Genomic DNA, 114,423 nt, shown 5'->3' with positions numbered 1-114,423 from the left:
GATAGTCACCGAGCCCGCGGCCCGTACTCGCGCTCCACGAACCGGTGTAGACGATCCCCGGGTCGTTGTCGTTCAGCTCGACCGTCCGCACGCCGGAGGTGGCAGCCTCCTTCGGAGCGGCGGCACCCGAGTCGGTCACGGTGACCGTCAACGGCTCCGACACTGCCGGCACCTCGTTGTTGCCGTTGCGCTGCCAAGTACCGTCGTACCCAACGCGCAGATCGTCGTCGTTGACGCGGATCGTCGCGCCATTCTGCGGCGTGACCTTGAACAACCGGACGCCGTGCGGGGGAACGGTCGCCGCGGTGTAGCTGCCCGCAAACTGTCCGAGGTCCTTCCGGGCCCAGAGGTCGCGTACCTTGGCGGAGCCGTCCAGACCGAGGTCGGCGAAGTTCGCCGTCATGCCGGCCTCGGTGGTCCCGAGGTTGAACATGGCAACGGTGTACGAGCTGTCCGCGTTCAGCGAGTACCACACCTGCCGGTTGGTCTTGGTCGACACCGGCTGCGCGGGACGCCCGGCCTGGTTGACCGCGATGACCTCGGGGTTCGTGAGCAGCTCCACGCCGTACGAGTCGAGCTTGGTCATGTCGTTGCCGATGTAGAACGGAGCAGCGGAGACGGCCCACAGCGTTGCCGCCGTACGGCGCTCGTCCTTCGTCAGACCGTCCATGGTGCCGTTGCCGACATCGAGGGAGTCGAAGTCGTTCCAGCCACCCGGCCCGGCGTGCCTCCACCAGTCGGCCGCCTTCGGGAAGAGTCGCGCGATGTTCGGCCAGGCCGTGAGCGCCTCACCCGGGCAGTAGCACTCGACGTCCCACTCGACCCGCCAGCCGTTCGCGACCGACTTCCAGTAGTCCGCGTAGTTGATGTCGAGGGCCCAGGAGAGCTCGAGCCAGATCTTGTGCCGGGCGAGCGCCTGCGACCAGCCCTTGACCTCCTCGCGCGCATCCATCGACAGGTCGTTGTGACCCGAGCCCGGAGTCACGCTGTCGAACTTGAGGAAGTCGATGCCCCAGGAGCCGAACAGATCGGCGATCGAGTCGATGTACGCCTGCGCGCACGGCTTCGTCATGTCGATCCGGTACCCGAAGCCCCAGTAGTCACCTTGCTGCAACGGCTGCTTGGCCAGGTCCCCCGTCGTGCACTCCGGGTGGCCGTACACGGGAAGGTTGGCGTCCAGCATCGCCTTCGAGATGCCCGGGATGCTGTAGAGCCCGACCTTCTGGCCGTTCGCGTGGATGTGGTCGATGACGGCCTGCAGACCGTTCGGGAACAGCTTCTTGCTCGGCACGGGCCGGCCGTACTCGTCGGTGCCGCCGTTCCACGCCGCGTCGATGTTGATGTACTTGTAGCCGTACGGCTGGAGTTTCTTGTGCATCGCATCCGACTGGGCGATGATCTGGTCCGCCGAGATCCAGTTGCCGCCGTCGTTCGAGTACACCTGCATGCTGTAGCTGCTCCAGCCCATGTAGGGCTTCGCCGCGGCGTCACCCGCCGGCCCGAGCGACGGGCTCGCGGCGGCGGTCACGGTCGCCGGGGTGCTGATACTCGCCGCGCTGGCAGCACCTGTCTTGGTGGTGACGCCGCGCGGCCCCTGCGGTGGCCCACTCGCGCCAGGTACGGCGGAAGGCGTCGCCGCCGCGCCCGCCGGAAGCAGCGAGCCGACGGCGACGAGCGCGACGATGCCGCGCGTAGCCCTCTTGCGAAGGGATCTGGTCATGAGCGGTGACCTCTCTGATCATCTGACAGCCGAGACCCCTGACGCGCGCGGTCTTCGCCACGCACTCCCAGGAACACGGATCCGATAGGATATTGGAGCCTTTACTTAACTCTGTCAAGATTTCGAGGACCCGCAGCTCCAACCTGTCAGCCGCGCCTCCCCCTGACTCCCATCACGACCACGACCAGACCGATCACGAGGATGACCGGACCGGCGATCGCCCAGAAGGTGGTGCCACTCATCGCGCTGCCGCCGATGACGTCCGTGCCCTGCAGGGTGAACAGCAGCCCCAGGACTGCCACCACCCCACCGACGACAACCCACAGGGGTTTCTTCATGTGCCGCTCCCTTGCATCACTGACTACGAGTGGATGAGTTCAGCATCCCCGTCGAGTGGATCAGTAGCCGGAGTTCCCGGAAGGGGTGCTCGACGACGCCTGGGTGGTGATCTTCTGGCCGTTGGCACCGACAACCCACCAGGTTCCGCCGACGGCCTGACCGGTCGCGTCCCCGGCCTTGGCGTCGTTGGCGTAGTAGTAGAGCGGCCAGCCGGCGAGAGTGATCTGTTTGGTTCCGTCCGAGCGAGTCACCGTACCCACCAGCGAGGCGGACACCCCGCTCACCTGCGGCGTACCGGTGCCGGCCAGCAGCGGTGGCCAGGCTGTCGCGCACGCGCCGTTGCAGTTCGACTTCGAGGGGTTGGCGGTGTCCACGTCGTACACGTACAGGGTGCGCCCGGCGCCGTCGACAACCACCTTGCCGAAGTTCCCCACGGTGGCCGTGGACAGCTTGGCCGCTCCGGACGCGGCCGGCGCCGATGAGCTGGGAGTGCTCTGCGGGGCGCTCGACGAGGCGTTGGAACTGCCGCCGCAGGCAGTGAGAGTGGACAGCCCGATCACGGCCGTGCCGACGAGGAAGGCGAGGCGTTTCATCTCAGGTTTCTCCTTGCTGTGTTGACCAACTGACACCCCGCACACGAGGCGTTCAGGCAGCCAGGTTCAAGCAGCAAGAAAGGACTACGGTTCACCCCCAGGAAGGATTCCTGCTAGCAGGTAGACCGTTCTCCGAAGAGATCGTTTGCAGCCGTTCAGATGATGTAGCGATCACCGGGGCGTACGACGCGGAGCCACCGGCAACCGTAGGGCTCGAGCTCGAGCGACAGCAGGCCGTCGTTGCCGACCTCGGTCGTACCCTCGCAGAGTAGATCGACCGCACGGAGACCGGCGCCGGCGCCAGCCACCGCCAGAGTGATCTCGACAGGCTCCGCCGCGAAGTTGTGGACGGCAACGATCGTGCCGTCCTCGTGGTCGGAGCGATGCGCGAACACCGACGGCGCCTCGGTCTCGAGGATCGTGCACTCTCCCCACGACAACTCGGGGCACTCGCGGTAGCGCTCGATGAGCAGCTTCATCCAGTTCAGCAGCGAGTCCGGATCGCGCCGCTGCGCCGCGACGTTGACGTGCTCGGGCCCGAATTCGCCCTCGACGACCGGCGTGGCCAGCTCGTCCGGATCGGCCATCGAGAAGCCGCCGTTCGGATCTGTCGTCCACTGCATCGGCGTCCGGACGGCGTACCGGCCTTCCACGGCGAGGTTCTCCCCCATGCCGATCTCCTCGCCGTAGAACAGCACCGGCGTCCCCGGCAGCGAGAACAGCAGGCTGTAGACCATCTTGAGCTGGGCCTGGTTGTTGCCCAGCATCGGCGGCAGCCGCCGGCGCAGTCCGCGACCGTAGAGCTGCATGTCCTTGTCCGGGCCGAACGCGTCGAAGACCTCCTGGCGCTCCGCATCGGAGAGCTTGTCCAGCGTGAGCTCGTCGTGGTTCCGCACGAACGTGCCCCACTGCGCGTCCTCCGGCAGTACCGGACGCGCTCGCAACGCCTTCACCAGTTCGGCCGGATTGTGCCGCGCCAGCGAGAGGAAGAGCCGCTGCATCCCGATGAAGTCGAAGCACATCGTCAGCTCGTCGCCGTCCTCGTCCCCGTAGAACCGCCGCACGTCCTCGTAGGGCAGGTTGACCTCCCCGAGAAGGATCGCCTGCCCGTACCGCCGGTCCACGAACGCGCGCAGGTCGCGAAGGTAGTCGTGCGGGTCCGGCAACTCGGCCGCGTCCAGCGCGCCGGCCGTGTCGATCAGGAACGGTACGGCGTCCACCCGGAACCCGGACAGCCCGAGCTCGAGCCAGAAGCCGATCACCCGCTCGATCTCCTCGCGCACCTCCGCGTTGGCGATGTCGAGATCCGGCTGATGTTTGTAGAACCGATGCAGGTAGTACTGCTTCGCCTCCTCGTCGTACTGCCACAGGCTGGTCTCCTGGTCCGGGAAGACGATGCCCTGGTCCGCATCCGCCGGCGGTTCGTCCCGCCAGACGTACCAGCCCCGGTACGGCGACTCCCGCGACGCCCGCGCACTCTGGAACCACGGGTGCTGGTCGGAGGTGTGGTTGACGACCAGGTCGACGATCACCCGGATGCCACGGTCCCGGGCGAGCGTGATCAGCTCCACCACGTCACCGTGCGTACCCAAGCGCGGATCGACCCCGTAGAAGTCGGTGATGTCGTACCCGTCGTCGCGGTCCGGCGTCGGATAGAACGGCATCAGCCACAGGCAGGTCACCCCGAGCTCGGCCAAGTGGTCGATCCGCTGGCTCACTCCCCGCAGGTCGCCGCGTCCGTCACCGTCGGTGTCGAAGAACGCCTCGACGTCGAGGCAGTAGATCACCGCGTTCTTCCACCAGATGTCAGCAGTCTCCGTCAAGCGCATGCCTTCCCCGTGCCCACCGGCATGCGTCGTCCGGCTGTTGACGCAACGTCAATCCGTAGGCACGTAACGTATGCGCGGCGGTGAGGGTACTTCTTCCGGCTTGCCAGCTCAGGCCGGGGCGCGCACCGGCCGCGGCGTGGTGAGTGACTCGGCGACCAGATCGATCATCGCCGCGTGCCGCTTCACCGCGGAGTCGGCCTCGCCGAGCGCGACGATGTCGAGGAACACTCGGCTGACGACGAGTTCGGCGGCAGTCCGCACCCGGGCCGGGTCGGCGACGATGTCGTCGGCGCCGCCGAGTACGCCGGCGACCGTGGCGGTCGCTTCGGCGAACAGCTCCGCGGCCCGCTCGGCGATCTCGGGACGGCCCTGAGCCTCGCGGAAGACGATGATCCGGGCCGCGCGGTTGTGTTCCAGTTCCTCCGCCATCACGGCGACGACGGCACGCAGCCGTCCGCGCACCGAGTGGCCGCGCGTCGCGGACCGGAGTACCTCACTGGGCGTCGGCCGTTCGTGCACGATCGCGAGCAGCAGATCCAGTTTCGTCGCGAAGTGGTAGAACACCAGGCCGGACGGTACGCCGGCCTCGTGAGCGATCCGTGCTGTCGACGTGGCGTCGTACCCGTGCTCGGCGAACAGGCGCTCGGCGGTCTCGATGATGGCCTGACGCTTCGTACTCCGCGCCGCGGCCTGCGCGGTCACGGTTCACTCCGTCCGGCGGAATTCCGGTGTCCCCCCTTCAGGTTGGCGGCTGCCCTGGCGGCGCGCCGGAGTTCCTTGAAGACGTAGTCCGGCACGCGCAGACCCTGGCGGTTGGCCCACAGCAGTTCGTGCTCGACCCGTCCGACCTGGCGGGCGTAGTGCCGCAGATCCGCGTCGCCACCGGTGCTGATGCCCAGCGCGCGCATCAGCTGACCGAACTCCGCGCGCTGCCGCTTGTTGTACACGCCGACCGGCTCGAACGACTGCCGCCGCAACGTGCGAACCAGCCATCGCTGCCAGGACGACAGCTGCGCCCAGAGCTCGCGGGCAGCCATCTGGTAGTACGCGAAATGCCCCGGTTCCTGCCGGCGGATCGGCGCGACCACGGTGGCGGCGACAGCCCGTTCGCCCAACTCCACCAGGCCCGCGTGAAGCTTGTTGTAGGCAAGGACCGCGGACCGTTCGGTGGTGAGTCCGGTCAGGTAGTAGAGCATCCGGCTCACGTCCTGAACGCCATGCACCCGGCCGAGGGCTCCGAGCAGCTTGAGTTTGAACGACACGTCGGTCAGGTTGGGCTGCGTCGCGTCGAGACCCGCGAGCACCTGAAGACGATCGAGGATCAGACCGTGATGGGTCTCCTGCGGGAGCCACACGTCGGCATAGAAGTGCCGATCGACCTCCGGCGGATCCGGCATCAGCAGGTTGAGCTCGATCACGTTCCGCTCGACCTCGAGCTCGACCCGCGCCATGAAGTTCAGCACCGTGCCGAATCGCTCGGCGAGCAGGCCGGGCCTGTGCATGGTGTAGTCGACGCTGTCGAGCGGGATCGGCGGGTGTTCTGCCCCCAGCCGATCGACATGCTCGGCAAGCCTCGAATCGTCCCGCCGGCGTCCCCTCCGGCGGGAAGTGGTCGTATCCGTGAGCGCCATCCCCGGCACCTCGCTCCATCGAAAGGGATGCCCGATCGATCCCCCTACCTGATCGTAACAAGGTAACTGACTGATCAGTCAGTCAACGCCTGTGACCTCGCCGACAACGCGGCGACCGGTCACCCTCGGTGTCACCTTCCCAAGCGGGGGAAGGTGACTAGACTTGCGGGATGCCGTGGGCGCCAGAGTTGTTCAGTGCGCCGGCCCTGGAGCGCCTGTTGGACAAGCGGCGCAGGGCCGAGCTGCTGGCTGTGCCGTTCTTCTACGGGTTGACGTCCGGCGAGCTCGATGCGCTGATCGACTCGTTCGCCGACGAGCCGGTCGTGCACGACCCGGTCCGGGGCAGGATCAGGGGCATTCCGGAGTTCGAGGCCTTCGTCATCGAGATGAAGGGCTGGCTCGCGGAGCACAATGTCTCCGTCGAGAACGTCGACCACGTCATCCTCCCGGCCCGCGGCTTCGAGGAGGTGATCCTGCACCTGCACGGCGAGAGCGGTCCGGTCGATCTGCCCGTCGCGATCGTCGCGGATCGCCGTAGGCGCGGGCGGATCCAGGAACTCCGGATCTACTACAGCGGCTGGCAGCTGACCGGAAGTCACGTCAACCGCCCACCGCTGCTGCAGCCCGACCCCGCGCTGCGTCCGCCCGACTACGTGACCGCCTATCTCAGCGCACTCGCGGCCGGCGACGTGGAAGGGATCGTCAGCGCCTTCGAACCCGACGGCTTCGCCCGCGAGCCCGCCGGCGGATCGTTCGTCCACCGAGGCCACGAGCAACTGCGAGCCTTCTACGAGCAGTGGTGCTCCAACAGCGGCGGCATCCCCTTGGAGCGCTGTTCGCTGATCGAAGGCGGAGACACCTGCGTACTGGAGTACAACATCGTTCAGTGGGGAGCAACAAAACTGTCCCCCCAAGCCGGTGTCGCGGTCTTTACGCGAGGCCCCGGCGGCAGACTGTCCGCCGCCCGCATGTACGACGACGCCGACCCGCCCACTCGACCGTAAGTTTCGAAGGAGTGAGCTGGCGATGGACAAGGTTGCCAAACAGCAGGTCAAGGACGTGCTGATCGCCCAGGCCGAAGCCGAGCTGCGGACGTCCCGCGCGGACGTCGCGGAACACGACTCCGCGGCCCAGCTGGACCAGGACGTCACGGACTCGGTCGACGCGCTGTCCCAGTCCGACGAGGCAGGTGACCTGGGCGGCCTGCTCGACGACGTCCACGACCGGCAGAAAGCAAACCTGACCCGCATCGAGAACCTCGACTTCGGCGTCAAGGACGCGGTCGCACCCGGGGCGCTCGTCGGTTTCGACGGCGCCCGCTACGTCGTCGGTGTCGTGGCCGCAGCCTTCGACTGCGACGGCGTCACCTACGAAGGCCTGTCCGCCGACTCACCGATCTACGCCGCGCTCGAAGGCCTGCGACTCGGCGACAGGTTCACCTTCGCCGGCCACGAACACCGCATCGACTTCCTCGCCTGATCCGGCCGATCCTCAGGACGTCAGTACGACGCTGGACTCTGCCGTCAGGGCCAGGAACGTCAGCGACTCCTGCAGGTAGAGCTCGACCCGCTCGGCGTCGTGCGACAGGTAGCCGATCGACAGGTCCTGGCCGAGGTGCAGCTCGTAGTCGCCACCCCGCGTCGACACCAGCAGCGCGCCGTCCAGAGCGGGTGCCCAGATGATCTCGCCGTCGTGCAGCAGCCGGGCGAGGTGGTCGCGGATCGGGTAACCGTGGTCGGTGGTCTCCGCGACGGCGGTGTACAGGTCGGCGGAGAGCAGCAGGCTGTACGGTCCGTCGACGCCGGCGAGCCGGAGCGCCCGCAGCCCCTGGGCGACGGTGTCGGGAAGGTTCCGGGCGTCGCCGGGCAGCGGCAGGGCGTCGTTCGAGCTGCTCGGCGCGAGCCCGAGGATCCCGGCCGGGCCGGAGCCGTGGAAGACCAGGCTGTCCTCGGCGAACGCGATCTGCTTGGCCGCGTCCTTGACCGGCTGCCAGTCGGAGTCCTTCGCGCCGCGCTCGACGTCGTCGACGGCCTGCCGGGTGACGGAGAACGGCACCCGCAGCTCGATCACCGGCTGGGCCTGGCGGCGTCGCGCGATCACGCCTTCGGCCGCGAACTCGACGGCCTCGACGTGCCCTGTGCCGACCGCGGACAGTTCCGGGCCGGACGGCCCGACCAGGTCGACCACGCGGCGGCCCGCGACGTCACGGGTGAAGGTGCGCCGGGCCTCCTGCTCGATCTCGACCCACGCGGCGTCGGAGACCGGGGCAAGCTCGCGGTGCAGGTTGTTCGTCATGTGCGACTCCTTTTCAGGCTGCCGATCCCCAGCGAGCCGTCCGCAGTCGACGGACGGCCGGGACGAGTCGTGGCCGCGGCGGGTGCCGCGGCCGGTGCTGCTGACAGGGGCGGATTCTCGAGGAAGTCCGCGGCCGGCACGAAGAACAGGGTGCCGGTGATCGCGGTCGAGAAGTCGAGGATGCGGTCATGGTTTCCGGGCGGGTCGCCGACGAACATGTTGCGCAACATCCGCTCGATCACGTCCGGCAGGGCGGCGTACCCGATGAAGTAGGTGCCGAACTCCCCCGCGCCCAGCTCGCCGAAGACCATGTTCTCGCGCACGATCTGCCGCTCGGTTCCGTCCTCGTCGACGATCGTGGTCAGCGCGACATGCGAGTCGGACGGCTGCTCGGTGTCGTCCAGCTCGATGTCGCTGAGCTTGCGCCGGCCGATCACGCGCTCCTGGTCGGCGACGGGTAGCGCCTGCCAGGCGTCGAGGTCGTGCAGGTACTTCTGCACGACCACATAACTCCCTCCGGCGTACGACGGGTCCTCGCCACCGATCGTGATCGCGGCGACCGCGGCCGGGCCCTCCGGGTTCTCGGTGCCGTCGACGAAGCCGAGCACATCGCGCTGGCCGAGGTACCGGAATCCGTGGACCTCGTCGACGACCTCGACGTCACCGGCGAGCCGGGACAGCAGTCGGCGGGCCAGCTCGAAACACAGATCGATGCGCTGGGCACGCAGGTGGAACAGCAGATCACCGGGCGTCGCGGGCGCGGTGTGCCGCGCGCCGGTCACCGCCCGGAACGGATGCAGACCAGCCGGCCGCGGCAACCGGTAGAGCCGGCCCCATACGGACGCGCCGATGCCGACCACGCAGCTCAGCTCGTCGTCCGGCGCCTTGAAGCCCACGGAGCGAGTCAGCGCGGCCACGTCGGCAAGGACCGCGCGGACGGCCTTCTCGGCGCCCGGACGCACGGTGAGGACCAGAAAGATCGCGGCCTTCGGCGGCGGTCCGAGGACCTCCTGCGCCTGAACCTCCTGCGCCATGCACCCCCCTGCCACCCGTGGCCCGGCTCCGTCGACCGCCAGCCTAGCGCCACGCCGGCCGCGGCCGTCAGAGGACGTAGAAGCCGGTGATCGCGGTGGGGAGGATGCCGACGATGAGCCACAGCGACAGCACGGAACGGCGGAAGATGGCCAGCACGCCGGCGACCGTGAGGAGGCCGATGACGCCGGACATGATCCACAGCCCGACGCCCTTGCCGTAGTCGGTGCCGGCGACGCCGATGCTGTAGACGGCGAGCGTGACGGCGGGCACGCTGCCCACGTGGATGAGGATGACGGACGCGACCCATCGCTGGACGGTCTCGATGTTCATAGGCTTTGGCCGGCGCCTAGACCGGATTCCCGCGCTCACGTCGTCCATCGTACACGAATGATTAGTGCCCTAACTATTCGCACGATATGAGACGTTGGCCTCATTCGCGGCGCCGATCACCCGGGTCAGCACCTGATGCAGGTGCTGCAACTCGGACACCTCCATCCCCAGCCGGCCAACGATCGCCGCGGGGATCTTCTCGGCCTCGTTGCGCAGCCGCCAGCCCGCCGGTGTGAGCGTGATCGCCAGCGAGCGCTCGTCGGTTCGCGCCCGTGGACGCTCGACGTACCCGGTGGCCTCGAGGCGCTTGAGCAGCGGCGACAAGGTGGCCGGCTCGAGCTGGAGCAGCCGGCTGAGCTCCTTCACCGACAGCGGCGCGTGCTGCCACAGTGCCAGCATCACCAGATACTGCGGATGGGTCAGCCCCATCGGCTCCAACAACGGCCGGTAGACCGCGATCACGCTCCGCGAGGCGACCGCGAGCGCGAAGCAGACCTGGTTCTCCAGCTCCAGCGGATCGGCGATGTCACTCAACGGGACCTCCACGAGACGTCGTACACAACGAACCATTAGTACAGTAACCGACCCATCCACGCGGTACGGCGGCGTCGAAGTGCTGGTGTCCCTGGCACCCGACGGATGGAGACCTTCGCGATGATCACCCTGGCCCTGATCGGACTTCTCGGTGGGCTGATCACCGGCGTCTCGCCGTGTGTGCTGCCGATGCTGCCGATCATCTTCTTCGCGGGAACGACCGGACGGCCCGTCGCGGCGGGCAGTGTGCTGGTCGAGACCGAGAAGACGACGCGCGATCTGCGGCCGCTCAAGATCATCTGCGGGATCGTGGTCAGCTTCAGCCTGTTCACGCTGGCCGGGTCGGTGATCCTGTCCGCGCTCGGTCTTCCGGACGACTTCCTGCGCTGGGCCGGGCTGACGGTCCTCACCGTGGTCGGCCTCGGCCTGATCTTCCCGGCGCTGGGCCACTGGATCGAGAAGCCGTTCTACCGCCTCCCGAAGGTGAACCGGAACGGCAACAGTGCGTTCGTCCTAGGGCTTGGTCTCGGCACGCTGTACGTACCGTGCGCGGGCCCGGTGCTGGCCGCCATCACGGTGGCCGGTGCCACGGGCAACGTCGGGTGGCGGACCGTCGTACTGACAGTCTCGTTCGCGATCGGTGCGGCGCTGCCGTTGCTGATCTTTGCATCCGCCGGTTCGCGGATCTCGCAGCGGGTGAAGGCCTACCGCGACCACGCTCGCGGGTTCCGGATCGCCGGTGGCGTGGTGATGATCGCGCTGGTGGTCGCGCTGGCGTTCAACATCACCGACGTGATCCAGCGGGCGCTTCCCAGCTACACCAGTGGCCTGGAGAAGAAGGTCGCCGAGAACAAGACCGTCCAGGGCGCCCTGGCCCCGGCGATCGGCACCGGCAGTGAAGAACTCGCCAAGTGCACCCCCGGCGCGGCCCAGCTCGCCTCCTGCGGCGCCGCACCGGAGTTCCGTGGCACGCAGAGGTGGTTCAACACCGCCGGCGGTCGGCCGGCGACCCTCGCCGGGCTCAAGGGCAAGGTCGTCCTGGTCGACTTCTGGGCCTACTCGTGCATCAACTGCCAGCGCGCCACCCCGCATCTGCTCGCCTGGGACAAGGCCTACCGATCCCTGGGTCTGGAGATCGTCGGCGTCCATTCGCCCGAGTTCGCGTTCGAGAAGTCGGCGGCGAACGTGCGGTCGGCGATCGGCAAGGAGCAGATCACCTATCCCGTGGTCCAGGACAACAACCTGGCCACCTGGACGGCGTACCGCAATCAGTACTGGCCGGCGAAGTATCTTGTCGATGCCGAGGGCAACGTTCGGTCGATCAAGTTCGGCGAGGGCGGCTACGGCCGGACCGAGGGCCAGATCCGCGAGCTGCTGACGGCCGCGAACCCCGAGGTGAGGCTGCCCGCCCCGGTGGACGGCACCGTCCACGCCGACTCGATCGGCGCCGACGGCACCACGCCGGAGACCTACCTGGCCTACTCCCGGTCGACGAACCTGAACGGCACCGGCGAGCTGACGCCGAACAAGACGGTTGCCTTCGGCCTCAACCCCGCCCAGCCCGACGACACCTACAGCCTCGGCGGCAACTGGGCCGTCGGCACCCAGAGCGTCACCTCCACCCAGGGATCCCGCGCACGCCTCAACTTCCAGGCGGCGAAGGTCTACCACGTCCTGGCCGGCGAAGGCACTGTCACCGTCTCGGTCCCCGGCGAGCCGGACAAGACGATCAAGGTCTCCGGTACACCGAACACCTACCAGTTGATCGACGACCCGGCACCGCAGCGCCGGACGATCACCCTGACCTACTCCCCCGGCATCTCCGCCTTCACTTTCAGTTTCGGCTGAGCCACTCCAGACTCGGTCCATGACGGTGATCACGGCCGAGGGACTCCGGAAGTCCTACGGGCAGCACGAGGCGGTGCGCGGCATCGACCTGGAGGTCCGGGCGGGCGAGGTCTTCGCCTTCCTGGGCCCGAACGGCGCCGGCAAGACGACGACGGTCGAGATCCTCGAGGGCTACCGGGACCCGACGGTCGGCAAGGTCCAGGTGCTCGGCGCCGACCCCGCCCACGCGGACGGCGGGTGGCGTGCTCGCATCGGCGTGATGCTGCAGACCTGGCAGGTCGAACCGACGCTGACCGTGCGCGAGTCACTCGCGCAGTTCGCGGGTTACTACCCACGGCCCCTCCCGGTCGAGGACGTGGTCCGGCTCGTCGGTCTCGAGGCGCAGCGCGACACTCGCGCCGGCCGGCTGTCCGGCGGTCAGCAGCGCAGGCTCGACATGGGCATCGCTTTGGTCGGCGATCCCGAACTGCTCTTCCTCGACGAACCCACAACGGGTTTCGATCCGGCGGCCCGGCGAGGGGCTTGGCAGATCATCGCGGCGCTGCGGGACGCGGGTAAGACCGTGCTGCTGACCACTCACTACCTCGATGAGGCGCAGGCGCTCGCGGACCGCGTCGCGATCCTCGTGGACGGCCGGATCAGGACCGAGGGACCGCCCGATTCCCTGGTCGCCGGCCACGCGACGCGGATCACCTTCAGGCATCCGCACGGCGTCGAACTCCCGGCCCTGCCCGAGCGCGTCGAGATCTCCGACGGCCGGGTCGAGCTTCGCTCGCACGAGCCGCTGCCGCTGGTCCACACGCTCACCACCTGGGCAGTGCAGAACGGTGTAGACCTCGCCGACTTCGAGGTACGGCGCCCCAGCCTCGAGGATGTCTACCTCGACCTCACCACGGCACCCCAGGCGCAACCGTGAGTACGGCGAATCTCGTGCGGCACCAGGCCCGCTACGACTGGAAGACGTTCTGGCGCAGCCCGAGCACCGTCTTCTTCGCCTTCGTGCTGCCGATCATGTTCCTGATCATCTTCGTCACCGTGTTCGGCAACCAGCGGATGGAGCTCGCCGACGGGCAACTGGTCCGGGGCGCGACCTACTACCTGCCCGGGATCGTGACCCTCGGGGTGATCCAGACGACCTTCACCAACCTCACGGTGTCGCTCACCGCCTCCCGCGAACGCGGTCTGCTGAAGCGGCTCCGCACTACCCCGCTCCCGACCTGGACCTTCATGGCCGGCCGCATCATCACGGCGGCGATCGCCGCGTTCCTGCTCGTCGTCATCCTGGTGACGATCGGGCGCGTCGTGTACGGCGTCGCCGTACCGACCACCACGATCGCGGCCGGGCTGGTCACGCTCGTCGTCGGTACGTTCACCTTCTCCGCCCTGGCATTCGCCGTGTCCACAGCGATCCCGTCCCAAGACGCGGCCGTGCCGATCACCAACGCGATCACCCTCCCGCTCTACTTCATCTCCGGGATCTTCATCCCCCAGGAGCTCATCCCGTCCGGCGTCCGCGAGGTCGCCCAGATCTTCCCGGTGCAACGGCTCTACGACGCGTTCCTGACGGTCTTCGACCCGGCGACCACCGGAGCCGGCTTCGAATTCGCCGACCTCGGCGTCGTCGCTCTGTGGGGCGTCGCAGCCACGATCATCGGTACGACGACCTTCCGCTGGGCACCGCGGACAGGCTGAATCACCTGGCCTCGAGGAGGGCCATCCGGGTGGGAGTGTCGACGACCCGGGTCAGGTGCAGGCCGGCGGCGTCGAACAGCGCGGCGTACTCGGCCTCGGTGCGTTCCCGCCCGCCTGGCAGCACGAGCATGTTCAGATCGGAGAACGCCGCAACAACCTCGTAGCCGGGACGGTCGAGAACCAGTTCGACGACCAGTACGACGCCGTCCGGGTTGAGCGCGGCGGCGCAGGTGCGGAGGATCTCGACGCAGCGGTCGTCCGGCCAGTCGTGCAGGATCGACTTGAGCAGGTACGCATCGGCAGCAGGCAGTGATGTGAAGAAGCTCCCCGCCAGTGCGGACCACCTGGACTCCAGAGCGCTCGACTTCGGTTCCTTCGCGACGACATGCGGAAGGTCGAAGACGGTACCGGTGAGGTGTTCGTGCCGAGTCAGCACGGCCTCCAGCAACGCGCCTTGACCACCGCCGACGTCGACAACAGTGTGGAGCCCGGAGAAGTCGTACGCCTCCGCGACCGCACCGGCGACAGACCAACTGAGCGCGGCCATGTTGTCGTTGAAGATGGCGTTCTGCTTCGGGTCGCCCTGCCGATGCGTCCAGACGTCCTCACCGTGCAGATCCCGGAACGCGTTCTCGCCGGTCCGGATGCTGTGACCGAGATGTCCCCAGGCTGCCCACAGCGCGGGATCCTGAAGGGTCCGGGCCAACGGGCGCAGGCTGTCCGGCCGATCGGACCGCAGACCTTCGCCCAAGAGCGTGTTCTCGACCAGACCTTCCTTCTCGGCGTACACCCCGACCGCGACCAATGCCCTCAGCAACCGGCCCAGGCTGTCCTCATCCACCTCGACCGCGGCCGCGAGGTCGCCGACCGTGCGCGGTCCGGCCGCCAACTCGTCGGACAGCCCGAGTTCGGCCGCAACACTGAGTGCCGCCGAGAGGCGGAAGCCCGTCACCATCGCCTGCAGACCACCCGGGTTGCCCATGGCCCGATCATCCACGGGACCGGCCGCCGGGGACAGACCGCGGCCCGTGCTGGACTTTCGGCAGGTTCGGCAGTTCCCTGGAGAGGTGGATTCCGTCGACCGGTGGCTGCACCGCCGACACGAGGAGTTCCTCGACGGTGGGGGCCGGAACGTGCGGGGCCTGGTCGCGGCCTCGTGGGGGCGGTCGATCGCGGCCGGGCTGCATTCCGACGCCGCGGCACCGTTCGCCTTCGAGGCCGACGAACTCGCGGCGTACCGGGCCGAGCACCCACTGTCCGCGGTCTTCCCGATGCTGTACGACGTCCTCGGTCGAGCCGCCGAGGACAGTGACTACGTGATGGCTGTCGGCGACAGTGACGGCCGGTTGCTGTGGGTGTGTGGACGACCCGAAGCGATTCGCGCGGCGGACGGCATCCACTTCACCGAGGGCGCGTGGTGGGCCGAGCGGCACGTCGGCACCAACGCACTCGGCACGTCCCTGGAGGTCTCCGGCGCGGTGCAGATCCGGTCCGCCGAGCACTTCACCACCCTCGTGCAGCCGTGGTCGTGCGCCGCGGCCCCGATCTACGACCCGGAGACCCAGCGCGTGCTCGGCGTCGTCGACATCACCGGCACCGCCGACGCCAGCTCGCCGCAGTCACTGGCGATGGTGCGGGCTGCGGCCCGGATGGCCGAGGCCGAGCTGGGCCGGTTGATGATCCTTCGCAAAGTCGCCGGCGACTCGACCCGCCGGATGCGGATCGCCGCCCTCGGCCGGCCGGACGCCGAGGTGCGGGTCGACGGCCGCGACCTCCGGCTGAGCCGCCGGCACAGCGACATCGTCGTACTCCTGGCCTCACACCCGGAGGGCCTGAGCGCCGAGGAGTTGTCGGACGCCCTGTACGGCGAGGACGACCACCGTTCCTCACTCCGCGGCGAGGTCACCCGCCTGCGCGCTCTGCTCGGCGCCGACATCGTCGAGTCGCGTCCGTACCGCCTGCACCCGGACATCGCCGCCGACTGGCTCGAGACCGCCGATGACCTCGACTCCCACCGGTTGTCGTCGGCCCTGCGTCGCTACGTCGGCCCCTTGCTGCCGCAGTCCGACGCACCCGGTGTGGTCGCCTCCCGGAACCGGCTCGAGAACCGGATCCGGGCCGCCGTCCTGCAGACGTACGACGTGGACCTGGTCGCGGCGTGGACCCGCTCGTACGCCGGTGTCAACGACCTGGGCGCGTGGGAACGCCAACTGTCGCTGATGTCGCCCACCTCACCGCTGTGGTCCGCGGCCCAGTCCGAGGTACGCCGGCTTCGCGCGGACTACGGACTGGACTCCGCCGGGACCGAAGGCTGACCACTCAGAAGACCCGGATCGCGATCTCCGCCGGAGCATCGAGCAGGCGGTTGATCTCGTCGTCGAGCTTCACCAGGGTGACCGAGGCACCCGCCATGTCGAGTGACGTGCAGTACTCCCCGACATAGTTGCACCGTACGTTGATCCCCCGATCGGTGAGCACCTGGTGCGCGTGACCGTAGAGCAGGTAGAGCTCGCTGATCGGCGTACCGCCCAGCCCGTTGATCATCAATGCGACGTCGTCGCCGGACTGGTAGGGCAGGTCGGACCGGACCGCCTCGAGCAGCGTGTCGACGATCTCGTCGGCCGACGCGAGCTTCTCGCGGCTGCGGCCCGGCTCGCCGTGGATGCCGACGCCCATCTCCATCTCGTCGGCGCCGAGCTCGAAGAGCGGGGAGCCCTTGGCCGGCGGCGTACAGGCGGTGAGCGCCATGCCCATCGTCCGGGTGACCGAGTTGACCTTCGCCCCGATCCGGAGGAGCTCGTCGAGGTCCGCACCCTGCTCGGACGCCGCCCCGACCGCCTTCATCACGAAGAAGTTGCCGGCCACGCCACGCCGCCCGACGGTGTACGTCGAGTCCTTGACCGCGACGTCGTCGTCGATGATCAACGTGCGGACGTTCAGCCCGTCGGCCTGACTCAGCTCCTGCGACATGTCGAACGCCATCCGGTCACCGGTGTAGTTGTTGACCAGCAGGAGCACGCCCTTCTCGGACGCGAGCAGCTTGGTGGTCTCGTACACGTAGTCCATCGGCGGCGCCGCGAAGACGTCACCAGGACACGCGGCGTCGAGCATGCCCTTACCGACCGTCATCACGTGGGCGGGTTCGTGTCCGGACCCCGAGCCCTGCACGATCGAGACCTTGTCGTCGCGGGGTGCGTCGGTCCGCATGATCAGGTTGTACTCCGGCACGTACTTCAGCGTGTCCGGGTTGGCCAGCGCGATACCGCGCAGCATCTCCGGCACGTAGTTCTTCGGATCGTTGACGAACTTCTTCATCGGGACTCCCTTGTCTTCCAGACCTCTGCGATCTGCTCGATGATCACGGCGACGGCGGTGGCCCCGGCGTCGACCGATCCACGGCTCCGCTCGCCTGTGTAGGCGGCTCGGCCACGCTTCGCGACCAGCTCCGCGGTCGCGTCGGCGGCTGACCGGGTCACGACCGCGGCCCGGTCGACGATCTCGTCGCTGCCGGCCCCGGCCGCGAGCGACTCCTCGATGGAATCCGTCATCGGGACCAGTGCGTCGAGCAGGGTCTTGTCCCCCAGTTCGGCACCGCCGCGCGTCATGATGCCTGCCACGGCGGCACGCAGCATCGCCACCACGTCCGCCCCGTCCAGGGAGGTGGTCGCGCCGGCCGTCATCCCCGCGCGCAGGAACGCGGTCCCCCAGATCGGTCCCGAGGTGCCACCGATCCGCGACGTCACCAGCATCCCGACCTTCTTCAGGAACGTGCCGATATCGGTCCGGTCGAGTTCGCCGTACTGCGCCTGCACCTTCTCGAAGCCACGGGCCAGTGAGTAGCCGAAGTCGCCGTCGCCGACCACCGAATCCAGGTCGCCGAAGTACTTCTCGTTGTCGAGGCAGGTGGTGATGATCGTGGTCATGACGAGGTCGACCTCGCCCCAGCTGTCCGTCATGTCTGACCTCCTTGGGTGTCGTGCGCCGGCCGGCCGGCCAGGCGAGAGAGCTCGGAGAGGCCGAGTGCGTCGACCGGCCGGACTCCCCAGGGGTCCGCGAGTACCTCGAGCCGCTCGCCGTCCGGATCGCCCAGGCTGGTCAGGACCAGGGCAGCTTCGGTGAAGTCCTCGTCCCGGGTGTAGCCGCTGACCGTCACCACCGTCGCCAGCCCGGCGCCGAGGGCGGCGAGCAGGCCGTTGCGCGAGTCCTCGATGACGACCGTCCCGGCGGGATCCAGCGCGAGCTGGTCGACGGTCAGCTGGTAGACGGCCGGGTCGGGCTTCTTACGCAGTACGACGTCGCCCGCGAACACCGGGATCGTGGCCGCGACCTCGTCGCCGACTGCCCCGGCCAGAACGGCCCGGACCGACGGCTCCGCCGACGTCGACGCCACCGCCACCGTCCATCCCTCTCGCAGTGCGTCGGTGATGACCCGTCGTACGCCGGGACGCGGGGGGATGACGCCCGCGGCGACCAGCTCGGTGAAGGTCTTCGTCTTGGCCTTGTGCCAGGTCGCCACGACCTCGGCACGTTCGGCTGCCGTTGCCGGGGACCCGGCCGCCCGCCAGACCTCCGGATCGTCCAGCACGGTGGCCAGGCGTTCCTTGCCACCACCGATGCGGAGCAGGCGGCCGTAGTCTTCGACGGACCAGCGCACCGGCAGGCCGAACTGCGCGAAGGTCGCGTTGAACGCCGGCAGGTGCCCGTCCCGCTCGGTGTCACCCAGCACACCGTCGCAGTCGAAGATGAGTGCCGTCATGCGTGACCGCCGCTACCGAAGATCTCGATGTACTCGGCGGCCATGGCTTTGACGGCCGCGTGGATGTGGTTGAACAACGACGGCGGATCCCACTTGTCCGTGGCGCGCGCCTGTTCGAGATGCTCGAGCGACGACTTCATGTAGGCGACCTTGAGCGCGGTGGAGATGTTGACCTTCGCGCAACCCCGCCCGATCAGGTCCTGGAACTGCTCACGGGTCAGTCCCGAACCGCCGTGCAGCGCCATCGGGATGCCGGTCGCGGTCACCAGGTCGGTGATGCGCTGGTTGTCGAGGTCGGGTGTGGAGTGGTAGATGCCGTGGGCGTTGCCGATCGCCGGCGCGAAGACGTCGACCCCGGTCGTCTCGATGAACCGGGTGGCGACCTCCAGGGACTGACGCTGCGACTCCGCGTCGGAACCCACGCCGTCCTCGACCCCGGTGATGCCCTCGATCTCGCCCTCGACGTTCGCGCCGTACCCCTTGGCCTCGGCGACGACCTCGACGGTCTGGCGCTGGTTCTCCTCGACCGGGAGCGCCGAGGCGTCGAAGAGGACCGAGTTCCAGCCCGCCTCGAGGCAGGAGCTGATGACCGCGCGGTCGGGACAGTGGTCGAGATGGAGACTGACCGGCACCGGAACCGGTGCGACGGTCGCGTCGAACATCGCCTTGAGTACGTCGCGGCCGACCGACTTCACGGTCTTCACGGAGGTCTGGACGATCAGCGGTGACCGCAGCTCGACCGCGGCGTCGACGACCGCGCGCAGGCTGAGCTCGTCCACCACATTGATCGCCGGGACCGCATACCCCTTGGCCAGTGCCTCGTCGACCAGTTCCTTCAGCCGTGCGACAGGCATGATCTCCCCTCTCCGCGGCCCGAACACCGCTTGGAGTCAGCCTGCCTCGCCGAACGCTGCAAGAATGCTGCACCGCCGTCCGCGCGAGCTACGCTCGGTGAGGTGGCTGAGACGCGGGTGGCGATCGCGGATGACGACGTACTGCTCCGCGAAGGGCTGGCGAGCCTGCTCGAGCAGTCGGGCTTCGAGGTCGTCGGCCAGGCCGGCAACGCCGCCGGGCTGCTCGCGCTGGTCCGGCGGGATCTCCCGGATCTCGTCGTCATCGACATCCGGATGCCACCGGGCCACTCGATCGAGGGGCTGGAAGCGGCGCAGGCGATCCGCCGGGAGCGCCCGGAGACCGCGGTCCTGCTGCTGTCCGCCCATGTCGAGGTGGAGCACGCGATGCAGATCCTCGCCAGCGGGCACGGAGTCGGCTACCTGCTCAAGAGCCGGGTCACGGACGTGGACGAGTTCATCGAGACCCTGCGGCGAGTCGCCAGGGGCGGCTCGGTGGTCGACCCGGGGCTGGTGAAGGAACTGGTGGACGCCCGCCACCGGCACGACCCCCTGGCCGCGCTCACCGAGCGCGAGCGGGAGGTCCTGGCGCTTGTCGCCGAGGGCCGCTCGAACGCCGGGATCAGCCGGCAGCTCTGGGTCACCGAGGGGACGGTGGAGAAGCACGTCCGCAGCATCCTCACCAAGCTCGAGCTCCCGGAGGCGGAGGACGACCATCGGCGCGTCCTCGCGGTCCTCACCTACCTCGACGGCCGGTAGCAGTTCCTTGCTGTCGGCCCCTATCGCGCGAATCACCAGCTAGCGGGAATGCGATCGGCCGATCACTTTGAGAGTCTGGGCACATGCTTCGCTGCCTGATCGTCGACGACAGCGACCGCTTCCTCGCGGTCGCGCGGACGCTATTGGAACCCGACGGCATCTCGGTGGTCGCCACGGCGTCGACCGGAGCGCTGGCCCTGAGCCTGGCCGCCGAGCTGCGACCCGACGTGACGCTGGTCGATATCGACCTCGGCGGCGAGAGCGGGCTGAAGCTGGCCAAGCGCCTGGCGGAACAGGCCGACGGAGCTCCCGCTCCGATCATCCTGATCTCCATGCATTCCGAAGAGGACTACGCCGATCTGATCGCCGCCAGCCCGGCGATCGGGTTCCTGCCGAAGACCGCCTTGTCCGGTGCCGCCATACGAGGGACCCTCGATGGTGTCGGTGAACCGTGAAAGACCTGGTTTGACCCTGCGCACGATGATCGCGAGCGGCCTGCTCGCGGTGATCATCGGCGCCACGTTCGCCGTTCTGTTCTCCTCCGTCGCGGAGTTGCAGGAAATGGAGCATCGGGCCCAGGATTCCGAGGACGTCCTGGTGGCCGCGAACCGGCTGGAGCGGCTGGTCGTCGACCTGGAGACCGGCCAGCGCGGGTTCCTGCTGACCGGGTCAGATCAGTTCCTGCAGCCGTGGATCGCGGCCCGGGCGGCGTTCCCGCAGCAGGCGGCCGGCTTGGAGAACCTCGTCGCGGGCAATGCCGAGCAGCACGCCCGGGCTGTGCGTCTCACCGAGGCCGGGACCTCCTATCTGAAGGAATACTCCGAGCCGCTGGTCGCCGCCGCCCAACGGAACCGGAGCTCTGTCGACGCGCTGGCGGCAACTCAGGAGGGTAAGCAGCGGACCGACGCGATGCGGATCCAGTTCGATCAGCTCATCGCGGCCGAGGAGCAACTCGCCACGGCTCGGCAGGACACGGCCGACGCCGTGGCCCATCGCGCGATCGTCGCCGCCGCCGCGGGGCTGACCGGTTCGGTCGTGCTGGTGGGGCTGTTCACCTGGTACCTGAACTCGAGAATCCTTCGCCCCGTGCGCCGTACCGCCACCATGGCGGGGCAACTCGCAGCCGGCGATCTGGGCGCCCGTGTGCCCGACGACGGCGTGGGCGAGATCGGCGTACTGCAGCGGAGCTTCAACAGTATGGCTACTGCGGTCGAGCAGGGACGGCGGGAGCTGGCTGGTTCGCGGGTCCGGCTTGTCGCGGCCGCGGACCGAGCCCGGCAGCGGATCGAACGCGATCTGCACGACGGCACCCAGCAGCGGCTGGTGTCGCTGGCACTGCAGCTCAGGGCGGGCGAGGCGGCGGCGCCACCGGAGGTGCGTCCCCAACTCCGCAACGCCGCGGACGAACTGACCATCGCGCTCGAGGAACTCCGTGAGCTGTCCCGAGGGATCCACCCCGCGATCCTGACCGAGGGCGGTCTCGGCCCGGCCCTGAAGTCGCTCGCGCGACGTTCTCCGGTCCCGTCGGAGGTGACCATCGACGTGCCGGGCCGGCTGGCCGCGCCGGTCGAGGTCTGCGCGTACTACGTCGTGTCCGAAGCGCTGGCCAACACGGCCAAGCACGCGGGCGCGTCGGCGGTGTGGATCGACGCCCGGGTCAGCGACAATCGCCTGCGGCTGTCGGTCCGCGACGACGGCTGTGGCGGCGCGGCACCCGATCGCGGGTCCGGCCTGACCGGGCTCGCGGATCGGGTCGAGGCGCTCGCCGGCACGATCTCGGTGACCAGCCCGGTCGGCGCGGGAACCACCGTGCTGGTCAACCTTCCGATCGAGCCGCACGACGAGTTGTGAGGGCGATCGCTCACGTCGTCCGCCCCCGGCGTACCACCGCGTCGAAGCCGGCGGCGAGCAGGAGGACGGCGCCGGTGACGATCCATTCCCAGCCGGCGGAGTTGGCGCCCTGGATCAGGTCGCTCATGCCGTTGATGATGACGGCAACGACCAGGCCGCCGAGCACTGCGTCGATGATGCGGCCGTGCCCGCCGAACAGCGAGGTACCGCCGATGACCGCCGCGCCGACGGCCAGCAACAAGGTGTTGCCGGCGCCGGCGTTGGACTGGACCGACTGCAGCAGCGAGGCCGCGACGAAGCCGGAGATGGCGGCCATCCCAGAGCAGATCACGAACACCGAGATCCGGATCCGGGACACCACGACACCCGCGCGCCGCGACGCCTCCTCGTTGCCGCCGACGGCGTACACGTGCCGGCCGTAGCGGGTGCGGCTGAGGACGAAATGCCAGACCGTGAACAGGATCACCAGCAACACCACGACCCACGGCATGCCCTGCGCCTTGTTGCTGAAGAACGCGTTGGTGGTCAGGTTGCGGTTGACGCCCATCTCGTAGGTGAACGCCGCCCCGAGCACCGCCAGCACGACGACCTTCGCCGCGATCACGGTGAACGGCGGCCGGGACAGCCCGGCCCGCCGGCGTCCGTTGGCCGCGCTGATCTTCATCGCGGCGTACCCGATGACGACCACTGCCAGCAGGACCCACCCGAGCCACAGCGGCACGAAACTGTTCTCCAGCTTGATCAGGGGCGAGGAGTCGGGCAGGATCACCGACCCCTGGCCACCGATCAGGATCAGAGTGATGCCCTGGAACGCCAGGAACGTCGCCAGCGTGATCACGAACGACGGGATCCCGACCCGCGCCCGCAACCAGCCCATCCCGAACCCGATCGCCACACCGGTCAGCAGCCCGACGAGCAGCGCCGGCCACCACGAGAACCCGTGCCGCAAAATCAGCACCGCCGTGATCGCCGAGCACAGCCCGCCCGTCGTCCCGGCGGACAGGTCGATCTCGCCGAGCAGCAGCACGAAGACCAGCCCCATCGCCATCACGATGATCGGCGCCGCCTGGATCACCAGCGCCTCGAGGTTGTAGGCGCTCAGGAAGCCTTGGTGCACCAGCGCGAACACCACGGTGATGACGATCAGCCCGACCACGGCCGGGATGGAGCCGAGTTCGCCGCCACGCACCCGCGCGAAGTAGTCGCGGATGTAGGCGCCCAGCGCGGCAAGACCCTCGCTCGGCTGGTCTGGTTCGGGCTGGTCCTGCCTGACCAGATCGTCGGTTGCGGCGCTCATACCGTCGCCTCCGACGACTCTTCGGGCGACAGTCCCATCGCACCGGAGCGGCCCGCGGTGATCAGCTCGACCACCTGCGTCTGGGTCACGTCCGCGCGTCTGACCTGGGCCGCCATCCGGCCCAGGAACAGTACGCCGATGGAGTCCGCGACCCGCATCACGTCGTTCATGTTGTGCGACACCAAGATGACAGCGACACCATGCTCGGCCAGTCGGCGGACCAGGTCGAGCACCTGCTCGGTCTGGGCCACGCCGAGGGCCGCCGTCGGCTCGTCCAGGATGACGACCTTCGACTCCCACAGCACCGACTTGGCGATCGCCACCGTCTGGCGCTGGCCGCCGGACAGGCTGGCGACGCGCTGCCGGATCGAGCGGACCGTCCGCACCGACAGCGAGTCCAGCGCCTGCCGGGCCAGCTTCTCCATCGTGTTCTCGTCCAGGGTCCGGAACCGGCTGATCCGCTCGCGGCCGAGGAACATGTTGTCGACGATGTCGAGGTTGTCGCACAGCGCCAGGTCCTGATACACGATCTCGACCCCGAGCGCCGCGGCGTCCCGGGGACCGCCGACCGTGCGGGGCGTGCCGTCGAAGATCAACTCCCCCGCGTCGACGTGATAGATGCCGCCGATGCACTTGACCAGCGTTGTCTTGCCCGCCCCGTTGTCGCCGACCAGGGCGGTCACCTCACCGGCCGTCGCGGTGAAGTCCACCGAAGACAACACGTGGACCGGGCCGAAGGACTTGTCGATGCCTCGCAATTCCAACGTGGGCTGGGAGGTCATGGCATCTTGATGCCGTTGGCCGCGCACAGCGCCACCAGCGCCGGCGTGGGGCAGACGGCTGCCGCGCTCACGTAGCCGTCGGTCACCGGCAGGGCGACGTTCGCCTTGGTGATGACGGTCGGGTCGGCCAGGTACGCCGGAACCTCGCGGCCACTCGTCGGGTCCTTGATCGTCGTCGGTGCGGCCGGCTTCTGACCCGCCAGGATCTCGCCGGCGAGCTTGATCGCCACGTCCGCCTCACCGGCGACCGGCTTGTAGATCGTGAAGGACTGCGTACCCGCCATGACGTTGTCGAGTCCGCCGGCGGTGGCGTCCTGCCCAGACACCGCGACCTTGCCCGCGAGGCTCTGGGCCTTGAGCACGTTGATGACCGACTGCGCCATGGTGTCGTTGGCAACCATCACCGCGTTGATGTTCGGGTGCTGGCCCAGCATCGTGGTGAAGACGGTCTGCGCGGTAGCGGCGTCCCAGTTGCCGGTCTGGTCGGCGAGCTTGTGCCAGCCAGGCTGCTTCGACAGTACGGAGTTGTAGCCCTGGGCAAACAACGCGGCGTTGTTGTCGGTCGGCGCGCCGTCGATCTCGACGTAGTTGACCGAACTCTTGCCCTTCACCTCAGGTGCCTGGGTCAGCGCCGTGCCCTGGTCCTGGCCGACCTTGACGTTGTCGAACGACACGTAGTACGACGCGGTGCCGCCGGCGGTGAGCCGGTCGTAGTCGATCGTGACGACGTTGTGCTGCTTGGCGAGTGCCTCGATCGCCTTCCCGGAGCCCGAGTCCAGGTTCACGACCAGCAGAACGCCGACGCCTTGGTTGATCAGCGCCTGAGCCTGCGACTGCTGGGTGGTCGGGCTGCCGTTGGCGTTGTCGATGTAGCAGGTGAGCTTGTTGTCGGCGCACTGCTTACGCAGTTGGTTGGGGTCGGCCGAGACCCAACGCGGCGAGGTCGCCGTGTCGGGCAGCAGCACGCCCACCTTCGTGTTCGCGGGCGGTGCGCTGCTCGACGACGACGCGCTCTTGTTGTTGCCACAGGCGGTCAGTCCCGCCGCCGCAGCGACGACCCCCGTCATCGCCACGGCCGTACGGAGTACGTGCAAAGAGGATGCCTTCATACTCGACAACACTCGACCGACCCACCGCACAGATCATCCCGGCAGGCGCCCATCTCCCCTACCGGGTAGCGCCCATCCCGCCGTACCGGAGAACTGCAATGCCGTCTTAGCTGCCCGCGGCCTGCTTGATCAGCTCGGCCACTGCCTGCGGCTGCGACACGTAGATCGCGTGACTGCCGGGGACCTCGACGACCGTCGAGCCGGCCCGCTCGGACATGGCTCGCTGCGCCGGCGGCGGGATCATCCGGTCGTCGGTGGCGACCAGGTACGAGCTCGGCTTGACCCGCCACGCCGGCTCGGTCACCGTGCCACCCAGCGCATCCACTCCCCACGGCACCTGCGCATCGGCCATGAACGCGGCGAGCTCGCTCGGTACGTCGGCCGCGAACGAGTGGGCGAACTTCTCCCGGTCGAGGAACAGGAAGCCGTCCTGGGGCGGCAGGATCGGCGGCACCGGGGCGCCCGCCGGCGGGTCGGCGATCAGCGTGTTGACCGACTCACCCTTGTCCGGGGCGAACGCGGCGATGTAGCCGAGCGCCACCACGTTCTCGTGCGTGCCGGCCTCGGTGATGACCGCCCCACCGTAGGAGTGCCCGACCAGAACGGCCGGACCGTCCAGTTGGTCGAGGACCCGGGTGGTGACGGCCACGTCATCCTCCAGCGAGAGGGTCGGGTTCTGCACGATGCTGACGCGGTACCCGTCCCGGACGAGCAGGTCGTACACGCCCTGCCAACCCGAGCCGTCGACGAAGCCTCCATGCACGAGGACGACGTTGCGTACGGGCGTATTTGTCATGATCATTTCTCCTTCGATCACCGGATTTCGGTGCCTCGAAGGTAGGTCGGCGAGGTCGTCGATCGCTTACGTCATCTGACTGGTTCACTCGGGCGGATGCTCGGCCAGAGCGTCGCGGAGCGCGGCACGCGACGTGACGCCGAGCTTCGGGAACAGCTGGTAGAGATGAGTTCCGACCGTCCGCGGCGACAGGAAGAGCCGGTCGCCGATCTGCTTGTTGGTGAGGCCGGCCGCGGCGAGCAACGCGATCTCGCGCTGCTGTGGCGTGAGTACGTCGATCTTTCGCGCGGCATCCTCGTGAGTCGACGGCAGACCGGTGGCCCGAAGTTCGGTGCGGGCCCGCTTCGCCCACGGTTCAGCACCCAGACGGTCGAAGATGTCGCGCGCGGCAGCCAGCTGGCTGCGTGCCAGGCTGGCACTCTTGGCCCGCCGCAGGCGTTCGCCATAGGCAAGGTGTACGCGCGCCAACTCGAAGGGCCACCGGTCAGCGCCAGGAACGGCCAGCGCTGCTTCGAACAGCTCGCCGTCCTCCGGCTGACTGGCCACCAGTGCAGCCGCCGCGGTCACCACGAGGGCGAGCCGTGGCGAGATCCGGTCGATACCGGCGGCCTGAGCCGCGGCAACGTGTGCGGCCGCCTCCGCGTGCCGCCCCGTGCGACCGGCGGCTTCGACCAGGTCCAGGATGACCCACAGCGCATGCGCCGCATGGGGTACGAGCGTGCCCGCCGGAGAGATCGAGGTCACCTGCTCGAAGGCGGTCTCGTAGTCAGCGTGGCCCAGGGCTGCCAAGGCCTTGGCGTGGTACGCGTAGTTGAGAACGAACCCGCTCCGGCGCGGTCCGGCCCACTGGATCAGCTGGTCCGTCAGCGCGGTCGTCGTCGACTCGTCGCCGCGGGCGGCGGCGATCAGCGCGTGCTGGAATCGCAGCAGATACGACAGCAGTTCGTAGTTGTGCTTCTCGCACAGGGCAATGGCCTCGTCCGCCAGCCGAGCGACTTCGTCCCACTCTCCGGCGAGCAGGCCGTCGCATCCCAACAGCAACAGCGCCTCGATCCCGGCCGTGATCGCGCCACCGGCTCGGCCATGCTCGACCGCCCGCCAGAGAGCGGCTCGGCAGGCCGGCAGCCGATCGACGTACAGGGCGGCGACGCCGACGCGGATGATGTGCCCCGGATCGGACTGCTCGGTCAGCCCGGCGACCATGGCGTCCAGCCGGTCGAGCACCGGCAACGCGAGCCGCGCGGGCTCGATGTACGTGCTCCCCAGGAGGTCGATGAGCTCCGGAGGTCGCGGCCGCAGTCGTGCCATCACCGTGTGGAACGACTCGACGAGTTCAGACCGCGAACCGAACGAGACGAGTGCCTGCAGGACCCACAGCGCCTCGAAGAGGATCTCGTCCGTTGCGTCGGTGGGATCCGGGGAGGTCTCGATCGCGGTCACGATCAACTGGTGGGCTGTGTCGATGGCGCCGTGGGCGTTGAGCAAGTACGCCGCGCCCGCCAAGGCGACGGCGAGTGAGGGCGGCTCGCGCAGTACGCCTGGCTCGAGAACGTCCTGCATGTTGCGGAGATCGCCGGTGACGTCGACGCCGATGTAAGCGGCCATCACCGATCGCCGCCTGCGGTCATCTGGGCGGGGACTGAGGTCGGCAGCGCGGAGCAGCAGGACCATGGCACCGACGGGGTCGCCGCGCCGTTGCACCCTGGCAGCGGCCTGTTCGAGCAGGATCGCGACGTCCTCGTCCGGGCCGGTGGTCGCTTCGGCCAGATGCCACGCATGCCGCTCGGAGTCGTCGGCGTACTGCTCGGCCAAGGCTCGGTGGGCCTGGCTGCGTTGCTCACTGGTCGACAGTTCGACCACGGCGGCGCGGGTCAGCGGATGCCGGAACATCAGTCGTCCGGCTCCGCTGTCGACCTGGATCAGCCGCGCCCGTTCGGCCGCGTCCAGCGCCGGGCTCCCCCACTGCGCGACTGCGGCGTTGCGCACGATGCGTAGGTCACCGGCACCCTCGAGGGCAGCCAGCAGGAGTGGGCCACGCGTCTCGTCCGGGAGGTTGCTGATCCGCGACGCGAACAGTGACTGCAGGCGTCTGCTGAGCGGCGGAGGTGACGCCGGCGCCCCGCCGCGCCGGTGGCCACTGAGGGAGATCGGCAGCTCGAGCAGGGCCAGCGGATTGCCTTGCGCGTCCTCGAGCAGACGCTGCCGGACCCGTGGTGACAACGTGGGAAAGCGGTCGTCGACCAGCGCGGCGGCAGCGTCGCTCTCGAGTGGCTGCACCTCGAGCTCCGGCAAACCGCCGCGATCGAAGAAGCTGACCTCGTCGGAGCGGAACGCGGCCAGGAACCCGACCCGGCTGCCCGCGAGCCGACGGGCGACGAACCCCAGGACGACGGCGCTGACGCGATCCAGCCACGGCATGTCGTCGACGATCACCACCAACGGCCTGTCCCCGGCCGCTGCTGTCAGCAGGGCGAGCATGGCGCTCGAAACCGTCAACTGATCCGGCGGCGTCTCTTCGTTCAGCCCGACCGCTGTCTCCAACGCGCGGCGGTATCGCTCGCTCAGCCGCGGGAGTACGTCGACCAGCGGATGGACCACCTGGTGGAGTCCCGCGAAACTCATGTCCGCTTCGAACTCGACCCCGGCGGCCCGCAACACGCGAGCGCCTTGCGCTGTCGCCCGTACCGCCGTCGCATCGAGAAGCACGGACTTGCCGACGCCGGCTGGGCCGGTGAGGAGCAGACCCGCGCCACCGACAGCTGCGGTAGCGACGAACGCGTCCAGCTGCTCGAGCTCGGCGTCCCGGCCGAACAGTTTCGCCGCGGCTCCCCCACGAGTCACGGCACCGAACTCTACTCTCGGCCAGTTGACCGAACCCTTCAGCGCGTCGATCCAGGCCGGCAAGATCGGCGTCGAACGAGTCTCCGCTCGAGCGTCGGACTAGTGGTGGCGGCGGGCGAGGTGGGCGGTGATCTCGGCGTTGATTTCCACGGTTTCGGGGAGGACCTGGAGGATTCGGCGGAAGACCTGGTCCCGGTCGGCGGCCGGGAGCATCACGTACGCCGAGATCGTCGAGAGTTGTCCGATGTAGTCGTGGGCGCTCATCGTCAGGTGCCGTTCGATCACCGACTGCCGGACATCGGTGAACCAGTCGGACTGCTCGAGCTCCGTGCCGGGCCATTGCATCGGGCGATCCGCGGGCGTGCCGTCGGGCGACGGCACGCCGTCGGTCTCCAGATACGGCGCACGTGCCGCGCGCGCGGCCTCCTTGAGGGCCGGATCGGCCAGCTCCACCGGTCCACCGAACGAGGCGAACACGCCACCCGGTCGGACGAGTGTGGCCATGCGGGCCCACCGGCCTTCAGGGTTGGTCCAATGGAGCGCGGCAGCCGAATACACCAGCTCGTACGACGAATCTGTCGGCAGATCCTCGAATGCGGCTTGCACGGTTGTGACGTTGGCCGGCAGGTGTTTACGCAGCTCCGCGAGCATGGCCGCGTCAGGGTCTGTCGCCGTGACCGCGATCCCTCCCTGCGCGAACAGGCGCGTTGCCTTGCCTGTCCCGGCGCCGATCTCGAGGGCGGTCCGGATCGGCGCACCGGCGTACGCCGTCACCAGATCGAGGAGTTCCACGGGATACCCAGGCCGGAACCGTTCGTACGCCTCGGCCACCGCCCCGAAGCTCAACGCACGCACAACCATGCCGGCATCCTGGCACCTTCCACGCCCCAGCGCTTGCCATTTTCCCCCGCCGACGTTCAGTAGAGCTCAGCGGCTCGTTCGGGCTCGAAGAAATTCGACGACGCGATCCATGATCTCGGCGCGCGGACACGAATCCGCCACCGGGCAGATAGAGCACGAGCGGGTGTGGACCCGGTCCTTGAGGGGGGTCAGGATGTCCATGCGCAGCTTCGGTGCGTGGTCGGCGTACGCAAGGCCCTTGTAGGAGCGGCTGTTGCGGCTGGGGCTGATCTTGGCGCGGGGATCCGGCGCGATGACGATGCTGTCCGGATCGTTGTCGGGGGCAGCCACACTGGACATCCGGATCGGCTGCCCACTCAGCGCCGCCAGAGCCCTGATGAGCTGCATGGTGAGCTTCACGTCAGCGTCCTTCCGACGAACTGGCCGCCCCGAACCGTCTCCGCGATGGAAACAAGGTAACTCGACGATCGCTCAGTTGCCGGTCAGTGCGCGGAGTGGCCGCCGTCGGCGTTGAGGATGTGGCCGCCCGCGGTGATGCGGACACGCTCGAGTTCGTCTCAGCCGAAGGTGAAGGCGAAGACCTCGGCGCCGGCGTCCAGGAAGGTGATCTTGAAGGTGCGCTCGTCGATGGGCCCGCGCTGGCGGATCAGCTGATGCAGGCGCTGCTCCGTCAGCCTCCCGCGGCCGTCGGCATCGACATCGAGACCGTGGTCCTCGCCCGGAGGCCGGTCGTCGAGCGTGACCTGGAAGCGGACCTCGGTGCCGCGGACCGCAGGTCCCATCACCAGGTGGAGGTCGCGCGCGCGGAAGCGGTCGACGAGATAGCCGTGCGGCGTGTTCAGGCGCGCGGCCTGTTCACCGACGGTCCACTCACCCGCCAGCGCCCACTGGTTCAACGACAGCTTCGACGGGACCGCGTACGACGCGTCACGCCCCGACCGCAGTCCGCCGGGTGAGGCGAAGTACTCGGACCGCCCGGAGCCGGTGTAGTTCTCCGGCGACCCGAGCGAGTTCCAGTCGGCCTGCGCCTCGAATCCGGCCGCGGACACGGCGACGAGGTCGGAGCCGGCCTCCACTCCCGCGTCGGTCAGCAACTCCTGGATGACGGCCTCCGACTGCTCGTAGTCACCTTCACCGAAGTGATGGTGGCGGATCGCGCCCTCCGCGTCGACGAAGTACAGCGCCGGCCAGTAGTGGTTGTCGAAGGCGCGCCAGATCGCGTAGTCGCTGTCGACCGCGACCGGATACCTGACGTTCAGGTCTCGCACAGCTCGTACGACGTTCTCCGGGTCCTGCTCGAACCCGAACTCCGGCGTGTGCACCCCGATCACCGTCAGCTCGGCGTATTTCTCGGACCACGCCCGTACGTACGGAAGCTGACGCAGCCAGTTGATGCAGGTGTAGGTCCAGAAGCTGACCAGCACCGGTCTCCCCCGCAGACCCTCGGTGGTCAACGGTGCCGAATTCAGCCAGCCGGTGGCGCCCGTCAGCGCAGGCATCCGGCCCTCGAACGATCGTGATGTCATGATGTGTCCTCGACCTCGGAGCCCGGTCCCTGGCTCCGGATACGCGGCCAGGGACTCTCACTGGTGCGAGGTAGGCCCGCAAGCGCGATTGTAGGTGCGTACCAATCACAACGCGGAGGGGTCACACTCTGATGGGCGACGAACTGCAGGGCCAGACGGTCGTGGTGATCGGCGGTAGCGCCGGCATCGGCCTGGAGACCGCGCGACAGGCTCGAGCCGCCGGAGCCGCGGTCATCCTGACCGGCCGCGACCCAGAGCGGTTGAAAGCCGCGGCGGCCGAGGTGGGCGCAACCGGTGTCGTGTCCTTCGATGCCAACGACTCCCGCGAGCTGGAGAGCTTCTTCGCCGGTCTGGGCGGCCCGATCGACCATGTGATGGCCACCGCCGGCGGCCCGTACTACGCCGCCCTCGCGGACATCGACTTCGACGAAGCCAGGCGCGCGCTGCAGGAACACCCGATGCTGATGGTCGGCGTGGCCCGGTTCGCGAACGTCCGTCCCGGCGGCAGCCTGACCTTCATGGGCGGCACCGGTGGACGCCGGCCGGACCGCGGGATCGGCATCACCTCGGCGATGACCGTGGCCTTGCCGGCCCTGGCTGCGAGCCTGGCTCTCGAGGTCGCACCGGTCCGCCTCAACCTGATCGCCGCGGGCTTCGTCGACACCCCCTTGTCGGCGTCGCTGCTCGGTGACCAGCTCGAAGAGCGCCGTACCGAGCTGCGGACCACACTGCCCATCGGTCGCGTCGTCCAGCCGGACGACGTCGCCGCCCTCGCCGTGCACCTGATGACGAACACCGCCCTGACCGGGGCGACGTACGACATCGACGGCGGTCAAAGCCTCCTCCGGTGAAAGGCGTCCAATGCGATCCGACATCATCCCCGGGAGCACCTTCCCGGACTACGAGCTGCCCGACCACACCGACGTACCGCGCAAGCTCAGTGAGCTGCAGGGCGACGATCCGCTGATCCTCACGCTGGCCCGCGGGCACTACTGCCCGAAGGAACACCAGCAGCACCGCGAGCTCGCCGAGTTCTACCCGAAGATCGCCGTCGCCTACACGCAGGTGGTCACGATCGCCACCGACGAGCACCACACGCTGCAGGAGTTCCGGGCCGCGGTCGGGGCGCAGTGGCCGTTCCTGTCCGATCCCGGCCGGATCGTCCAGCAGGATCTGGACATCCAGGAGTACACCGACCCGGAGAACAACCCGATGATCCCGCACACCCTCGTGCTGAAGCCGGGTCTCGTCGTGCACAGCATCTACAACGGCTACTGGTTCTGGGGCCGGCCGTCGGTGCACGACCTCTGGCGTGACCTGCGCGAGGCGAGCCGCGAGGTCCGCCCGGACTGGGACCTCAGCAAGCCCGGTCTCCGCGAGGCCTGGAACGCGGGCGATCTGTCGGCGTTCCACGGCTGGGAGACGAAGCCCGCCGACTCCTAGGAGAAGCCGTCCTTCAGGCGCTTCGGGGTACGACGGTGTAGCCGCGGCCCCGGATCGCCTCGAAGCTCTGCTCGCGGATCTCGGCCGTCGGGAACGCCGCGACCACCCGCTTGGTCTCGAGTCTAGAAAGCCGTCCCGCGGCTCGTGGTCCACCGCGTGTCCCGGACAAGTGGTTGACTGTGCCGATGGATGCTCAGTACGGACCGCACCGGTTCTCAGGTGGCGGTGAAGAGACCGATGCCTTTCGTGGTCAGGATTTCCGGGTCGCGGACCTGCGCGGCGCGCGTTTCACCGACTGCGACCTGTCCGGGATCAAGGTCGTCGACGGCTGCCTGGTGGACGTCGACATCTCCGGGTACGTCGAGCGGCTCGTCGTCAACGGCATCGACGTGACCGAGTACGTCGACGCCGAACTCGATCGCCGCCACCCGGAGCGCGTGCAGCTCCGCGAGATCCGGGACGCCGACGGGTTCCGCGCGATGTGGGACACCGTCGAGCGGCTCTGGTCGGAGGCGATCGCCCGCGCCGAACGCCTGACCGAGCCCGCCCGGCGCGAGCGCATCGACGGCGAGTGGTCGTTCGTCGAGACCCTGCGCCATCTCGTCTTCATCACGGACGCCTGGTTCAGTCGCACCGTCCTCGACCAGGAGCGGCCCTACCATCCGCTCGGCGTCGCGCAGTCCTGGTACGCCGACAAGGACGCCGTTGCCCTCGGCATCGACCTTGACGCGGCGCCGTCGTACGCCGAAGTCCTCAGCCTGTATGCCGATCGGGCGGAGCTGGTACGCCGGACGCTCGCCGGCCTCACCGACGGCGACCTCGGCCGGGAGTGCGTGCGCACCCCGGCGCCCGGGTACCCCGAAGAGCCTCGGGCGGTCGCCGAATGCCTCGCGGTCCTGATGGACGAGGCCATCGAGCACTACCGCTTCGCGGACCGCGATCTGGCCGTCCTCGAAGCCCGCTGAGCCCGGCCGACACGGCGCAGCGGCAGGCTGTTTTGCGTCCGGGGGGTCGGGGTGCATCATTATGGCTGGGTTCGCTCCAGAAGGTGGGTGCGCCCATGTCTGCGACCCCTGGGAGTCACCATGTCCTTGGATCAGTCGTCGGCCGAAACCTTCGGCCAGTTCGCCCTTGACCTGCACGACCTCGAGGGGGTCGAAGAGACCGTCGAAGCGGTGGTGCAGTTCGCCCGCCAGGCGGTCCGGTGCAAGCACGCGTCTGTCGTGCTCGTCGCGCAGAAGCGGCGGCTGGAGCTGATGGCGCTCACCGACCCGAAGCTTGCCGACCTCTACCAGCAGCAGATCGAGGCCGGCAGCGGGCCACTCCTGACCGCCATCGATCAGGAGAACGTGCTGGTGATCCCCGACACAGCAGCCGAGACCCGCTGGTCGCCGGGCTGGGTCGAGGAGGTCACGAGCGCGGGGATCCGGTCCGCGATGCACGTGCCGCTGATGCTGGCCGGGCACGCGCAGGCAGTGCTCAGTCTGTACAGCGACCAGCCGGGCGCGTTCGAGACCGACGACGTCGCGATCGCCCACATCCTGGCCCAGCACGCCTCGGTAGCGATCGCCTCCGCCCGCCACGACGCCTCCATGGCCCAGGCCATCGACGCCCGCAGGCTCGTCGGACAGGCGATGGGGATCCTGATGGAACGGTACGACCTCGACGGCGACCGCGCCTTCGAGGTGCTCAAGCGCTACTCCCAGGACACCAACCGCAAACTCCGCGACGTTGCGCAGGAACTGGTCGATACCCGCAAACTCCCGCGCTGAGCCCGAATACTCCGGCTCCGACCGGGCACCGGAGGTTCAGGACGACCCGAGCTCTCGGGGGTTTGAGCCGTTCAGGGCCCCGGTGTTGAAGCCAAACAGCACCGGGGCCCATATTCACGACCGCTGCGGGATCGGAGCCGCGTACGGCGCGTCCGGGAGGCCGAGGTTCCGCCAGACGAACCGCGGGATGCGGGCCAGGAAGCCGTGCAGGAAGAGCGAACTGTGGGCGATCGCAGGCTGGCTGTGCACACCCGGTGAGAACCACGCCCAGTCGTCCGCAATCCGGAACGACGCCGGTGGGTTCGCCATCAGGTACTCCATCTGGCGTGGATGGATGACGTCGTACGCGAACTTGGTGTCCTGCGCGGTGACCGCGAACTGATCGTTGAACGCCTCACTCTCGAAGCTGATCCCGCGGCCGAACCCGCGCCGCGCGACCTGGATCCACGGCATCCGGGCCGGCAACTGGAACCCGAGGACCGGCTCACTGTGGTTCTCGACCACGGTCCGGGTCTGACTCCGGCCTTCGCTGTCGGTGTAGCTCTCCGTCCGGGTGGTCTTCCAATGGTGCGTGAACGCGACGAACGGCGGCCCGTCACCGTCGCGACCCCGGACCACGTCGCTGGTGCGGTGATCGTGGCCCGACCGCGTCACCGGGGTGAACTGCAGCAGGCTGTCGTCGACGTCGATCCAGTACCACTCCGGGTGCTGGTAGAACGTCAGCCGCGGCGGGCGCTCCGGCTGGATCCAGCCATCCAAGGGCGCGGCGTCGATCGCTGCGGCGGCCGTGGCGAGCTGCTCCAGCCAGCGACCGAGGCGATCGATGTCCTTGCGCGGCGGGTCGAGCAGCACCAGTTGGTCACCATCGACGCTCAAGTTCACCCCCGGCTGGCCCGCTGCCATCGCGCTCAGCTGCCCACACAGCTGCGGGGTCAACACCGCCGCGGCGAACGCCGGGTCCAGCGCACCGATCTGCCAGCCCGGTCCGAGCTGCGCCGGGGACGGTACGCCGGTCGCCAAGACGCCGTACCGCGGCTGCGTCTCACCACCGGTGATCCACAGCTCCGGCAGCCGGCGGGAGAGGCCGACCATCCCGACCCAGCCCGACCAGTGCTCGGAGCTGTACTCGACCACCTGGAACGGCCGGCCACCGCTGGTCAGCCCGGTGATCTGATCGTCCGGCCGCCGCCGGAACCCGATCCCGAACGGCGGATTCCCCAGCCTGGCCACCGCATCGAAGGTCGGGCTGTTCACGAACGTCCAGCCCCGGTCCCGCACCGACCGGATGTACTGCTGCCGGCGTACGAGCGCGACGATCCCCCAAACCACCCCCGCCGCCACCAGCAGCACAACGATCAGCCCGACAATCCCCAGCCCACTGGCCATGCCCACCTCCTTCCGGAGAAAGCTATCGGCTGAGGGGGTTCGGAAGCGGCTGGGCGTGGATGATGTGGAGGCGGCTGACGGCTCGGGTGAGGATGACGTAGAGGCGGTGCAGGCCGCGGGGTTCGGCGGCGACGATCTGGGCTGGTTCGGCGACGACGACGGCGTCGAACTCGAGACCCTTCGCCAGGGTGGCGGGGACGCAGACCAGTCTGGTGGTGTCCATCTCGTCCTCGGTCTCGCCGAGGAGAGCCGGCTCCAGGCCGGCGGCGGCGAGGGCGTCGCGGAGGTGGGAGATCTGGTCGTCGGCTGCGATCAGCGCCACCGAACCTTCGCCGGCGAGGGCGGTCTTGCACGCGGCAACGAGCTCGTCGGCGAAGGAGTGCTCGTCGGTCTCGACGATGGCCAGCGCATCGGCGACGGTCCGGACGCCGCTCGGAATGCCGAGCGTGGGAGCGATCTGTGGGAGGAGCTTGGCCGCGAAGTCGATGATCTGGGCCGGGACGCGGAAGCCCCGGTCGAGTTCGGCGACCACGGCGTCCGACTTGTCGAGATGACCGAGGACCCGGTCCCACGAACCGGCGGCCCACGCGGTGGTTGCCTGCGCCAAGTCCCCCAGAACCGTCGCCGAGCCGGTGCGGCATCGCCGGCCGAGCGCACGCAACTGCATCGCCGACAAGTCCTGTGCCTCGTCCAGCACGAGATGGCCGAGCGAGCCCGTACGGCGCTCGACCAGGTCCTCGAGTTCGTCGAGCAGCACGGTGTCGGCGAACGACCACTTCGCCGACTTCCACGAACGCGGCGGCTTAGGCCACAGCAACGCCGTACGCTCGTCCTCCGTCAGCAGGTCGCCCGCTACCCGCGCGAGGAAGTCGGCATCGGACAGCAGCCGGTGCAGCACCTGCTCGGGTGCGACGCGCGGCCACACCGCGTCGATCAGTTCCTTCACGGGCTTCGAGCGGGCCACCGCATTCTGCACGCGGTCGTCCGGCGACTCCGCACGCTGCTCCATCCGAACCAGGACGACGTGCGCGATCCGCTGCGCCAGCGCGTTCCGCCCCGGCGCGTACCTGGTCGACTCGCGCAGGTCGGACACGATGTCGACCACCTCGTAGTCGTGCACTCGATAACGCCGGGATCCCTTGCTGTAAAGGATTCCCTCGGTCGGCGTACCGACATACGACCACAACGCCCGGTGCAGCACCTCGGCCATCCGGGCGTCACCCTTGACCCGCTCGGCCTCCGCTGCGTCCACCGCCGCGGCCGGCCGGCTGATCAGCTCCTCGATGATGATCTGCCGTACGTCGACCTCGCCGAGCGCGGGCAGGACCTTGCGGATGTACGACAGGAACGAGCGGTTCGGCCCGACGATCACGACACCGCCGCGACTCAGCCGCTCCCGTTCGGTGTAGAGCAGATACGCCACGCGGTGCAGGCCGACGGCCGTCTTCCCGGTGCCGGGCGCACCCTGCACGCAGACGGACGGATGCAGTGCCGCGCGGACCAGGTCGTCCTGCTCCGGCTGGATCGTGGCGACGATGTCGCGCATCGGCCCGGTGCGCGGCCGCTCGATCTCGGCGCGCAGGAACGCGTCGGCCTGATCGGTCTCGACCGTCCCGATCAGCGGCTCGTCCTCGAAGCCGGTCAGCTCCGCGTGATCGGAGAAGCCGTAGCGGCGGCGCATCAGGACCCGCTGCCGGTCGCTGCGGGTCGCCCGGTAGAACGGCACCGAGACCGGCGCCCGCCAGTCGATCACCAGCGGTACGCCGCTGCCGTCGTGCACGTGCCGGCGACCGATGTAGATCTGGTCCAGGTCCTCGATCGTCCCGGCCTCGTAGTCGATGCGGCCGAAGAACAACGGCACGTCGGGGAGATCGAGCAGGGCCTGCGTGCGCATCTTCTTGGCCCGCTCGTTGGCCTCGTTGGTGAAGCGTTCGTCGTTGTCCTCGCCGCCGATCAGCGGGACGTCGCGGGCCTCCACCTCCTGGTACATCCGGGCGAGCGCGGCGCGGGCCGTGGTGAGGAAGGCGCGTTCGGTGTCGAGTTCTGGTTCGGCCATCGGAGAGAGCCTCGAATCGTGGAGAGCTTCGGATGGGGACGATCAGCAGGGTCCCGCCCCGGAGCACAACCATCCGGTTCGATTCGATCCCGAAAGACAGGTCGAGGACGCTACCAGCGGCCTCGGCAGCCTGCCACCGAATATCCGGCCGATTGGCGGAATGCCACGCACGGGCAGCTCTACGACCGTCAGGTGGTGGCGGGCTTCGGGCGTGACCAGGTCCATGACGTTGGTCTGATCGCCGCACGGCTGGGCAGCGGCCCCCGCCCACCGTTTCGTCGATGCAGATCTGCTTCGACCGGGTCACCGACATGGGTCAGAGAACGCAGTCAGAGAGCGCAGTCGGGGATTGGCGTCAGAGGGGTTGGAGGCGCCTTCCGAGGTACGGTCCGCGACCGCACAGCGACCCTGCGGTTCACCTATTGTCCAGGCGCACGCCGAACGTGTCGTCGTCCGAATAGTCAGTGTGCCGGTCTCCCAGGTCATCGGTCAGACGCTGCCCTGGACCGTCGGCCTGATCGGTCTGGCGACGGTGATCTCGTTCGCCGTCGGCATCTTGCTCGGCCGGGCCGCCGGCTGGCGACGCGGTTGTTGCGGGGAGCGCGCTCGACATGAGCCCGTCGTGCCGACGCTTGATTCAGAACGCCGCCAAGCCCAGCACTTACGCCGCCGTCGAAGTGGAGGCGGTCGAGGTGGCGGCAGACGCGCCAGTGGTCGCGGCAGTGGCAGTGGGAGGCGCCGCGAGGGCGCCAGAGGGCTTTGTGGAATCGCCCCAGGGGCCTGAGAGGCTGCGCTCGGGTCCCGGCTGATCGTCAGCAGAGTTGTGCTGGTCGGCATCCAGCGCGAGGTCGCCCCAGGGGTCGAACGTGCCGCCAGACAGCGTGGCGAGCTCGCCGCGGCGAGCAACTGTCGGGGGCGGTTTCACTGGATCGCCCCAGACGTCGAGGCCGGTGGCGGCAGGGGCTTTGCCGGCTGGCTCTTTGGGTACGCCGGAAGGGCGGCCGCCGGAGCCTTCACCCCACGGATCGACCTCGGTGGCGGGTGGGCGCTGCTTGGCGCGAGTGGGTCGTTCGTCGGGCGTGTCGCCCCAGGGGTTGAGGCGTGCGGCATCCTCAGCGGTGATCCAGGGTGGGTCGGTGTCGCGTGGCCAGGCACGGGTGACGGGGCCGCCCGCGGCTCCGCCGGTCGTGGATGCGCGACCGGTGGTGGCGTCGGTTGTGGGTGGGTGACCGGTGGTGGTGCTGGTTGTGGGTGTGGCCGGGGGTGGGTGGGGTGTGGTGGTTGGTGGCCGGTATCTGTCGCGGGGGACGGGGTTGGGGGTGGCCCAGGCGGGGCGGGCGACCTCGACGATGCCGTTGGTGATCTGGATCGTCCAGTGCCCGGCGTGCAGGTCACGGTGACACCGTTTACACAGCAGCACGAGGTTCGTGATCTTCGTGGCGCCGCCGTCGATCCAGCTGATGACGTGGTGGGCGTCGCAGTAGATGGGTGGGGCGCCGCAGCAGACACAACCCTTGTCGCGGGCGATGAGGGCTTTGCGGATCGGTCCGGTCGCGAGCCGCACGGTGGTGCCGACGTCGAGTGGCTGGGAATCCGAGCCGAGCACGATCGGCAGGATGTGGGCGTCGCAGGCCAGGCGGCGGATGGTGGCCGCCGACAGCGCGTCGCCGTAGATCAGGTGGCCGAGTTTGTCGGCGGTGGCGGCCTTGAGGTCGTTGAAGTCAATCGTGACGATGATGTGCGGCTTCGGGCCGTGCCCAGGAGCGGCCCCGCGCCCTTGACGGTTGCCCGCATCGCTGCCCGCGTTCTCGGTGCTGGTGGCGGTCCCCGCGGGTGTGGTGTCCGTGGTGGTGGCGGCGCTGCCTGCGGGCACGAGGCTGAGTGGGGCGGTGGTGGCGGCGGCTGTGCCCGCTGTGGGGTTTGTGGTGGTGAGGAGGGTGGTGAGGGCGTCGGCTTGGCGTTTGGTGCGGGGGCGGGGGTCGGGGGCGCCGTCGATGGTTTTGTGGGGTTTGGCGTGGGTGTGGATGAGGGTGCGGAACAGTTCGGCGTTGTCGTTGGCCAGGTAGCCGGTGAACGCGACGCCGTTGGCGGCGTTCTTCAGGGTGAGGGTTTCGCGGTCGTAGGCTTTTTGTTCGGCGGGTTCGGGGCCGTCGGTGTCGAGGCGGTCGCGGACGAGGCGGCCGGCCTTGCGCAGGTCGAGGGGGCCGTGGGTGCGGCCGAGTTCGACCAGTTGCTGTTCGGCGACCCGCAGGTCGTCGGCCGGAACGGTGGCCGGGACCTTGTCCAGCGCGGACACGATCGCCTCGGCCTGCGCCGGATGCAGCAACACCCCCACCCCCGCACCATCCACACCCGCGCCATCCTCGCCAGCACCGTGCTCGCCGGCATCGTGCTCGCCGTCGTTCCCATTCCTGCCGCTCGTGTCGCTGTCGGTCGCGTCGTCGGCGGTCAGGTCGCTGTCGCTGGCGCCGGTATCGGTCGTTGGGTTGTCGGTCAGGGGGTTGGGGTCGGGGAGGGCGGCGGCGACGGCGGGGTATTTGGGCAGGGTGGTGGCGAGGTGGACGTCGCGGCGGGCCTTGGTGGGGTCGATGCGGTAGCGGAAGGTGAGTAGCCGGGCGGTGGTGCCGGCGCCGAGTTCGTGGGCGTGGCCGGTGGTGTCGAGGCCGGCGATGAGGTGCAGGGCGAGGGTCTCCAGGCGGGCGATCTCGGCGTAGGCGGCGTCGAGAGTGGACAGCATGTCGCTGCCGCTCATCGACCACACCGGTCGCTGTCCGAGAATCTCCATACACAAACTGTAAACAGCCTCGCCGACAGTTCTCAAACCCGGATGCCCTTGTTTTCAAGGGATTCCATTCACAAGAGACTATCCACAGCGGTCAGGGGCTGTGCACAGCCTCGCGCGTGAGGCGGGCCGCTCTCGTACTGCCCGAATATCAGAACGATTGCCGCTAGCAACCACCTCGACCGGGTGTGACGGCCCGGACGGGTGGTTGACATCATGTTTCGGCCGTCGTTGTCGAGGTCCTGTGGACTCGCTGCACCTCGCGGTCGTTCAAGCTGCGTTGCGCGTCCAAGGCCTTGCGGAGACACGTTGGAGTACACCGAGCACCGCGACGTCGTTGCCACCTTGCACGGCGAGAATCGGCCCGTGCACGCGAAGCTCCGTACGGCGTCATCTGATCAACCGCAGTCAGTCGACTCCAGGCGGGAGGTGGCGCGGCTCAACCGGAGCTGGTCCGCAACCAGTCCGGAATGTACTCGTCGTCCCGCGGGAACTCAGCAAGGTCGGCGGCGTAGATGCCCGCGTCGACAGGGATCGACCAGGCAGGTTCATGGTCGTAGTCGAAGTCGGTCGTGAACCGCCCGTCCGCGGTGACGCCGACGTGCGCGGTCAGCCACGCGCCCTTGCCCGGCTGGTACATCTGTCGCCGCAGGGCCTCGAAGAGGTCCTCGAGCCCGTCGGGCAGCGGGTCGAGCTGCGCCGGCTCACCACCCGGGCCGACCAGGGTCGCATCCAGTTCGGCGTACGGCGCTGTGGCCCGGTAGACCGCGCTCACTTCACGCCATCCGGCGGGCAGCCCGGCGGTCAACGCACGGGCGATCGCGTCGATGGTGCCGATCTCGCTCATTCTCGTCCCCGGGCCGGCGGCGGTTTGGTCTCCTTGAAGATACGCCGTGGGGATCGCCGGCCCTCGCGCCGGTCGACGACGGTCCGGGCCGACGGGCGGCGCGACGTACCGTTCGGGTGCCGGACGTCGATGGCGGCGTGCACCTGGATGCCGGCCGCCCGCAGCGCCTGCCAGGTCTCCTCCATCCGGCGCCAGTTGTCGCTGCCCTTCACCGCGCGGTTCTGCGTCCGCGACTGCGCGGTGAGATTGATCGCCTCGCCGGGGCCGTCGAACACCGTCGCGAACAGATGACCACCATCGTCGGTGCGCTCGCGGTCGGGCTCGCCGGCCTCGCGCTGCGCGTCCAGGTCGCGACGCTCGTCGTTCTGCTCCGACGGCAGCCAGCCGAGCCACCCTTCGGCATGGGTGACCCGGCCGGCCTTGTCCGTCGCGTACAGGTAGCGGTCGTCGACCACGTAGACCGACGACGGCTCCGGTGCGGACAGGTTGTCGTTCCAGTGATCCGCCCGTCCCGACTTCTCCTTGCGGACGGGCAGACCGGCGTACCGCTCCGGCACTTGCACCACATCGCCGGGGCCGTACCCGACCGCCCGGACGTCGGCCGGATCGGCAGGTTGCTCGATCCGGCCCGGCGCCCGGCGCGATCGGTCCGTCATACCTTGATCAGCCGTCGTTCTCCGCGGACGGGATGACGGCACCCGGCACGTCGGCCGGAGCGACGATCTTGTCCTCGCCCGGGTACGGCGTGGACCAGTCGTGCGCCTGGTACCAGTCGAAGTGGTTCATCTGCGCCGGGTTGGCGAAGTCGGCCTTCGCGTTCGGACCGGTGGTCCGCTGCTGGGCCAGCCACGTCTCCCACAGCGCGGCGACCGCCTGCTGGTCAGCCGGGACCGTTGCCTTCGGCACCGGCGCGGCGTTCGGGTTCTGCGCCGCGGGGACATCCGCGCCACAGGGCGGCAGCGTGGCCAGACCCGCCGTCAGCGACGTCCGGTTGGGAACGGCGTTGAACGGAGTGAAGTTGGGCTGCTGCGTGAACGCGCCGAACATCGGGGTGGCCGCGGTGTCCTTCTGGTTCATCGGCTTCATCCCGAGGATCTGCTCGATCGTGCGGATCGTCGTGATCTGCGTGTAGTAGTGGCTGTCGACGACGCCGTGCTGGGCGTACGGGCTGATGATCTGGATCGGCGCCCGGTGGCCGTCGATGTGGTCGAGACCGGCCTGGGAGTCGTCCTCGAGGATGAAGATCGCCGAGTCCTTCCAGTACTTGCTGTGCGAGATCTCGTCCACGATCCGGCCGGCGGCGAGATCGTTGTCAGCCACCCCGGCCGGGCCGCTGTTCGGGCCGCCGGTGTGGTCGTTGGACAGCCAGAACATGTTGAGGTTGGCCGGTCCGTTCTTCTCGAAGTCCTTCTTCCAGATCTCGGTCTTGTAGATGTCCGGGACGTTCAGATCGAATTGCGGAAAGCCCTGCACCGACACGTCGTTCAGCGACGGGATCGCCGAACCGACCTTGATCGGGTAGGCGGTGTCCTGACCGGTCGCCTGCATGTTCTTGGTGTCGCAGTACAGGTTCTGCCAGGTCGCGCCGGCCGGCTTCTGCTCGATCGACTGGAACTCGCCGAAGTCCTTGACGGTCTTGCCGGCCGCCTGCGCACCGGTCCAGATGAAGCCGCTCTTCTGGTGGCCGAGCGCGTCGTTCTCGGTGTCGTAGGTTCGGATGTACTCACCGGCCGAGGACTCGCTGTACTCGGGGTTGTCGGCCTGCATCAGCCAGTTGTGGCCCTCGGCCGAGTTGGTGCCGATGTCGTAGGTGTTGTCGTACAGGCCGAACTGCTTGGCCATCGCGTGCTGGTTCGGCGTGACGTTCTCGCCGTACTGCGTCAGCGCAGGGTCGCCGTTGCCCTCCGGGATGTCGCCGTACACCTGGTCGTAAGTCCGGTTCTCCTTGACGATCATGAACACGTGCTTGATCGTCGACGGGTCGCCGAGTCGCAGGGGGACCGGTACCGCGGCCGCGCCCGTGGCGTCGGCCGTCGCGGCCGAGCCCTTGTCCCAGCCGTTCTGCTGGAAGACCTGCGCCGTGAGGCCATGGATCGCCTGGTCGTTCGGCAGCGTGAACTGGGTCAGGCTGGACGTGGTGTCGTGCGTGCTGTGACCGGCGGCGGTCGTCGTACGGCGGGCGTCCACACCGCGGGTGTTGGACACCACGATCTTGGTGCCGACGGTCGCGATCTCTGCCGGGAAGTAGTCCGTCGGGACCAGGCCGACGTAGCTGACCGGCTCCAGCGGGTTCTTGTACTTGTAGACCGCGACCGCGTTCGCGCGGCCGAGCGTCACCAGCAGGTGACCGTCGTCGGTGAGCGTCACACCGTTCGGCTCGTAGCCGACCGAGGCCTCCGGCCACGGCTGGGTGGCGATGGTCTGGACGACCTTGTCGCTCGTGGTGTCGATGACGGACACGTTGTTGGTGGCCGTGTTCGTGACGAACAGGGCACCGTTCTTGGCGTACAGCGCGGTCGGGTGCAGACCGACGTCGATGCTCGACGCGGCGGCGGCCGGGTTCGCCAGGTCGATGACGCTGACCGTACCGGTCGTGGTGGCCGCGGTGACCTGGGAGGCCACCACCTGGGTGCCGTACGAGTTGATCGTCGGGTCACCCGGCTTGGCCGGGCGGCCGCCCTCGTTGCTCACGTACAGCTTGTTGCCGACCACAACCATGTCACGCGGCGCGTTCCCGACGGCCCAGCTCTGCTTGACGGTGCCGGTCGCCGTGTCGATCGCGACCACGCGGTTCTGGCCGTTCACCGCGGAGTACACCGTGGAGCTGTCGGCCGAGAACACGGCCTCGCCGACCAGCGCGCGCTTCGCGCCGTCCGCGGCGATCGTGACGAACGTCGGGTTGGCCAGCGAACCGTCCGGGTTCACCGTGAACCTGCGGTAGCCGTCGGCCTGCCCGAGCCACAGTTGCGACCCGTCCGGCGAGTACGTCGGGCCTTCCTGGCCGATGTCGTTCCCGGGGATCCTCAGGTCGGCGGCGGCGTTGTTGCCGACGTACTGCTGAACCTTCCAGTTCTTCAGGTCGATGATCGCGAGCGCCATCCCGCCGTCGGTCACGGAGGCAGCCATGTGGCTGCCGTCCGCGCTGACCGTGGACGACATGATCTTGCCCTTCTGGAGGACCAGGCGATCGCCGAGCGGCTTGATGTACTGGTCGCTCGAGATCACCTCGCCCTTGTCGGTGACCTGGCCGACCTGGTCGTAGCCGAATTGGTGGGTGGCGGCGACTGCAGTGCCGGCTAGGGCCACGGCGACAGCGGTCGTCCCCGCTGTCACGAGTGGTATCCGGCGGCGAAGAAGGGTGGTGAGGCCCTTCTCGTCACGCCGGCGGCGGCGTGTTACCTGCATGGGGTTTATCCCTTCGGGGTGGACGGAAGCAGTTCGATGTTGGCGTCGAACTGCCAGAGCGGATTCGGTTCGTCGCCTGCCGGGGTCCGGACCAGGAAGAAGCCGTTGACTTCTTTCGGTCCGTCCCCGTCGGCGACGTACCGTCCGAGCGGGTTGATGTCGAGTTGGTAGATGGCCGAACCGGCCGCTTCGACACCAGGGATGTGCCAGCTCACCACGCAACGCCAGTCGTTGCCGGCACCGACGGCGGCGACCTGGTCGCCGCCCTTGGTGCAGGCGGCCGAGGTCTGGAGTTGCGCCTCGGTGACGTCGGGCCGGTTGAGCTGCTTGGTCTGCAGGCGATAGAGGTGCGCGAACGACGTGGCGACCGACCGCTGCACCTTGTCCTGGTCGATCCCGGAGCCGACCCCGGCCACCGAGGCCAGCACCCCGGCGGTGAGGCCGAACAGTACGACGAGCGGCAGCAGGCCGGCGGTGATCGCCAGCCGGCCGGATCCGTCGTGGGCCGGGTTGGTGAAGTCACGCCGGACGAAGAGGAAGTAGGCCAGGGCGGTCGCGACGACGACCCACACCAGACTGACCGCGATGCCGATCAGCAGGGGTCCGCGTTGTGCCGGGCTGGTGAACAGGCCGTTCCAGCTGATGAAGGCGTAGCCGGGCAGTGCGTAGCGGATCGCGACGGGGACCGGGAGCTGCTGAACGATCTGCATCGCCAGGGCGACCACGGCCGGCAGCAGCAGGCCCATCGGCGACCGGCCCAGCGCGACGGACCCGAGCAGGCCGATCGCGGCGAGAGCCAGCGTCGGGGCGAGTGCGCAGGCCCAGGCGAGCAGGACCCTTCCGGCCGCGTCGCCTGGTGACAGCAGGTGGCCGTCGAGGCCGTTCAGGGATCGGTTGCCGACGACCACGAGTCCACTGATCGTGCTCGAACACACCATCCCGATCACGAGCACCACGATCACGGTGAGGCTGGACAGCGCCTTCGACACGAAGATCCGTCGCGGCGATCGCACCGCGACCAGGAGATGGCGCCAGGTGCCGAGCCGGTCCTCGGAGGCGAACACGTCACCGGCGATCAGCGAGGTCAGCAGCGGGAGCGCCCAGGATCCCGAGAAGCCGAGGATCACCAGCGGTCCCGCCCACCCGGTCGCATGCATCCAGCGGCCGAACAGGGTGTCGACCGGGAGCGCGGCCTGCTGGCTGATCACCGCGACGAAGAGCGCCGGCGCGAGCCAGCACGCGACGATCAGTAGGCGCACGCGCCACTGTGAGAGCAGCTTGACCAACTCGAAGCGGTAGGCGCGCGGGACCGAGACGCTGCGGGCGACGGGCGCCGCAGTTTCCTTGGTGGCTTCGGCGACGGTGGCGGTCATCGGTCCGACTCCTGCTGTTCGGTGAGATCGAGGAACGCGGCTTCGAGTGGCGACACGACCGGTGCGAGCTCGCGCACCGCGACCCCGGAGTGCACGAGCCCTTTGACGAGCTCGTCCAGGGCAGGCACCGAGGCGGACACCACCAGCATGTCGGCGCCTTGCCGTACGCCGCTGTCGTCGACGACCCGGATCCCGGCCGTCTCACCGGCCAGCCGGTGGGTGGCGTCAGAGTCGGAGGTGACGAGCCGGTAGTCGAGCTCCCGGCCCTCGGTGGCCAGCTTCGTCATCGGGCCGGAGAAGACGACTCGTCCGGTGGCCAGGATCGTGACGTCCGAGCACAGTGCCTCGACGTCGTCCATCCGGTGACTCGACAGCACCACGGCGGTCCCATCGGCGGCGAGCCGGGTCAGGACGCCGTACACGTGCTTCTTGCCGGCGGGGTCGAGGCCGTTGGACGGTTCGTCGAGCACGAGCAAGCGCGGCTTGGTGAGAAGCGCAGCGGCGAGGCCGAGGCGCTGACGCATGCCGAGGGAGAAGCCACGGACCCTGTCGTCGGCGACGTCGGTCAGCCCGACCTGCTCGAGTGCGTCGCCGATGCCCATCGTCGGTGCGTCGCCGCGGAGAGCGGCCAGGGCGGCGAGGTTCTGCTTGGCCGTCAGCGATGGGTAGAGACCAGGACCGTCGACGAAACCCGCGACGCCCTCCGGGACGGCGAGCGCCCGGCCGACCGGCGTACCGAGGATCTCCAAGCTGCCGCTGTCGGCGACGGCCAGCCCCAGCAGGAGACCGAGCAACGTCGTCTTGCCCGCACCGTTCGGCCCGACCAATCCGTGGAGTTGTCCCTGCGCCACGTCCAGATCGATGCCGTCGAGGGCGACCACCTCACCGAAGCACTTGACGATTCCGCGAGCCCGCACTGCAGGGGGTGTGTCCATGGTTCCCTTCTCGGTGTTACTGACGGAGAAACATTAGAAAGGAATACAACGTCGGGCAGGAACCGGCGGTTGAACGATCGAAGAACGGGAGACGTCCGCTGTTCATCACGCTCTCAGCCGGCTCTCAGAAGTTCCCCGGCGAGGTACATCCGGCGTCGCCGCGAAACTTCCCTTCGATGGAATACCCATCAAGCGTAAGTTTCAACCCATGCCGGAGTGGCGTTTTATCGGTAGGCGCGAGCCTGGAGTTCGAAGAGCTCGGCGTACCGGCCGCCGTGGGTCAGGAGGTCTTCGTGGGTGCCGACCTCCTCGACGCGACCGTTGTGCATGACAACGATCAGGTCGGCCATCCGGACGGTCGAGAACCGATGGGAGACCAGCACGGTGATCCCTCCCGTCTCGGTGGCTGCGATCCGGGCGGCCGCGGCGTACTGCTCGTAGAGCCGGTGCTCGGCCTCGGGGTCCAGTGCCGCGGTAGGCTCGTCGAGGAGCAGCAGGAGAGGGCGTTCGCGCATGAAGGCCCGGGCGAGAGCGAGCCGCTGCCACTGGCCGCCGGACAGCTCGACGCCGTCGGTGAACTTCTTGCCCAGTTGCGTATCCAGCCCACGCGGCAGTCCGGCGATCAGCGACTCCGCGTCACCTCGCGCGATCGCAGCCCGGATGGCGGCCTCGTCGTCCGCCCGCTCGACATCGCCGATCCCGACGACCAGACCCGCCGTCAGCTCGAACTTCACGAAGTCCTGGAAGCCCGCCGAGAGCTGTGACCGCCACGCGTCCGGCGAGATCGTCGCCAGGTCGACGCCGTCGACCAGGATGCGTCCGCTGGTCGGGTCGTACATCCGCGCGAGCAACTTGACCAGCGTCGTCTTGCCGGCGCCGTTCTCCCCCACCAGCGCGACGGCCGATCCCGCGGGCACGGTGAGATCGATCGCGCTCAGTACGGCGGAATCCGAGCCAGGATAGGAGAATCCGACGTTCCGCAATTCGATGCCGGACCTCAGCCGGGCCGGCGCCGGCGTGACGCTCTGCTGCCACGCATTCTCCTTCGCGTACTCCCGCAACCAGTCGTACCGGCTGAAGCTCCGAACCACCTCGCCGACCCAGTACACGTTCTGCGCGATGCCGCCGGTCATCTGATCCACCTGCGGCGCCAGCAACAGCACGAGGACGACGTCGCCCGCGGTCTGCAGGCCGTCCCTCGCCCGGGCGATGATCCACACGACGGCCGCGGCGTACGCGAGACCGAAGGCCAGCCGCACCACCCCGTCGACCTTTCCGCCCCAGCGCGCCGCGGCGACCCGGCGCTGGAATCGCTCCGTCTGGAGCGCGAAGATCTTGTCCAGCAAGACCTTCCCGAGCCCGAACACGCGCAGCTCCAGCCCTGTCCGTGGGTCCTTCGCCACCTCGATCAGCCGGTCCACCAAGCGCTCCTGCGGCAGTGAGTCCTCCCAGGCCTTCTGCTGTCGCGTGCTGCTCAGGTACGCCGACCAGATCCGCGTCGCACCGAGCAACGGCAGCACGAGCAGCAACGGCTGTACCGAGCCGAGCAGCGTGAGCACGGTCGCCGTGTTGGTCACCGTCGCGAACGCCCACAGCAGCACCTCGGCGCCGACGCCCATCCGCCACGCGCGCTCGCGGACCAACTCCAGCCGGTCGGCCACGTCCGGTCGCTCGTGATGCGACAACCCTGGAACACCCGTCGTCACGTCCAGCAGGTCGGCGTGGACGCGACCGGCCATCCGTTCCTGCGCGGTGTCCTGCAACGGCCAACCCACCACGTCGGCCACGAACGAGACCGCGAGGCCGCCGACGATGATGCCGATGCCCAGGGCGATCGTGCTCGACTGGTCCGTCGCAATCCCGTCGACGAGCCGGCTGACGCCGTACGTCTGCAAGGGCGCCGTGATCGCCCGCGCCGCGACGAGCACGGTCGACATCGCCATCAGCCCCGGCGCGGCCCGGAAGGACGTGGCGAGCCACAGCCAGAGGATCCGCAGGCTACGCATCGACGGCCTCGCTCTCCGGGTCTTCCGGCGCCGTCACGTACCGCTCGGCCTGCAGCCGGAACATGGCGGCGTACGTCCCGCCGTGCTCGAGCAGTTGCTCGTGCGTGCCGTCCTCGACGATCCGCCCGTCGGCCAGCACGCAGATCCGGTGCGCGTTGCGGACCACCGAGAACCGGTGCGAGATGATCAAGGACGCCACCCCGGACGTGAGCTCGAGATACCGCTCGACCAGCTCGGCCTCGGCCCGGACGTCGAGCGCCGCCGCCGGCTCGTCCAGCACGAGCACCCCGGCCCCCGCATGTACGGCGAACAGCGCCCGAGCCAGCGCGATCCGTTGCCACTCCCCGCCGGACAGGTCGACACCGCCGTCGAAGGTCTTGTCGAGCACGGTGTCCCAGCCGGCCGGCAGTCCGCGCACGACCTCGTCGATGCCCGACTCGCGGGCGACCTTGGCGAGGGTGATGTCGTCACCGGCCCGCTCGACCGCGCCGAACACGACGTTGTCCGTCACCGACAACGGGAACCGCAGGAAGTCCTGCACGATCGCGGCGATGCGCCGCTGCCAGGCGGTCAGGTCGAGGTCCGCGAGGTCCACGCCGTCCACCGTGATCCGGCCGGTGGTCGGCCGGTACGCGCCACCGAGCAGCTTCACCAGCGTGGACTTGCCGGCACCGTTGACGCCGACGAGCGCGAGCGCCTCGTGCGCATGGATGGTGAGGTCGAGGTCGCGCAGTACGTCCACGTCCGAGCCGGGATAACGGAAGCTGACGTTCTCGAAACGGATCTCCCGCGCCGGCATGGTCTCGACGCGATGGCTGCTGACCGCGGCCGGCTCCGGGTGGCGGTCGGCGATCGTGCCCGGCAGATCCTTCATTGCCCGGTACGCCGACAACCCGCGCCGCACCTGGACGACGCCGTACCCGTTGCTGGACACCCCGATGGCGAGGATCGCCGGGACGGTCGTCGCGACCTGGGTCAGGGGCAGGTCGCCGTCGAGTGCGGCCCGGCCGACCAGGAGGATCGCGAGCCCGTTCGCCGCCAGGTGCAGACCGCCGGTCAGGACCGACCACTTCACGTTCTTGCCGCGCCGGTCCCAGACCGCGCGGAAGCCCGCGGTCCACTCGCGGACGTAGCGTTGGACCAGCCAATCATGCAGTCCGAAGACGCGGAGCTCCTTGGGCGCATCGCGCATGCCGAGGTCGAACAGGTAGTTCGCCCGCCGCTGCTCCTCGGTGTTGCCCCACCACACGTCGATCTCGCGCTCGATCAGGCGGCCGCCGTACCACTCCAGCAACGCGGTGACCGCGACGAGCATGCCGGCGACCCACCAGGAGAACATCACGCCGACGATGACCGCGGAACCGACCAGGGTCACGCGGCTGGCCATCAGCCAGGGCAGATTCGCCAGGCCCTGAGCGAGATGGAAACCGCCCTTGCCCTTGGCCCGATCCTGAACGTCCAGCACCTCCGAGTCCTCGAGGTGCGTGACCCGGCGCGGACGGAGCAGCGGCTCGGTGATGCCGGTGCCGATCTCCCGGACGAGCGCCGCGTCCATGATCAGCGAGGCCACCCGGTGGATCGCGGGCGTCAGGCTGTCCAGGACGAAGACCGTCAGCAGCGCCCCGAGCAGCCAGCTGAACTCTGTCATCGACATCGCTCCCGGGGCGTCGTCGATCACACCTGGAACAGCCCCGACCACCTGACCGGTGAGCAGCGTGACCCCCATGCCCAGGACAGAGCCGAGGACAGCCAGACCCATCGTCAGAGCGGTGCTCCCAGGTGCCACCCGCAAGGCGTATCGCAGCAGAGTCAGCACCCAACCGACCGTAACGGCGACCACCGACAAAAGCATCCGAGTTTCGGTCAGCCCCGCAATCGCCGGGCTTACCCTCATCTCAACGACGTCGAACGGGATGGGGTGTGATGGCGGGCCCTCTCGTCGAGACCAAGCTCTACCGCCCGCGAACTCGCCAGGGGCTGGTGGCACGGCCACGTCTCGACGACCGCCTGCGGCGGAAGGACAGCGTCGGGCTCACACTCGTGTCAGCCCCGGCCGGCTTCGGCAAGACGACGCTGGTCTCGTCCTGGCCGGCCGAACGTGCGGCGTGGGTCTCGCTGGAGGAGAGCGACCAGGATCCCCTCACCTTCTGGACGTACGTCTTGACCGCGTTGGAACGCGCGGCACCGGGCGTGGCCGAGGGCGCTCTGGTGGTGCTGCAGTCGAGTCCGACGCCGATCGAGACGATCCTCGCCGGCGTCCTCAACGAACTCAGCGTGCTCCCGGATGATGTGGACCTCGTCCTCGACGACTATCACCTCGCGGACGGCGTGGAGATCAGTCGAGGGGTGACGTACCTGCTCGACCATCTCCCGCCCCAGCTGCACCTGCTGATCAGTACGAGGGCCGACCCCGCACTCCCGTTGGCTCGCCTGCGCGCTCGGGGCGAGCTCGTCGAGATCCGCGCCGCCGATCTGCGCTTCACGCTCGACGAGGTGAGCTCCTATCTCAACGGCGTGACCGGGTTAGATCTCGACGCGACGGCTATCGCAACGCTCGAAGAACGCACCGAAGGCTGGATCGCCGCGCTCGGCCTGGCTGCTCTGTCGTTGCAGGGCCGCAGTGACGCGGCCGGGTTCATCGACGGCTTCGCGGGCGACGATCGGTACGTCGTCGACTACCTCGTCGAGGAGGTCCTCGACCGCCAGCCGGAGAACGTCCGCCGGTTCTTGCTCGAGACCTCCGTGGTCGACCGGCTGACCGGACCACTCTGCGACGCCGTGACCGGACAGCCCGGGGGCAAGGCGATGCTCGAATCACTCGAGCGCCAGAACCTGTTCGTCGTACCCCTCGACGACCATCGGCGGTGGTATCGCTACCACCACCTCTTCGCCGATGTCCTGCAGGCGCATCTGCTCGCGGAACGCGGCGACGTCGCTGAGCTGCATCGACGGGCCAGCCGGTGGTACGCCGACTCCGGCGAAACGGTCGCGGCCGTTCGGCACGCCGTGGCCGCCGGGGACGTCGACCGGGCCGCCGACCTGATCGAACTCGCTGTCCCGGGGTTGCGGCGGGAGCGGCAGGAAGCCACCATCCGGCGTTGGCTGGACGACATACCGGACGAGCTCGTCCGGAGACGGCCGGTCCTGGCGATCGGATTCGTCGGCGCGTTGATGGCCAGCAACGACTTCCACGGCATCGGGGATCGGCTCGACGACGTCGAGCGACAGTTGGCCGGACCTGCCGATGCCCTGGTGGTCGTGGATCGCGGCGAGGTCGAGCGTCTTCCCGGCGCCATCGAGACGTACCGGGCCGCGCTCGCCCTCGTCGCGGGCGACCCGGCCGGCACGATCGAGCACGCCGGGCTCGCGCTCGAGCGAGCCGTCGACGGTGACCACCTCACCACCTCGGCCGCCTCGGCGCTCTCCGGCCTCGCCTCCTGGGCCGGCGGGGACCTCGAGGCCGCGCATCGCGGCTACAGCGCCGCCGCCCAGGGTCTCGAACGGATCGGGCACATCTCCGACGTCCTGGGCTGCTCCATCACCCTGGCCGACCTCGAGATCACCCGAGGCCGGCTCCGGCAGGCGCAGACAAGGTTCGAGCGAGCCCTCGAGCTCGCCGGCCACGAGAGCCCAGCCTTGCGTGGAACGGCGGACATGTACGTCGGGTTGAGCCAGCTGGCCTGGGAGCGGAACGACCTCGACGTGGCCGGCGACTACCTGCGCCGTAGCGAGGACTTGGGCGCGAAGGCCGAGCTCCCGCAGAACCCGTACCGATGGCGGGTCGCGATGGCCCGGATCCGCGAGGCCGAGGGCGATCTCGACGGTGCACTGGACCTGCTGGCTGCGGCCCTGCGGGTGTACGTCGGCGACTTCTCACCGGATGTCCGTCCGATCGCCGCCGTCCGGGCGCGACTGCTGATCGCCCGCGGAGAGCTGTCCGCGGCTGCGGACTGGGCGCAGGAGCTGTCGGTCGACGATGAGCTCTCGTATCTCCGCGAGTACGAGCACGTGACGTTGGCCAGGATTCTGCTGGCCCGGCACGGGGACGCCGCACCGCTCCTCGAACGGTTGCGAGCGGCCACTGAGGCAAGCGGCAGAATTGGCACCCTGATCGAGGTGCTGGTCCTGCAGGCCCTCGCCGCTCGCGATCCGGCCGCCTTGGAACGAGCACTGACCCTCGCCGAGCCCGAGGGGTACGTTCGGGTCTTCATCGCCGAGGGGCAACCGATGGTGGCCTTGCTCGCGACGCTACATCGGCGCCGACCCGACTGGGGCTACCTACGCAAGGTTCTCGAGGCGGCGCGCCGGCCTGCGCGGGTCAGCAAGCCGCCTGTCGAGCAGGAGCTCGTCGACCCGCTCAGCGATCGCGAGATCGACGTACTTCGCCTGCTCGCGAGCGAACTCGACGGTCCGTCGATCGCCCGCGAACTCGTGGTGTCGCTGAACACCGTGCGCACCCACACCAAGCACATCTACACCAAGCTCGACGTGAACAACCGGCGTGCGGCGGTCCGGCGAGCCCATCAGCTCGGACTGCTCACCCGCTGAAGATCACCACATGATGTGATGCGTGGTCACCAGGCCCGCTCCTAACTTGCGGCTATGGACCACGACTCAGCTTGGTACGAAATCCGCCTCCAGGGGCGACTCGACCCACGGTGGGCCACCTGGTTCGAGGGCATGACCCTCACCGACCACACCGACGGCACCACCGTCATCCACGGCCTCGTGGCCGACCAGGCAGCCCTGCACGGCCTGCTCCAGCGACTTCGCGATCTCGGTCTGCCGTTGCTCTCGGTCGACCGGCAGACCCAGCACTCAGGAGACTGACATGACCATCACCGTACCGACCACAACCACCACCATCGGCTCCGCAGATCCGACCAGGAACCACGTCCGGGCCGCCGGGATCTTCTACCTGGTGACCTTCGCCGCCTCGATCCCGGCGCTGATTCTGATCCAGCCGGTGCTGAACGACACCGCCTACATCACCGGCGCCGGACAGGACACCCGCGTGCTCTGGGGCTGCTTCCTCGATTTCGTCAACGCCCTCGCCGGCATCGGCAGTGCGGTCGCCCTGTTCCCCGTACTGAAGCGACGCAAGGAATCCCTGGCCCTCGGCTTCGTCACCTCCCGCGTGCTGGAGGCCGCCGTCATCATGATCGGCGTCGTCTGTCTCCTTGCCGTCGTCACGCTGCGCCAGGATGTCGCCGGCACCGCCGGCACCAACCCCGCCACGCTCACCACCATCGGTCAGGCACTGGTCGCGGTCCGCGACTGGACCTTCCTCTTCGGTCCTGGCTTCATGCCGGCTTTCAGCGCCCTGCTCCTCGGCAGCCTGCTCTACCGGTTCCGTCTGGTCCCGCGGTTCATCCCCGCCATGGGTCTCATCGGCGCACCGCTGCTGCTGACCGTCAACATCCTGACCGTCTTGGGACACAACAGCCAGATCTCCGCAGTGTCGGCGGCCGGGACGGTGCTCGTCGCGACCTGGGAGCTGTCGATCGGCATCTACATGACCGTCAAGGGCTTCAAGAACACCGCTGCCTGACCACCCACCGACCCTGCCGGACAGTTGCCGTTGGCAACCTGTTCGGCAGGGTCGTTTGCCGGGGCGTGCCGACGGTACGCCTTGTCAGAGAATGCCGCGGTCCGCGAACGCCTTCTGTACCACAGCAGCCTGGGACACGCCGTACATCGATCGAGCGGTCGCGACCGTTTGCCGGGCCGCCGCCGCGAAGCTGGTGTCCGGGGCGAAGCCGAACTGGGCGTTGACGATGATCCGGTCGGCCACCGTCGGACCGAGCGCGGTGCGGATCTGGAACAGTGCCTGCGACCAGATCTCACCATCGGCGTGCACCTCGCCGACGACGTCCTCCGGGTAGTGCTTCCCGGCGTCCAGACGACGGAGGCAGTGCGGCACGGTCGAGGTGTACGACGTCGAGTCCCAGTCCGCCACGCACGCCAGCGGCGCCTTCACCGGAACGCCGTACTTCTTCGCCACCCAGTCGCCGACAGTCACCGAGAAGTAGTCGCCGAACGCCTCACCGATCGAGCCGGACTCCAGCGTCGACCCGAATCCCGGCACCTGGGCGGCGTGGATCGAGTGCCCGGTCTCGTGCACGATCACCTCGCCGTCCTCAGCGTCGTCCACACCACCCTTGCCGAGGGTGATCGTGTCGCGCTTCTCGATCTCGAACGAGTTGTCCCCGCCGTACTGATCGACCTTGTAGTCCTGGCTCTCGGCGTTCACGGCGGGCAGTTCTGTGCCGAATCCGAGCGACTGCAGGTACTTCTGCGTCTCGGTACCCCAGAAGTACGCCATCACCTGCTCGAACCGGTCGTCGCCGCGGTCGTAGAAATAGGTGCCGTTCGAGCTGTACGCCGCCGGCCCGGTGTTACTGCGCACGTTCGCCCAGGTGCCCTTCAGATAGCCGGAACCGTCCAGGTCGGTCAGCGTCACCTCGTAGTAGTCACCGCGCGGGACCGCGGTCGCGGAGTCGTCCTGGTCGGTGAGCGACTCGTTGCCGCTGGACTGGACCGGGTTCGGAATGAACACGAGAGCCTTGGCCGTGGTCGTCCCGACGGGCGGCTGCTTCGCGTCGGCGGCCGGAGCCGTCAGCCCGATCGCCAGCACTAACGCAGCACTCGCTGTCAAAGCACAACTCGTGATCCAAGCCTTCGACGCCATCGTGGCCTCCGTGTCGACGCACCAGGGGAAACTGCCACCACAAGGTAGGTCGTCCACAGGCTCGGTGGAAGGTCAGAGGCACAGGTTCGGGGATTCCCTGCGCGGGACGCACCGTCACGACCCCGGAGCGAAACCGAGGGCTCACCGATCGGTGATGCGGTGCCGTTCACCAGAACAGGAGGAGGCGGCCGCGGTAGCGGACGCCGTGGCCCTGCATCGTCAGCCGGAACTCGCCCGCCTCGCGGCAGACCGAGGCGCCGATCCGGTGGAGCAGCTCGCAGTCGTTGAAGAGTACGACGCCGGGCCGGTAGGCCACGTGCACCTGCTGTCGCGGACCACTCGCCTCGGCCGGTTCGGGAACGATGTCCATGCCGGTGCCGCCGCTGGGAACTGCAAGCGGGAGGGTGAAGTTGAGGACCCCGTCGATCGCTGCGGTTCGGTCGGCGAAGTACGGCACTTGCTGCGCGAGCTGGTCGTAGTGCCAGCCGCCGCCCTCGAACCGGCCGGCCCGGTCGTAGGACATCAGGTGGAAACCCGGGACGGCGAGCTCGTCCACGAAGTCCACTGGGAGGCGGTAGCGATCCTCGAAGAAGTCGGCCACTCGGTCGTAGAGCCATCGGTAAGCGCCGTATAGCAGAGCGTTGGTGGCTCGCGCCTGTTCGGCGTACGACTGCAGGCTGTTCCGGCTGCGATAGAGCGGTGCGCCGATCGTGGCCAGGTCCGGCCCGGAGTGCCAGCACATGTCTCGGAACGACGGCGAGGGGCTCAGCAGTTGCTGCACCGCGGACGCGGACTCGGCTTTGGTGAGGACTCGGTGCAGGTAGACCTCCGCAGGGCCGACTGACACTCGGCGGGTCCGCGACGCCGTGCTCATCGGGTCACCTGGGCACACGTGACGGCGGCGGCCAGCAATCCGGCAACGGCGGTCGCGATGGGTTGGCCGGTGCCGTACTCGTAGTACAAGAACGCCGGTGACGGGTTGACCTCGAAGCAGAACCACTCCCCCTCCGGCGTGACCCGCAGATCGATGCCCGCGACGGCGAGGCCGAGCCGGGACGTCAGCAAGCGGCAGCGGTCCGCGACGTCATCGGGTACGTCGGTCGTGGACAGCCGTGGGCGCGGCAGGCCCTGGCGGGCGGCGTAGCGATAGTCGTCGGCGTCGCTGCGGATGCGCGTCGCGAAGATCTCCGCCCCGACCACATGAACGCGTACGTCGGTCCCCGGCACCTTTCGCTGGAACTGCGTCGGACAGGACCGCACGTCCTCGAGCGGAATGTCATCGGCCAGGCATCGCACCCGGCTCCGGATCCCGCTCGTGGACTTGTAGATCACGCTGTCGTGAGCGGCCGAGAACTCCGCGACGGCGGCTGGGTCGTTCGTCACGAGAGTCTCGGGGACGGCGAAACCGACGGCAGCGATGTCGCGGAGCTGGGCGGGCTTCGAGCCGTTGCTCGCCGAGGCGGACGGGCGGTTGACGACGTACGCCGGGGTGAGCTCCGCCCACGCGGACAGCACGTCGCCGACTTCCTGGGTGTGCCGCCAGGCCGGCGAGCCAGGCGGCTGGTCGCGTACGGCGGCCACGCGGGCGCCGTCATGTGGTCGTAGGTACGCGGCGCCGATGGTGGCGAGGTCGGCCGCCGTGTCGCCGATTCGCACTGTTCCCTCGACGGTCTTTCCGACGTTCAGCTCGACCGTCGTGTCCAGCACGAGCCGTTGGTCGACGAACAGGAGCGGTACGTCAAGCCGGATGAGCTCGGCGTGTACTGCGGCCAGCGTCGAGTCGCCCGGCAGTCCCCAGAGGAGTGCTGTCACGGTGTGCCGTCCAAAACTCGTGCCAAGGCATCGGCGACGTGCGGGGGCGTGAGATCCGGCCACGCACTGACCTGCGTGATCACGTCGTCGACGAGGTCGGCCTCGAGGGTGGAGCATCCGACTGCATCAGCCAGGATGCACAACTTATGTCCGATCTCCTCGTTCACCGGGCCGAACCAGTTGCCGCCGACAACGGTCACCCGAGTCGCGTCCACGGTTGTGTCGCCGTACGGGTCGTCGTCAGGCATGTCGGTCAGCGTTGCGCGTCGCCGGATCGGACGGGCCCGGAGGCCCACCGCTGTGGCTGCCACGACCCATTGCTCTGGCCGCCAGCCGGGTCCGTTGAGACAGGTGGTGCTCGGCCGGTTGATGACCGGTCCGGGCCATACGCCGAGCCAGGCGTGCAGGAACGCGTCCAGCTCAGCCGCCGCGTACACCGCGTCCTGCGCGTTGACCTGCGGCAGGTCCGCGGCACTGATGCCGCCGAGCCGGGTGAGCACTGACGTCACTCCCGGCCTGGAGGTCACTTCAGCCTGGGCAGCGCCGCGTTCGTCGAGGTGGAGAAGCAGGTGCTCGGAGCTGAGCTCTGCAGGTGTGAGAAGTACGGCTTCGCTCCCCCATCGGGCGGCCAGCTCGCGGGCGGTGATGTCGTGGTCGTGCGCAAGTACCAACCGCATGTCAGCTCTCCGCGGTACCAGGCGGAGGCGGAGCCGCCTTCTTCGCGACAGCCTTCTTCGCGACAGCCTTCTTCGCGGGCGCCGTCTTGGCCGCAGCCTTCTTGGCCGCCGCCTTCTTTGCGGGCGCCTTCTTTGCAGCCGTCTTCTTCGCGGCCGCCTCCCCCGGCGCTGGCTCTCCCACCGCCGCTTTCTTGGCGGGCGCCTTCTTCGCGGCCTTCTTCGCGGCCTTCTTTGCTGCCTTCTTCGCCGGTGGTGGTGGTTCGTCGTCCAGCGCGGTGGCGCCTACGTCGGGGCGGTCGTCGAGCGTGATGAAGGTGCGCTCCCGGCCCGTCGGTGCGCCGGGCGTCAGGTTCGGCGCGAAGGGGGTGTCGAGTTGCTTCTCGATGGCGACCAGCTTCTCCAGAGCGGAGACCTTGTCGATGTGGTCCTTGTCCTTGTGTTCCTTGTGGTCCTTGTCCTCCTTGTCCTTGCCTTCCTTGCTCTGCTCCTTCTCCTTCGTCTCCTTGCCTTCCTTGCCCTCCTTCGACTCCTTCCCCTCCTTGGCTTCCTTGTCCTTGCCCTTCGCGTCCAGCCGGCTGTCGATCTCGGTGATCTTCGCCTCCAGTTCCTGGGTCAGCTCGAAGACCTCCCGCCGCAGCTCGGCCACGCAGTTGCTCGACGTCTGCAGGTCGCGGGAAATGCTGTCCAGCTCCCCCTCGAGCGCGTGGAAGCGGGTGTTGAACCCGATCTCGTCCGGCGTCTGACCGGCCTGCACCACGGTGACGCCGTCGATGAAGTCCGGATGCACGAACAACCGTTGATAGGTCAGCGCACACTCGGGCGCGGTCTCGGCGATCTGCACCTGGAACGTGAACCCGGCCTCGCGCTCGGCTCCCGTCGCGGAGCGGGAGATCGCCTGGCCGAGGACCGCGATCACCGCGTCCTCACCGAGGCCGGCCTCCCGCAGCGCGGCCGCGATCGTGCTTCCCGGTACGCCGAAGACGAGCGGCCCCTCGGCGTTGCTGTCGTTGGTGGACATGGTCCCCTCCTGCGCGGCGGCTGATCAACGAACGGTGCGGTAGTGGCGGTAGGTCCGGGCTGCGGCGGCGGTCAGCGGGAACGGCGTCCCGGAGCCGTCCACGTCGACGTGGTGCTGGCGTAGGTCCCACGTGTTCGCCCGTACGCCGACGGGCGTCACCAGCTCGACCAGGTTCATCAGGTGCTCGTACTGGCGCAGCGTCAACAGCGCCCCCGCGGGCAGCGCGGGACTCCACTCGTACGGATCGTTGCCGAGTCCGCGGACGTGGGCCAGACAGCTCACCACGCTGATGCCCGCGCCGGCTGCGTAGATCTGCGTGGCCGATCCACGCCGCGGGTCGAGCCGGACGGCCTTGCCCGCCAGCCCGCGCGACTCCCAGCGGTAGAGCACAGTCTGTCGCGCGGCCAGGTTGCTCCCCGCGAGCGGCAGCCCGGTCACGCCGAAGACGAGTACGACGTTGCCGTTGGCATCGATGAACGCGACCACACTGCTGGCCGCCGCAGCCGCTGCCGCCGTCAGAACGGCAGCGACCTGTTCGGGGTGAGCGGTGATCGCCGCGGTCCCGTCCGGCCCGAGATCGAACGCCGCGAACAACCGCGTGGACACCGCACCCAGCTGCCGCCGGAATCCGTCGAGCTGCTCGGCAACCGGTACGCCGACCTGCGCCAGCCGCTGGGTGAGGTCGGGAAACACCGATGCCGCTTGTGCTCCCGGCAACAAACCCGACACGTCGACAGGCGTGAGCTGGCGGGCTTCCATCGCCGCGACCACCGCGGCCAGCGGCGCGTCGTACCCGGTGTTCGTCGACGTGACGAGGCTCGCCGTGGCGGTCAGCGGCAGCGGCGCCTCCGGGCCGGGCATCAGGTCGACGACGAGTGGGCCCATCGGCAGTGTGCTGACGAACACGGTTGCGTCCGGCAACAGTTCGGCGGTGCGCAAGCCGCACGCGTCGAGCAGCCACGCTCCGGCCGGATCGTCCGACCGCGGCCGCGGCACGAGGCCCGGATCGCCCAGCACCTGCGCGGCGGCGACCGCGGCATCGAGGACGGCCGGATCGGGTGCCGACAGCTGCGCGCCGAGACCGAGCTCGAAGCGGGACCCGCCATCGTCGTGCTGTCCGGCCACCAGAGCTGTCCACGGTTGCGCACCAAGTTGCCGGCACCGGGTCTCGAGCAACTCCAGCGCGCCCGCCAAGGCCGGCGCCAGCGGTTGGTGATCCGGCAGCGCCCAGCGCGCCAGAGCTGCGCGGGTCCTCGCCACCCGATCCTGGACGCGTTGCGGCAGCAGCCGGGCCTGGTGTGCCGCGTCCCCGTCGGCGCTGCCGGCGGGCCAGACCAGGTGCACCTGCCGAACAGCCTGCAACAATGTGGCCCTGCTGCCCGGGGAGTCCGGCGCAACCAGCCGGAAGGCGACGTGGACCGCGTTGCGGGTCTCGTCGATCTCGACCGGAGCGGGCAAGCCAGGTCCGGGCGCGCTGTTCAGAACGCTCTCACCCCACGACGGCGTCGGCAGTCGCCAGCCCCGCAACAGCGCGAGCCGCGCCCGGTACTCCGCGTCGTCCTCGAGGCGGCCTGGTGGCGACAGCGGTTGGGTTGCCGGAGACCGTCGTACGGCGTCCCATACCAACTCGTCGGCGAAGCGCGGGCACCCGAGATCGGACCCGATGCGATCGAGGGCGTTCCCGCGCGCATCGGCCAGCACACGCATCGCTGCGACCTCGCGCGCGCATCGCCGCAGCCGCTGCTTCTCCGCGAGGACTGCGGCGAGCACGCGGCCGGTCAGACCTTGGACGAGATCGATCCGCACCAGATTCCGCACCTTGGCAGGTGGCAGCTGAGTCGTCGTGCCGTCTGCGGCGATCAAGGTCGCGGACACCGACAGCTGAAGCTGCGGCGCCACCCCAAACTCATCCACCGACGGGACGTACGCAGGCAGGCTGCTTCCCGCCTGACTCCACACCTCGAACGTCACTGCCGGCTGATCCGCAGCCGGCCCCGGCTGAAGAACCCGCGGTACGACGACGCACCGGTCCCGCTCGGTGTCCACCAGCAGCGTGACGTTCAGTACGGCGTACCGACTGCCGGCCGGCACGGTCACCTGCGCGTTCGCGACACCGTCCCAGGGCAAAGGCTCCGGTGTGGTCGCACCCGCCAGCGGACCGATGAGCTCGCGGGCGACGGCCGCGAGTGATCCGGCGCCAGGCTCGGAGACCTGGTCGAGCAAATCGGCCGTTGTCTGCGGGACTGTCATGGTCACCTCACCGCACCGACAGCAGGTCCGGGGCGTCGACCAGTACGGCGATCTGGCCGGCGCCGAGAGTGAGGTTCTGGTCAGCGTCGAGGACCTGCGGACCGTCACTGCCATCCGTCGTACTGCCCGCCGCATCGACCAGCGGTGGGAACCGGAGGAGCCGGAGGTTGACGACATCGGTGATGCCGGGCTCGGACATCAGGGCCGCGGTGATCGCAGCCGACCGGACCGGTTCGGCCAGCCGGAGGCGGTCGACGACGCGATGCAGGCGCTCCGAGAGCCGGCCCTTGAGCGCCAGTGCGGACGGGCTCGAGTTCGTGCTCGCCGTGCTCCCGGCCGGCAACGCCAATCCCGTCGTCACGATCTCGGCCTGGACACCGACGAACACCTGGTCGGCCTCGACCACGTCAGGGAACACACCGACCGGGCGGACGTCCCGGATGGCGGCTTCGACGGATGCCTGCAGCCCGTTCGGCCCGTCCCACACTGCTGCTTCCGTCGGCGCGACGAGGACGCTGACGAAGTACGGCGACGCCAGGTCACGGTCGATCGCGAACATCCGCTCCAGGAAGGTGAAGTCGCCGAACACGGACTGGGACAGGTCGATGCCGCCCCAGCCGTCGCGAACACTGACCTGGCGGACTCCCGGCAGGAGCGAGACCGTCGTGGCGATGGCCTCCGCGGACCAGATCGACCGTGGCGCCGCCAGCAGCAGGGCCCGGTACCGCTCGTCGTCCCAGTGCTGTTCACCGCCGGTCAGTGCGGCGGTGTGCGCGATCCGGACCAGCCCCTGACCGGCCGCCGACGCGCCGGCGGGCAGTCCGGCCGCCGCGTCGGCGGCGAGCAGGTCCGCAAGTTTGCCATCGGCAACTTCCCAGCGATCGATCCGCTGCGGATGGTTGCCATCGGCATCGGCAACGGAAGGGTCGAGGTTGCCGATCGGACCCGGGTCGAAGCTGACCACGGCCGCGGGCAATGACGTCGTACGGCGGGACAGTGTCGTCGTCGCGGCGAGGGCCACCCGGTGACCGCCGGGCGTACTCATCCGGCTGCCGCGCGGGAGCACGAGTTGCTCGATGCCGTTCGGCAGCGCGCCGGCCAAGGTGAGCGTGATCTGGCCGGACGCCACCAGGAAAGGCCGGTCGAGGCCGAGCTCGGCGCCGAGATCGCCCAGCGCCTGGCCGCGGGCGGTGCTGACGAAGCAGTCGTCGTAGAGCGCGCCGAGAGCGGACCACGTCCGCGCGTCCTCGAGTGCGCTGACCTCCAGCAGCTTGCGCAGCACGCTGCCGCTGGACAGGTCGAGGTCCTCGTCGATCAGCCGGCGGGCCAGCGCGATCTTCTCCGCCAGCAGCCGGGTGAACGGCTTGGGCAGGAAGCCGGCCGCGGTGACGCCGAACCCGTCGCTGCCGGTCGACCGCGTCACCTCGTCGTCGACCGCCAGGATCTCGCTGAGGTCCAGGCTCGTGTCGTCGCTCACTGTCCGTCCTCCTGTCTGGCCTGCTGTCCGGCGTCCGGTGCCGGGCCGAGTCCGGCCACGGTGAGGGAACCGCCGGCATCACTGATCGCCTCGAACGCGACCGAGACCTCCAGCGCCCGCGACCCGGCCGACGGCGTACCGGCCGTCAGCTGGGTGATCCGGCGGACGCGCGGGTCGGCGGCGACCAGTTGCGCGACCGCACTCCGCAAGGCCTCCCGCGCGATCGCGGGCGACGTCTGCTCGGCCAGCGGCCCGAGCCCGAGGAAGCCGAAGCGCGAGTTGAACGGATCGCTCCCCCGCAGCGAGGTGAGGCCGACGGCGAGATCCTGGGTGAGGGAGTCGAGTCCTTCCACGACGTCGAGGTCGACGCCACCCGGCGTACGGCGGAGGCCGACGTCGCGGGCCAGATCCGAGTTGTCGACGAGGTCGGCCCGGACACCGACGCCGAGCAGCCGGCGGCGCCGTACCGTCTCGTCGGACGCCGGCAGGTCGGGCGTGCTGGAGGCGATCGGGCTCATGGCATCCTCACGAGGCACTCAGCTTGGACTGGCCGGGATGGACCGTGGCCGGAAAGGTCGCGGGTACGTCGTTGACGGAGTTCACCGCGTCGCTGTCGAGCAGCACCGGCGAACCGCCGACGGTGAGCTTCTTCGCGCCCTTGCTGGTGACGGTGGTGCTCTTGCAGGGATGGCCGACGCCGTTGGTGTCCTTGAAGATGCAGTCCGCGTAGGCCGCGTCGCCAGCCACGGATGTCAGCGGGATCGCCGGCGAGCTGCCGACGGTCAGCTTCACGGTGTCGGGCGCGGTCAGACTCCGCTTCCCGGTGTGTGTGCAGGTGAGATCGCCGGCATCGACGACGACCAGCGGGCCGGCCATCAGCTCACGTCCATCGTGCCGGTGACGGAGACCTTGACGTCCGCCGCCTTGAGCGTGATGTCGCCGTCGCCGGCGTCGAGGGTGATCCCGGTGCCGGTGATCGCGATGGTGCCATCGTTGTGCAGCACGATCCGGGCCGCCTTCCCGTCCTTGGTGTTCTCGAGCAGGACGACGCCGACCTCGCCCGGATCCGGGCGCTCGGTGCACTGCCGCGGGATGTCGGCCACGCGGAGCGTCAGACCGCTGACCTCGACGACCCGGCGGCCGTCGGCGTCGATGAGGTCGTGACTGGCGTCGCCGGAGCTGGGTGGTGCCGCGTTCTCCGTGGCCGGAAGATCGTCGGTGGGGATCGACACCGGCAGGACCAGCCACCAGTCGCCGGGCTCGGCGGGCGGCGTGGCGCCGTCGTCCCAGACGCTGCCGAGGTCGACGACGTCCCGGCCGCCGCCGGTGTCCGCGAGCAGCACGCGTTCACCGGGATAGCGGGGAAGCACCAGGCCGTACCCGCCGTACGCGAACGGGGTCACGACCGGCACCTGCCGGAGTTCGCCGTGGTCGTCGGGAGTCACCGGCAAACGTCGTACAGCCGACGGTTGACCGTCGTCCGGCGCCGTGGAGTACCAGAGGTCGCTGCTCGTCTGCGCGGGCGAACCGCCACCCGGCTCGGCGGGATGCGCGCGGATCTGACCGACCAGGAAGCGCAGGGCGCGGCTGCCCCGAGTCACCGCACGGGCGACCCCACGGACCGCCCCGGCCGCCCCCGAGGCCTGGTCGGCCGGCACGCTGCCACGGACGGATTCCTGTTCGGCGTGCACATCATCGTGGCGCGGCGGCGGGACAGGATCCCAGCCGTCGTCCTTGTCGTCTCGCAGCGCTGACGCCCGGACGACGGTCACGAAGCCCTGCCGGATCGAGAGCCGATGCGTCACGCCGGTCACCAGGCACGGCTGTCCGGGCGTCGAGTCCGACCGCGAACCGACCAGGTCCGCCAGGTCGTTGAGCAGCGGCAGCCCACGTCCGGTGGATGCGAGCTGGGGGAAGTCCTCCGGCGGCAGCGGCATCTTCACGATGTCACCGGGCTTGACGTCGGGGCGGCCGAGGCACGTCGCGGTGACTGTCGCGCGCGGCTTGGCGCCCGGCTGGTCCGTCGAATCCGGTGTCGGGACCTCGGCGTCGGCGCCGCGCGTCACGGCCAGCAGCCCGCTCGTCGTGTCGACCACGCGCTCGACTCCGAGTCGCGCCGTACCGGCGTCGGTCGCCGTCCACATCCCTACGTGCAGTACGCCGTCCCGGACGACGGCGGCGGACAGGCCCTGCCGGCCGAGGGACGCGGCGGCCTGGTTCCGCACCGTCCGCAGCGCATCGAGCGCCGATCCGGGACGGATGTCGGCGAAACTCTTCTCGTCCGCCGCCGGAGTGAGTGATTTCAGTCCGTGCGTCACGACCTGCAGACCGGCATCGCGGGCGATGCCCTGGGCGGCCGCCTCGAGCGACTCGTAACAGAGGCCTCTGACCTTGGCGTCGCCGAGGCGGGCGAAGACGAGTTCGCGTCCGCTGATGATCGTGTTGTAGCGCCGCTCCCCCGCCTCCCGGCGCAGGGTGTCGACCCGGATCACCGCGACGAGACTGCCGGCCGGCGGGGCCTGTGTGGTGCCGCCCAGCAGGTCGCTCAGCCCGGCCGCCCGGGTCAGGTCCGCGAACACGCCGGAGCCGGAATCCTTCCACCACAGGTGGATCGCGGCGTTCAGCGACTGGCCGGCCGGATGCCTGATGCGTTGGTAGTCCTCGTCGGTGAGGCCTTCGACGATCACCTCGTACCGCCCGCCGGACAGGTCCGCCGGAAGGGTGGCGGTGACACTGCCGTCGTACGTGTCGCCGGTGATGGTCAGACGCTGCGACCGGCCGGCGAGGTCGTCGAAGAACACCACGGCCCACGTCGGCAGCGTTCCCGGAGTGACGTCGCGGCTCGGGCTGCCGGCGCCCAGCGGATCGGTCAGGCCTGTGGTCATCGCGCGCTCCTCCGTACCAGGTCGAGAGCCGGATCTCGGGGCGTCGGCGCCGGGCCGGAGTCGGCTGCGACGAGCAAGTCGCGCCAGCGCAGCACGAGCCGGCTACCGGAAGCGCCCGGTGCACGCAGGGTCGCGGCCGTCACGACGAGACGATCGACCACTACCTCCACTTGCGCGCGGCCGTTGTCGGCCAGCTGGATCGGCCGGTGCTCGACCACCACGGCGCTGTCGGCGATCCGTTCGTCGACCACGAGGGTGAGCCGTGGCCGCGGCAGATCGACGGGCGTCCGCTCGAACGACGTACCGGCGGTGAGGTCGTCCCAGACGACGGTCAGCGGATCCGCGTCGAGCAGGACGCGGGCGGCCCCGACCGGTACGGCGAGCACGAGCGTGCGGGATGCGTCTAGCACGACCCGGAGCGGTACGCCGTCGGTCAGCCCGGACTCGACCACCGTGCCGGCCGGGGTGACTGCCGGTGGGAACACATCCGGCCCGAGCGCGTCGGCGTACGCGTCGACGAGCGGCCGGGTCACGAAGGCGGGGAGTTGTGTCATCCGGCGGCCTCAGAACGGCAGGACGTCGGTGAGTGCGCCGACCCCGATCGCAGTGACATCGATGAGCCGGGTGAGGCTGCCCGGGGGCGGCAGGTGGACCAGCCGCATGGTCACGTCGATGGTGTCCCGGCGAGCTGCCGTGAAGCTGAACGACAGCGACTGGACGGCCAGGTTGGTCCGCACGGTCGCGCTCGAGACCAGGACCAGCCCAGTGCCGAGACCGCCGGTCTTCGGGGACAGCACAGTGCCGTAGCGGCTCGCCTCCGCGATGTTCTCCAGTGCCGTCTTCCACTCCATCCGCAACGGCCCGATCAGGACCGCGTTGAGTCCGATGGAGTCGTCGTGCGCGGGCAGCGCGACCCGTCGGCTCGTCCCACCGATCGCCGGAACCGAGAACGTCGAATCGATCGACAACTGGGTCACCGCCCACAGTGGCACCGGCACAACTCCGTCGAACAACACCGCGCTCGGGGTGTGCAGGTACGGCGCGAAGCTGCTCGTCATCGCAGTGCCTTGAGCTGGCGGATGAGTGCGAGGACGTCCGCGGCGGTCACCTTGTCGGTCCAGCGAGCGGCGCGATCGTGGAACGCCTTGACCACGGCGTCGATCCGGGCGAGCCGGGCCGGATCGGCATGACCCGTCGTGATGTCGCGCTGGAGATCCTGGACGACGTTGGTCAGCGCGTCGATCGCCTCGATCAGATGGCTGTCCTCGGATTCGAACGCGCGCTTCAGCAACTTCGCGCCGACCAGCTCCGTCCGTCCGCGTCGCTCCACTTCCTTTCCTTCGAGCAGCGTCGCGAGGTTGTCGAGCCGCTCACCGGTCCGCTGTACGGCGGGATGCGCGAGGTCCTGCGTCGTCCGCGAGGTCCGGCCGAGTGCTTCGACCAGGACCTTCGGCGGCTCGACCCGTTCGATCAAGTGCCGGCTGTCAGTTCCCGACTGCGCCGCGGACTCGATCGCTGCCCGGCTCTTCCGCGTCACCGGCGCGCCGTACACCTCCGCGGCCGGTGAGGCCCCGACCAGCTTGAAGTCGACATTGGTATCGCTCGGCGCGGAGCCGGCCGGCACGCTCGTCTCGAAGACGTACAGCTCATGAATCTGCCCGTCGACGACCGCGCTGAGGGTGTACTCACGGCTTGCCAGCGTCTGTCCGCGCTTCTGCGTCCGCGTGGTCCACAGGTACTCGACCCCGGACTCGGCGTTGTCCCGCAATCTGCGCGCCCACATCTCGACCCCGCTCCTCTCCAGCCACTGGTTGATCCGCCGTACCGCGTGGGCGACGCCGTACGGCGCGTCCAGGCCGAGGCCGGGTGACGCGGCACCGTGCGCGCGCTCCGTCTTCGCCGCGCGGTACGCCTCGCTCACGTCCCCGGCGGTGAACAAGACGTCCTCGCCCCGAGTCAGCCCCCGGCCCTTCGTCACACTCGGGCCGGTCAGCAGCTCCTCGACGACCGCTCCGGTGCCATGCTCCTTCCAGACCCGGTAGCCGTACTCGGGGAAGTGCAGGACGACGTCGTCCTTCAGGTCAGGCCAGTGCCACAGCAGGCCCTCGGCGTCGATCTCCTTCGTGATCGTGGCGATCTGTTCGCCCCATCTCTTCCCGCCGCGCCCCGGGATGAGGTCGCCCTTGCGCGGTGCCCGGGTCGGCCGGTCGGCGAGGCCGGGACGAGCGCCGGGGTACTGCGGCTCGTGGCGACGCCGGCCACGTTGCCGCGTGGCGGGGACGGCCGGCTCGGTGGTCACCGGCGGCCTGATGGGTTCGATCGTGACACCGGGTGGCGGCGTATGCGGCAGCGGCGGGAGCGGAGGGAGCGCGGCGCCTTCGGTCTCGGCCCACGTCTTCGGATCGACCAGCTTCCGGGTCTCCGCGCGCAGGTCGGCGAAGTTCTGCCCCATCCCCTCGGTGTCGATGTCCTCGAGCGATCCGGTCAGCACCCGCTCGTAGACGAAGTGGATGGCCTCGCGCAGCTGGGTCATCCGGCCGACGACGCGGTTCATCTTCATCACGTACTCCGAACCCAGCAGCTCCATCGCGTCGATCACGGACTCGATGACCACGTGCTGCGCCCGCTCGTGCGGTACGTCGAACCGGGCGGCGAAGGCCTCGACCACGGGGTGTCCCTTCAGGTTCAACCGGATCTGCGCCTCGAACTTGGTACCGCGGAGGAAGTTCACGGTGTCCCTCCCTCCGGCGACCCTTCGATCGCCAGGTCCAGCACGCCACCCAGGTCGCCGATCGTGGCCTCGCCGGTGACGGCCACCTGGTGGGCGACCGCGTCGGTGATCCGGTTCATCGCCTTCGAGAGCGCCAGGTTGATCAGGTAGCCCTGCGTCAGCTGTTTGGTGAACTCGACCGTGAAGTGCTCCAGACTCAGCTCGGCCAGCCGCTTCGCGATGTTGCGCATCGCCTGCTGGGTGGCGGCCACCGCCGCCTCGGTCGCCTCCCGCTTGATCAGCGAACTCCCGGCGCTCCGGGCGCCGCGGACCGCGGACGGGATCTCGGGCAGCACGGTGAGCGCGGCGTTGATGACCGCCGCCCACATCTCGGCCTCGACCTGCGCCTTCGACAGAATGTCGTCGGCGTCCAGCATCGCGCGCTGCAGGTCGCGGTGCTCGAATGCGGTCTCCAGTCCTTCGACGGCCTGGACCGCGCCGACCGCGAACGCGAGCGGTGCGCAGACGACGGCCAGCACGGTCATTCCGACCAGGTTGAGGATCTCGAACAGTTCGGCCTTGCCGATCTCCGTCTCGGCGAGCCGCGCCATTCCAGTGACGTAGGCCTCCTCATCGGTGAAAGCCGGCCGGAGCCGTTCGGCGGCGATCTTGTGGATACCGGACAGCTTGGCGCCGATGTCGGTCTCGGCACCCTTGTCGTCAGGGCTGAAGTTGGCCAGGCCGAAGGCATACTTCCGGTCGGCGGCCGCCTTGCGCTGCCAGTGCTCGTTCTCCTTGATCAGGTCGGTGAGCAGGCTCTTGAAGATGTCGTCGACCGCCGTGGTGAGGGCGTGGCCGGCAGCGGTCGACGCATAGGCGTCCAGCACCTGTGCCGCCCTCAGCTTCTCGACCAGGTCTTCGACCTCGGGGACCTTGTCCAGCACAGGATCGATCGCCGTCACCTGCTGGCGCGCGGCCGAGAGCACAGCGTCCAGCTCGGCCAGGGTCCACCAGCGCCCCCGGCCGTCGTACACCTTCGGGCCGTTCTTGAACGGAGCGACGGTCCCGGCCTCAGGCTCAGGCGCGTCGGGGTCCGGGGTGAGAGAGCCGATCACCTGCCCGGTCATGGCGATCCACCCGGCGGTGAGTCCCCCGGGGATGCCTATGGCCATCACCCGCTCCCGCTGTAGCTCGTCGAGCAGCGCCTGCCGCAACCTCATCAGCTCGGGCAGGTCCGCGAGCATGACGGTGAGCAGCACCCGCGTCATCGCCATGTACGACTTGAAGTTCTGGGCGCGCTTGCTGAGTTCGTCGCCGCTGGCGAGGAGCACTTGCAGGAGCACGTCCTGGCACTGGGTGACGAACATCGAGGCCACCGCGTCGTCACGGGCCGAGCCGAAGACGCCCGCGAAGGCGGCCACCCACTCGGCGGCGTGGCCGGCGATCGGGCATCGCAAGCGATGCTTGTCGTCCTGGCTGAGCATGTGGGTGATGTACTCGCGCTCCAGGTCCTTGATCGCCCCGAAGGCGGCTGCCATGTTCCGCAACTGCGGCGCCATCGGTGCGTGATTGCGCACGAGGGTCCGGCAACTGCGGTCGATGTGCACCATCGCCGCGATCAGGAAGCCGCCGACATAGTTGCCCGGCGACATGTGCAACAGGCCCGCGACCTCCGCCACCTTGTGGCTCAGCCGGACGGAGATGTGGTGCGGCCACAGCGCGATGTCCTGCTCGCCGAGGAACGGAGTGTCCGGCGTGGACGGAGAGTCGTGCAGGAGACCGAACATCCCCAGCCAGCTGAACGGCTCGTCGGCGTTGAGCGGTGGACACTTGCCGTACGTGTCCTTCGGGGCGTCCGGGTCGTCCTCACTGAGCACCAGGACGTCGACCGGTCCGCGCGGTAGCCGCGGGTCGGCCGCGCCGATCCAGACCGGGCTGCCGTCCGCCGTCAATTGGTAGAGATACAGCGTGTCCTTGACCCGGGCCCAGTCCGGAAGCCGCTTGATCTTGCGCTCGGCCTGTCGTCTCAGCTCTGCCTGGTCAGCGCCACCGCCGGCCTCCTGCCGCAACTCGACCATCATCGCCTCGACGAATAGGTCGAACACCTGCGCCGCTCCACTGGCCTGGCCGTAGAGACTCCACTGATCCGCGCTCACGAGGCCGATGTTGTCCGTGAGCTGGGCTTGGCGGTCTCCACTCTTGAAGTCCCAGACCTGCAGCTGCATGCCGTCCAGCTGCCGGGCGCGCTCGCCGTCGAACGCGAAGAACGCCACGAAAGCGCCCTCCCCGGAAGCGGGCGCGCCGACGACGGCGATCGAGTCCGGCGGTGCGCCACCGGAGCGCCGAACGACCTCGGCCCACACCTGAGCGGAGTTCTGGAATCTGGACAGCCGTCGCCGTGGTCTCCGGCCGGCGGACGTGTCGCGTTCTCGCGGCAGACCGTCCAATCGCATACTGATGTGGGCCGCGTTCTGGTCGTAGTACGGGACCAGGTAGGCATCACCGGCCGCACCCAGCTGGACGCGATCGTCGTCCCGGACCTCGCCCTCGCCGGACTCGTCCGGCTCGTCTCCGGCGGTCGTCGTACGCCGGGACAGCCGAGCGACTGCGAGGTCGACGCTGGTCAGCAACGACTCCTCCAGCGCACCGGCCACCCGCCCGGGCAGTGGATCGCCACTGAAGCAGATCGCGGTCGGCGCGGCCCGGCAATCCTTTGCCTCGCTGACGATCCGCACGGTCAGCGCCCGGTCGACGGCCCGGCCGAGGGCAGCGTCTACGGCGTCCGTGACCAGCCACACGAGGTCGTCGTCGACCCTGTCCTCGGTGACCTCGACCCGCACCCGGACGGGCATCCGGACCGTCGTCACGACAGCGCCTCCAGGGCCGCCGTGAGCTGGGCCAGCGTCATGTTCACGTGGTCCTCGGGATCGCATGCGGGGACGATCCGGATCTCCACCTCGACCGGGAACTCGAGCACGAGCCCGTCGTCCTGGATCCGCGCCAGGACGGCCTTGCTGTCCGGCCCGGGTATCACCAGCTCACCCGCGCTGACGACCACCAGGCCGGTGCGCTCGGTGATTCGCGGCTCCTGCATCACGACTCCCCTGGTCTGTACTTACTGCGGTGCCTTCGTGGTCGAGCCGGCGGTGTCGGTGACGGCGGCGGCGAGCGAGAAGCCGGAGAAGGTCGCGACCGGCGCGCCGCTGACGGTGGCCGAACCGGGCGCGGCGCTGGTGATGTAGCACTGCGACAGCACGATCGTGGAGAACGACCAGTCATCGCCTTCCTGCTCGAGCAGCACGATCTCGAACGGGTCACCGCGCAACGCGAGCGCGGTGAGCTCGGCCGCGGCGGGCCCGATCGCGGTGACCGACAGCGTGAAGGTCAGCGACTGTGGTGTCGCGACCACTCCCACGTGGGTGCGCTCGATCGAGTGCAGCGGTTCGGCACTGGTCCCGAACGTCGGGACGTAGGACTGCGCGAGGAAGACCCGGGTCTCGTTCCCGTCGACGGTGATCCGGACGCCCAGCCTGGTCTTCCAGTCGGACTGCGTGATGGTCATCGCTGCTCCTGCCTCAGAAATGCGGCTTCAGAATGACGTCGAGCTGATGGATGATCGACGCGATCTCGGCCAGCAGCGTCACGTCGACCTGGCGGGTCTGGCGCGCGGTCACCAGCCGGGCGGTGTCGGCGGCGGACCGGGCGTTCTCGGGGATCGACAGGATCGCCAGCAGCGGGATCGAGGCCACGAACGAGTCGATCGCACCCGACGCCACGAACGGCCCGACGATGCCTTCGATCCGGACCCGGATCGCGGTCAGCCCGGCCTTGGTGATCGACGTGTCGCCGATCGCCCCGATCAGCCCGGCCCGCAGCGAGAACTCGAGCTGGTCGAGCAGCGTCAGCAGGTCGACGTAGTTGCGGGCCGCGTCACTGGAGAACAGCCCGCCGTCGCCGAGGTACAGACCGGAGCCGGGGATCAGCGCCGGATCGACGAGCGGGATGACGCCCTGCCCGGCCAGCCCGGTGATCTCGGCCGGCGTGTATTGAGTGGTCACCGGCATCGTGAAGCCACGGACCTGCTTGAGGACGACGCTGGTCCCCGGCGGGTACCCGGCGATCGCGCCCATCACGGCCGCGGCGGCGTCGGCGGTGGCCGTCGTACTGGTCGGGTCGAGAGTCGCTCCGCGGGCGGCGACCAGGACCATCCGGCCGGAGTCGCTGCGCAAGGGACCGTCGGTGGCCAGGACGTCCGTGACGTAGGTCGCCGACCGCGGGGTGGCCGGGTCGATCATCGCGACCGCGATCCGTTTGCTGCCGGCGGCCGACGCGGTCTCGACGTGCTCCTTCAGCGCCATCAGCCCGGTGGCCGCGGTCGCGCCGCTGGTCGCCGTACCGACCGTGGTCTCGCCCGCGAGCGCGACGAACGTGACGTCGTCCGCGGCGTCGAGACCGGCCAGCGCCTCGGCGTAGGCATCGTCGGTCGCCGTGCGTACGCCGTACACCTTGCTCGGCCGTGGGTCCTGGGCGAGGACGAGGTCCAGGCTCCGGGTCAGCGCGTTGGCCGTCGTACCACTGGCGAAGGAGCTCATGATCGACGCGTGGTCGGTGACCTCGACCGGGGTCGCGGCCGGCGCGGACGCGCCGGCCGCCGCGTTACCGACGACGGCGACCACGCCGGGGTTGCGTTGTGCGGTGGGGACCAGGGCACTGGTGTCGATGGTCACGTTCACGTACGGGTACGCCGGTTGCACCAGGGTGCTCATGCAGTCCTCCGGAGTCTCGGGGTGGGTGGTGCGGTCGGATGGTCAGGTGACGACGACGGCGATGCCCTGCGGGCCGAGCCAGGCGCGCGCCGCGGCCAGCCGCGCGTCCGCCGTCGTACCGCCGGGCCAGCCGTCGTCCTCGAAGGTCGCCGCGGGCACGAGCCAGCAGACGGCACGATCGGCGCGGCGGGCCGGTGCATCGTCAGGGGGCGACGGTGAGGGGTAGGAACGAGCGACCCGGCGGGCGGCGGCGGTGGCGCGCAGCAGGTCGCGCGGGGAGGTCCCGTCATCGACCAGGAACGCGACCACGACCGGCAGGACGAGAGGTGGTGCGCCTCCCCCGCCGTTCGGGGGCGCGCTCAGCTGCAGGGTGACACCGAGTGCGGCGGTGAAGTTCCCGGTGACCGGGACTTCGGTCACGTCGACGGCCTCGATCAGCCCACCCACCCCCGCGGTACGGACGGCCAGGCTGCCCACCATGACAGCGTCCGCACCCGGGGTGGGTGGCCGGCCGGTGTCCCAAGCCGCGGTGACGTCCCAGGGGAGTGCGTCACCGGCGCGCATCAGCCGGGCGGAGAGGGAGGTCTCCACCGGCAGCGCGACCGCGAGGTCGAACCGGTCGTAGACAGCCGTCGTCGGGCCGGTCACGGCCGCCGGGTCGACGGCGTAGCAGGTGACGGCCAGCTGGAGCAGCGCGTCGGCGTCCAGGAGTGTCGGGCGGGCAGCGGGGTCGGCGAGCCGCAGCAGGACCTGGTCGGCTGGATCCATCACGCCCGGCCGGCTCGCCGCTCGATGCCCATGCTGGTCCCCCCCAGCCGTCCCGGGACGTCCGGTCACGCCCCTTGGGTCAACGGTCCTCGCCCTGCGTCATCGCATCGTCAACGCTCCGTTGTGCCGTGAACCGCTGACCAGCGCGACCAGTTGCGCCGATGGCTCGATCCCGAGGTCGGCCCGGATCGCCTGCCGATGCAGCTCCAGCACCCGCCGCGCCTCGTAGACGTTGCCTTCGGCGAGGTGGACCTGGATCAGGCACCGGTTCGCGCTCTCCCGCAGCGGCTCGGCCCGTACGGCGGCCAGCGCGGCGTCGACCGCGACAGCGAATCGACCTGCCCGCGCCATCCGCAACGCCAGGCTCTCGAGCGAGTGGAGTCTGGTCTGCCGCCACCGCTCCCGATACGGGGGCAGCCACTCCTCGTACCAATCGGGCAGGAGCTCGGAGTCCAGCAGATCCAGGAGTTCGGCGCCGGCGTCCGGCTCCGCCCGGCTCTCCACGGACAGCGCCAGGGCGGTTGCCTCGAGGACGTCGACCGCGACGACCTCGGCCAGGTGCAGCCGGGTCCGGGTGGCGTCGAGTACGCGACCACCGGCCTGCTGGATCCGCCAGACCGCCGTCCGCAGGTTGGCGGCGGCATTGCCCTCGGCCGACTCCGGCCACAATGATCCGGCGACGTAGTCGCGCCGCAGCGTCCCGCCGTTCAGCGCGAGGAACGTCAGCAGCCGTTCGGCGTTCTGTGGCAGGGTGAGTGTGCGGTCGTCCGCACAGAGTGCGAAACCTCTCAACAGCGCAAGCCGCATCACCGGCATGCCCGTCCGCAGCGCCATCGCGTCCCCCCGACGTGCGCAATCAGATTGCCCTCTCCGAGGTTAGACCTCCGCCGGCCCGCGGTACAGCCCCCGGCGTTTGGTTGCCGTCAGCAACATCACTGGTCGGTGATCGGGGCGGCGTGCGCCTCTGCGTAGCCGGCGGCGGCCAGGCGGTCGAGGGTCTTCTGGAGGACGGCGGTGTCCTCCAGCGTGCGGACCTCGGTGATCTTGCCCCAGCGGATCCGGAGGAACTGGTGGACGACGTTCTGGTAGCGCGAACCGTCGACCACGCCGACGTTGACGGTGACGGCGGTGGCCACGCGGGTGTTCCACGGCCAGCCGGCGACCAGGATGTCCTCGACGTCGAAGGTGGTGTTCGGCAGCAACCGGAAACAACGCTCCCACCAGCGCCGGAGCGCCTCGTGCGTGTGCCGCTCGCCGGACAGCGCGTGGTCACCGTAGAACCGGTAGGTGAACGCCGGCGCCATCCCGGCCACCATGGCCTCCCAGTTCCCCGCGCTGATCTGGGCGAAGGCGTTCCGCACCTGCATCGCCACGATCCGGTGGTACATGCCCCAGTCTCCCCTCGTCGGTCGTCGCCTCCACCGTAGAGATAGTGAGTTCAATAACGCAACTGACTAGAGTGATGACATGCGGAACACCAGCTTCGCCTCGATGCACTGCTCGCTCGCCCAGTCCCTCGAACTCATCGGCGACTGGTGGACGCCCCTGGTGCTACGCGACCTCTACCTTGGTCTGGACCGCTTCGACCAGTTCGTCACCGATCTCGGGATCTCCCGCAATCTCCTCACCGACCGGCTCAACACGCTGATGGACGGTGGCCTCGTCGTGCGTACGCCGTACCGGCAGAATCCGGTCCGTTACGCCTACGAGCTGACCGAGGCCGGGCGGGAACTCGTGCCGATCCTCCTCACGCTCACCGCCTGGGGTGATCGCTGGGCGACGCCACCCGCGGGTCAGCCGCTGACCTTCACGCACGCCACCTGTGGGAAGGTCACCACGGCCACGGTCTGCTGCTCGGAGTGCGGCGACGCACTGACCGCTGAGGACGTCACGCCGTCGGCCGGACCGGGGGGTCGGACAGCGCGGGGGACCGCGCTGATCGCGACAGTTCTCTCAGGCCGTTGATGCGAGCCGGAGGCGGAGCAGCTCCTTGAGCGGCATGGATTCGCCGTCCCGGGCGCCCTGGCCGACGACGAGCGGTGGGTCGGAGGGAAGGATGTCGACGCCCGCGAGGCGGGACTTCAGGCTGGCGGGAACGCCGAGGATGTAGAAGTTGGCGTCGACGTCGACACCCAACGAGCGGTTGCGACGGAGATACCAGCCGATGACACCGGTCCGATAGCTCGCCCCCGAACCCACGACCTGGGCTCGCAGCGGCTCGGGCTCCACACCCCGCGCCCGCATCTCCTTGACGAAGCCGACCAGCAGTTCCCGCGCCTGCGCCGACTCGCCTGCCTTCCGGCGCTCCAGCGCGGCGGCCTGCGCAGCGGCCGCCTCGCGCCGTTCCGCACGCCAGTTCGCCTGATCGCCCACGCCGCCAGCCTAGTTGCCTGCCCGGGGACGACGCCGACGTGGGTTCGTACCAGCGATGGATGGATTCGATCGCTGGTACGAGACGTCGCCCGGCCGAAGGTCAACCCAGGTTCGGAGCTGTCTCGGCCCGGACCGCCAGTTCGCCCACCAGGCGTTGCCAGGCTCGGTCGAGGCCGGCCGCGACGCAACCGGCCACGACCGTCTCGGTGCCCAGTACGCTGGCCTTCACCTCCGGAACGACCGGCGCGAGCATGCGGACCTGGTTGACGACGGCTTCGAGGAAGCCGGGCGCCTGGCCGATCCCGCCACCCAGCACGATCAGCTCGGGATCGACGACCGTGATGACGGTGCACACCGCCTTCGCCACGAGGAGTGCCTCCTCGGCCACCACCCCGGCCGCGACCGCATCGCCGCGCGCCGCCGCCGCGAAGACCTTCTCGGCCGACACCGCCCCGCGCACTCCGGCCCGTCGCGCGGCCCGGACCACGGCTGCCGCTGAGGCCGACGCGTCGAAGCCGCCTCGCTTGCGAGCGTCCCGCTGATCACTTCCGCTGCCCTCGGTGAACGGCAGATAACCGATCTCGCCGGCCACCCCGTGTGAACCGTGCCGGAGTTTGCCGTCCAGCACCAGCCCCATCCCGATCCCGGTGCCGACCGAGACGAACGCGAAGCTGTCGACGTCCCGGCCGTGGCCGTGCACCCGCTCCGCCAGCGCGGCTGCGTCCACGTCGTTCTCGATCATCAGCGACGGCCCGAAGCGATCACGCAGCGCGGTCAGTGTCGCCGGCGAGTCCCACCCGGACAGTCGCCCGGTCAGGGTCAACGCGTCGAGCCGAGCGTCGTACACACCGGGGCTGCCGATCACGGTTTGGGTCAACTGGCCGGCCGTGATCCCCGCATCGGCCGCGAGCGTCGCCGCCAGGTCCGAGAGCTCCTGGATCCGCGCCATCGCGTCCGCGGCCTTGGTCCGCACGTTCAACCGGCAGCGCGTGTTCCCGGCCAGGTCGGCGATCGCGCCACGCAGGAACTCCCGCCCGACATCGAGCCCGAGCACGAACCCCCCCTCCGGCCGCACCTCGTACAGGCGCGCAGCCGGCCCGGGCACGCCTGTCCGCTGACCGGTCGCGTGCACCAGACCGGCGCGCTCGATCGTGGTCAGCGCCGCCGACACCGTCGGCTTGGACAGCCCGGAGAGCTGGGAGAGTTCGGTCCGCGATACCGGACCGGACCGCCGGATGTGCTCCAGCAGGACCTGCTCGTTGATCGCTCGGATCAGTTGCGGGCGCGCCGCGGAGGCACCTCCGGCGACTACCGTCACATCGACCCCCTTGCGTCCATAACGCTTCGAGCAGCAGTCACAGTTAGCCCTTGTGCCAACGGTGATTGTTAAGTTAGTTTCCTATCGATTCTATTGGTAGGCACGAGGAGTTGCCAGTCCATGATTCGTCCGCCGGTCGTCCTCGGACTCGACTTCGGTGGGACCAAGATCGCCGTTGCCGTCGGCGACCTGTCCGGCCGGCGTCTCGGAGTCACGAAGCTCGACACTCTGGCCGAGGCCGGAGCAGCCGCGGCGATGGAGCGCGGTCTCAGCGCGGGCCGCGACCTGCTGACCGACGTAGCGCCCGGCCAGGAGCTCGCCGGCGTCGGCGCGGCCACCCTCGGCATCCCGTACGACGACCGCGTCGAGCTCGCACCTACCTTTCCCGGCTGGGGTGAGCTGCCGTTCGGGCAACTGATCCGCGACGCCTTCCCCGGCATCCCGGTCCGGCTCGGGACGGACGTGAAGGCAGCCGCCGCGGCCGAGCTGCGGTGGGGTGCGCTCACCGGCTGCGATCCGGGCCTGTACCTCAATCTCGGCACCGGCCTCGCGACCGCGATCGTTGCCGGTGGCACCGTGATCTCCGGGGCGCACGGCGCGTCCGGCGAGATCGGCTACAACCTGCGCTCTGCCGCGGATGTTTGGATCAGCGCCGACGAGCGCACGATCCTCGAGCATGTCGTCAGTGGCCAGGCACTCGAGACAACCGGTAGCGCCCGGCTGGGGCGACCGGTCACGGCGGCCGATGTCTTCGCGATGGCATCGACCCAGCCGGACGCCGCCGTACTCGCGGCGGAGTTCCATCGCGAACTGGCGATGCATGTCGTCAACCTGGCGATCGCCATCGACCCGGTCCGGATCGTCGTCGGCGGCGGACTGGTCGGTGCGTGGGACCGGATCGCCCCAGAGCTGCGCCGGGCACTCGACGCGGCAGTCCCCTTCCCACCGGAGCTGACAGTGGCCCGATTCCCTTCGGACGCGCCGCTGGTGGGGGCACTCGCCCTCGGTGTCGAGGCCGCGGGTGCGGTTCTCGGCGCGGAGGCATTCGCATGACCATCAGTTCGAGGAGTGAAAGGCAGAGACGATGAGGGGCATCAAACGGATCGCCGGCACGGCGATCGCGGTCGGCGTACTGGCCGCCGCGGGCTGTGGGGGCGGTGACAAGCCGGTCGGGAGCACGTCGTCCAGCAACAACCCGTCGTCCTCGGCGAGCAACGGCGCAGGGCAGTTCAAGAAGGGCGGCACCGTCACGATCGCCAACGTGGGCGGTCAGACCTGGTCGTGCCAGTTCAACCCGTTCAACCCGGCGGTCAACCAGGAGGCGCTCGGCTTCGTCTACGAGCCGCTGACCTTCGTCAACGTGCTCAAGGCCGGAGCGACCACGCCGATGCTGGCCACCGACTTCACCTGGTCACCGGCCAAGGACTCAATCGTCTTCACCATCCGCGACGGTGTGAAGTGGAGCGACGGGCAGCCGTTCAGCGCCGACGACGTGGTCTACACGTTCAACCTGATGAAGCAGCAGCCGGCCCTCGACCTCTACGCGCTGTGGACCGGCGCCGGGCTGACCAGCGTCACCGCGGCCGGCAACAAGGTCACGATGAAGTTCAAGGGGGCGGCCGAGCCGTACTTCTTCAACTTCGCCAACCAGGTCGGCATCGTGCCCAAGCACATCTGGTCCACCGGTGAGGCGGCCTCCAAGCCGGCCACCTGGGCGAACCCGAAGCCGGTCGGCACCGGCGCGTACACGGTTGAGTCCTGCACCAGCAACAACATCACCTACGCCGCCAACGGCTCCTACTGGCAGCCGGGCAAGCCGTACATCCAGAAGGTCCAGTACCCGGCCTACCTGGACAACAACCCGGCCAACCTCGACCTCGCCAGCGGTAAGGCGCAGTGGGGCGGCCAATACATCCCGAACATCGACAACTTCTACAAGTCGAAGTCGCCGGACAACAACTACTGGTTCCCGCCGACCGCGAACGTGGCACTCGTGCCGAACAACGATCCGTCCCGCCCGGCGACCAGCAAGCTGGCGGTCCGGCAGGCGCTCGCGTACGCGCTCGACCGCGAGCAGATCTCGAAGATCGGTGAGAGCGGCTACCAGCCGGCCGCGAACCAGAGCGGCGTGGTCACGCCGACGTTCGACAAGTACTTCGACCAGGGCGCGCTGACCGCTGCCGGCTACGGCAAGGCCAACACGGACAAGGCGAAGCAACTACTGCAGAGCGCGGGATACTCGTCGTCCAACCCGCTCAAGCTCAGTGTCATCACGGTCACCGGCTACACCGACTGGGATGCGTCCCTCGCGGTCGTGAAGCAGCAGCTCGCCGCCGTCGGGGTCGAGCTGAGCATCCAGGACCTGCAGCAGCAGTCGTACAACCAGAAGCTCTACACCGGTGACTACGACCTCGCCTACTCCAGCCAGACCGGCGGACCCACGCCGTACTACGAACTGCGGCAGCTGCTGTACTCGAAGAACACGGCGCCGATCGGCAAGCAGGCGAACAGCAACTACTCGCGGTACATCAACCCCGAGGTGGACAAGCTGCTCGACCAGTACGCCAGCGCCGACCCGGACACCCAGGTCAAGCTGGTCAAGCAGATTTCCGGGTACATGATCAAGGACGTACCGGTCATCCCGACGACCGAGTCGGTCGACTGGTACCAGTACAACACCACGGACCTCCAAGGCTGGCCGACGCAGGACGACCCCTACGCCCAGCCCGCGCCGTACAACATGCCCGACGTCGGGCAGGTTCTGACGAACCTGTACTCCAAGTCGGCCCAGAAGTAAGGAATGAATTCGTGAGAGTGAGCACGAGGAGCTGGTGGTCGTGCGGTACCTGATACGTCGTCTCGGGTTCTTCGTGCTCACTCTCTGGGCAGCGATGACGCTGAACTTCTTCATCCCGCGGATGATGCCCGGCAGTCCGGAGGATGCGCTGCGGCAGCGGCTCAGCAAGGGTGGCGCGGTCGTCACGGCAGAGCAGTTGCAGACCGTCCTGGCCGAGTTCGGGTTCGATCCGAACAAGAACCTCGCACTGCAGTACATCGAGTACCTCAAGGCGATGGTGACCGGGCACTGGGGCGTGTCGATCGGCAGCAGCCTCGGTGTCCCGGTGACCACGCTGATCGGCAGCGCGTTGCCGTGGACGGTCGGCCTCGTCGGCATCGCGACCATCCTGGCGTTCCTCATCGGCACGTTCATCGGCACGATCGCCGGCTGGCGTCGCGGCGGGCTGATCGACGGGGTCGTGCCGCCGCTCTTCATCGTGACGTCGGCGCTGCCGTACTTCTGGGTCGCGCTGCTGTTCATCTCGTTGTTCGCGATCGGCAGCCATCCGGTCCTGCCCAACGACTTCAACTACGATCAGGGGTTGACGCCGGGCTTCAACCCCGAGTTCATCGGCAGCGTGCTCAAGCACGGCATCCTGCCGGCCGGAACCATCCTGATCACCGCGATCGGTGGCTGGATCCTGACCATGCGCAACAACATGGTCACCACGCTGGCCGAGGACTACGTCCGGATGGCCCGGGCCAAGGGAATCCCGAGCCGGAAGATCATGTTCGGGTACGCCGGCCGGAACGCGTTCCTGCCCAACCTGTCCGGGTTCGCGATGTCGCTCGGCTTCGTCATCTCCGGCACGATCCTGGTCGAGTACGTGTTCAACTACCCCGGCCTGGGTTACATGTTCTACAACGCCACCGTGAGCACGGACTACCCACTCCTGCAGGCGCTGTTCCTGCTGGTGACGCTGGCCGTGCTGATCTGTGTCCTGCTCTGCGACTTCGCGGTGTTCCTGCTCGACCCGCGAGCCCGGACGAAGGGGTAACCGCCAGTGAGTGAGCGAAGCGAAGTCACCATCCGGCAGAGCCGCTTATCGCGCTTATCGGCGCCCGGAGCGAAGCGAGGACGTCGATGAGCGCTATCGTCACCGGCGCCGCGGCGCCCGCAGCACCGACCGCGACCCGCCGCCCCCGGGGCGGCCTGTTCCGCGCCGTCCTGCACAACCGCAAGGCCATGGTCGGCGTGGGCCTGCTCGTCCTCTTCGTCCTGCTCGCCGCGTTCCCCCACCTCTTCGTCCCCTGGCTGCACGGCGATCCGCGCGCGATCGGCGACATGCCGCTGGCGAAACCGTCCAGCGAACACTGGCTCGGTACGACGGGCCTCGGCCAGGACGTGTACGCCGAGCTCATCTACAGCACCCGCGAATCCCTGGTCATCGCGGTCGTCGCGGGTCTGGGCGCGACGATCCTGTCCGTCATCATCGGTGTCTCGGCCGCGTATCTCGGCGGTTACGCCGACGACGGGCTCTCGATGCTGACCGACATCTTCCTGGTGCTGCCGACGTTCCCGCTGATCATCGTGCTGGCGACGTACGCCGGTAAGGGCAATCTGACGGTGATCATCATCGTGCTGATCCTGACGGGTTGGTCCTACGGCGCCCGCCAGATGCGCGCGCAGGCGCTGTCGCTGCGCAACCGGGACTTCCTCGAGTCGGCCCGGGTCCGGGGTGAGCGGTCGTCGTACATCATCGTGGTCGAAGTGCTGCCGACGATGATCTCGCTGATCGTCGCGAACTTCCTCGGCGCCGCGCTGTACGCGGTCCTCACCGCGGCCGGCCTGCAGTTCCTCGGTCTCGGCGACCCCAACTCGCTGAGCTGGGGCACCATGCTCTACTGGGCCCAGAACCAGGGCGCCCTGGTGAACGGCCTGCCGGCGTGGGCGCTCTCGCCGGGCCTGGCGGTCGCGCTGCTCGGTGTTTCGTTTGCCCTGCTCAACTACGCGTTCGACGAGATCAGCAACCCCGCGCTGCGGCCGGTTCGGAGGCGACGTGCCAAGTAACACTGAGGGCAAGCGAATCCTCGAGGTCCGTGATCTCACCGTCGAGTACGACACCGGCGGCGATCGTCCGGTCGTCGCGGTCGACGCGGTGGATCTCGACGTACACGCGGGTGAGTTCGTCGGCGTGGTCGGCGAGTCGGGCTGCGGCAAGTCGACGTTGTTGTTCGCCATCGCCCAGCTGCTGAGCCCTCCGGCCGCGATCACCGGCGGCAGCGTGACGTTCCAGGGCCAGAACCTGGTCGCGATGAGCGAGAAGAAGCTGGCCGCGTTGCGCTGGCGCGACTTCTCCGTGGTGATGCAGAGCGCGATGAACGCGCTCAACCCGGTGAAGAGCATCGGCGGCCAGTTCAAGGACGCGATCATGGCGCACGACGAACCGGTCTCCGACGATCGCCCGGCCGAGGTCCTGCGGCTGGTCGGTATCGACCCGATCCACCTGCAGAGCTATCCGCACCAGCTCAGTGGCGGGATGCGGCAACGGGCCATGATCGCGATGGCGCTGCTGTTCACGCCGGACCTCATCATCATGGACGAGCCGACCTCGGCCCTCGACGTGGTGGCGCAACGGTCCCTGATGGTGCAGATCAAGGAACTGCAGCGACGACTCGGATTCGCGGTCCTCTTCGTCACCCACGACATGTCGCTGATCAGCCACTTCTCCGACCAGCTCGTGGTGATGTACGCCGGCCAGGTGGTCGAGTTCGGCAGCACGCGCGCGGTCTTCGACCATCCCGCGCATCCGTACAGCGCCGGGCTGCTGGACGCCTTCCCGTCGATCCGTGGGCCGAAGGTGCCGCTGACCGGGATTCCCGGCAGCCCGCCGAACCTCGCCGACCCGCCCAGCGGCTGCCGCTTCCAGCCGCGCTGCCCGAAGGCGTTCGAGGACTGCCCGAAGATCGCGCCCGAGCTCTACCAGGTCGGCCCCGTGCAAGCTCGTTGCCTCCTCCACGCACCCGGCCATATCCAGGCCGAAGAGCCCGTCCGGGAGACGACACCATGACTGTATTTTCGGCCGGGCCTTCGGCGCCGGCGTGGTCATGGGGCCTTGGCTCCCGGCCTTCCCTCGTCGCTCCGGTCGCTGCGCTCCCTACACTCCTCAGTCCAGGCCGGGAGGCCCCATGACCTCGGTGAGCACCGACCAGATCGCAGCGACCGATGCGGACGACGCGCCGCTGCTCGAGACCAAGAAGCTGAGCCGGCATTTCCGGGTCGGCCGCGGCCTCTCCAAGCAGCTGCTGCACGCCGTCGACGATGTAAATCTCACCATCGGCCGGCAGGAGATCGTCGCGCTGGCCGGCGAGAGCGGCAGCGGGAAGAGCACCATCGCCCGTCTGCTCGCCGGGGTCTACCGGCCGACGAGCGGCGAGATCTACTACCAGGGCCGGCCCATGTCGAGCATGGGGTCGCGACGGGATCAGTTGTCCTACCGTGGCGACGTACCGATGGTGTTCCAGGACCCCTTCAGCTCGCTCAACCCCGCCTTCCGGGTGTCCCACGGCGTCTTGCGCAGCCTGAAGCTGCACCGCCGCGACCTGAACAGAGCCCAGCGACTCGAAGAAGCCGAGCGCGTCATCGAGGCGGTCGGACTGTCGCCGGCCGGCGACATCATGAACCGCTATCCGTACGAGCTCAGCGGCGGCCAGCGGCAGCGCATCGGGTTCGCCCAGGCGCTGGCGCACAAGCCCAAGCTCATCCTGGCCGACGAGCCGGTCTCGATGCTCGACGTGTCGATCCGCATCGGCCTGCTCAACCTGATGGCGGAGCTGCGCCGCTCCGAAGGCGTGTCGTTCCTCTACATCACGCACGACATCGCGAGCGCGCGGTACGTCGCGGACCGGCTGATGATCATGTACGCCGGTCACATCGTGGAGTCCGGTCCGGCGGAGTCGGTGCTGGCCAACCCGAAGCACCCCTACACGGACCTCCTGCTCGGGGCGGTCCCGGATCCGCGGGCACCGCTGACGGCGGCGGTCGAAGGCGACACAGGTGAGCCGCCGAAGGTCATCGATCCGACGCCCGGCTGCCGGTTCCGCTGGCGCTGCCCGCTGGTCGTCGACAAGTGCCACCAGGTCACGCCGGTCCTCAGCCGCCTGGGCGAAGACCACGACGCCGCCTGCCACGTCGCCGAACCCGACCCCGGTTTCCCTGTCAGCTGACGGACGTCCTGGTCTACTGCTGGATACTGTTCGACGGTGGTCAAACACTGGTTTACAGTTGTTTCATGACTGTCGAACATCGCCGGGGTGTGGCGGGACTCGCGCTGATCGCGGCCTTCATGGTCTTCGTCGACGGCACGATCGTGAACGTCACCCTGGCCCAGCTCGCCACCCACCTGCACGCCTCCCGTGCCGAACTCGAGTGGGCCGTCAACGCCTACACGCTCTCCTTCGCCGCGGTGATGCTCGGCGCCGGCGCGATCACGGACACCCTCGGCGCGAAGCGGGCCTTCGTCGCGGGCCTGACCGTCTTCACCGCGTCGTCGGCGGTCTGCGCGGTCGCCACCTCGATGCTGATGCTCAACCTCGCGCGGCTCGTCCAGGGCGCCGGTGCCGCGCTGCTCCTGCCGAGCGCGCTCGTACTCGCGACCGCGTCCGCGACCGACGAGCACACGCGGCATCGCCTCGTCAGTTGGTGGGCCGCGGCCGGTGGCGTCGGCATGGCGGCCGGGCCGTTGCTGGGTGGCGCGCTCGTCGCGCTCGCGAACTGGCGGGCCGTCTTCGCCGTCAACGTGGTCATCGGGATCCCGGCCGTCGTGTGGAGTCTGCTCTCGATGCCTTCCGTCGTACGTCGACGCCGGCGGCTCGACGTCGCTGGCATGGGCACCGCCACTGTACTGATCGGTGGACTGGTGTTCGCGCTGATCGAGGCACCGGCGCTCGGCCGGCATCCCGCGGTCATCACCGCCGCCGCGCTGACCGTCGGCGGGCTGGTCGGCTTTGTCTGGGTCGAGCGGTCCATCCCCGAACCGCTGCTGCCGCCCGGCATCTACACCGATCGCGGCTTCGCCGTCACCGCCGTACAGGGCGCGTTGTTCAATTTCGCCTTCTACGGCGTGCTGTTCGCGCTGAGCCTGATGCTCCAGCAAGGCCGCGGACTCAGCGCGCTCGCCACCGGTCTGCTGTTCCTGCCGCTGACGGGGCTGATCTCGATCGGCAGCCTCTGCTCAACCCCGCTCGCGCAGCGCTTCGGCCGAGCGACCGTCCTGAGCGTCGGCCAGGCTGTCCTGGCGATCGCACTCCTCGCCCTGGCCTGGGCGGGCACAACCTCGGCGCTGTGGCCGCTGGTGCTTGCCCTCCTGCCGGCCGGCTTCAGCTCGGGTCTGCTCGTGCCCACCATGACCTCACAGTCGATCGCCGCCGTCGAGCCCGCCCTGCACGGCGCCGCGTCCGCAGCCTTCAATACCTCCCGCCAGATCGGCGCGGCGGTCGGTGTCGCCATCTTCGGCCCACTCCTCGGTACCACGCACAGCTTCACCACCGGCTTCGTCACCTGCGTGATCGTCGCGTCCGCCGCCACCACGATCACGCTGTTCCTGACCACGCTCGCCACAGCGAGCACGGGGCTTGAACAATCGCTCGCCAACCAGGAACCTAGTGGTCTGGTCCGCACATGCAACGTTGTGAGTACCCGATCGCGTCTTTCATCGTGACGACGCCGGCCGGGATGATCCGGGGTATCGCGGGCCGAACATGGGGGGACTGGGGTGGCTGCGCAGCGGACCAGACGGTGGGGCACCACTGTCGCGCTCACGGTCGTGTGTGTGCTGGTGTGCGCGGTCGCGTTCGCCGGCGCGGTGACCGTGCTGATGCCGAGCACCCGGCAGCGCAGCACGACGGCGGCCGCCACCGCACCACTCGGCCCGGCCCCGAGTCTCCCGGTCCCGAGCGACCCGGCCTCGACCGAGCCGATCCCGGGCGTCGACACCCCCGCCGCTCCCCCGCCGTCGACGCCGGTGGCCGTGACCGGGACGTACGAGTGCCCCGGCTACAGCGGCATCGAGTCGAAGGTCCCGGTGTCGATGGTCCTGCAGGACACCTTCGTCTGGGGCGACGATCCGCCGTACCAGGTCGGTGACGGCTCGGGCGACGTCAACTGGCGCTCCGACCCGTACCACAAGCCGAGCTGGTACATGTGGCTGCATTCGCTGCGCTGGCTGGGCCGGGGCATCAAGGCCGCCACGAACGGCGACCGGAAAGCCCTGACGCACGTGATGGCGATCATCCACGACTGGGTCCGCGACAACCCGTACTCGTGGAAGGGCGATGTCGGCGCCTGGGAGGCCACGATGCACCGCACCAATGTGCTGATCTGTGCTCGCCAGGCCGTGCTCGCGGGACTGCATGTCCGCTCACTGCCCGCGCAGTACGCGTGGCTGGATCAGTCGCTGCTCGATCATGCCCAGTTCATGACCGACAACTGGGGCGGACCGTCGAACCACGGGACGGACGAGAGCATCGCGATGTTCGGCGTCGGCTGCACGCTCAAGCGAGCAGATCTGAAGAGTCGCGCGGTCGAACGACTGACCGAGGCGATCACGACAGCCATCGACCCGCAGGGCTCGACGAACGAGCAGTCGGTCGGGTACGCCATGTTCAACTACCAGTTGTGGGGCCGCGCGACCACGGCCCTCAAGCGCTGCGGCGCCGATCCAGGACGGGTCATCGACGAGCGGCGCCGCGCGCTGGCGGAGTGGCTGGCCCTCGCCACCAAGTCCACGGGCGAACTCCAGCAGGTCGGCGACGCCGTACGCCAGACGCCTCAGGGCGCCACCGGCACCGCCCTGGAGTACGCCGCGACGCTCGGACGGAGCGGTACGAAACCGACCGAGCGGACCGCGGTCTTCGATGCCGGCTACGTGTTCGGGCGGACCGGCTGGGGCGAGACCCGGCCGTTCACGCAGGAATCGACGTACAGCATCCGGTTCGGCCCGGGCCGCCGGTATCACGGGCACGACGACCACATGTCGATCACCTACACCTCGCGCGGCCGGGACATCCTGATCGATCCCGGCCACTCGGGGTATCAGCTCGACAAGTGGCAGGCCTGGACCAAGAGCCAGGCCGCCCACAACGTGATGACGATCCCGTCGGCGAACACCGCCTCGGTGGAGACGCGGCTGGTCCGGGCGGCGATCGCACCGACCTCGGAGTACTACACGTTGACCGACAGCCCGGCGCCGGGTGTGCAGCGGACTCGGGACGTGCTCGTGCTGAAGGATCCTGATCTGATCGTCACCTTGGACCGTGGGCAGTCGGCCACCGACCAGCGGTACGAGACGTTGTGGCACCTCGCACCGGACCAGAAGGTGACGGTGCAGTCGCCGACCACGGCCGTCGCCGCCAAACCTGGCGATCGCACGAAGACCTATCTGCTGCAGATCCCTTACAGACAACAGTTGCCCGCCGATGCCATCACCGTCGCGCAGGGTCAGCAGGATCCGGTGCAGGGCTGGTACTTCCCGGACATCTTCCACCGGCTGCCGGCTCCCGTGGTCAAGTTCAACCGGAACGCGGCGAGTGCCACGATCCTGTCCGCCGTCGTGCCGGCCGGCACCGGCGAGCCGGTCGCGTTCACCAGCCGCACCGTCGGCACGATGTTCTTCGTCGATCTCACCGTCGGCCGGCGAAAGACCACCATCCGAGTGCTACCGGACGGCCGCCTCACGCGGATCAGCTGACTGCGCCCGGGCCGGATCTTGCTGTCGTCGTCATGGCCATCACGCTGGTGACGGACCGCGGTGGCGTGCTTCTTGATTCCTGACCGGTCACAGGAGGAGCGTCTGTGCTGTCTTGTTCTGGTGTGGGCCGCGCACGGCGGTCGGTGTACGGGAGGTTTGGGATGAGTAGTCATCCGGCGGCGCGGGATCACTGTCTCAGTGCGGCGCGGGCGGTGGATCGGCCGACTGGTGGGGCGCGGTACGGGCGGATGTTCGCGGGCCTGGAGCCGTTGGGCACCGACCCGCAGGTGCTGATGCGGGCGGGTGGTGACGGCGGGATCTGCGACGCCGCCGCCGAACTCGACCGGAGCAGCGACGGCGACGACGCGACCGAGGCTGCCGGGTGGCCGTTCTTCGGGCAGATCATCGCCCACGACATCACCGCGGACCGCTCCCCCATCACCGGCGGCGTCGATCCCGACGCGCTGCGGAACGCGCGGTCGCCGAAGCTCAACCTGGAGATCATGTACTCGGACGGCCCGGTCGGCTCGCCGTACCTGTTCGACGTCCACGACCCGGCCAAGTTCCTGCTCGGCCCCGACGGGTACGACGTACCGCGCAACCAGCAGGGCGTGGCACTGATCGGTGACCCGCGCAACGACGTACACCTGTTCACCCTGACTCTGCATGTCGCGCTGCTGCGTGCACACAATCGGATCGTCGACAATCTTCGGGCGAACGGCGTACCCGAGAGCGACGTCTTCGAGAAGGCCCGTACCACGCTCACCTGGCACTACCAGTGGATCGCGGTCCACGACTTCCTGCCGCGGCTCGTCGGGCCGGACCTGGTCGAGGAAGTTCTCGCCAAGGGCGGCCGCTGGTTCGCGCCCGAGCCGATGAAGGCCTACATCCCGCTGGAGTTCGCCGACGCGGCCTTCCGCTACGGCCACGGTCAGATCCGGCACACGTACCGGCTCGTCGACGGCGGACCGGAGTTGCCACTGTTCCCCGATCTGGTCGGCTTCGGGCCGCCGAGCGCCGGTCGGCGACTGGACCTGACGCAGGTCTTCGACGTACCTGGCCGACCACCCGCGCAGCGCGCGAAGCGCCTCGACGGCCGGCTCGCCGCGAGCCTCATCGGCCTCCCCGAGCAGGTCACCGGCGTGGTCGACACCGCCGCCTACCGGTCCCTGGCAGTGCGCGACCTGCTCCGCGGCGACACCACCGGCCTGCCGAGCGGTGAGGCGCTCGCCAAGTACATCGGCGTACCGCCGCTCACTGTGGACGGCTGGCCGGACGGCACCCCGCTATGGTTCTACATCCTTAAAGAATCCGAGCACCTCGGCGGCGGCGACCGGCTCGGCCCACTCGGCGGCCGGATCGTGGCGGAGGTCCTGATCGGTCTGCTCCGCGCCGACCCGGCCAGCTACCTGAGCCTCGAGCCGGACTGGGAGCCGACCCTGCCCGCCGCCGGCCCGGTGTTCGACCTGACCGACCTCCTCATCCCGGGCGAGTCGAACTGAGCTCACCCGACTTGGGCTCCCCCGAACTGGCCTGACGAGAACTGAGCGCCGCAGCGTCGACCGCGGACGTGAACGCATCACGCGGACGCTGGACCGAGGCCAGCGACACGATGTCCCGGCCATAGAAGACAGCGGCCAGCCAGATCGCGAAGACGCGCACCTTGCGGTCCCACGTCGGGACCGCAAGGACGTGGTACCCGCGGTGCATCAGCCACGCGAGGAAGCCCTTGATGACGAGCCGGCGGTACTGGAAGATGCCCTTCCCCAACCCCAGCGTCGCCACAGCGCCAAGGCTGTGATGCACGTACTGCTTCGGCTCGCGTCCACGCATAGTCCGCACCAGGTTCTTCGCCAGCAACTTCCCCTGCCGGACGGCGTTCTGCGCGTTTGGCACCGTGAACGCGCCTTCGGTCGGCGACGCCAGATCCGGTACGGCGGCGTCGTCGCCGGCCGCCCAGGCGTCGGGCACCGGATCCGTGTCGGTGCCGATCCGCAGGTCGGCCCGGACCTGGACCAGTCCGCGCGGCGTATGCGGAAGGTCGGTGTGGTTGCGCAGCAGCCGGGTCGCCGCGTTGCCGGCGGTCCAGACGATCAGCTCCGAGTCGAACTCGGTCCCGTCCGACAGCACGACGTGCCCGTCTTCGGCCGACGTCAGCGTGCAGCTCAGGTGGACCTGCGCACCGCGCCGCTCGAGCATCGAGACCACCCACCGGCCGGGCTGATCGGTGACCTCGGGCAGGATCCGGCCGGTCGCCTCGACCAGGTGGAAGGCGAGGTCGCTCTCGGACAGCTCCGGATAGCGCTTGAGCAAGGCGGTGGCCAGCGACAACAGCTCACCGAACCCTTCCACGCCGGAGAAGCCGCCGCCGACGAAGGTGATTGTCAACAATCGACGCCGCGCCGGACCGGGCTCGAGACAGGACGCCTCGTCGAACGCCGTCAGCAGCCGGTCCCGAATCGCGACCGCCTCCTCGACGTGCTTCATCCCGATCGCCCGCTCGGCCACGCCGGGTACGTCGAAGGTCCGGGTCACCGCGCCCGCGGTCACCACGAGGACGTCGTACTCAAGCTCGAAGTCGGGCCCCTGGGTCGGCCGCACCGTGACCTTCCGCTGGGCGTGCTCGATCGCGGTGACCGAGCCGGAGACAATGCGGGTCCGGTCGAGGTTGCGACGCAACGAGACCGCGGCGTGGCGTGCCTCGACCGATCCCGAGACCACCTCGGGAAGGAAGGGCTGATAGGTCATGTACGGCCGCGGATCGACCACAACCACCTCGGCCTCACCACGCTTGAGCTTCTTCTCGAGCTTCCACGCCGTGTAAAAACCGGCGTACCCACCACCGACCACCAGGATCCTGCGCACGGGTGTCCTCTCTCTGGTCGAGACTCTGTAGTTGAAGACAACCCAGCCGCGTGGGTTGTGACGTATCAAGGGCGAAGCTGCTTGCGGGACGTGATGCCGAGCTTCTGGAAGACCTTGCGGAGATGCCACTCGACAGTGTGCTGGCTGAGGAAGATCTGCGCACCTATCTCGGCATTGGTCAGCCCCGCGCCGGCGAGCTCGGCGATGCGCGCCTCCTGTGCGGTCAACGCATCGGCGGCGCGGCCGGTGCGCTCTCCGACCGTCTCTCCGGTGGCTGTCAGCTCGCGGCTCGCGCGGTCGGCGAAGGCGTCGGCACCGGCCGTCGCGAACAGCTTGTACGCCGTCCGCAGCTGGACGCGTGCGTCTTGTCGCCGTCCCTCCCGCCGGAGCCACTCGCCGTACAGCAGCTGAGCCCGGGCAAGGTCCATCCGCATCCGAGTCCGGCCTAGACGCTCGATCGCCTCCTGGTACGCCGATTCCGCCTGCCGGCCCCTGGCCAGCAGGGCCTGCGACCGGGCCAGCAGGCCGAGACCCCACTCCGTGCCCGAGGACGTCGCGATCTCCCCCTGCAGCTTCAGCCCGTCGACCGCAAGCTCCGGCCGGCCGGTGCGAGCCGCCGCTTCGACCAGTTCGGGCAGCGCCCAGTTCGCCACGCCGTACTCGACCGGATAAGCCGTCGCCTCCCGGGCCGCCGCGAGTGCGTCCCCGTACTTCGCGAGGCCGTTGAACAGGACGGCGTTCGCCAGGTGACAGGTGCTCAGCCCACCGCCTTCGCCGCGGTTCGTCGCATCGTCCATACCAGCGGCGATCACGGCCGTGGCCCCGTCCTCGCGCCCACGCCAGGCCGCCAGGCTCATCGCGCCGTACGGCGTCAGGTCCGCGCCGGTCGCGTCATTGATGTTGTTGATCTCCGCGACCAGCGAGCCGGCCGCGGCGAGGTCGCCGGTGAACAGGCTGAGGTGCACTCGGTGGTTCAGGACCAGCAGGAGTTCGTTGAGGTCGCCGAGCCGGCGGGCGATCCGCACGTGCCGGGAGGTCAAGGCGTCCCAGCCCTCGTCGTCCCAGAGGTCGACTGCCAGCAGCTCCGCGTGCCAGAGCCACCGCATATCGTCTTGATCCGGCGTGCCGTTCGTGCTGGAGAACAACCGGATCACCTCCCGGGCAAGCGGCACTGCGTCGGGGTACCCGTCGGTGAACAACACCGCGACACCGTCCAGCAGGACGTCATGTTTGCGGCGCCGATCCGGTGTCGGCGCGGCCCGGGCCGCCACCGCTGCCTCGGCGAGTGCGTCGGAGCCACCCGGTCCTGAGGTCCGGCCGAACCGCCCCGCGAACTGCGCGGCCACGATCGCCTCGATATAGGTCTCGCGGGCCAGGCCGGGGTCCAGCGGTTCGAGGCGGCGGGCCGCCGCCAGCAAGAGCGGCCCCGACTCGCGCCCATGGCCCGAAGCGAAGGCGATCTGGGCGCGGAGGAGTTCCACCCGTGCCTGGTGCAGGCCGTTCATCGGACCCTCGACGGCGGTAACGAGCAGCCGCAGCGCGATCTCGAACGCGCCGGCCCGCAGTGTCGCCTGCGCGGCGGCGAGAGCGCGGATCGCCCGAGTGGACGGGTCCGGGGTCAGCTCGGTCGCCCGCTGGAGAAACGCTGCTGTCGCCGCGACGCCACCGCGGCGCTGTGCCCGGTCCGCGGAGCTGACCAGTTCGGCGGCGACGTCCTCGTCGGGGCCGTCCGCGCCGTTCGCGCGATGCCAGGCTCGGCGGTCGGGATCGAGATCCGGGTCGGTCGCGTCGGCGAGGGCTTGATGCGCCTGGCGGCGATCGACGGGATCCGCCGCGCGGTACGTCGCCGACCGGACCAGCGGATGGCGGAAGCGGACCCGCGCGCCGAGCTCGATCAGGCCCGCGGCCTCAGCGGGTGCGGCCGCGCTCATCGGCACGTCCAGGACCGCCAGCGCCCGAAGCAGCAGCGGTACGTCGCCGATCGGCTCGGCGGCCGCGGTCAGCAGCAACCGCTGCGTATCCAACGGGAGTGCCTGCACCCGGCGAGTGAAGTTCTGCTCGATCTGACTCGCCAACGGGCGAGCGTCCGGCCGCTCGAATCCACCCGCCAACTCACCCGCGGTCAGCCCGCTCGGCAACTCCAGCAGCGCCAGCGGATTGCCTCTGGTCTCGGAGACGATCCGATCCCGGACGTGCTCGTCCAACCGGCCGGGGACCACCGCGTCGAGGAGAGCCCCGGCGTGCCGGTCGGTCAGCCCACCGACCGGCAGCTCGGGGAAGCCGCGCCACTCCGGCCCGGTCACCGGCTCGCGGACGGCGAACACGAGGCCGATGCGGTCGGCGAACAAGCGGCGACCGACGAAGGTCAGCGCCTGGGCCGACGCCTGATCCAGCCACTGCGCGTCGTCGATGACGCACAGCAGCGGCCGGCTGTCGGAGGCCGCCGACAACAGACTCAACGCGGCCGCACCGACCAGGAACCGGTCCGGCGGACCACCGAACTCGAGCCCGAACGCGACTGCCAGCGCGTCCCGCTGCGGGCGCGGCAGGTGGTCCCCCAGGCTCAGCATCGGAGCACACAACTGATGCAGACCGGCGAACGGGAGCTCCATCTCGGCCTCGACGCCGGCCGCTCGTGCGACGCGGCAGCCGTCGGCCTGCCCGACCAGATACTCGAGCAGAGCGGACTTCCCGATGCCCGCCTCACCTCGGACGATCAGCACCTGGCCGTCGCCGGAGCGCACGCCGGACACCACCTGATCCAGCCGATTACACTCCGTTCGCCGCCCGCGTAGCTCGGGCGCCGGTCCACCAATCGCCATGGCTCCACCACCTCATCAGAGGCTAGAGCCCAAGGCCTGATGCGCGGTAGAACTCTGCAGTGTCGCAATAGCGCCAGATTGGTCAGCAGGCCGTCCGGGCGAGGTCGGCGGCGAGGAGGTGTTCGAGGTCGGCCAGTTCACCTGCGCGCGACGCCGAGACCAACGCGTGCCGGAACCTTCGGTGCGCAGCCGGGCTGACTGGATGGCACCGGTCGGACGACAGCCGGTCCCGGGCCCGCTTCACCAGTTGCCGCGCGTTGGGCGCGCCGATCCGCAACGTCTCCGCGATCTGCCGATACGGGTACTCGAAGCCTTCCCGTAGTACGTAGGTCGCTCGCTCGGCCGGCGACAACCGCTCCAGCAACAGCCGTACGGCGTCGTCGAACGCCTCCTGCTGCTCCGCCAGACTCTGCGGATCCACCCCACCCGCCACACTCTCCTCGGGCAACCACGGCCCGACCGAGAATTCGTGCCGCCGCCGGGCCGACTGCACCAGGTTGATCGCGAGCCGGCAGACCGTGGTCGCCAGGAACGCCCCCGGATCCGCGACGGCCGACCGATCGGTGCGCTGCCATCGCAGCCACACCTCCTGCACCAACTCCTCGGCCTCGTGCGGATTGCCGACAATCCGGCGCGCGATCCGGAGCAGCCGCGGTCGTACCTGCACGAATTCATCCACACCAGCCGTCGACGTACTCATGATCCGGACTCCTCCACTGGGGGCTTCTCCCACCCTCGCCGGGCCGGCAGCGCACCGCGCCATGGAGAGTCCGTGGTCGAGTGCGTGGTTCCCCCTGTGGTTCGTGGGGTGTCACAGCAGATCGACGTACGCGGTCATACCAGTGCCGGCCCATCCCCAGCCGTGGAGCGTGACATGAACCCCACCATCGAGACCGAACGACTGCTGCTCAGGCCTTGGCGTGATACCGACGCGTCGGACGCGCTGGCCATCTACGGCGATGAGGAGGTGACTCGCTGGCTCACTCCGGCCATGGCGTGGGTTCCGGACGTCCAGACCAGGCACGACGTACTGCGCAAGTGGCAGGACCAGGATGTGGCGCCGGTCAGCCACTGGGCCGTCGAACGCCGTGACACCCGGGAGATCGTCGGCGGCGCGGCGGTGCTCCGGCTCGCGCCGTGGGAAGACCTCGAGCTCGGCTGGCAGCTCGCGCGGCCGGCTTGGGGCCACGGGTACGCGACCGAGGCCGGGGACGCGGTGGCGCGCTGGGCGCTGCACCGGGGTGGGGTCCAGGAGGTGTTCGCGCTCGTCTCGCCCGGGAACGACCGGGCCGTCGCCACCGCTCGGCGGATCGGCATGGAGTGGATCGGCGAGACCGACCAGTATCACCAGCAGAAGCTCGAGCTCTACCGCATCCGGCACGACGATCTGGCCTACTGCGAGATCTGTGAGACCGAGGAACCGGCCGATCGCGGGTGACGCACTGACGGTCTCCGACCGCAGGGCCGGAGACCACCACTGCGTCAGGCGGACAGGGCGTCCAGGATGGCGGCGGTGACCGGCTCGGGGGCGGAGACGCTGAGCGCGTGCGACGCACCGGCGACCTCGCGGATGTCTTTCGCACCGGCGCGCTCGGCCATGAAGCGGTGCAGAGCGACCGGGATGTTGAGGTCCTCGTCGCTGAAGACGAACCAGGACGGGATCGTCTTCCAAGCGGGCGACGCGGTCACCAGGTTGCCGGTCAGCGCCACGTCGGTGGCCGGCCGCTGGGTCGCGGCCATCACGGCTGCCTGCTCGGCCGGGACATCCGCGCAGAACTGGTGGTTGAACAGGGCGGGCTTGATCCGGAGATCGTTGCCCCCGGTGCTGACGGGTAGGTGTCGAGAGCGTCCCCGAGCGTGCTGCCGGGGAACTGGACCGAGAGCCCGAAGGCGTTCTCCCCCTGGTCAGGCGCGAACGCACACACGTACACCAGCGCCTTCACCGCCGGGTTCTCCGCAGCCGCCTCGGTGATCACCATGCCGCCGTACGAATGCGCGACCAGGACCACCGGCCGGCCGATGCCGGCGATGACGTCGCGCACGTACGCCGCGTCACCGTCGAGGCTGCGCAACGGGTTCGGGGCCGTGACGACGTCGATCGACCGTGCCTGCAACCGCTCGACGACGCCGTTCCAGCTCGCGGACTCGGCGAACGCGCCGTGGACCAGCACCACGACCGGGCTCTGTTCGTTCATGAGGTTCTCCTTCTCTCGGGTCACCAAGAAGGACCGGACAGCCCGGCAGGTTGTGACGAGCCGGACAGCAGGTTTGTGACCGGCGAGACAGTCACAGATCGCCACCGTGGTCTGTCCTAGTTGGTGAGTACGCCGCGAGCCGACAAGGGAGATCAGATGAGTATCGCCGAACAGCAGATCGCCACCTCCGTCCTGGTGATCGGCACCGGTGGCGGCGGCCTGCGGGCCGCGATCGAGCTGGCCGAGCAGGGCGTCGAAGTCCTTGCACTGGGCAAGCGGCCGCGCTCGGACGCGCACACCTCGCTGGCGGCCGGCGGGATCAACGCGGCGCTCGCCACGATGGACCCGGAGGACACCTGGCAGCAGCACGCCGCCGACACACTGCAGGAGAGCTACCTGCTGGCGAACCCGGTCACGGTCCGGATCGTCACCGAGGGCGCGGCCCGCGGCATCGCCGACCTGGAGAGCTACGGCATGCCGTTCGCCCGCGAGACGGACGGGCGGATCTCGCAGCGCTTCTTCGGCGCGCACACCTACCGCCGGACCGCGTTCGCCGGCGACTACACCGGCCTGGAGATCCAGCGCACGCTGATCAACCGCGCCGTCCAGCTCGGCGTCCCGATCCTCGACACGGTCTACGTCACGCGGATTCTCGTCCGGGACAACGCGGTGTTCGGCGCGTACGGGTTCGACCTGACCACCGGGCGGCGCTACGTCATCCACGCCGACGCGGTCATCCTCGCCGCGGGCGGTCACACCCGGATCTGGCGCCGTACGTCGTCTCGCCGGGACGAGAACACGGGTGACTCGTTCCGCCTCGCCGTCCAGGCCGGCGGCCGGATCCGCGACCCCGAGCTCGTCCAGTTCCACCCGTCCGGCCTGATCGAGCCCGAGAACGCCGCCGGCACGCTGGTCTCCGAAGCCGCCCGCGGCGAAGGCGGCCAGCTCCGCAACGCCCTGGGCGAGCGGTTCATGACGCGGTACGACGCCGAGCGGATGGAACTGTCCACCCGGGACCGGGTCGCGCTCGCCGAGTACACGGAGATCAAGGAAGGCCGCGGTACACCGAACGGCGGGGTCTGGCTCGACGTGTCACACCTCCCGCGCGAGACAATCATGCGCCGGCTCCCCCGCGTCTATCAGACCCTGCTCGAGCTCCAGATGCTCGACATCACCAAGCAGCCGATCGAGATCGCCCCGACCGCGCACTACTCGATGGGCGGGGTGTGGGTCCGGCCGGAGGACCACGGCACGGGCATCGACGGGCTGTACGCGATCGGCGAGGCGGCGAGTGGGCTGCACGGAGCGAACCGGCTGGGCGGCAACTCACTGATCGAGCTCCTGGTCTTCGGCCGGATCGTCGCGGAGGAGGCGGCGAAGTACTCGATCGGCCGGCAGTCCCAGCAGCGATCCGCGGAGGCCGTCGCCGACGCACGCGCGGAAGTCGATGCCCTCCTGGCGAACGACGGCCCGGAGAACGTCCGCGCCCTTCAACGGGCGCTCCGCGACACGATGACCGCCCGGGCCGGCGTCGTACGCGATGAGACCGGGCTGCTGGCGGGACTGTCGGAGCTCACCGACATCGAGGATCGGATGACCCGGATGGGCGTCCATCCCGACATCGCCGGCTTCCAGGACCTGGCCCACGCGTTCGACCTGAAGGCCTCCGCCATGGCCGCCCGCGCCACCCTCGACGCAGCTCTCGAACGCCGCGAATCCCGCGGCTGCCACAACCGCTCCGACTACCCCGACCTCGACGAATCCCTCCAGGTCAACCTCGTGTGGTCCGGCCCCGGATCGATCGAGCACGAGCCGATCCCACCGATCCCCGACGAGTTCCGCACCCTGATGCGCCACGTCTCGTCCGACGGCAAGCTGGTCGAGTGACAGGCCTCAAGCTGCCAAGAGGGTGAGGAGCAGCGCGAGTGGGGGCCAGGCGTCGCGGCCGCGGCGGGTCAGGGCGTGGGCTCGCATGCTGGGTTCGGGGTCGCGGAGGCGGCGCAGGGAGATGCCGGTGGTTTTCGGGTAGTCGGCGAACAGCAGGGCGACGCCCAGGCCGGCGGTGATCATCTCCTGGACCAGGCTGAGGCTGTCGGCGCGGTGGGTGATGCGGGGTTCGAAGCCGGCCAGGGCGGCGAGCGTGCGGACGACCTGCTCGTCTCCGCTGTCGCGGGAGTTGACGATCCAGTCGCTGTCGGCGAACGCCGCGACCACGTCGGCCGCCGGTCCCGTCGTACGCCGGGACCGCGTAAGGACCGCGAGGCTCCAGCTGCGCTCCCACAGCGGGGTCACCACCAACGCGGGGTCGTGCGGCGCGGGGGCCAGGTTGTAGTCGTAGCTCACCACGAGGTCGACCTCGTCCCGCTCGAGCATGGCCCGGGCCTCGACGGGCTCCTGCTCCTGGATCTCCAGCCGCACCGCTGGGTGATCGGAGGCCAACCGGTGGACGACGGGCAACAGGGTGTCCCGGATCACGGTGTGGAACGCGGCGATGCGGACTGTCCCGGCCGGCTCGGCCGACGGGTCGAGATCGGCCCGCGCCGCCTCGTGCGCGGCCAGGATCTCTACGGCGTGACCGGCGAGCCGGCGACCGGCCGGGGTGAGCCGGACCCGGCGGCCGTCGGGCTCGAGCAGCGGCGTACCGACCTCCTTGGCCAGTGCGGCGATCTGCTGCGAGACGGTCGAGGTGGTCACGCCGAGGGTCTCGGAAACCGCATGCATCGACCCCTGGCGCGACAGGGCCAGCAGCAGCTCGAGGCGGCGTACATCCATGCTCTCATTGTTCAGCAATCCCGAACGATCTGTCCACGATAATCACGTGGACGCGAACGGATTCGCGAGCTTCACTGGGTTCATGAGCACGCGTGACAGCCGCACCGGAGTGGCCTTCGCCGTCTTGTCGATGACGATGGTCCAGCTCGGTCTCGCCACCTCCGTCAGCCTCTTCGACCGGGTCGGTCCCGAGGGGGCCGCGTGGTTGCGCCTGGCGTGCGCGGCGCTGATCGTGCTCGTGCTGTTCCGACCCCGCCCCAGCTCGTTCGACCGCAACTCGTTCCTGGCCGCGGTCGGCCTCGGCGTCGCGACAGGTGGCGTGACGCTGCTGTTCATGGCCGCGGTGGCACGGCTCCCGCTCGGCACCGCGAGCGCGCTGGAGTTCCTCGGCCCGCTGACCGTCGCAGTACTGCGCAGTCGCGGCCGGCTCATCTGGCCCGCGCTGGCCTTTGTCGGAGTGATGCTGCTGACCCAGCCGTGGCACGGTTCGGTCGACGGCCTCGGCGTCCTGTTCGCACTCGGCGCGGCCGCGTGCTGGGCGGCGTACATCCTGCTCACCCAGCATGTCGGCGACAACGTGACCGGTCTGCAGGGCATGGGCGTGTCCATTCCGGTTGCCGCCCTCGTCGCGACCATCGTCGCGGGCCCGAGCACGATCCCGGTGATGACCTGGCAGCTCGTCGCCATCGGGTTCGGCCTGGCGCTGCTGCTACCGGTGGTGCCGTTCACCCTGGAGTACCTCGCCCTCCGCCGCCTCGACGCCGGTGTCTTCGGCACGCTGATGAGCCTCGAACCAGCTCTCGCCCTGCTCATCGGCTGGATCTTCCTCAGCCAGTCCCCCGGCCTCCTGCAAGCCGTCGGCATCGCCGGCGTCGTCGCCGCCGGCATGGGCGCCGAGCGAGCCCACAGCCGACGCTCAGTCGCCATGCAGCCGGATCAGCCGACCGGCGTAGTTGACGGTCAAGGTCAGCGACAGCCCCTGAGCCAGCAGGAATGCGCCTGACAGCTCGGTGCCGTCGCGGGCTACGCTGCGGTTTCGGCGGTGCGGGCTTCCGCGACCGCCTTGCCGCGCGGGGAGTCCGGGAAGCGCTCCAGCAGGGTGCGGACTTCGGCGGCTCCGACGTTCGCACCGAACATGTCGGTGTGGGGCTCCAGGCGGACGCCTTCCGCGAGCGGGCCGGCGATGACCGGGTCGAAGCCGAGGGCGTCGACGATCGTCGCGACCTCGGCCGCGTCACCGGGCTCACCGGCGATCGCGATCGCCTTGCGGTCGGGCGATCCGGACGGGCGGGCGCCTTCCTCCAGGTCGTGGTAGCCCATGTGATTGAAGGCTTTGACCACGCGCGAGTCCGGCAGGAAGGCCTGGACGAGTTCGCTGGACGACGTGCGCGGGTCGGTCAGGTCGTCGCGGATGCCGTCGACCTCCCACCAGTAGTTCATCGCGTCGATCACGAGCTTCCCGCGCAAGGCCCCGGCCGGGATCGTGCGGTACTTCCCGAGCGGCAGCGCCAGGATCACCACATCGGCTTCCGCGACCGCCTCGGCCGCGGTGGTCGAGATCGCGCCGGGCGTCACGATCTCGACGATCAGCGCGATCTTCGACACCTCACCAGATCCCGCGATCAGCACCCGGTAGCCGGCCGCGACCGCGAGCCGCGCGAGCACGGTGCCGACCTTCCCGGCGCCGAGGATGGCGATCGTCATCAGTTCTCCTGTTCGGCCAGAATCTCGCGAACCATCGGGATCACCTTCGCGCCGTACAACTCGACCGTCTTCAGCCGAGCACTGACCGGCACCGGTCCGGCGGAGTAGATGAGGTCGAACCGACCCACCCCGAGACTCTGCACCGCCGCGGCGATCCGGCGTGCCACGGTCTCCGGCGAACCGACGTACATCGAGCCGTGCTCGACCTCCGAGTCGAACTCCTCGCGGCGGATCGGCGGCCAGCCACGCAGTGCCCCGATCCGGTCCCGCATCACCTTGTACCGCGGGTAGAACACCTCGCGGGCCTCCTCATCGGTGTCGGCGATGAAGCCCGGCGAGTGCATCCCGATCTCCTGCGCGGTCGTCCCGAACTGCTCGGCCGCCTTCCTGTAGAGATCCAGGTACGGCGCGAACCGGTCCGGCGCACCACCGATGATCGCGAGCATCAGCGGCAGCCCGTAGTACGCCGTACGCACGACGGACTGCGGTGATCCGCCGACCCCGACCCACGTCTTCAAGTGACCGGACTCGGTCTTGGGATAGACGTCGGCGTTGTCGAGGGCGGCCCGGGTAGTACCGCTCCAGGTGACCGGCTTCTCGTCGAGCAGCCGGGAGAACAGCTGCAGCTTCTCCTCGAAGAGGACGTCGTAGTCGGCCAGGTCGTAGCCGAACAGCGGGAAGGACTCGGTGAACGAGCCGCGCCCGAGGATGACCTCGGCCCGCCCGTTCGACAGTGCGTCCACGGTCGAGAAGCGCTGGAACACCCGGACCGGATCGTCCGAGCTCAGCACCGTCACGCCGGACCCGAGCTTGATCCGCTGGGTGAGCGACGCGATCCCGGCCAGCACGGTCTCCGGTGTGGAGATCGAGTACTCCGGCCGGTGGTGCTCGCCGAGCGCGATCGCGTCGACGCCGAGGTCGTCGGCGAGGACCGCCTCCCGAACCACCTGCCGGATCGCCGCCGCGTCCGTGATCGGTGCGCCGTCGTCACCTTCCGGGATGTCCCCGAAGGTGTCGAGTCCGAACACGAGGTCGGCCATGTCCTGCTCCCATCTGTTCGCCACATCAAAATACTAGGTTGACATGTCAACACGGCAAGACCCGGGCCGCATTCCCGGACCAGGGAGGCTATAGTTTGAAGCAACCACATGGTTGCAATGCTCGTCACCTCCGGAGGACCCGTGGGCTTTCCCGATCGCACCGAGCGCCTGGTCGCGCCCGAGGCCGAGGCGATCGCGGAACACGTCTTCGTCGCCCTCGCGGATCCGAGCCGGCGCAATATCCTGGCGACCCTCGCCGCCGGCGGCCCGGCCACGGCCACCGATCTGGCCGAGCGGCTGCCGATCACCCGCCAGGCGATCGCGAAGCATCTCACCCTGCTGTCGGAGGCCGGTCTGGTGACAGCCGAACACGGCGAGCGCCGCCGCGTGCGCTACCGGCTTCGCTCGGCGCCGATGCAGGTCGCCCAGCAGTTCCTAGCCGCGATGGCCCGCGACTGGGACGGCAACCTCGACGCGCTACGCACCCACCTCGATAGCTGACCTCACACCCAGTGCCGGAGCTTGTCCGGGTTCAGCACGATCCAGACCGCCGCGACCTTCGCGCCCGTGACACTGAGACTCACCACGGCCATGACCTGCCCGGCCCTGCGCAGTACGACGCCGGCCTGGCCGTTCACCGCTTCGACGCTCAGCGCCGTACCAGGCTCAGCACTCAGCAACTCGGTGACGCAGCGAGCGACCGCATCGGCGCCCCGCACCGGACTCAGCGCGGCCGCGACCTTCCCGCCGCCGTCGCTCACCACGACCACCTCCGCGGCGAGCAGGCTCCGGATCGCACCGACGCTGCCCGCGCCGCAGGCGGTCGCGAACCGATGGACGACCGCCTCGTCTCCCCGCCTCGGTCGGAAGCTCACATCTCCTCCAACAGGGTCAGGCGGGTACGGCGGTGAGCTTCGCGGGGTTCATCATCCACAGCACCTGGTCGATCCCGTCGTCCGACGCGGTGACCGTGAGTGCCGCGAACACCTCGCCATCGCGTTGCAGCATCGCGATCGACCGGCCGTTCGCCATACCGAACTCCACGTCGACGCCGGCCCAGAAGCGCGTGGCGAACGCCCGGTGGTACTTCGCGACCCGCAGCGCACCGACGACCGGGAACCGTGACGCCCGAGCTGCGCCGCCACCGTCGGAGTAACTGATCGCGTCCTTGGCCAGCAACCGTTCGAGCGCCGCGAGATCACCCGACCGTGCCGCGTTGACGAACGCAGTCAGCAACGTCCGCTGCTGACTGCCACTGATCTCGGTACGGCGTTCCGCCCGGATCCGCTTGCGGGCCCGGCTGACGAGCTGCCGGACTGCCGGCTCCGTCGACTGCAGGATGGCGGCGAGCTCGTCGTACGGGTAGTCGAACGCCTCGCGCAGAATGTACGCCGCCCGCTCGGTCGGCGAGAGTCGTTCGAGCACGAGCATGACCGCGAAGCTCAACGCCTCCCCGCGCTCGGCACCCAGCGTCGGGTCGGCGCTGGTGTCGACCGGCTCGGGCAGCCAAGGGCCGATGTAGGTCTCGCGCCGGGCCCGCGCGGACTGGCTCGCGTTGATCGCGAGCCTGGTCACGGCGGTCGACAGATAGGCGACCGGGCTGACCACCGCACTGCGATCGGCGGCCTGCCAGCGCAGCCAGACCTCCTGCACCAGGTCCTCGGCCTCGCTGTGACTGCCCAGCATCCGGTACGCGATCCCCATCAGGCGCGGACGCACCTCGTTGAAGATCCTGACCGCTTCGTCCAGATCGCCGGCCGGCCCGGTCTCCGCCATCTGCACACCCGTCTGTCAGCCCGAGGATAGGGCCGAGCCCGGCTCGCGGCCGTGATCGGTCTCGAGCGCTTCGATCGCGCCGCGCAGGCTGCGCAGCTCGACTTCCTCCTCCTGGACCTCCTCCGGATCGAACTGCCATCCGGCGGGCGGACCGGGATCGGCTTCGTCCACACCGCTGGCGGCGATCAGCTCGAGATCGGCGTCGACCTCGACCTCGAGACCGCGCAGCACCGGGTCGTCCTGGCTGCCGCTCATTTCGCCTGCGCCGCGTACCACGCGTCGTAGTGCAGCTCGCCAAGGGTGGCCTCCCCGATCGGCACCAGGCTGCGCTCGGTCAGCTCCGACCCGAAGTACCGGGCGTGCTCGTCGGTGACGACCTCGCGGGTGTCGCCACGCGCGGCCAGCGCCTTGCGGAAGAACTCGTCCATCCGGTACTCGTCCGGACCGGCGATGTCGATCCGGGTGTTCAGCGGCGCACCGATCGCGGTCCGGGCGAGGATCGCGGCCACGTCGTCGGCCGCGATCGGCTGCCACGCGACCGGCGCGATGTGGACCTTGCCGTCGTCCCAGGTCCCCTCGTCCGCGATCGCGGCGACGAACTCCATGAACTGCGTCGCGTGCACCAGCGAGTAGGGAATGCCGGAGGCCTTGATCAGCTCCTCCTGGGCGATCTTGGCCCGGAAGTAGCCGTTCTCCGGCAGCCGCTCGGTGCCGACGATCGAGATCCCGACGTGGTGCCGGACGCCGGCCTCGGCCTCCGCCTTCAGCACGTTGCCGGTGGAGGTCTTGAAGAACTCCATCACGGCCTTCTCCTCGAACGACGGCGAGTTGGCCACGTCGATCACGACGTCGGCGCCCTCCAGCACCTGGGCCAGGCCTTCGCCGGTCAGCGTGTTCACGCCGGTGCTCGGCGCGGCCGGCACCGCCTCGTGGCCGTGCTCCCCGAGCTTGGCCACCAGCTTCGATCCGATCAGGCCGGTGCCGCCGATCACGACGATCTTCATCGCAGAACCCTTTCGTTGCCGACGGCATCCCTTGCCGCCCGGTTACCTGGTAAGACAGGGCACACCGCGGGCTTGTGACAGCGAACCCGCGGAGACCCTGGTCACAACCGTCAGCGCTGTCCTGTCTGAAGAAGTGGACAGTCCGAAACCACTCCGAGGGGGACCACTGTGCCCGACGCCGCGCCTGCTCCCGGACCGGCCGCCGAGCCGGCCGACGGACCGTCCAGGATCCGGATCCGGGTCCGGATGACCGCGCGGCCGATCGACGAGCCGCACCGGGTCTCCAGCCAGCTCGAACTGCTGTTCGACCTGACCTTCGTGGTCGCGGTCGCGGCGGCCACAGACCAGTTCGCGCACACCATCGCCGAGGGTCACGCCGGCGACGGGGTGATCCCGTTCCTGCAGGTGTTCTTCGCGATCTGGTGGGCGTGGATGAACTTCACCTGGTTCGCGTCGTCGTACGACACCGACGACGTCGCCTACCGGCTGCTGACCATGGTCCAGATGGCCGGCGTCCTGGTCCTCGCCGCCGGCGTCCCGGCGGCCGCCGATCATGGGGACTACCTCCTCATCACCGTTGGCTACCTGATCATGCGGGTCGGGCTGATCACCCAATGGCTGCGGGCGGGCATCGAGGATCCGCCCCGCCGTCGTACGGCGTTCCGCTACGCCATCGGGATCGGAGCCCTGCAGATCGGCTGGTTCGGGCGCCTCTACCTGGTCGGCACCGGCGCAGTGTCGGACACTGCTCTGGTCGTCCTGTTCGTCGTCCTGGCGATCCTCGAGCTTTGCGTTCCCCTCTGGGCCGAGCGGCCCCGGTCGACCACCTGGCACCCCCACCACATCGCGGAGCGGTACGGCCTGTTCACGATCATCCTGCTCGGCGAGGCGGTCCTGGCGTCGTCGAACGCCGTACGACGTGCCGTCGAGGAGACCGTGGGCAGCGCTGACCTGATCCTGGTCGCGGCCTGTGGCCTGGTGATCCTGTTCGCCCTGTGGTGGTTGTACTTCCTGCACCCCGCCGGTCCACGGCTGGAGGAGCGCCGGAGCCGCTCGTACCGATGGGGCTACGGCCACTACGGAATCTTCGCCGCGCTGGCAGCCCTCGGGGCCGGCCTCGAGGTCAGCGTCGAACAGACCGGGCACGACCTGCACCTGACACCGACCGCCGTGAGCTACGCCGTGGCGATTCCGATCGCCGCCTTCGTCGGCCTGCTGTGGGCCGTACACCGGGTCATCTCGGAACCGTCGCGGTTCCATCTGGGCTCCGCGCTCGCCGGTATCGCGGTCGTCCTGCTGCTCCCCCTCGCGACTCCGTGGATCGGCGTGGAGGCCGACCTCGCGCTACTGGCGGTGACCTGCGTGCTGCTGGTCTGCGTCGCCTCGTGGAACGAGAGCGTCAAGCAGTAAGGCCCGACAGCGTCGCCAGCGTGGATCGGATCACGTCCGCCAGGCCGACGCCGTCCGGCTCGGCGATCCAGCGCTCGAACGCGACCCGGAAGACCGCGACACCGGTCTCGGCCGCCAACGCCGCGACGTCCTCGCCGGCACCCCGCTTGCGCAGCGCCTCGGTGAACGCCGCGGTGAGCGAGGCCAGCTTGATCAGCTCGCGCTCGCGAAGCTCGGGGGTCGCGGCGATGACGGCCTGCCGCCGGCTGGAGTAGTCCCGGCGGAGATCGTCGAAGAAGTCGGCGGACGACAGTACGGCGGCCGCCACGGCCTCCATCGGGGTCGCCGACTCCGGAGCAGCGACCAGCGCCTCGACCATATGTCGCTCGAGCTCCTCGGAGCCGGCGAACAGCACCTCGCGCTTGTCCGCGAAATGCCGGAAGAAGGTCCGCGCGGTCACCCCGGCCCGGTCCGCGATCTCGGCGACGGTCGTGCGGTCGTAGCCGCGCTCGGCGTACAACGCCATCGCCGCCTCGCGCAGCCGGCCCGCCGCGCCTGGCTCCCACCGTCCCATGGGCCCGATCCTAGCTGATGTCATTGACTGACATCACGAGCCGTAGCATAGTGATGTCACTGACTGACATCACTGAAGGGAACAGCATCATGCGCGTGTTCATCACCGGAGCCTCCGGACATGTCGGCTCCGCCCTCGTCCCGGATCTCCGGCAGCACGGCCACTCGGTCGTCGGCCTGGCCCGCTCCGACGCCTCCGCCGCCCGGCTCACCGAGTGGGGCGCCGAGTTCGTCCGCGGCGACCTGGACGACCTCGACGGTCTGCGCGCCGCGGCCGAGGGCGCCGACGGCGTCATCCACCTCGCCTTCCGGCACGACGCCATGATGACCGGAGATCTGTCCGCCGCGGCCGAAACCGATCTGGCCGCGGCGCGAGCGATCGTCGACGCCCTGGCCGGCACGGACAAGCCCTTCGTGGGCACATCGGGCACCGGGCTCCTCGGCCGCGCCGGACTGGACCGCCCCGGCACCGAGGACGACACCATGCCCGGCGGCTACCGCATCGACACGGAGAACTTCGTCGTCGACGCGGCCGCCAAGGGGATCCGGACCTCGGTCGTGCGGCTGCCACCGATCACCCACAGCACCCTCGACCACCACGGCTTCGCGCCGGCCTTCATCACCTTCGCCCGCCGGAACGGATTCTCGGCGTACGTCGGCGACGGCACCAACCGCTGGCCGTCGGTCCACACCATCGACGCCGCCCGGCTCTACCGGCTCGCGCTCGAGTCCGCCCCGGCCGGCACCCGGCTGCACGCCGTCGCCGACGAGGGCATCGAGGTCCGCCGGATCGCCGAGGCGATCGGACGCGGCCTCGATCTACCCGCCCGGTCGGTCACGCCGGAGCAGGCGCCCGAGTACATCGGCTTCCTGGCGCCGTTCGCCGGCATCGACAACCCGACGTCCGCCGCCCGGACCAGCGAACTGCTCGACTGGCACCCGACGTACCCGGGCCTGCTCGAAGAACTGGCCGAGGACTTCTACTTCCGGACCGCCTAACAGCACCTGGTGATGAGGTTCGTGGCGGTCCGCTGACAGGCGCGACCGACCGCCGGATGGGCTGGCGATCGGGTTTGCGGTAATAAATGTGCGGTGGCAGCGATGTTCCACAAAGCGACCGGCTTCGTGGCTGGGCGGCTTCCTGACCGGGCGGTTGGCTTCCTGGCTGGATGGTCGGGCCGGGGTTGGGCGCGCGGGTGAGTGGGACCCGTCCTCACTGGTGCTCCGGTTTGCCAAGTCTTGAGGGCTTGGACACCTTCTGGTGGGCCGGGACAAGGAATGACATGTACCAGCCCACCAGTTCCTGTCCCGGGCCCCAACGCCCGGTCCGCCGGAATGTCCGCAGCAGCCTTCCGGCCGCGCAGTGCCTAGACCTTCAGCACCGGCGCGATCGTCTTGGTGCGCGATCCCTCGTAGGCGGCCAGGAGGATGCCGAGTACGGCGATGCCCTCGTCCTCGGTGTGGATCGGACGGGTCCTGCCGAGCAACGAGTCCGCGAAGTGTCCGATCTCGGCGACGAAGGTGTCGACCGGCTCCAGCTCGAACGTCTTGCTCTCACCGGACCGGAGCCGGTAGGACAGCGTCGTACCGTCGCTGGTCAGTGAGCCGAGCTCTCCGACCGCCGAGAACCGCTCGGTCGAGGCAGCCGGCTGATAGGCCCAGCTGGTCACCATCTGTCCGACGACACCGTTGTCGAACCTGATCAGGACTTGCGCGGAGTCCTCGCCCTCCATGAACTTCAACCGGTGCGTGGAGAGCATCGCGGTGACCTCGACCGGCAGCCCGCCGGCGAGGTGCAGCATCAGATAGGTGGGGTGGTACCCGGTGTCGATGAGCTCGCCGCCACCGCTCGTCTTGGCGCTCGCCCGCCAGCCCATCGAGCTCGGGTCGAAGTTGTTGAAGAAGCTGTCGGTGGTCCGCACCTCGTAGACCGTGCCGATGGTCCCGGCGTCCAGCAACTCCTTCGCCTTGGCGACGGTCGGCATGAACAACTGGTTGTGCGCGCACATCAGCGTCACGCCGGCTTTGGTGACCGCCTTACGCACGTCCGCGGCTTCCTCCGCGCTGAGGCAGAGCGGCTTCTCACACAGGATGTGCTTGCCGGCCTCGGCGGCCGCGACGATCGCATCCTTGTGCAGGTGATGTGGCAGGCAGATGTCGACCGCGTCCAGTTCCTCGGTCGCCAGCATCTGCCGATAATCCGTGTACGGCGTCGCACCCAACTCCTCGCCGCGAGCGGCAGCGGTCTGCTCGACTGCGTCCGCGACCGCGGTGATGCCGATCTTGTCGGCGTGCGCTCGGTATCCCTTGATGTGGGCGGACGCGATCCCACCGCCGCCGATGAGCCCAACCTTGATCATCAGAGTCTCCTCAGCTGTAGGCGATGGACGTGCCCTGGTCAGCGGCCTCGTTCGCGGCCACGACCAACCTGGTCAGCTCGAGCGCGCGTTCGATGTTCTCGTCCGCGCGGGTGCCGTTGTTGATGTGGTCGACCCACTGCGCGAACGCGTCCTGGCCGTGGTCAGGCACCGGCACCTGCTCGCCGTTCACCGTCAGGACATTGCCGTCGTCGGTGTAGGTGAGCGTGCCTTCGGTACCGAAGAGCTCGATCGTGAACGGGTTCCGGCTGGCGAACCCTGCCTCGATCACACCGATCTTCTGGTCGGCGTACCCGACGACCACGACAGCGTTGTCTTCCAGGCCGCGTTCGGCGATCGACCGGTACGTCGCACTCACCGTGTCCGGCTGTGCGCCGAGGAACAGCTGGGTCAGGTACACCGGGTGACAGCCAAGGTCGGTCAGCGCGCCGCCGATCGCGGTCGTCGGCTCGAAGAACCGCTGCGGCAACCAGCCGGCGACACCGTCGCGCGGAATCGCGCCGTCATGCGAGAGCCGGACCCGGCCGTAGGTCAGCGTCCCCAGCTGCCCGCTGTCGATCACCTCTGTGATCGCCTGGGTATAGCCGTGGTAGAGCCGCGGCAGCGAGACGATCAGCTTCACGCCGGCGGCATCGGTCGCCGCGATGATCTCCTCGGCCTCGGCCACGGTAGGTGCGAGCACCTTCTCGGTGAAGATGTGCTTCCCGGCCCGGGCCACCTTCAGCATCACGTCGCGATGCTCGTTGGTCGGAGTGGTGATCGCGACACCGTCGAGGTCGTCACGGGCGAGCAGCGCATCGAGGTCGCCGGTGAACTCCACACCGAACTGGTCGGCCGCGTCCTGGCCGCGCTGGGCGTCGTCGTCCCAGACGGCCACCAGGTCCGTACCCGGATGCTGTTGCGCCTGCCTGGAGTAGTCGCCCGCGTGCACGTGCCAGAAACTCAAGGTCGCGATCTTGAGCGGTTTGGACACCATGGTCCTCCTCAGTGGGAACGTTTCGGATCGACCGCCGGACCACCGTACAACGTTGTCATCGCGGAAGAGGAGGGGTCGGCGCGCCCGTTCGCACGATGAGATCCGTGCGCAGAACGAATGCTTATAGTTATTCAGGAGTCCAGCATTATCCGAGGAGTCACGATGAGCGAGGAGCCCGCCGGCGGGGACCTGTCCCGGTTGCGGCAGCTCAACGCGGCCGCCGTGCTCCGGGAGTTGCGCGGCGACCAGCCGCTCACTCTGACGGAGTTGTCGAGGCGGACCCGGCTGTCGCGGGCCTCGACCGAGGACGTCGCCCGGGACCTGCTCGGACGGGGCTGGCTGACCGAGGTGGCGCCCGCGCTGGGCTCGGTCGGAAGGCCGGCCAGGCGGTACCGGTTCAACTCCGGGGCCGGCCGGCTGCTGGGCGTGGACATCGGCGGGCACAAGGTGCTTGCCCTGGTCACCGATCTCGACGGCGAGGTGCTGAGCCAGGCCCGGATCGCGGTCGATCCCGGGCTCGGACGCCGGGAACGGCTTGCTGTACTGGACAAATGCGTCACCAAGGCGATCGCCGGTGTCCAGCCGGGGCAGATCTGGTCCACCGGGGTCGCAACCACCGGCCTCGTCGACGGCACCGGCAAGGTGCTGCTGTCCGACTCACTGCCGGAGTGGACAGGGGTCGACCTCGCCGGGCACGTACGCCGGCTCGTCTCCGGACCGGTACGGGTGGAGAACGACTGCAAGCTCGCAGCGCTGGCCGAGACGTGGCGCGGCGTCGCCCGGTACGCGAAGGACGTGGTGTTCCTGCTGGCCGGACTGCGTACCGGCGCCGGCCTGATCATCGACGGGAAGCTGCACCGCGGGTTCGCCAACTGGTCCGGTGAGATCGGCGCCCTGCCCGCCGCCGGCTGGCTCCGGGCGCCGGAGCATCTGCACAACTGGCTTGCGCGAAACGGACGGCCGGACGTGTCGGACGAGTTCGAGAGCGTCTTCTTCGCTGCGCGCGGCGGCGATCGCGAGGCTGTCCGGGCGGTTCGCGGGTATGTCCGCGACCTCGCCGTCGGCGCCTCGGCGCTGGTCCTGACGCTCGATCCCGAACTGGTGGTGATCGGTGGCGGATTCTCGCGGTCGGCGGACGTGATGGTCGAGCCGCTGCGTCGCGAGCTGGACCGCTGGTGCCTGCGGACACCCGAGATCCGGATCTCCGCCTTCGCCGACGAAGGGGTCGCGCTCGGCGCGGTCCGGCTGGCCCTCGAGCAGGTGGAGTCCGCCGTCTACAACGGCCTGAGACCTTGACATAGTTTTCCTGGACTCCATGATTATTCCTATCGCCCGCCCAGCGAGAGGAAGCATCATGATGCGTCCGTTCCGCCTGCTCAGCGCTGCCCTGGCCGGCATTGTGCTCAGCGCCGTCCTCGTCTCCCCCGCCCACGCCACGATCAGCGGCAGCACCGCCACCAACACCGCGACGACAGTCACCTACCGCTTCTCCTACACCGGATCCCCGCAGTACCTGCGGGTCTACGTCGACGCCGACCGGAACGCCGGCACCGGCTTCGCGCAGGGCGGCACCGGCGCCGACTACCTGCTGGAGAACGGCAGCCTCTACCAGCACACCGGCAGCGGCTGGAGCTGGACCTTGGTCAGCGCGGTCACCTTCTCCGGTACGGGCGGAGTCGCGCAGTGGACCGTGAATCGCGCCGACCTCGGCGAGAGCGCCTCCCCCAACGACGCCGACCTGATCTTCCAGGTGGAGGCCCCGCTGGAGTCTTCGAGCAAGTACACCCACGTCTACAGCGGCGGCGGATCCGGCGGCACCGTGACGTACACCGCGGCCACGGACAACTTCGCCAACCCCGAGCGCGGCTTCTACCACCACACCGGCGACTGCGACAAGGCCGACTTCTCCCAGACGACTCTGCAGAGCTACCGCACCAGCCAGGGCATCTCGCTGGTGATGTGCGTCTTCTACCTGGCCGAGTACAAGAACGGCCCGATCGCGCAGGCGGCGCTCGACCAGTTGCAGCAGCAGATCGACACCGTCCGCGCGGCCGGTCTCAAGATGGTCCTGCGCTTCGCCTACACCACGTCGACCGCCGGAGACGACACGACCAAGGACCGGATCCTGGCTCACCTCGACCAACTGGCGCCGTACCTCACCGCAGGCAAGGACGTGATCGCGGTCGTGCAGGCGGGGCTGATCGGCGCGTGGGGTGAGTGGTACTACACGCAGAACTTCGGCAACGCGGGCACGATCACCACGACCGACTGGGCCAACCGCAAGGCGGTGACCGACAAGCTGCTCAGTGTCGTGCCGTCGACCCGGATGGTGCAGCTGCGGACGCCGAAGTTCAAGCGGACCCTGTACTCGACCACGCCGGTTCAGTCGGCCGCGGCGTACAACGGCTCGGCGCTGTCGAGGCTCGGTCACCACAACGACTGCTTCCTGGCCAGCGCGGACGACTTCGGCACCTACGAGAACACCGCGGTCGAATACCCGTACCTTCAGTCCGACACGACGTACGTCGCGATGGGCGGCGAGACGTGTGGCTCCAACCCACCGCGGTCCAGCTGCCCGACGGCCACCAGTGAGCTCGCACAGTTCCACTGGTCCTTCCTCAACACCGACTACGAGCCCACCGTGCTGAACTCGTGGAACACGGGCGGCTGCCTGGCCGACGTCACCAAGAACCTCGGGTACCGCTTCCGCCTGGAGTCCGGCACGTACCCGGCGACCGCCTCACCCGGCGGCAGCCTGCCGGTGTCCTTCACCGTCCACAACGACGGCTACGCGACGCCCTTCAACCCACGCAACCTCGAGCTGGTACTGCGGAACACGTCGACCGGCACGACCTACCGGCTCGCGATGAGTTCCGATCCGCGGCGCTGGACCGCGGGTACGTCGACCACGGTGTCGCAGACGCTCACCGTGCCCGCCAACGTGCCGGCGGGTTCCTACACCCTGCTGCTCAACCTGCCGGACCCACTCCTGTCCACTCGCCCCGAGTACTCGATCCGCCTCGCCAACCAGGGCACCTGGGACGCGGCGACCGGGATGAACTCGCTCCTGCACACCCTCACCGTCAGCTAGGAGTTCTTGATGAGAAGGCTTGTCACAGCGGTCGCGGCGATCGGTCTGCTACTGCCAACCCAGGCAGCCATGGCGCACAATGACCCGCCGACGACCACCCGCACCTACGCGTCGACCGACGAGGTGATCGCCAACCCGGAGCGCGGTTTCTACCACCACACCGAGACGCACTACCGGGCCGACGGCACCGGTTATGTCCCACTCGACCTCACCACCCTGCGCAACTTCCGCACCCAGGAGAACATCACCCAGATCCTGCGGCTGTTCTACCTGGAGAAGTTCTCCAAGCAGGACGTCATCGACCAGCACTACCTCGACCTGGTCCGTGCAGACTTCCGCACCGCGCGCGCCGCGGGCGTCAAGATGATCGTCCGCTTCGCCTACGCTCTGCCGGGCGACGGCTGGCCGCCGCCGACGCCGTACGGCGACGCGCCGGTGGCTCGCGTGGTCAAGCAGATCCAGCAGCTCACCCCGATCCTGCGCGAGAACTCCGACGTGATCGCGGTCGTCCAAGCCGGGTTCGTCGGATTGTGGGGTGAGGGCTACTACACCGACTACTTCTCCGATCCGCAGGACCCGAGCGTGGTCACCGACCAGAACTGGGCCGACCGCAAGGCCGTCGTCATGGCCGAGCTGAAGGCGCTCCCGAAGGACCGGATGATCCAGGTGCGGACGCCGTACATGAAGCAGCGCATGCTCGGGGTGCCGACCGGGACCGCGGGCGCCCTGACCGCGGCGCAGGCGTACGACGGTTCGCCGCTGGCCCGGGTCGGTCATCACAACGACTGTTTCCTGGCCAGCCCGGACGACTTCGGCACCTACCTCAGTGACCCGATCGAGCTCGACAAGGATTTCGTTGCCCAGGACACCAATTACGTCCCCGAGGGCGGCGAGACCTGCGCGGTGAACTCACCACGGTCGGACTGGGAGTCGGCGTCGGCCGAGATGGCGCGACTGCACTTCTCCTTCCTGAACATCGAATACAACCAGGACGTGCTGGACACCTGGGGCGACAACCTCACGACGGTCAAGCAGAAGCTCGGCTACCGATTCGCCCTCGCGCAGAGCACGGTCACGACCAAGGCGCAGCCGCGCGGTGATGTCAGGGTCGACCTGCAGGTCCGCAACGACGGCTGGGCCGCTCCGTACAACCCGCACCAGGTGCAGCTGATCTTCCAGAACGACAAGCACACCTTCAAGGTCAACGTCCCGGCCGACCCACGCCGGTGGGGCGCTGGTACGATGACCAACCTCGACTGGAGGGTCGCCGCACCGCCGGTCCCCGGA

105 protein-coding genes (2 of these 105 running past the window's edge) are annotated in these 114,423 nt (G+C 69.1%); 35 read left to right on the top strand and 70 right to left on the bottom strand.

Annotated features, from left to right (window positions below):
* From OG555_RS33225 to OG555_RS33200, 6 genes are all read right to left on the bottom strand, one after another.
* On the bottom strand, positions 1 to 1,720 hold the 5' portion of the coding sequence (locus OG555_RS33225; protein WP_329476514.1) for a X2-like carbohydrate binding domain-containing protein. It extends 800 nt beyond the left edge of the window; 1,720 of the gene's 2,520 nt are visible here — the first part of the coding sequence; its start codon is at positions 1,718 to 1,720; the stop codon falls past the left edge of the window.
* A gap of 146 nt (positions 1,721 to 1,866) precedes the next feature.
* Positions 1,867 to 2,058: a hypothetical protein gene (locus tag OG555_RS33220; RefSeq protein ID WP_329476513.1), complete on the bottom strand. Its 192-nt coding sequence runs from the start codon at positions 2,056 to 2,058 to the stop codon at positions 1,867 to 1,869.
* 60 nt (positions 2,059 to 2,118) lie between these two features.
* Positions 2,119 to 2,652 (bottom strand): hypothetical protein, encoded by a 534-nt coding sequence (locus tag OG555_RS33215; RefSeq protein ID WP_329476512.1) that lies wholly within the window; start codon positions 2,650 to 2,652, stop codon positions 2,119 to 2,121.
* A gap of 155 nt (positions 2,653 to 2,807) precedes the next feature.
* Positions 2,808 to 4,481, bottom strand: coding sequence for an alpha-amylase family protein (locus OG555_RS33210; protein ID WP_329476511.1), 1,674 nt, complete (start codon positions 4,479 to 4,481; stop codon positions 2,808 to 2,810).
* Positions 4,482 to 4,589: 108 nt separating this feature from the next.
* On the bottom strand, positions 4,590 to 5,183 hold the full coding sequence (locus tag OG555_RS33205) for a TetR/AcrR family transcriptional regulator (protein ID WP_329476510.1): 594 nt from the start codon (positions 5,181 to 5,183) through the stop codon (positions 4,590 to 4,592).
* The gene (locus OG555_RS33200) at positions 5,180 to 6,112 is read right to left on the bottom strand and encodes a GTP-binding protein LepA (RefSeq protein ID WP_329476509.1); all 933 of its coding nucleotides are present in this window, start codon (positions 6,110 to 6,112) and stop codon (positions 5,180 to 5,182) included. The genes OG555_RS33205 and OG555_RS33200 overlap by 4 nt, the downstream gene beginning before the upstream one ends.
* A gap of 170 nt (positions 6,113 to 6,282) precedes the next feature.
* Between OG555_RS33200 and OG555_RS33195 the strand changes: the two genes are divergently transcribed.
* Complete coding sequence (locus OG555_RS33195; protein ID WP_329476508.1) at positions 6,283 to 7,116, top strand: nuclear transport factor 2 family protein; 834 nt, start codon at positions 6,283 to 6,285, stop codon at positions 7,114 to 7,116.
* A 22-nt stretch (positions 7,117 to 7,138) separates the two neighbouring features.
* Positions 7,139 to 7,591, top strand: coding sequence for a hypothetical protein (locus tag OG555_RS33190; RefSeq protein ID WP_329476507.1), 453 nt, complete (start codon positions 7,139 to 7,141; stop codon positions 7,589 to 7,591).
* A 12-nt stretch (positions 7,592 to 7,603) separates the two neighbouring features.
* On the opposite strand, the gene OG555_RS33185 is transcribed toward OG555_RS33190, so the two are convergent.
* The 4 genes from OG555_RS33185 to OG555_RS33170 form a co-directional block, all read right to left on the bottom strand.
* Positions 7,604 to 8,407, bottom strand: coding sequence for a family 1 encapsulin nanocompartment shell protein (locus OG555_RS33185; RefSeq protein WP_329476506.1), 804 nt, complete (start codon positions 8,405 to 8,407; stop codon positions 7,604 to 7,606).
* Positions 8,404 to 9,441: a Dyp-type peroxidase gene (locus tag OG555_RS33180; protein ID WP_329476505.1), complete on the bottom strand. Its 1,038-nt coding sequence runs from the start codon at positions 9,439 to 9,441 to the stop codon at positions 8,404 to 8,406. Before OG555_RS33180 ends, OG555_RS33185 begins: the two co-directional genes overlap by 4 nt.
* 67 nt (positions 9,442 to 9,508) lie before the next feature.
* A complete protein-coding gene (locus OG555_RS33175) occupies positions 9,509 to 9,772 on the bottom strand; it encodes a hypothetical protein (RefSeq protein ID WP_329476504.1) in 264 nt (87 codons plus the stop codon).
* Positions 9,773 to 9,841: 69 nt separating this feature from the next.
* Positions 9,842 to 10,306 carry a MarR family winged helix-turn-helix transcriptional regulator gene (locus OG555_RS33170; RefSeq protein ID WP_329476503.1) on the bottom strand — a complete coding sequence of 155 codons (465 nt, stop codon included), beginning with the start codon at positions 10,304 to 10,306 and terminating at the stop codon, positions 9,842 to 9,844.
* 120 nt (positions 10,307 to 10,426) lie between these two features.
* Here OG555_RS33170 and OG555_RS33165 point away from each other — a divergent pair, with 120 nt between their 5' ends.
* From OG555_RS33165 to OG555_RS33155, 3 genes are read left to right on the top strand one after another with little or no spacing between them, the layout of a single operon-like run.
* Positions 10,427 to 12,154, top strand: a complete 1,728-nt coding sequence (locus tag OG555_RS33165; protein WP_329476502.1) for a cytochrome c biogenesis protein DipZ — start codon at positions 10,427 to 10,429, stop codon at positions 12,152 to 12,154.
* A 19-nt stretch (positions 12,155 to 12,173) separates the two neighbouring features.
* Complete coding sequence (locus tag OG555_RS33160; protein WP_329476501.1) at positions 12,174 to 13,070, top strand: ABC transporter ATP-binding protein; 897 nt, start codon at positions 12,174 to 12,176, stop codon at positions 13,068 to 13,070.
* Positions 13,067 to 13,846, top strand: a complete 780-nt coding sequence (locus OG555_RS33155; RefSeq protein ID WP_329476500.1) for an ABC transporter permease — start codon at positions 13,067 to 13,069, stop codon at positions 13,844 to 13,846. The genes OG555_RS33160 and OG555_RS33155 overlap by 4 nt, the downstream gene beginning before the upstream one ends.
* 1 nt (position 13,847) lies before the next feature.
* On the opposite strand, the gene OG555_RS33150 is transcribed toward OG555_RS33155, so the two are convergent.
* Entirely contained in the window at positions 13,848 to 14,828 is a 981-nt protein-coding gene (locus OG555_RS33150; protein ID WP_329476499.1) for a methyltransferase, read from the bottom strand.
* A gap of 85 nt (positions 14,829 to 14,913) precedes the next feature.
* Between OG555_RS33150 and OG555_RS33145 the strand changes: the two genes are divergently transcribed.
* Positions 14,914 to 16,161: a GAF domain-containing protein gene (locus OG555_RS33145; protein ID WP_329476498.1), complete on the top strand. Its 1,248-nt coding sequence runs from the start codon at positions 14,914 to 14,916 to the stop codon at positions 16,159 to 16,161.
* Positions 16,162 to 16,165: 4 nt separating this feature from the next.
* On the opposite strand, the gene dhaK is transcribed toward OG555_RS33145, so the two are convergent.
* The 4 genes from dhaK to OG555_RS33125 are packed head-to-tail and all read right to left on the bottom strand — an operon-like array spanning position 16,166 to position 19,456.
* The gene (dhaK, locus tag OG555_RS33140; protein WP_329476497.1) at positions 16,166 to 17,161 is read right to left on the bottom strand and encodes a dihydroxyacetone kinase subunit DhaK; all 996 of its coding nucleotides are present in this window, start codon (positions 17,159 to 17,161) and stop codon (positions 16,166 to 16,168) included.
* Positions 17,158 to 17,802, bottom strand: coding sequence for a dihydroxyacetone kinase subunit DhaL (dhaL, locus tag OG555_RS33135; RefSeq protein WP_329476496.1), 645 nt, complete (start codon positions 17,800 to 17,802; stop codon positions 17,158 to 17,160). The genes dhaK and dhaL overlap by 4 nt, the downstream gene beginning before the upstream one ends.
* On the bottom strand, positions 17,799 to 18,602 hold the full coding sequence (locus tag OG555_RS33130) for an HAD-IA family hydrolase (protein ID WP_329476495.1): 804 nt from the start codon (positions 18,600 to 18,602) through the stop codon (positions 17,799 to 17,801). The genes dhaL and OG555_RS33130 overlap by 4 nt, the downstream gene beginning before the upstream one ends.
* A complete protein-coding gene (locus tag OG555_RS33125; protein ID WP_328520315.1) occupies positions 18,599 to 19,456 on the bottom strand; it encodes a class II fructose-bisphosphate aldolase in 858 nt (285 codons plus the stop codon). The genes OG555_RS33130 and OG555_RS33125 overlap by 4 nt, the downstream gene beginning before the upstream one ends.
* 102 nt (positions 19,457 to 19,558) lie before the next feature.
* Between OG555_RS33125 and OG555_RS33120 the strand changes: the two genes are divergently transcribed.
* The 3 genes from OG555_RS33120 to OG555_RS33110 all read left to right on the top strand — a co-directional run bounded on the left by OG555_RS33120 (position 19,559) and on the right by OG555_RS33110 (position 22,063).
* Positions 19,559 to 20,212 carry a response regulator transcription factor gene (locus OG555_RS33120; RefSeq protein WP_329476494.1) on the top strand — a complete coding sequence of 218 codons (654 nt, stop codon included), beginning with the start codon at positions 19,559 to 19,561 and terminating at the stop codon, positions 20,210 to 20,212.
* An 83-nt stretch (positions 20,213 to 20,295) separates the two neighbouring features.
* A complete protein-coding gene (locus tag OG555_RS33115) occupies positions 20,296 to 20,667 on the top strand; it encodes a response regulator (RefSeq protein WP_329476493.1) in 372 nt (123 codons plus the stop codon).
* Between the two features lie 25 nt (positions 20,668 to 20,692).
* Positions 20,693 to 22,063, top strand: coding sequence for a CHASE3 domain-containing protein (locus OG555_RS33110; RefSeq protein ID WP_329476492.1), 1,371 nt, complete (start codon positions 20,693 to 20,695; stop codon positions 22,061 to 22,063).
* A gap of 10 nt (positions 22,064 to 22,073) precedes the next feature.
* Here the strand turns inward: OG555_RS33110 and OG555_RS33105 are convergent, their stop codons facing one another.
* From OG555_RS33105 to OG555_RS33070, 8 genes are all read right to left on the bottom strand, one after another.
* On the bottom strand, positions 22,074 to 23,360 hold the full coding sequence (locus OG555_RS33105) for a sugar ABC transporter permease (RefSeq protein WP_329476491.1): 1,287 nt from the start codon (positions 23,358 to 23,360) through the stop codon (positions 22,074 to 22,076).
* Positions 23,357 to 24,142: an ATP-binding cassette domain-containing protein gene (locus OG555_RS33100; RefSeq protein WP_329476490.1), complete on the bottom strand. Its 786-nt coding sequence runs from the start codon at positions 24,140 to 24,142 to the stop codon at positions 23,357 to 23,359. The genes OG555_RS33105 and OG555_RS33100 overlap by 4 nt, the downstream gene beginning before the upstream one ends.
* A complete protein-coding gene (locus OG555_RS33095; RefSeq protein WP_329476489.1) occupies positions 24,139 to 25,251 on the bottom strand; it encodes a sugar ABC transporter substrate-binding protein in 1,113 nt (370 codons plus the stop codon). Before OG555_RS33095 ends, OG555_RS33100 begins: the two co-directional genes overlap by 4 nt.
* A 106-nt stretch (positions 25,252 to 25,357) precedes the next feature.
* Entirely contained in the window at positions 25,358 to 26,047 is a 690-nt protein-coding gene (locus tag OG555_RS33090) for an alpha/beta fold hydrolase (RefSeq protein WP_329476488.1), read from the bottom strand.
* 84 nt (positions 26,048 to 26,131) lie between these two features.
* Positions 26,132 to 28,888 carry a helix-turn-helix transcriptional regulator gene (locus tag OG555_RS33085; protein ID WP_329476487.1) on the bottom strand — a complete coding sequence of 919 codons (2,757 nt, stop codon included), beginning with the start codon at positions 28,886 to 28,888 and terminating at the stop codon, positions 26,132 to 26,134.
* A gap of 99 nt (positions 28,889 to 28,987) precedes the next feature.
* Positions 28,988 to 29,749, bottom strand: coding sequence for a class I SAM-dependent methyltransferase (locus OG555_RS33080; RefSeq protein WP_329476486.1), 762 nt, complete (start codon positions 29,747 to 29,749; stop codon positions 28,988 to 28,990).
* Between the two features lie 66 nt (positions 29,750 to 29,815).
* Positions 29,816 to 30,148 carry a hypothetical protein gene (locus OG555_RS33075; protein ID WP_329476485.1) on the bottom strand — a complete coding sequence of 111 codons (333 nt, stop codon included), beginning with the start codon at positions 30,146 to 30,148 and terminating at the stop codon, positions 29,816 to 29,818.
* 158 nt (positions 30,149 to 30,306) lie between these two features.
* Positions 30,307 to 31,275 (bottom strand): redoxin domain-containing protein, encoded by a 969-nt coding sequence (locus OG555_RS33070; RefSeq protein ID WP_329476484.1) that lies wholly within the window; start codon positions 31,273 to 31,275, stop codon positions 30,307 to 30,309.
* Positions 31,276 to 31,406: 131 nt separating this feature from the next.
* On the opposite strand from OG555_RS33070, the gene OG555_RS33065 reads away from it, so the two are divergent.
* The 4 genes from OG555_RS33065 (at position 31,407) to OG555_RS33050 (ending at position 34,490) form a co-directional block, all read left to right on the top strand.
* Entirely contained in the window at positions 31,407 to 32,126 is a 720-nt protein-coding gene (locus OG555_RS33065; RefSeq protein ID WP_329476483.1) for an SDR family oxidoreductase, read from the top strand.
* Positions 32,127 to 32,136: 10 nt separating this feature from the next.
* Positions 32,137 to 32,718, top strand: a complete 582-nt coding sequence (locus OG555_RS33060; protein WP_329476482.1) for a redoxin domain-containing protein — start codon at positions 32,137 to 32,139, stop codon at positions 32,716 to 32,718.
* A gap of 185 nt (positions 32,719 to 32,903) precedes the next feature.
* Positions 32,904 to 33,683 (top strand): DinB family protein, encoded by a 780-nt coding sequence (locus OG555_RS33055; RefSeq protein ID WP_329476481.1) that lies wholly within the window; start codon positions 32,904 to 32,906, stop codon positions 33,681 to 33,683.
* 120 nt (positions 33,684 to 33,803) lie between these two features.
* Positions 33,804 to 34,490, top strand: coding sequence for a GAF and ANTAR domain-containing protein (locus OG555_RS33050; protein ID WP_329476480.1), 687 nt, complete (start codon positions 33,804 to 33,806; stop codon positions 34,488 to 34,490).
* 114 nt (positions 34,491 to 34,604) lie between these two features.
* On the opposite strand, the gene OG555_RS33045 is transcribed toward OG555_RS33050, so the two are convergent.
* The 10 genes from OG555_RS33045 to OG555_RS33000 form a co-directional block, all read right to left on the bottom strand.
* Positions 34,605 to 35,876 carry a hypothetical protein gene (locus OG555_RS33045; RefSeq protein WP_329476479.1) on the bottom strand — a complete coding sequence of 424 codons (1,272 nt, stop codon included), beginning with the start codon at positions 35,874 to 35,876 and terminating at the stop codon, positions 34,605 to 34,607.
* Positions 35,877 to 35,898: 22 nt separating this feature from the next.
* On the bottom strand, positions 35,899 to 37,932 hold the full coding sequence (locus OG555_RS33040; RefSeq protein WP_329476478.1) for a HelD family protein: 2,034 nt from the start codon (positions 37,930 to 37,932) through the stop codon (positions 35,899 to 35,901).
* Between the two features lie 661 nt (positions 37,933 to 38,593).
* A complete protein-coding gene (locus OG555_RS33035) occupies positions 38,594 to 40,717 on the bottom strand; it encodes an HNH endonuclease signature motif containing protein (protein WP_329476477.1) in 2,124 nt (707 codons plus the stop codon).
* A 436-nt stretch (positions 40,718 to 41,153) separates the two neighbouring features.
* Positions 41,154 to 41,561 carry a hypothetical protein gene (locus OG555_RS33030; RefSeq protein WP_329476476.1) on the bottom strand — a complete coding sequence of 136 codons (408 nt, stop codon included), beginning with the start codon at positions 41,559 to 41,561 and terminating at the stop codon, positions 41,154 to 41,156.
* Positions 41,558 to 42,217, bottom strand: a complete 660-nt coding sequence (locus OG555_RS33025) for a DNA/RNA non-specific endonuclease (RefSeq protein WP_329476475.1) — start codon at positions 42,215 to 42,217, stop codon at positions 41,558 to 41,560. The genes OG555_RS33030 and OG555_RS33025 overlap by 4 nt, the downstream gene beginning before the upstream one ends.
* A gap of 7 nt (positions 42,218 to 42,224) precedes the next feature.
* A complete protein-coding gene (locus OG555_RS33020; RefSeq protein ID WP_329476474.1) occupies positions 42,225 to 44,966 on the bottom strand; it encodes a bifunctional YncE family protein/alkaline phosphatase family protein in 2,742 nt (913 codons plus the stop codon).
* 5 nt (positions 44,967 to 44,971) lie between these two features.
* Positions 44,972 to 46,339, bottom strand: a complete 1,368-nt coding sequence (locus tag OG555_RS33015; protein ID WP_329476473.1) for an ABC transporter permease — start codon at positions 46,337 to 46,339, stop codon at positions 44,972 to 44,974.
* Entirely contained in the window at positions 46,336 to 47,274 is a 939-nt protein-coding gene (locus tag OG555_RS33010; protein WP_329476472.1) for an ABC transporter ATP-binding protein, read from the bottom strand. Before OG555_RS33010 ends, OG555_RS33015 begins: the two co-directional genes overlap by 4 nt.
* Before the next feature lie 224 nt (positions 47,275 to 47,498).
* Positions 47,499 to 49,280, bottom strand: coding sequence for an ABC transporter ATP-binding protein (locus OG555_RS33005; protein WP_329476471.1), 1,782 nt, complete (start codon positions 49,278 to 49,280; stop codon positions 47,499 to 47,501).
* Positions 49,273 to 51,096 carry an ABC transporter ATP-binding protein gene (locus OG555_RS33000; protein WP_329476470.1) on the bottom strand — a complete coding sequence of 608 codons (1,824 nt, stop codon included), beginning with the start codon at positions 51,094 to 51,096 and terminating at the stop codon, positions 49,273 to 49,275. The genes OG555_RS33005 and OG555_RS33000 overlap by 8 nt, the downstream gene beginning before the upstream one ends.
* Positions 51,097 to 51,203: 107 nt before the next feature.
* On the opposite strand from OG555_RS33000, the gene OG555_RS32995 reads away from it, so the two are divergent.
* From OG555_RS32995 to OG555_RS32985, 3 genes are read left to right on the top strand one after another with little or no spacing between them, the layout of a single operon-like run.
* The gene (locus OG555_RS32995) at positions 51,204 to 53,828 is read left to right on the top strand and encodes a LuxR C-terminal-related transcriptional regulator (RefSeq protein WP_329476469.1); all 2,625 of its coding nucleotides are present in this window, start codon (positions 51,204 to 51,206) and stop codon (positions 53,826 to 53,828) included.
* A gap of 54 nt (positions 53,829 to 53,882) precedes the next feature.
* Positions 53,883 to 54,110, top strand: a complete 228-nt coding sequence (locus OG555_RS32990) for a hypothetical protein (RefSeq protein ID WP_329476468.1) — start codon at positions 53,883 to 53,885, stop codon at positions 54,108 to 54,110.
* A gap of 1 nt (position 54,111) precedes the next feature.
* Positions 54,112 to 54,831 (top strand): DUF4386 domain-containing protein, encoded by a 720-nt coding sequence (locus tag OG555_RS32985; RefSeq protein WP_329476467.1) that lies wholly within the window; start codon positions 54,112 to 54,114, stop codon positions 54,829 to 54,831.
* Positions 54,832 to 54,915: 84 nt separating this feature from the next.
* Here OG555_RS32985 and OG555_RS32980 read toward each other — a convergent pair whose 3' ends face one another.
* The 20 genes from OG555_RS32980 to OG555_RS32885 all read right to left on the bottom strand — a co-directional run bounded on the left by OG555_RS32980 (position 54,916) and on the right by OG555_RS32885 (position 75,722).
* The gene (locus OG555_RS32980) at positions 54,916 to 55,971 is read right to left on the bottom strand and encodes a M4 family metallopeptidase (protein WP_329476466.1); all 1,056 of its coding nucleotides are present in this window, start codon (positions 55,969 to 55,971) and stop codon (positions 54,916 to 54,918) included.
* Positions 55,972 to 56,137: 166 nt separating this feature from the next.
* Positions 56,138 to 56,845 (bottom strand): hypothetical protein, encoded by a 708-nt coding sequence (locus OG555_RS32975; RefSeq protein ID WP_329476465.1) that lies wholly within the window; start codon positions 56,843 to 56,845, stop codon positions 56,138 to 56,140.
* Positions 56,842 to 57,783 carry an ATP-grasp domain-containing protein gene (locus OG555_RS32970; RefSeq protein WP_329476464.1) on the bottom strand — a complete coding sequence of 314 codons (942 nt, stop codon included), beginning with the start codon at positions 57,781 to 57,783 and terminating at the stop codon, positions 56,842 to 56,844. Before OG555_RS32970 ends, OG555_RS32975 begins: the two co-directional genes overlap by 4 nt.
* Positions 57,780 to 58,460, bottom strand: a complete 681-nt coding sequence (locus OG555_RS32965) for a hypothetical protein (RefSeq protein ID WP_329476463.1) — start codon at positions 58,458 to 58,460, stop codon at positions 57,780 to 57,782. Before OG555_RS32965 ends, OG555_RS32970 begins: the two co-directional genes overlap by 4 nt.
* 1 nt (position 58,461) lies before the next feature.
* Positions 58,462 to 59,478 carry a hypothetical protein gene (locus tag OG555_RS32960; protein WP_329476462.1) on the bottom strand — a complete coding sequence of 339 codons (1,017 nt, stop codon included), beginning with the start codon at positions 59,476 to 59,478 and terminating at the stop codon, positions 58,462 to 58,464.
* Between the two features lie 24 nt (positions 59,479 to 59,502).
* Positions 59,503 to 61,728, bottom strand: a complete 2,226-nt coding sequence (locus OG555_RS32955; protein WP_329476461.1) for a hypothetical protein — start codon at positions 61,726 to 61,728, stop codon at positions 59,503 to 59,505.
* Between the two features lie 7 nt (positions 61,729 to 61,735).
* Positions 61,736 to 63,205 carry a hypothetical protein gene (locus tag OG555_RS32950; RefSeq protein ID WP_329476460.1) on the bottom strand — a complete coding sequence of 490 codons (1,470 nt, stop codon included), beginning with the start codon at positions 63,203 to 63,205 and terminating at the stop codon, positions 61,736 to 61,738.
* Positions 63,202 to 63,723 (bottom strand): hypothetical protein, encoded by a 522-nt coding sequence (locus OG555_RS32945; RefSeq protein ID WP_329476459.1) that lies wholly within the window; start codon positions 63,721 to 63,723, stop codon positions 63,202 to 63,204. The genes OG555_RS32950 and OG555_RS32945 overlap by 4 nt, the downstream gene beginning before the upstream one ends.
* Before the next feature lie 7 nt (positions 63,724 to 63,730).
* Entirely contained in the window at positions 63,731 to 64,081 is a 351-nt protein-coding gene (locus tag OG555_RS32940) for a hypothetical protein (protein ID WP_329476458.1), read from the bottom strand.
* Positions 64,081 to 66,090: a hypothetical protein gene (locus tag OG555_RS32935; protein ID WP_329476457.1), complete on the bottom strand. Its 2,010-nt coding sequence runs from the start codon at positions 66,088 to 66,090 to the stop codon at positions 64,081 to 64,083. Before OG555_RS32935 ends, OG555_RS32940 begins: the two co-directional genes overlap by 1 nt.
* Positions 66,087 to 66,644, bottom strand: a complete 558-nt coding sequence (locus OG555_RS32930; protein ID WP_329476456.1) for a hypothetical protein — start codon at positions 66,642 to 66,644, stop codon at positions 66,087 to 66,089. The genes OG555_RS32935 and OG555_RS32930 overlap by 4 nt, the downstream gene beginning before the upstream one ends.
* 9 nt (positions 66,645 to 66,653) lie before the next feature.
* Complete coding sequence (locus tag OG555_RS32925; RefSeq protein WP_329476455.1) at positions 66,654 to 67,148, bottom strand: hypothetical protein; 495 nt, start codon at positions 67,146 to 67,148, stop codon at positions 66,654 to 66,656.
* Positions 67,145 to 68,821 (bottom strand): hypothetical protein, encoded by a 1,677-nt coding sequence (locus OG555_RS32920; protein WP_329476454.1) that lies wholly within the window; start codon positions 68,819 to 68,821, stop codon positions 67,145 to 67,147. Before OG555_RS32920 ends, OG555_RS32925 begins: the two co-directional genes overlap by 4 nt.
* Positions 68,818 to 71,667, bottom strand: coding sequence for a hypothetical protein (locus tag OG555_RS32915; protein ID WP_329476453.1), 2,850 nt, complete (start codon positions 71,665 to 71,667; stop codon positions 68,818 to 68,820). Before OG555_RS32915 ends, OG555_RS32920 begins: the two co-directional genes overlap by 4 nt.
* On the bottom strand, positions 71,664 to 71,894 hold the full coding sequence (locus OG555_RS32910; protein ID WP_329476452.1) for a hypothetical protein: 231 nt from the start codon (positions 71,892 to 71,894) through the stop codon (positions 71,664 to 71,666). Before OG555_RS32910 ends, OG555_RS32915 begins: the two co-directional genes overlap by 4 nt.
* Before the next feature lie 21 nt (positions 71,895 to 71,915).
* Positions 71,916 to 72,362, bottom strand: a complete 447-nt coding sequence (locus OG555_RS32905; RefSeq protein WP_329476451.1) for a hypothetical protein — start codon at positions 72,360 to 72,362, stop codon at positions 71,916 to 71,918.
* Positions 72,363 to 72,375: 13 nt separating this feature from the next.
* Positions 72,376 to 73,566: a hypothetical protein gene (locus tag OG555_RS32900; RefSeq protein WP_329476450.1), complete on the bottom strand. Its 1,191-nt coding sequence runs from the start codon at positions 73,564 to 73,566 to the stop codon at positions 72,376 to 72,378.
* A 42-nt stretch (positions 73,567 to 73,608) separates the two neighbouring features.
* Positions 73,609 to 74,337, bottom strand: coding sequence for a hypothetical protein (locus tag OG555_RS32895; protein WP_329476449.1), 729 nt, complete (start codon positions 74,335 to 74,337; stop codon positions 73,609 to 73,611).
* 96 nt (positions 74,338 to 74,433) lie between these two features.
* Complete coding sequence (locus OG555_RS32890; RefSeq protein WP_329476448.1) at positions 74,434 to 75,168, bottom strand: AfsR/SARP family transcriptional regulator; 735 nt, start codon at positions 75,166 to 75,168, stop codon at positions 74,434 to 74,436.
* A gap of 98 nt (positions 75,169 to 75,266) precedes the next feature.
* Positions 75,267 to 75,722, bottom strand: a complete 456-nt coding sequence (locus OG555_RS32885) for a nuclear transport factor 2 family protein (RefSeq protein ID WP_329476447.1) — start codon at positions 75,720 to 75,722, stop codon at positions 75,267 to 75,269.
* A 79-nt stretch (positions 75,723 to 75,801) separates the two neighbouring features.
* Here OG555_RS32885 and OG555_RS32880 point away from each other — a divergent pair, with 79 nt between their 5' ends.
* Positions 75,802 to 76,299, top strand: coding sequence for a winged helix-turn-helix transcriptional regulator (locus tag OG555_RS32880; protein WP_329476446.1), 498 nt, complete (start codon positions 75,802 to 75,804; stop codon positions 76,297 to 76,299).
* On the opposite strand, the gene OG555_RS32875 is transcribed toward OG555_RS32880, so the two are convergent.
* Both OG555_RS32875 and OG555_RS32870 read right to left on the bottom strand, forming a co-directional pair.
* Positions 76,288 to 76,707, bottom strand: a complete 420-nt coding sequence (locus OG555_RS32875) for a hypothetical protein (protein WP_329476445.1) — start codon at positions 76,705 to 76,707, stop codon at positions 76,288 to 76,290. The two genes, OG555_RS32880 and OG555_RS32875, sit on opposite strands and share 12 nt — an antisense overlap.
* A 100-nt stretch (positions 76,708 to 76,807) precedes the next feature.
* Positions 76,808 to 78,025 carry an ROK family transcriptional regulator gene (locus OG555_RS32870; RefSeq protein WP_329476444.1) on the bottom strand — a complete coding sequence of 406 codons (1,218 nt, stop codon included), beginning with the start codon at positions 78,023 to 78,025 and terminating at the stop codon, positions 76,808 to 76,810.
* 120 nt (positions 78,026 to 78,145) lie between these two features.
* Between OG555_RS32870 and OG555_RS32865 the strand changes: the two genes are divergently transcribed.
* The 9 genes from OG555_RS32865 to OG555_RS32825 all read left to right on the top strand — a co-directional run bounded on the left by OG555_RS32865 (position 78,146) and on the right by OG555_RS32825 (position 90,053).
* Positions 78,146 to 79,078: an ROK family protein gene (locus tag OG555_RS32865; protein WP_329476443.1), complete on the top strand. Its 933-nt coding sequence runs from the start codon at positions 78,146 to 78,148 to the stop codon at positions 79,076 to 79,078.
* A 31-nt stretch (positions 79,079 to 79,109) separates the two neighbouring features.
* Positions 79,110 to 80,822, top strand: coding sequence for an ABC transporter substrate-binding protein (locus OG555_RS32860; RefSeq protein ID WP_329476442.1), 1,713 nt, complete (start codon positions 79,110 to 79,112; stop codon positions 80,820 to 80,822).
* A gap of 40 nt (positions 80,823 to 80,862) precedes the next feature.
* Positions 80,863 to 81,861 (top strand): ABC transporter permease, encoded by a 999-nt coding sequence (locus OG555_RS32855; RefSeq protein ID WP_329476441.1) that lies wholly within the window; start codon positions 80,863 to 80,865, stop codon positions 81,859 to 81,861.
* 86 nt (positions 81,862 to 81,947) lie between these two features.
* The gene (locus tag OG555_RS32850; protein ID WP_329476440.1) at positions 81,948 to 82,874 is read left to right on the top strand and encodes an ABC transporter permease; all 927 of its coding nucleotides are present in this window, start codon (positions 81,948 to 81,950) and stop codon (positions 82,872 to 82,874) included.
* On the top strand, positions 82,864 to 83,874 hold the full coding sequence (locus OG555_RS32845) for an ABC transporter ATP-binding protein (protein ID WP_329476439.1): 1,011 nt from the start codon (positions 82,864 to 82,866) through the stop codon (positions 83,872 to 83,874). The genes OG555_RS32850 and OG555_RS32845 overlap by 11 nt, the downstream gene beginning before the upstream one ends.
* Positions 83,875 to 83,992: 118 nt before the next feature.
* Complete coding sequence (locus tag OG555_RS32840) at positions 83,993 to 85,030, top strand: ABC transporter ATP-binding protein (protein ID WP_329476438.1); 1,038 nt, start codon at positions 83,993 to 83,995, stop codon at positions 85,028 to 85,030.
* Between the two features lie 65 nt (positions 85,031 to 85,095).
* Positions 85,096 to 86,523, top strand: coding sequence for an MFS transporter (locus tag OG555_RS32835; protein WP_329476437.1), 1,428 nt, complete (start codon positions 85,096 to 85,098; stop codon positions 86,521 to 86,523).
* A gap of 54 nt (positions 86,524 to 86,577) precedes the next feature.
* On the top strand, positions 86,578 to 88,551 hold the full coding sequence (locus OG555_RS32830) for a heparinase II/III domain-containing protein (protein ID WP_329476436.1): 1,974 nt from the start codon (positions 86,578 to 86,580) through the stop codon (positions 88,549 to 88,551).
* Positions 88,552 to 88,712: 161 nt separating this feature from the next.
* Positions 88,713 to 90,053 (top strand): peroxidase family protein, encoded by a 1,341-nt coding sequence (locus OG555_RS32825; RefSeq protein WP_329476435.1) that lies wholly within the window; start codon positions 88,713 to 88,715, stop codon positions 90,051 to 90,053.
* Here the strand turns inward: OG555_RS32825 and OG555_RS32820 are convergent.
* The 3 genes from OG555_RS32820 to OG555_RS32810 all read right to left on the bottom strand — a co-directional run bounded on the left by OG555_RS32820 (position 90,031) and on the right by OG555_RS32810 (position 94,938).
* Positions 90,031 to 91,416, bottom strand: a complete 1,386-nt coding sequence (locus OG555_RS32820) for an NAD(P)/FAD-dependent oxidoreductase (protein WP_329476434.1) — start codon at positions 91,414 to 91,416, stop codon at positions 90,031 to 90,033. The genes OG555_RS32825 and OG555_RS32820 overlap by 23 nt on opposite strands.
* Positions 91,417 to 91,481: 65 nt before the next feature.
* Positions 91,482 to 94,169: an ATP-binding protein gene (locus tag OG555_RS32815; protein ID WP_329476433.1), complete on the bottom strand. Its 2,688-nt coding sequence runs from the start codon at positions 94,167 to 94,169 to the stop codon at positions 91,482 to 91,484.
* Positions 94,170 to 94,320: 151 nt separating this feature from the next.
* Positions 94,321 to 94,938, bottom strand: a complete 618-nt coding sequence (locus tag OG555_RS32810) for a sigma-70 family RNA polymerase sigma factor (protein WP_329476432.1) — start codon at positions 94,936 to 94,938, stop codon at positions 94,321 to 94,323.
* Between the two features lie 174 nt (positions 94,939 to 95,112).
* Between OG555_RS32810 and OG555_RS32805 the strand changes: the two genes are divergently transcribed.
* On the top strand, positions 95,113 to 95,676 hold the full coding sequence (locus OG555_RS32805) for a GNAT family N-acetyltransferase (protein WP_329476431.1): 564 nt from the start codon (positions 95,113 to 95,115) through the stop codon (positions 95,674 to 95,676).
* 44 nt (positions 95,677 to 95,720) lie between these two features.
* On the opposite strand, the gene OG555_RS32800 is transcribed toward OG555_RS32805, so the two are convergent.
* On the bottom strand, positions 95,721 to 96,041 hold the full coding sequence (locus OG555_RS32800; RefSeq protein ID WP_329484909.1) for an alpha/beta fold hydrolase: 321 nt from the start codon (positions 96,039 to 96,041) through the stop codon (positions 95,721 to 95,723).
* The gene (locus OG555_RS32795; RefSeq protein WP_329476430.1) at positions 95,978 to 96,433 is read right to left on the bottom strand and encodes an alpha/beta fold hydrolase; all 456 of its coding nucleotides are present in this window, start codon (positions 96,431 to 96,433) and stop codon (positions 95,978 to 95,980) included. The genes OG555_RS32800 and OG555_RS32795 overlap by 64 nt, the downstream gene beginning before the upstream one ends.
* Before the next feature lie 156 nt (positions 96,434 to 96,589).
* Here OG555_RS32795 and OG555_RS32790 point away from each other — a divergent pair, with 156 nt between their 5' ends.
* On the top strand, positions 96,590 to 98,320 hold the full coding sequence (locus tag OG555_RS32790; RefSeq protein ID WP_329476429.1) for an L-aspartate oxidase: 1,731 nt from the start codon (positions 96,590 to 96,592) through the stop codon (positions 98,318 to 98,320).
* A gap of 6 nt (positions 98,321 to 98,326) precedes the next feature.
* Here the strand turns inward: OG555_RS32790 and OG555_RS32785 are convergent, their stop codons facing one another.
* The gene (locus OG555_RS32785; RefSeq protein WP_329476428.1) at positions 98,327 to 99,205 is read right to left on the bottom strand and encodes a LysR family transcriptional regulator; all 879 of its coding nucleotides are present in this window, start codon (positions 99,203 to 99,205) and stop codon (positions 98,327 to 98,329) included.
* Positions 99,206 to 99,287: 82 nt separating this feature from the next.
* On the opposite strand from OG555_RS32785, the gene OG555_RS32780 reads away from it, so the two are divergent.
* Positions 99,288 to 100,208, top strand: coding sequence for an EamA family transporter (locus OG555_RS32780; RefSeq protein WP_329476427.1), 921 nt, complete (start codon positions 99,288 to 99,290; stop codon positions 100,206 to 100,208).
* 20 nt (positions 100,209 to 100,228) lie between these two features.
* Here OG555_RS32780 and OG555_RS32775 read toward each other — a convergent pair whose 3' ends face one another.
* Both OG555_RS32775 and OG555_RS32770 read right to left on the bottom strand, forming a co-directional pair.
* Entirely contained in the window at positions 100,229 to 100,909 is a 681-nt protein-coding gene (locus tag OG555_RS32775) for an NADPH-dependent F420 reductase (protein WP_329476426.1), read from the bottom strand.
* Positions 100,909 to 101,973: an LLM class flavin-dependent oxidoreductase gene (locus tag OG555_RS32770; protein ID WP_329476425.1), complete on the bottom strand. Its 1,065-nt coding sequence runs from the start codon at positions 101,971 to 101,973 to the stop codon at positions 100,909 to 100,911. The genes OG555_RS32775 and OG555_RS32770 overlap by 1 nt, the downstream gene beginning before the upstream one ends.
* Positions 101,974 to 102,090: 117 nt before the next feature.
* Between OG555_RS32770 and OG555_RS32765 the strand changes: the two genes are divergently transcribed.
* A complete protein-coding gene (locus OG555_RS32765; RefSeq protein WP_329476424.1) occupies positions 102,091 to 102,450 on the top strand; it encodes an ArsR/SmtB family transcription factor in 360 nt (119 codons plus the stop codon).
* Positions 102,451 to 102,452: 2 nt separating this feature from the next.
* On the opposite strand, the gene OG555_RS32760 is transcribed toward OG555_RS32765, so the two are convergent.
* Genes OG555_RS32760 through OG555_RS32745 form a run of 4 tightly spaced genes read right to left on the bottom strand, consistent with a single transcriptional unit; the run spans position 102,453 to position 104,729 of the window.
* Complete coding sequence (locus OG555_RS32760; protein WP_329476423.1) at positions 102,453 to 102,824, bottom strand: hypothetical protein; 372 nt, start codon at positions 102,822 to 102,824, stop codon at positions 102,453 to 102,455.
* Between the two features lie 16 nt (positions 102,825 to 102,840).
* Entirely contained in the window at positions 102,841 to 103,725 is an 885-nt protein-coding gene (locus tag OG555_RS32755) for an RNA polymerase sigma-70 factor (protein WP_329476422.1), read from the bottom strand.
* Between the two features lie 15 nt (positions 103,726 to 103,740).
* Positions 103,741 to 103,980, bottom strand: a complete 240-nt coding sequence (locus tag OG555_RS32750; protein ID WP_329476421.1) for a hypothetical protein — start codon at positions 103,978 to 103,980, stop codon at positions 103,741 to 103,743.
* The gene (locus tag OG555_RS32745) at positions 103,977 to 104,729 is read right to left on the bottom strand and encodes an SDR family oxidoreductase (protein WP_329476420.1); all 753 of its coding nucleotides are present in this window, start codon (positions 104,727 to 104,729) and stop codon (positions 103,977 to 103,979) included. The genes OG555_RS32750 and OG555_RS32745 overlap by 4 nt, the downstream gene beginning before the upstream one ends.
* Before the next feature lie 168 nt (positions 104,730 to 104,897).
* On the opposite strand from OG555_RS32745, the gene OG555_RS32740 reads away from it, so the two are divergent.
* Positions 104,898 to 106,139 carry a low temperature requirement protein A gene (locus OG555_RS32740; RefSeq protein WP_329476419.1) on the top strand — a complete coding sequence of 414 codons (1,242 nt, stop codon included), beginning with the start codon at positions 104,898 to 104,900 and terminating at the stop codon, positions 106,137 to 106,139.
* On the opposite strand, the gene OG555_RS32735 is transcribed toward OG555_RS32740, so the two are convergent.
* Positions 106,129 to 106,692: a TetR/AcrR family transcriptional regulator gene (locus OG555_RS32735; protein ID WP_329476418.1), complete on the bottom strand. Its 564-nt coding sequence runs from the start codon at positions 106,690 to 106,692 to the stop codon at positions 106,129 to 106,131. The two genes, OG555_RS32740 and OG555_RS32735, sit on opposite strands and share 11 nt — an antisense overlap.
* An 89-nt stretch (positions 106,693 to 106,781) precedes the next feature.
* Here OG555_RS32735 and OG555_RS32730 point away from each other — a divergent pair, with 89 nt between their 5' ends.
* The gene (locus tag OG555_RS32730; protein WP_329476417.1) at positions 106,782 to 107,690 is read left to right on the top strand and encodes an SDR family oxidoreductase; all 909 of its coding nucleotides are present in this window, start codon (positions 106,782 to 106,784) and stop codon (positions 107,688 to 107,690) included.
* Between the two features lie 368 nt (positions 107,691 to 108,058).
* On the opposite strand, the gene OG555_RS32725 is transcribed toward OG555_RS32730, so the two are convergent.
* Complete coding sequence (locus OG555_RS32725; RefSeq protein WP_329476416.1) at positions 108,059 to 109,051, bottom strand: Gfo/Idh/MocA family protein; 993 nt, start codon at positions 109,049 to 109,051, stop codon at positions 108,059 to 108,061.
* Positions 109,052 to 109,061: 10 nt separating this feature from the next.
* Complete coding sequence (locus tag OG555_RS32720) at positions 109,062 to 110,045, bottom strand: Gfo/Idh/MocA family protein (protein ID WP_329476415.1); 984 nt, start codon at positions 110,043 to 110,045, stop codon at positions 109,062 to 109,064.
* Positions 110,046 to 110,207: 162 nt separating this feature from the next.
* On the opposite strand from OG555_RS32720, the gene OG555_RS32715 reads away from it, so the two are divergent.
* The 3 genes in view from OG555_RS32715 to OG555_RS32705 are tightly spaced (at most 58 nt apart) and all read left to right on the top strand, a layout consistent with a single transcriptional unit that may run on beyond the window.
* Positions 110,208 to 111,341, top strand: coding sequence for an ROK family protein (locus OG555_RS32715; RefSeq protein ID WP_329476414.1), 1,134 nt, complete (start codon positions 110,208 to 110,210; stop codon positions 111,339 to 111,341).
* A gap of 58 nt (positions 111,342 to 111,399) precedes the next feature.
* The gene (locus OG555_RS32710; protein WP_329476413.1) at positions 111,400 to 113,136 is read left to right on the top strand and encodes a DUF4832 domain-containing protein; all 1,737 of its coding nucleotides are present in this window, start codon (positions 111,400 to 111,402) and stop codon (positions 113,134 to 113,136) included.
* Between the two features lie 9 nt (positions 113,137 to 113,145).
* A protein-coding gene (locus OG555_RS32705) for a DUF4832 domain-containing protein (protein WP_329476412.1) crosses the window boundary here: on the top strand, positions 113,146 to 114,423 show its 5' portion. It continues 138 nt past the right edge of the window; 1,278 of the gene's 1,416 nt are visible here — the first part of the coding sequence; it begins with the start codon at positions 113,146 to 113,148; its stop codon lies off the right edge, out of view.

It is taken from the genome of Kribbella sp. NBC_01484, from assembly GCF_036227145.1.
Taxonomy (GTDB): domain Bacteria; phylum Actinomycetota; class Actinomycetes; order Propionibacteriales; family Kribbellaceae; genus Kribbella.
This window is presented reverse-complemented; position numbering and strand designations above follow the sequence as displayed.

Bases quoted from the DNA above. Each gene is read 5' to 3' on its own strand.
- OG555_RS33220 (WP_329476513.1), bottom strand. From the start codon at position 2,058: ATGAAGAAACCCCTGTGGGTTGTCGTCGGTGGGGTGGTGGCAGTCCTG.
- OG555_RS33215 (WP_329476512.1), bottom strand. From the start codon at position 2,652: ATGAAACGCCTCGCCTTCCTCGTCGGCACGGCCGTGATCGGGCTGTCC.
- OG555_RS33210 (WP_329476511.1), bottom strand. From the start codon at position 4,481: ATGCGCTTGACGGAGACTGCTGACATCTGGTGGAAGAACGCGGTGATC.
- OG555_RS33200 (WP_329476509.1), bottom strand. From the start codon at position 6,112: ATGGCGCTCACGGATACGACCACTTCCCGCCGGAGGGGACGCCGGCGG.
- OG555_RS33195 (WP_329476508.1), top strand. From the start codon at position 6,283: ATGCCGTGGGCGCCAGAGTTGTTCAGTGCGCCGGCCCTGGAGCGCCTG.
- OG555_RS33190 (WP_329476507.1), top strand. From the start codon at position 7,139: ATGGACAAGGTTGCCAAACAGCAGGTCAAGGACGTGCTGATCGCCCAG.
- OG555_RS33185 (WP_329476506.1), bottom strand. From the start codon at position 8,407: ATGACGAACAACCTGCACCGCGAGCTTGCCCCGGTCTCCGACGCCGCG.
- OG555_RS33180 (WP_329476505.1), bottom strand. From the start codon at position 9,441: ATGGCGCAGGAGGTTCAGGCGCAGGAGGTCCTCGGACCGCCGCCGAAG.
- OG555_RS33175 (WP_329476504.1), bottom strand. From the start codon at position 9,772: ATGAACATCGAGACCGTCCAGCGATGGGTCGCGTCCGTCATCCTCATC.
- OG555_RS33165 (WP_329476502.1), top strand. From the start codon at position 10,427: ATGATCACCCTGGCCCTGATCGGACTTCTCGGTGGGCTGATCACCGGC.
- OG555_RS33160 (WP_329476501.1), top strand. From the start codon at position 12,174: ATGACGGTGATCACGGCCGAGGGACTCCGGAAGTCCTACGGGCAGCAC.
- OG555_RS33150 (WP_329476499.1), bottom strand. From the start codon at position 14,828: ATGGGCAACCCGGGTGGTCTGCAGGCGATGGTGACGGGCTTCCGCCTC.
- dhaK (WP_329476497.1), bottom strand. From the start codon at position 17,161: ATGAAGAAGTTCGTCAACGATCCGAAGAACTACGTGCCGGAGATGCTG.
- dhaL (WP_329476496.1), bottom strand. From the start codon at position 17,802: ATGACGGACAGCTGGGGCGAGGTCGACCTCGTCATGACCACGATCATC.
- OG555_RS33130 (WP_329476495.1), bottom strand. From the start codon at position 18,602: ATGACGGCACTCATCTTCGACTGCGACGGTGTGCTGGGTGACACCGAG.
- OG555_RS33125 (WP_328520315.1), bottom strand. From the start codon at position 19,456: ATGCCTGTCGCACGGCTGAAGGAACTGGTCGACGAGGCACTGGCCAAG.
- OG555_RS33115 (WP_329476493.1), top strand. From the start codon at position 20,296: ATGCTTCGCTGCCTGATCGTCGACGACAGCGACCGCTTCCTCGCGGTC.
- OG555_RS33110 (WP_329476492.1), top strand. From the start codon at position 20,693: ATGATCGCGAGCGGCCTGCTCGCGGTGATCATCGGCGCCACGTTCGCC.
- OG555_RS33105 (WP_329476491.1), bottom strand. From the start codon at position 23,360: ATGAGCGCCGCAACCGACGATCTGGTCAGGCAGGACCAGCCCGAACCA.
- OG555_RS33100 (WP_329476490.1), bottom strand. From the start codon at position 24,142: ATGACCTCCCAGCCCACGTTGGAATTGCGAGGCATCGACAAGTCCTTC.
- OG555_RS33095 (WP_329476489.1), bottom strand. From the start codon at position 25,251: ATGAAGGCATCCTCTTTGCACGTACTCCGTACGGCCGTGGCGATGACG.
- OG555_RS33090 (WP_329476488.1), bottom strand. From the start codon at position 26,047: ATGACAAATACGCCCGTACGCAACGTCGTCCTCGTGCATGGAGGCTTC.
- OG555_RS33080 (WP_329476486.1), bottom strand. From the start codon at position 29,749: ATGGTTGTGCGTGCGTTGAGCTTCGGGGCGGTGGCCGAGGCGTACGAA.
- OG555_RS33070 (WP_329476484.1), bottom strand. From the start codon at position 31,275: ATGACATCACGATCGTTCGAGGGCCGGATGCCTGCGCTGACGGGCGCC.
- OG555_RS33065 (WP_329476483.1), top strand. From the start codon at position 31,407: ATGGGCGACGAACTGCAGGGCCAGACGGTCGTGGTGATCGGCGGTAGC.
- OG555_RS33060 (WP_329476482.1), top strand. From the start codon at position 32,137: ATGCGATCCGACATCATCCCCGGGAGCACCTTCCCGGACTACGAGCTG.
- OG555_RS33055 (WP_329476481.1), top strand. From the start codon at position 32,904: ATGGATGCTCAGTACGGACCGCACCGGTTCTCAGGTGGCGGTGAAGAG.
- OG555_RS33050 (WP_329476480.1), top strand. From the start codon at position 33,804: ATGTCCTTGGATCAGTCGTCGGCCGAAACCTTCGGCCAGTTCGCCCTT.
- OG555_RS33045 (WP_329476479.1), bottom strand. From the start codon at position 35,876: ATGGCCAGTGGGCTGGGGATTGTCGGGCTGATCGTTGTGCTGCTGGTG.
- OG555_RS33040 (WP_329476478.1), bottom strand. From the start codon at position 37,932: ATGGCCGAACCAGAACTCGACACCGAACGCGCCTTCCTCACCACGGCC.
- OG555_RS33035 (WP_329476477.1), bottom strand. From the start codon at position 40,717: ATGGAGATTCTCGGACAGCGACCGGTGTGGTCGATGAGCGGCAGCGAC.
- OG555_RS33030 (WP_329476476.1), bottom strand. From the start codon at position 41,561: ATGAGCGAGATCGGCACCATCGACGCGATCGCCCGTGCGTTGACCGCC.
- OG555_RS33025 (WP_329476475.1), bottom strand. From the start codon at position 42,217: ATGACGGACCGATCGCGCCGGGCGCCGGGCCGGATCGAGCAACCTGCC.
- OG555_RS33020 (WP_329476474.1), bottom strand. From the start codon at position 44,966: ATGCAGGTAACACGCCGCCGCCGGCGTGACGAGAAGGGCCTCACCACC.
- OG555_RS33015 (WP_329476473.1), bottom strand. From the start codon at position 46,339: ATGACCGCCACCGTCGCCGAAGCCACCAAGGAAACTGCGGCGCCCGTC.
- OG555_RS33010 (WP_329476472.1), bottom strand. From the start codon at position 47,274: ATGGACACACCCCCTGCAGTGCGGGCTCGCGGAATCGTCAAGTGCTTC.
- OG555_RS33005 (WP_329476471.1), bottom strand. From the start codon at position 49,280: ATGCGTAGCCTGCGGATCCTCTGGCTGTGGCTCGCCACGTCCTTCCGG.
- OG555_RS32995 (WP_329476469.1), top strand. From the start codon at position 51,204: ATGGCGGGCCCTCTCGTCGAGACCAAGCTCTACCGCCCGCGAACTCGC.
- OG555_RS32990 (WP_329476468.1), top strand. From the start codon at position 53,883: ATGGACCACGACTCAGCTTGGTACGAAATCCGCCTCCAGGGGCGACTC.
- OG555_RS32985 (WP_329476467.1), top strand. From the start codon at position 54,112: ATGACCATCACCGTACCGACCACAACCACCACCATCGGCTCCGCAGAT.
- OG555_RS32980 (WP_329476466.1), bottom strand. From the start codon at position 55,971: ATGGCGTCGAAGGCTTGGATCACGAGTTGTGCTTTGACAGCGAGTGCT.
- OG555_RS32975 (WP_329476465.1), bottom strand. From the start codon at position 56,845: ATGAGCACGGCGTCGCGGACCCGCCGAGTGTCAGTCGGCCCTGCGGAG.
- OG555_RS32965 (WP_329476463.1), bottom strand. From the start codon at position 58,460: ATGCGGTTGGTACTTGCGCACGACCACGACATCACCGCCCGCGAGCTG.
- OG555_RS32960 (WP_329476462.1), bottom strand. From the start codon at position 59,478: ATGTCCACCAACGACAGCAACGCCGAGGGGCCGCTCGTCTTCGGCGTA.
- OG555_RS32955 (WP_329476461.1), bottom strand. From the start codon at position 61,728: ATGACAGTCCCGCAGACAACGGCCGATTTGCTCGACCAGGTCTCCGAG.
- OG555_RS32945 (WP_329476459.1), bottom strand. From the start codon at position 63,723: ATGAGCCCGATCGCCTCCAGCACGCCCGACCTGCCGGCGTCCGACGAG.
- OG555_RS32940 (WP_329476458.1), bottom strand. From the start codon at position 64,081: ATGGCCGGCCCGCTGGTCGTCGTCGATGCCGGCGATCTCACCTGCACA.
- OG555_RS32935 (WP_329476457.1), bottom strand. From the start codon at position 66,090: ATGACCACAGGCCTGACCGATCCGCTGGGCGCCGGCAGCCCGAGCCGC.
- OG555_RS32930 (WP_329476456.1), bottom strand. From the start codon at position 66,644: ATGACACAACTCCCCGCCTTCGTGACCCGGCCGCTCGTCGACGCGTAC.
- OG555_RS32925 (WP_329476455.1), bottom strand. From the start codon at position 67,148: ATGACGAGCAGCTTCGCGCCGTACCTGCACACCCCGAGCGCGGTGTTG.
- OG555_RS32910 (WP_329476452.1), bottom strand. From the start codon at position 71,894: ATGCAGGAGCCGCGAATCACCGAGCGCACCGGCCTGGTGGTCGTCAGC.
- OG555_RS32905 (WP_329476451.1), bottom strand. From the start codon at position 72,362: ATGACCATCACGCAGTCCGACTGGAAGACCAGGCTGGGCGTCCGGATC.
- OG555_RS32900 (WP_329476450.1), bottom strand. From the start codon at position 73,566: ATGAGCACCCTGGTGCAACCGGCGTACCCGTACGTGAACGTGACCATC.
- OG555_RS32890 (WP_329476448.1), bottom strand. From the start codon at position 75,168: ATGGCGCTGCGGACGGGCATGCCGGTGATGCGGCTTGCGCTGTTGAGA.
- OG555_RS32885 (WP_329476447.1), bottom strand. From the start codon at position 75,722: ATGTACCACCGGATCGTGGCGATGCAGGTGCGGAACGCCTTCGCCCAG.
- OG555_RS32880 (WP_329476446.1), top strand. From the start codon at position 75,802: ATGCGGAACACCAGCTTCGCCTCGATGCACTGCTCGCTCGCCCAGTCC.
- OG555_RS32865 (WP_329476443.1), top strand. From the start codon at position 78,146: ATGATTCGTCCGCCGGTCGTCCTCGGACTCGACTTCGGTGGGACCAAG.
- OG555_RS32860 (WP_329476442.1), top strand. From the start codon at position 79,110: ATGAGGGGCATCAAACGGATCGCCGGCACGGCGATCGCGGTCGGCGTA.
- OG555_RS32850 (WP_329476440.1), top strand. From the start codon at position 81,948: ATGAGCGCTATCGTCACCGGCGCCGCGGCGCCCGCAGCACCGACCGCG.
- OG555_RS32840 (WP_329476438.1), top strand. From the start codon at position 83,993: ATGACCTCGGTGAGCACCGACCAGATCGCAGCGACCGATGCGGACGAC.
- OG555_RS32835 (WP_329476437.1), top strand. From the start codon at position 85,096: ATGACTGTCGAACATCGCCGGGGTGTGGCGGGACTCGCGCTGATCGCG.
- OG555_RS32825 (WP_329476435.1), top strand. From the start codon at position 88,713: ATGAGTAGTCATCCGGCGGCGCGGGATCACTGTCTCAGTGCGGCGCGG.
- OG555_RS32810 (WP_329476432.1), bottom strand. From the start codon at position 94,938: ATGAGTACGTCGACGGCTGGTGTGGATGAATTCGTGCAGGTACGACCG.
- OG555_RS32805 (WP_329476431.1), top strand. From the start codon at position 95,113: ATGAACCCCACCATCGAGACCGAACGACTGCTGCTCAGGCCTTGGCGT.
- OG555_RS32795 (WP_329476430.1), bottom strand. From the start codon at position 96,433: ATGAACGAACAGAGCCCGGTCGTGGTGCTGGTCCACGGCGCGTTCGCC.
- OG555_RS32790 (WP_329476429.1), top strand. From the start codon at position 96,590: ATGAGTATCGCCGAACAGCAGATCGCCACCTCCGTCCTGGTGATCGGC.
- OG555_RS32785 (WP_329476428.1), bottom strand. From the start codon at position 99,205: ATGGATGTACGCCGCCTCGAGCTGCTGCTGGCCCTGTCGCGCCAGGGG.
- OG555_RS32780 (WP_329476427.1), top strand. From the start codon at position 99,288: ATGAGCACGCGTGACAGCCGCACCGGAGTGGCCTTCGCCGTCTTGTCG.
- OG555_RS32775 (WP_329476426.1), bottom strand. From the start codon at position 100,909: ATGACGATCGCCATCCTCGGCGCCGGGAAGGTCGGCACCGTGCTCGCG.
- OG555_RS32755 (WP_329476422.1), bottom strand. From the start codon at position 103,725: ATGGCGGAGACCGGGCCGGCCGGCGATCTGGACGAAGCGGTCAGGATC.
- OG555_RS32750 (WP_329476421.1), bottom strand. From the start codon at position 103,980: ATGAGCGGCAGCCAGGACGACCCGGTGCTGCGCGGTCTCGAGGTCGAG.
- OG555_RS32745 (WP_329476420.1), bottom strand. From the start codon at position 104,729: ATGAAGATCGTCGTGATCGGCGGCACCGGCCTGATCGGATCGAAGCTG.
- OG555_RS32735 (WP_329476418.1), bottom strand. From the start codon at position 106,692: ATGGGACGGTGGGAGCCAGGCGCGGCGGGCCGGCTGCGCGAGGCGGCG.
- OG555_RS32730 (WP_329476417.1), top strand. From the start codon at position 106,782: ATGCGCGTGTTCATCACCGGAGCCTCCGGACATGTCGGCTCCGCCCTC.
- OG555_RS32725 (WP_329476416.1), bottom strand. From the start codon at position 109,051: ATGATCAAGGTTGGGCTCATCGGCGGCGGTGGGATCGCGTCCGCCCAC.
- OG555_RS32720 (WP_329476415.1), bottom strand. From the start codon at position 110,045: ATGGTGTCCAAACCGCTCAAGATCGCGACCTTGAGTTTCTGGCACGTG.
- OG555_RS32715 (WP_329476414.1), top strand. From the start codon at position 110,208: ATGAGCGAGGAGCCCGCCGGCGGGGACCTGTCCCGGTTGCGGCAGCTC.
- OG555_RS32710 (WP_329476413.1), top strand. From the start codon at position 111,400: ATGATGCGTCCGTTCCGCCTGCTCAGCGCTGCCCTGGCCGGCATTGTG.